The organism is Brevibacterium ammoniilyticum (assembly GCF_038429965.1).
Lineage (GTDB): Bacteria > Actinomycetota > Actinomycetes > Actinomycetales > Brevibacteriaceae > Brevibacterium > Brevibacterium ammoniilyticum.
This window is the reverse complement of record NZ_BAABNP010000002.1, coordinates 1-113,713: the sequence shown is the minus strand read 5'-3', so window position 1 is coordinate 113,713 and position 113,713 is coordinate 1. Positions and strand designations below refer to the sequence as shown.

The following is a 113,713-nucleotide window of genomic DNA, read 5'->3' as shown; positions in this document are numbered from 1 at the left end:
CGACGGTTCCCTCGCCCACCCGGGTGACGCGGACTCCGGTGCGCAGGTCGACCGCCGAGGTGGCGGCCAGGGTCTGCGCGAGCCGCGGTGCCGCGGTGCGGGGGTCGACCCGGAGGTCCGCGGTCAGGTGGGCGCCTCCCACGGCGCCGCGCAGGCGGGCGTGGGGGTCGCCGGTGACGGCCGCACCGAGGCGATCGGGCGTGAGCAGGTCGATCGCGGCCGCGCCCTTCGCAGCCCGCGCCTGTTCGAGGATCGCCATCTGCGCCTGCGATGAGGCGACGACGAAAGCGCCGGTCGGCGCGGCCCAGAAGTCGGCTTCTGCGGCGGCGTCGAGCCAGTGCTGGCGCCCGGTCGCGGCGAGCTCGGCGAACTCGTCGGTCTGACCGGTGATGCAGGCGTGGCCGAAGTTGCGCACCGAGGCCCCGCGCGGGGCCTGGTCGGCTTCGAGGATCGTCACGCTCAGGCCCCGGCGGGCGGCGGCCCGAGCGTGGGCGAGGCCGATGATTCCGGCCCCGACGACGATGATGTCAGAATGGGTCATGCTTCGAGACTGCCGTGTCCGGGAGGCCGGAGACAAGCGGATTCGGGGCATGTATATATAAGTTGGCGAGCCGTTCATCTCCCAGCATCGAGCTGGGGTGTCTGTTCATCCGGCGTTCAATCGCGGAGGCTGGAAAGCCGCGACAGGTGGGTTAGGGTCGAACCTATGATGACAAGTTCACGTTCACCTCTCGAGCCGCGTGCGGCCCTCCACCGGGTCATCGGCGACGAGCTGCGGGCGCGGATCACCGACGGGCGCCTGCCCATCGGGGCGGCGCTGCCGAGCGAAGCCGAGCTGTGCCGCGAGTTCTCCGTGTCCCGGGGCCCCGTGCGCCAGGCGCTCGCCGCCCTGCGGGCCGAGGGCATCATCGCCGGCGGCCAGGGCGCGGTGGCGCATGTCGTCGGCTCCGTGCCGACGCAGTCGATGACGAGTTTCCTCTCCTTCTCCGAGTGGGCGCAGTCGACGCAGCGCAGGCCTGGTCAGCGGACGGTCGAACTCGCCAAGCGCGCGGCCACCGAGGATGTCGCGGCGGCGCTGTCCGTTCCGGTCGGTGAGCTCGTCGTCGAGATCATCCGGGTCCGCCTCCTCGACGAGGTGCCGGTCATGGTCGAGCGCACGAGCTTCACACTCGAGGCGGGCCGTCATCTCTTCGACTTCGACACCGACAGCGGGTCGATCTTCGCCCACCTCAAGGGCAACGGCGTCGAACTCGTCGCCGCCCGCCACACCTTCGACGCCGTCGCAGCCGAGGGCATCGACGCCGAGATGCTCGACGTGCCCTCCGGCTCGCCGCTGCTGCGGGAGCGGCGGATCACCTCGACCGGCGCCGGGGTGCCCGTCGAATACTCCGACGACCGGTACGTGCCCGGGCAGGTGACGTTCACGATCAACAACACCGCCGCCTCGGGCAGCTCCGTCGTCCGCCTCGTCCCCGACCAGTGACCAATTCGCTTTCGCTTCCACCCCTTTGAAGGAGACCACTATGACCATGATCGAACTCGCCGTCTTCGATATGGCCGGCACCACCCTCGAGGAGCACGGTGACGTCTACCGGGCTCTGCGTCAGAGCGTCGAGGAGACCGGCACCGAGGTGACCGAGGAGAACCTGCAGACCTGGATGGGCACCGACAAGGTCGAGGCGATCCGCAACCTGCTCCGCCTCGGAGGGCACACGGGCGACGAGGCGACGGTTGCGGCGTGCTTCGACCGGTTCCGCGCCCTCCTCGGCGAGTTCTACGCGGCAACCCCGCCCGAACCGCTGCCTGGCGTTCCCGAGGCGCTCGCGGCCCTGCGCGCGAACGGGGTCAAGGTGGCTCTGACCACCGGATTCTCGACCGATGTCGCAGGCCCCCTGCTCGAGGGTCTGGGCTGGGCGACGGGGGAGGACGGCAACCTCGACGCCGTCGTCTGCTCCGACGAGGTGGCCGCGGGCCGGCCGTACCCGTACATGATCCAGCGGGCGATGGAGCGGACCGGGACGAAGGACGTCCGCACGGTGCTCGTCGCCGGTGACACCGTCGTCGACGTTGAAGCGGGATCCGCGTCAGGGGCCGGCGTCGTCCTCGGCGTCGAGACCGGCAAGCTCACTGCCGCAGACTTCTCAGCCCTCGACGGAGCGAAGTCACTGCCCTCGGTCGCCGAGATCCCGGCCTTCCTCGGCCTCGGAGCCTGAGCGCAGCCATACCAGTCGTCCACGCTCCATCCACGCGCACCAGGCAGGGTGCGCCCCGGCCCGCCTCAGCTGTCGGAGAACTGTGTCGCGTAGAGCTCGGCGTACCGGCCGCCGCGGGCGATGAGCTCACTGTGCGAGCCGGATTCGACGATGCGCCCGGCTTCGACGACGAGGATCGTATCGGCCTGCCGGATCGTCGAGAGCCGGTGGGCGATGACGAGCGCCGTGCGCCCGGCCATCGCATGGGCGAGCGCCTGCTGCACGGCCGCCTCGTTCGTCGAATCCAGCGCCGAGGTGGCCTCGTCGAGGACGACGATGTCCGGTGCGGCCAGCAGCATCCTGGCGATCGTCAGCCGTTGGCGCTCACCGCCGGAGAGGCGGTAGCCGCGCTCGCCGACGACGGTGTCGAGACCGTCGGGCAGGGCCGAGATGACGGAGTGCAGCTGAGCGCGGTCGAGTGCGTCGGCGAGCTCCTCCTCGGTGGCATCAGGCTTCGCGAGCAGCAGGTTCGAGCGGATCGACTCGTGGAAGACGTGCCCGTCCTGCGTGACGACGCCGACGGTGCGCCGCAGCGTCTCGGCGGAGAGTTCGCGGACGTCGACCCCGCCGATCGTGATCGCGCCCTTGGTGACGTCGTAGAGCCGGGGCAGCAGCGAGGCGATCGTCGACTTGCCCGCACCCGAGGACCCGACAAGCGCCACGGTGTGCCCGGCCGGGATGGTGAAGCTGAGGTCGTGGAGGACCTCCTGACCGCCGCGGGCGTCGAGGACGGAGACGTCCTCGAGACTTGCGAGACTGACCTGTTCGGCGCTCGGGTAGGCGAAGCTCACGTGGTCGAATTCGATGCCGAGTCCGCCCTCCGGCAGCTCCTTGGGCTCCGTCGGCTGCTTGATGAACGGGACGAGGTCGAGGATCTCGAAGACCCGCTGGAAGCTCACGACCGCGCTCATGATGTCCAGGCGCGCATTCGCAAGCATCGTCAGAGGCGTGTAGAGGCGGGTGAGGAGAAGCGCGAGGGTGACGACCTGACCGGCGTTGAGGTGGCCGAGGACCGCCTGCGCGCCACCGATGCCGTAGACGAGGGCGAGAGCGAGCGCGGAGACGAGGGTGAGAGAGGCGACGAACGTCGACTGGAGCATCGCGACCTTGACGCCGATGTCGCGGACCTGACCGGCACGGTCGGCGAACTCGCGGTTCTCCGTGGACGGATCGCCGAAGAGCTTGATGAGCGTGGCACCGCCGGCGGAGAAGCGCTCTGTCATCCGCGTCGACATGTCCGCGCTGTTCTCCGCGGCCTCGAACTGGAGGGACGCGAGCCTGCCGCTGAGCATCCGCGTGGGGATGATGAACAGCGGCAGGAGGAGGAACGACAGGGCGGTGACCTGCCACGAGATCGTCACCATGACGCCGACGGTGAGAGCCAGCGAGACGATGTTCGACACGATGCCCGAGAGCGTGTTCGAGAACGCGCGCTGGGCGCCGATGACATCGGTGTTGAGCCGGGAGACGAGCGCTCCGGTGCGGGTGCGGCTGAAGAAGGCGATCGGCATCGACTGCACATGCTCGTACACGGCGGTGCGCAGGTCGAAGATCAGCCCCTCGCCGATCTGCGAGGACAGGTACCGGTTCGAGATGCTGATCGCGGCGTCGGCGATCGCGAGCGCGCCGATCGCCACAGCGATCCAGACGACGGTGGCGACGGGCCCGCCGCCGGTGATCGCATTGACGACGTCGCCGGCGAGCACCGGGTTGAGCACGCCGATGACCGCGGAGCCGACGGAGAGGGTGAGGAAGACCGCGAGCTTCCTCTTGTGCCGCTTCGCGAACCCGACGATCCGCCGGTAGGTTCCCGGCTGGATCTTCGTCTCCGGGGTGCGCTTGCTCTTCACCGAGGTGTACATCACCCGATGCGCTGAATTCAGACTCATCCTCGCCTCATCTCCTCGTGTCGCCCGGCGCGCCGCAACGCTGCGACCCGGGCGATGGCGCATCGCCTCCTCGGGCATCCGAACGGTGGGGCGTTCGAATCGTGCACCCTGTGCAACTGCACTCGCGCGCGTAATATTTCCCCGTGCAGTTCGCTTCCCGCGAACCTGTCGTCATCCCTCGCCGAGGCGGCTCCGCAGTCCCAGCGTCACCGAAGACCCAGCCCGGCCGGCTCGAGCGGACGTGCCCGGCCCCGGGCGGCCGGCCCAGCGCTCCTCCGCAGGCCGCGCGTGCCCTCAGAGCTTGCGCAGCTGGATCTTGCGGATCGTGTGGTCGGCGGACTTGTGGAGGACGAGGTCGGCGCGCCCGCGGCTGGGCAGGACGTTCTCCCGCAGATTGGGGAAGTTGATCGAGTCCCAGATCTCCGTGGCCAGGGTGACCGCCTCGTCGTCGCTGAGCTTCGAGTACCGGTGGAAGTACGAGTCCGGGTCCTGGAACGCACCGTGCTTGAGTTTGAGGAACCGCGAGACGTACCACTCGCGGATGTCCCGGGACCGGGCGTCGACGTAGACGGAGAAGTCGAAGTAGTCGCTCGTCGAGAGCCCGACCGTGCCGTCCGAGCGGGGCCTGGCCGGCTGGAGGACGTTGAGCCCTTCGACGATGAGGACGTCGGGGGAGCGGACGACCACCTCGGCGCCGGGGACGATGTCGTACGTGTGATGGGAGTACACGGGGGCCCTGACCTCGGGCGCGCCGGACTTCACGGCGGAGAGGAAGCGCAGCAGCCGGCGACGGTCGTAGGACTCGGGGAAGCCCTTGCGGCCGCCGAGGTGACGGCGCTCGAGCTCGGCATTGGGGTAGAGGAACCCGTCGGTGGTGATGAGTTCGACGCGCGGGGTGTCGGGCCAGCGGGCGAGCAGCTCACGCAGCACACGCGCCGTCGTCGACTTGCCCACGGCCACGGAGCCGGCGACGCCGATGACGAACGGTGTGCGCTTGGCGTCCTGCGGCTCGAGCCCCTGATCGTGGAGGGGAGAGAAGAACTCGCGCGTCATCTGGTGCTTCGCCTGCCGGGCGGAGACGTAGAGGTTGAGCAGGCGGGAGAGCGGCAGGTAGACCTGGGCCACCTCGTCGAGGTCGATGCGATCGCCGAGGCCGCGCAGCCGTTCGATGTCCCGCTGCGTCAGCGGCAGCGGCGTCGACTGCGCGAGCGTGCCCCACACGTCCCGGTCGAACTCCCAGAACGGCGAACTCGGCTGGTCGTCGAGTCTCCGGGCAGTGTTGAGTCCGGCGAGGCGGCGCGCACGGTCAAGCTGTGGGTCGACATGAGGCATGGGGACAATTGTGTCATGCGTCATCGGTCCGTCATCCCGCAGTCAGGTGCCAGCGCAGGTGCCCGCTCAGGTGCCCGCGCTCACATGCCTGCGGTGCCCGAGCAGGTGCCCGCGCTCACACCCGGTCAGTGGGGTCCGTCACGACGGGATCGAACCTGGGTACCCGCCTCCAACCGGGCTTGACTCGGCCCAGTAAAATTCCTCTCATGTGTGGAATCGTAGGTTATGTCTCCAGTGCGCCGGTCGCCGATGTCGACCATACTGCGCTCGACGTTGTGCTCGCCGGTCTCAAACGGCTCGAATACCGAGGATATGACTCCGCTGGAGTCGCCCTCGTCACCCCGGACGGCGAACTCGCCACCGCGAAGAAGGCAGGCAAGCTCTCCAACCTGACCGACGACCTCGAAGCGAACGCGCTGCCGCTCGCGCAGACGGGCATCGGTCACACCCGCTGGGCGACCCACGGCGGTCCGACCGACGTCAACGCCCACCCCCACCTCGGCGACGGTGGACGCCTCGCGCTCATCCACAACGGCATCATCGAGAACTTCGCGCAGCTCAAGGCCCCGCTCGTCGCCGAGGGCTTCGAGTTCACCTCGGAGACCGACACCGAGGTCGCGGCCGCGCAGCTGGCGAAGAACTACCGCGCCACCGGCGACCTCACGGCCGCGATGCGCGAGACCGCCGCCCAGCTCGAAGGCGCCTTCACGCTGCTGGCCGTGCACGCGGACCTGCCCGGCACCGTCGTCGCCGCACGGCGCAACTCGCCGCTGGTCATCGGCCTCGGCGAGGGGGAGAACTTCCTCGGCTCCGACGTCGCCGCGTTCATCGACTACACGCGCACGGCCGTCGAGATCGGCCAGGACGAAGTCGTCACCATCACCCCCGACTCGGTCGTCATCACCGACCTCGCCGGCAAGGTCGTGCCCAGTGAGCAGTTCGAGGTCGACTGGGACACCGCCTCGGCGGAGAAGGGCGGATTCTCTTCGTTCATGGACAAGGAGATCCACGATCAGCCGCAGGCCGTCGGCGACACCCTGCTGGGCCGCTTCGACACCGAGGGCAAGCTCAGCCTCGATGAGATGCACATCGACGAGAACGTGCTCAAGTCCATCGACAAGATCGTCGTCGTCGCGTGCGGCACCGCCGCCTACGCCGGTCAGGTCGCGAAGTACGCGATCGAGCACTGGTGCCGGATCCCCGTCGAGGTCGAACTCGCCCACGAATTCCGCTACCGCGACCCCGTGGTCAACGAGAAGACCCTCATCGTCGCGATCTCCCAGTCGGGGGAGACGATGGACACGATCATGGCCGTGCGCCACGCCCGCCAGCAGGGCGCGAAGGTCATCGCGATCTGCAACACCTTCGGCTCGACGATCCCGCGCGAATCCGATGCCGTGCTCTACACGCACGCGGGACCGGAGATCGCCGTGGCCTCGACGAAGGCGTTCCTCTCCCAGGTCGTCGCCTGCTACCTGCTCGGCCTCTACCTCGCGCAGCTGCGCGGGAACAAGTTCCGCGACGAAATCGCCCTCATCCTCAAGGACCTCCAGACGATCCCGGAGAAGATCCAGCGGATCCTCGACGAGGGCAAGGACCAGGTGCTCGGCCTCGCCCGTCGCAACGAGGACGTCGGCTCGGTGCTCTTCCTCGGCCGTCACGTCGGCTACCCGGTCGCGATGGAGGGCGCGCTCAAGCTCAAGGAGCTCGCCTACATCCACGCCGAGGGCTTCGCCGCGGGCGAGCTCAAGCACGGTCCGATCGCGCTCATCGACGACGGCCAGCTCGTCATCATCGTCGTGCCCTCGAAGCGCGGACGCGATTCGCTCCACGCCAAGGTGATCTCGAACATTCAGGAGGTCCGGGCGCGCGGTGCGAACACCGTCGTCATCGCCGAGGAGGGAGACGAGGACGTGCGCGAGTTCGCCTCCGAGGTCATCTACGTCCCCGAGACCTCGACGCTGCTCGCGCCGCTGCTCACCACGGTCCCGCTGCAGATCTTCGCGATGGAGCTTGCGACGGCCAAGGGCCTCGACGTCGACCAGCCCCGCAACCTCGCGAAGTCCGTCACCGTCGAGTGATCCCTCCGGTGCTCCCGGTGCGCGGCATCGGGGGCACCGGCCCGGCAGGTCAGCGAGTCGCGGCGGCAGGTCGCCGACGGCCGCAGAGTCTCGTGGTTCCACACAGCGTCAGAGGAGGCGCAGCATGGCCATTCTGGGAATCGGCACCGACATCGCCGACGTTCCGCGCTTCGCCGAGCACATCGAGCGTGTGCCCGAACTCCTCGACCGCCTGCTCACCCCGGCCGAGCAGCTCAAACGCAACGGCAAGCGCCGCACGGACGCGTCCCTGGCCGCCCGGTTCTCCGCCAAGGAGGCCCTGAAGAAGGCGATCGGCTTCCCCGGATGGCTGCCCTGGCAGTCCGCCGAGGTGGTTCCCGCCCGCTCCGGCGCCCCGTCGTTCCGTCTGCGCGGGCTCGTGCTCGAGCACTTCCGGGCCATCGGCGGCACGAACCTCCACCTCTCGATCACCCACGATGCCGACGTCACGGTAACGTTCGTCATCGCCGAGGGGGAGGGCCCCTCGCTCAGCCCCGGTATCGACTGGGACTGAGCCGCTGGGGCTGCGGGCGCGCGGCCTGCACGCCCCGCGCACGCGCGACCCAAGCCGCGCGACCGCGCCCCACGCGAATCCTGGACGCTCGGTGTCGAAACCGCGGCCCAGAATCGTCACCCAGCGTCCGGGAAACGCCATTGACGACGTCGAGAAACGATGCAGGGCGCGGAGGCATAGACTCAGCTCATGAGCACTCCTGACGCGGCGCCATCGTCCCTCGCTTCCTCCGCCGAGGCTGTGGCGTCCCTCGCTTCCTCCGCCGAGGTTCTCGCTTCCCTTCCCACTTCCGCCGAGGCGGCCGCGCTCGCCGGCGACCTCGCCGCCCTGCGCCGTGTCCTCCACGCCAACCCCGAGGTGGGCCTCGAGCTGCCGGCGACCCAGCAGCTTGTCAAGGACGCGATCGCGGGTCTCGACGTCGAGATCACCGAGGGCACGGCGCTGTCGTCCCTCGTCGTCGTCCTCCGCGGCGGCAGTCGCCGGGAGGACTCCACCGGCGTGGTCCCCGCCGTGCTGCTGCGCGGGGACATGGACGCCCTGCCCGTGACCGAGGCGACCGGCTTCGACTTCGCCGCGACGAACGGGAACATGCACGCGTGCGGCCACGACCTCCACACCGCGGGCCTCGTCGGGGCCCTGCGCCTCCTCCACGACCGGCGGGCAGAGCTCCCCGGGGACGTCGTCTTCATGTTCCAGCCCGGTGAGGAGGGCTACGACGGGGCCGGGAAGATGCTCGACGAGGGCGTCCTCGATGCCGCGGGGCCTCGGGTCAAGGCCGCCTACGGCGTTCACGTGTCCGCTGATCAGGACCTCGGCGTCGGGTCGTCGCGGCGCGGTTCGTACATGGCGGCGTTCGCGAAGATGACGATCACCGTCCACGGCAAGGGCACGCACGCCTCCCGGCCGGCCACCGGCAGAGACCCCATCCAGGTCGGGGCGATGCTCGTCGGCCAGCTCCAGGAGTACGTCACCCGCCGCTTCGACATCTTCGACCCCATCGTCGTCACCGTCGGCCAGTTCACCGCGGGCACCGCCCCCAACGTCATCCCCGACCTCGCGACCCTCGTCGTCGGCGTCCGCACGTTCTCCGAGACCGCGACGACCCGCGCCGAGGCGGAGCTGCCACAGCTCGTCAGCGGGCTCGTCGCCGCCCACGGTCTCGAGGCCGAGGTCGACTATGAGCGGATCCTGCCCCCGACGATCAACGACGACGCCGAGGCGGACTTCTTCCTCGAGACCTTCGCCGACCTCTTCGGCGACGAGCGCACCGTGGTCCGCCGTGACCCGCTGCCGGGGTCAGAGGACTTCTCCCGTGTCCTCGCCGAGGTGCCCGGGGCGTACGGCCACTTCGGTGTGGCCCTGCCCACCCTGCCCGTCGAGGAGCGCGAGGCCAACCACTCTCCGCGCGCCCGACACAGCGACGCGGGACTGCCCGACCATGCCCTCTTCCTCGCCCACCTCGCCGGTCGCAGGCTCCACCAGCTCGCCCGGGAGTGAGGTCGCAGCGCCGACCCGACGAGAACGACGTCGACCCGTCCAGTCAGAGAGGAGGCACCCGTGCCGACCTACGCGTATCCGAGTCGCACCGTGCGCGACGCCGAGGTGCCCCTGCTTGAGGCCGGTGTTCCGCTCATGGCGCATGCCGCGGCCGCCCTCGCCCGCTTCTGCGCCGACCGGCTCCGCGTCGATCGCGGCCAGGTCGCCGGTGCCCGCGTGTGCGTGCTCGCAGGTCCCGGCAACAACGCCGGTGATGCGCTCTTCGCCGCTGCCGCCCTTGCTCGCCGGGGCGCCCGGGTCGGCGTCATCGTACTCTGCGGCACCACGCACGACGCCGGGCTCGCCGCCGCACTCGCCGCCGGCGCCGACCGCATCGACGTCTCCGCCGACGACAGCCCCAGCACCACAGCCGGCAGCCCCAGCACTACAGTCGCCGCCTCGACCGCCTGGGCTGCGGCCCTGACCGATCTCGACCGCGCCGACCTCGTCCTCGACGGCGTCCTCGGCACCGGCGGCCGGCGCGGCCTGCCCCCGCACATCGCCCACCTCATCCGCGACTGGCGGGAGCGCGAATCCGGCGGCACCGTCATCGCCGTCGACCTGCCCTCCGACCTCGACCCCGACCCCGCGGAACCCGCTCACGCACGCATCCACGCCGACGCCACGCTCACCTTCGGCGGCCTCAAAGCCGAACTCGTCGACCCCCGCACCGCAGACTTCACCGGCGACATCCACCTCGTCGACCTCGGCCTGCCCCTCGACGCGGACGCCGCAGTCGCCGAACTCCTCGACCCCAGCGACCTGCGCGCGGAGTTCCCCCGCCCGCGCCCCGAGTCCCACAAGTACTCCCGCGGCGTCCTCGGCATCGTCGCCGGCTCCCGCGACTTCCCGGGCGCAGGCGTCCTCACCGCCGGCGCCGCCGTCAACGCAGCCCCCGGCATGGTCCGCTTCCTCGGTGACCGCGATGTCGGCGACCGCATCCTCGACCGCCACGCCGAGGTGGTGCTCACCCCCGGACGCCTCGACGCCCTCGTCCTCGGCTCCGGCGACCCCGAGACCGGACTCGTCGAGACCGCACTGACCGCGATCGGCGACACCGTGCCCGTCCTCCTCGACGCCGGGGCCCTCGAGATGGTCGGCCACGCCGAGGCGGCACCCCTGTCCGGAGGTGCGCACCGACTGCGCGGACGACCCGTCGTCCTCACCCCGCACGCCGGTGAGCTCTCCCGGCTGCTGAGCCGCCTCCTCGGCGAGATCATCACCGCAGGCCGGGTCACCGCCGACCCTCTTCTCTGGGCTCGGAGGGCGGCAGCCGACACCGGCCACATCGTCCTCCTCAAAGGCTCACGGACCGTCATCGCCTGCTCCGACGGCTTCGTCGTCCTGCCCGCACGCGGCCCTGCGAGCCTCGCGACCGCCGGCTCCGGCGACGTGCTGGCCGGGATCATCGGGACCCTGCTCGCCGCCGCACACGCGGACCGACGCACCGCCGGCGACGACGGGCCGCTGTCGGACCGGGAGGCAGCGCACGCCGCCGGCCTTGGGGTGCTCCTCCACAACGCCGCCGGTGAGCGCGCGGTCAACGCCGAACAGCTCGTCACCGCGGTGGGGCAGGTGACCATTGCCCTCCTCCACGGCGAGGACCCGACGGACGGTATCCTTGTCCAGTGACTTCCAGCGACACCCCGCCTGCCGGCTCGCTCGTCAGAGCTGAGATCGACGCCGCCGCGCTGCGCGCCAACGCCGCGGCCCTGGCCGCCGACATCGGCCCGGCGCGACTCAAATGCGTCGTCAAGGCCAACGCGTACGGCCACGGCGTCGACCTCGTCGCCCCCATCCTCCATGCCGCCGGGCACCGCGAGTTCTGCGTGGCCACCCTCGACGAGGCGATGAGCCTGCGGCGCCTCCTCGGTGAGGACGCGACGATCATGGCCTGGCTCTACGGACCGCAGACCGACCTCGATGCGCCGCTTGACGCCGGCATCGAACTCGGCGTCTCCACCGCGGGCGCCCTCGACCGGATCCTCGCCGCCGCCGCGCGCACCGGCGTGCCCGCCCGCATCCATCTCAAGATCGACAGCGGACTCGGCCGCAACGGACTCGCCCCCGACGACGTCGCGACGGTCCTGGCCACGCTCAAGGAGTGCGCAGGCGAGGAGCGCCCGCGCGTCATCGTCGCAGGCATCATGAGCCACTTCGCCGTCGCCGACGAACCCGAACGCCCCGAGACCGCACAGCAGCAGGAGGTCTTCGAGACCGCCCGCCGGGAGCTCACCGCGCTCCTCGACTCAGCAGGGGGCCGCCTCGGCGAGGCCGACGACCTCGACGTCCACATCGCGAACTCCCCGGCCGCACTCACCCTGCGACCGGTCCCGGGCACCTCCGCGCGGGTCGGACTCGCCCTCTACGGACTCTCTCCGCTCGCAGATGCTCAGCCGGAGGACCTCGGGCTCGTCCCCGTCATGCGCTTGGTCTCCGAAGTCGTCAACCTCAAGGACATCCCCGCAGGTCACGGGGCCTCCTACGGACTGACCTATACCGCCGAGGCGGACACCCGGTTCGCGCTCGTGCCCGGCGGCTACGGCGACGGGCTGCCCCGATCGGCGTCGAACCGCGCCGAGGTGAGCATCCGCGGACAGCGCTTCCCCATCGTCGGGCGGATCGCGATGGACCAGTTCATCGTCGACGTCGGCGACACCGAGGTCGCGATCGGCGACGAGGTCGTCCTCTTCGGCCCCGGCGGTCCGAGCGCGACCGACTGGGCCGACTGGGCGGAGACGATCAACTACGAGATCGTCACCCGCATCAGCGCCCGCGTCGACCGGATCGCGGTGAATGCCGAGGCGACCGGCGGCGCCGCGGCGACCGGGTCCGTGCCGGAGACAGAACAGCCGACGGCGGGGGCGGCATGAGGCTCCGCATCCGCTCCCTGACGGAGATGCGCACCCTCGCCGAGGTGATCGCCGGGTTCCTCCGCGCCGGTGACCTCCTCATCCTCGCCGGCAACCTCGGGGCGGGAAAGACGACGTTCACGCAGTCCCTGGGGGCCGGCCTCGGTGTGGGCGGGCGGATCGCCTCACCGACCTTCGTCATCGCCCGCGAACACCCCTCCCTGCACGGCGGGCCCGCCCTCGTCCATGTCGACGCGTACCGGCTCGGGGCCGCCGAAGAGCTCTCCGACCTCGACCTCGACTCCGAACTCGAGGAGTCGATCACCGTCGTCGAATGGGGCGAAGGACTCGCCGAGCAGCTCAGCCAGGACTACCTGTCGCTGACGATCACCCACAGCGGGGGCGCCGACGTCGAGGACTTCGACGATGAGGATCCGGCCGACGACGAGTACCTCGTCGACGAGGAGCGCCTCGTCGACCTCACCGGCCACGGCGAGAGGTGGGCCGAACGCCTCGGCGCGCTCACCGCCGCACTCGCCGAACGGCTGCCCGGGGCTGAGGAGTCTGGGGCAGCGGAGTCCGGGCCGGCAGACCTCGCGGCGCCTGAGCCACCGGAGGAGGACGGATGATCATTCTCGGAATCGACACCTCGCAGGCGGCCTCGGTCGCGCTCATCGACAGCGGCACCGGCGAGATCCTCGCGGCCGAGCAGGCCGCCGACCAGCGCCACCACGTCGAATTCATCGGCCCCGCTCTCGCCCGCGTGCTCGCGCGCCCCGAAGCCCCCGAGCTCGTCGTCACCGGCACCGGGCCCGGTCCGTTCACGGGGCTGCGCGTCGGCATCGCCGCGGGCATCGCCGTCGGGCTCGCCCGTGACATCCCCGTGCGAGGGCTGGCCTCGCAGGCCGCGATCGCCGAGGAGTACCGCCGTTCGCGCGACACCGACTCGACCGTCGGAGCCGGTACTGGAGACAGCGAAGAGTCCGCCCCGGACGAGCGCACAGCAGGCCTCGTCCTCATCGCCGGGGACGCCCGACGCAAAGAGGTCTACGCCAGCGTCTGGGACTCCGGTGCCGAGACGATGCTCGCAGGCCCCCTCGTGGCCAAACCGGCCGACCTCGACACGGAGCTCACCACCCACGACATCAATCCCGCCGAGGTGGGGGAGCGGCTCGGTCGCGGCTTCGCCCTCTACCCCGACATCCTCGGTGAGCCGACCAGACCCGAGATCGTCGATCCGCGTGCCGAGTTCCTCGCCTTCGCCGCCGCCCGAGCCCTCGCCGCCGGTGCCGAGCTCAGCGAGCCGGTGCCGGAGTACCTGCGCGAACCTGACGCCGCGGCGACCCCCGTCCGGCAGAGCCTGCTCAAGTAGGACGGTCGGCGATGACAGGGGGCGTGCGCATCGGGGAGCTGCCGTGGTGGGAGCTCGGCGAGGTGGTCGCAGCCGACGCCCGGATCTTCGGGCCCACCGCGTGGAGCGTCCAGTACTACTGGGCCGTGGCCGCGCAGCCAGGGACCGTGATGATTCTCGCCCGACTCGTCGACGAGGCCGCAGCACCCGCCGACGCGGCACCGGCAGGCGAAACAACGGCAGTCCCAGCGCCGTCGCATGCGACACCTGTCGACGCAGACCGACACGCTGCAGGGAACCAGGACATCCCCGGATCTCTCGCGGGCTGGATCGTCATGTCCGCCGTCGGCACGGAGGCCGACGTCATGACGATCGCCACCACCGAGGCGGCTCGCGGGCGAGGAATCGGTCGCACCCTCCTCGGCGAAGGGATCGACTGGGCGATCGACCAGGGTGCGTCGACCATCCACCTCGAGGTCGACGAGGGCAATGCCGCCGCGCTCGGACTCTACCGGTCGTTGGGATTCGAGGAATGGGGGAGGCGACCCGACTACTACCCGGGTGCCGACGCCATCCTCATGCGCCGCAGCGCCCGCTGAGCGTCGCCCACTGACGCCGCAGCGCCCGCTAAGCGGCGCGTTCCCGGGCACGGGCGGGAACGCTCGTCCCGCTAAGCGGCGCGTTCCCGGGTGAGCTCGCCGAGCAGCGCCCCATTGACCTCGAAGGCCGCGATCGCCTCATCGAGGACCGCCTGCTCATCCCCACCGGTCGCGGCGATCTCATCGAGGCGGCTGCGGTAGTCGTCCTTGTACGGCTTCGTCTTTCCGAGCTCGGAGAAGTCCCACATCGTCAGTGCCTCGGCGCCGATGCCGTAGTGGCGGGCCATGAGCGTGCCGATGGCCTGACCGCCGGAGAGATCGCCGAGGTAGCGCGTGTAGTGGTGGGCGATCATCGCCTCGGGCGTCGCGATCGCCGACAGCCTCAGCGCATAGTCCCGGGCCGAAGGAACAACCCCGGAATCGACCGCCGACCCAGGTCCGGACTCGACCGTGACACCGCTCGAATTCAGGGCTGCGAGATCGGCGACGATGCGCGCATGGCGTTCGAGCCTGGGATCATGGAACGCCGCGAAGACCGGATCGTCGGCGAAGGCCCGGGCACGTTCCTCGAGGGCTGCGTAGATGACCTCGTACTGGGTGAGCAGCGTCGCGTACGCCTCGGCGTCGAGCCTGCCCTCCATGAGATCGACCATGAAATCGGTGTGCTCGACATCGTCGTGGATGGTCGCAGTGCCCTGTCTCAGGCGCGCAGAGAACTTCTCGGTCATGACGGCTCCTCCCTGTGGCCCGGTGCACCGATTCTATCGCCCCGAGTAGGCTGGAGGCATGACACGAGTGCAACTGGCTGACACGAATCTCATGGTCCATCCCCTCCAACTCGGCGGCAACCCGTTCGGGTGGGGTGCCGACCGCGATGAGAGCTTCGCCGTCCTCGACGCCTACGCCGAGGCGGGTGGGAACTTCATCGACACCGCCGACGCTTACTCGGTGTGGGTCGAAGGCAACACGGGCGGGGAGTCGGAGACGATCATCGGCGAATGGATGGCCTCCCGCGGCAACCGCGACGAGATGGTCATCGCGACGAAGGTCGGCATGCATCCGAAGCACAAGGGTCTCGACCCGGTGAATATCCGCGAGGCGCTCGATGCCTCGCTGCGCCGCCTCGGCACCGACCGCATCGACCTCTACTACGCCCACGCCGACGACGAGAAGGTCGACCAGGTCGCCGTGGCCGAGACCTTCGACGCCCTCGTCCGCTCCGGCAAGGTCAGCTACCTCGGCGCCTCGAACTTCAGCCTGGGCCGGCTGAAGTCGGCGATGAAGGTCAGCGAGAAGTACTCCCTGGCCCACTACCGGGTCGTCCAGGACAAGTTCAACCTCGTCTCCCGCGGCGCCGTCGACGCGGAGAAGCAGGAGTACCTGCGCTCCCGCGGCATCGCCGAACTGCCCTACCACTCCCTGGCCTCGGGCTTCCTCACCGGCAAGCACACCGGCGGGGACGCGACCGGCAGCGTCCGCGCCGACCGGGTGAGCGAGATGCTCGATGACCAGCAGGCCCTGCGCGCCCTCGAAGTCCTCCACGACATCGCGAGCAGCCACGACGCCTCGATGACGGCGACCGCGATCGCCTGGCAGCTCAGTCACGACTTCATCCCCGCCACGATCGCCTCGGCGCGGGTCCCCGACCAACTCACCGAACTCCTCGCCGGCACCGAGCTCACGCTCACCGACGACGAGGTCCGTGCTCTGAACGACTCCTGGACCGAAGCATGACCGTCCCCGCACCCCGCCTGGTGACCTGGGAGAACGGCACCGACCTCGTCATCGAGATGCCCGTGACCCGCACCCCCGCCGAGGTGTGGGAGGTCCTCGTCGACGGCAGTGCGGCAGGTGCCTGGTTCGCTCCCTTCACCGCGATCGAGGAGACCGTGAGCGTCGACCTCGGCGGGGACTCGGTCATGACCGGGGAGATCCTCAGCTGCGAGGCCGAAGAGCATGTGCTCGTCGAATTCCCCGACTTCGGGGTCCTCGGCGTCCAGCTCCTGCCCGTCGACGTCGTCCCCGACCTCCCGGCGGATGCGGCCACGGAGATCGCCGCCCTTGCCGCGACCGGTCGGAATCCCGAGGGCACCGTCATCGTCTTCACCCAGTCCGCGCCCGACGAGGTCCGCGCCCGGCAGAACGCCGCGGACTTCGGACCGATGTGGGACACACACCTGCGGATGCTCGCCCGCACCCTCGGCATCGACGTCGCCGAGGCCGAGGAGACCGACCTCGACGCCCTCTACTCCGCCCTCGACCTCGAGATCGACGACGCCGACGAGGACGCCCTCGGTGACCCCGACCTCGGCGACGATGACCGCGGCGATGCCGACCGCCTCGGCGGGGAACCGCGATGAGCGGACCGCTCGTCCTCGGCATCGAATCCTCGTGCGATGAGACGGGGGTGGGGATCGTCCGCGGCCGGCAGCTGCTGACGAACACCGTGTCCTCGTCGATGGACGAACACGTCCGCTTCGGGGGAGTCGTCCCCGAGGTCGCCTCCCGGGCCCACGTCCAGGCGATCGGGCCGGCCATCGTCGCCGCCTGCGACGAAGCCGGAGTGGAACTGTCCGAGCTCGACGCGATCGCCGTCACCGCAGGCCCCGGACTCTCTGGGGCGCTCATGGTCGGCGTCGGCGCGGCGAAGGGACTCGCCGCCGCCCTCGACCTGCCCCTCTACGGGGTCAACCATCTGGCCGCGCACGTCGCCGTCGACCTCGTCGCCGACGACATCGAGAGACTGACCACCCCGACGATCGCCCTCCTCGTCTCCGGGGGGCACACGGAGATCCTGCGCATCGGCGACATCGTCGACGACATCGAACTCCTCGGCGCGACGATCGACGACGCCGCAGGGGAGGCCTTCGACAAGACCGCGAGGCTGCTGGGCCTGAGCTACCCGGGCGGACCGAACGTCTCGAAGGCTGCCCTCGGCCTCCTCGACGGCACGGGGATCCCCGGGGACCGGCAGGCGGTGCGCTTCCCCCGGGGGCTGGCGAAGAAGAGCGACCTCCGCGATCCCGACCGCCGGTACAGCTTCTCGTTCTCCGGGCTCAAGACCGCGGCCCTGCGCGAGGTGACGAAGGCCGAGACGCTCGGCACCGACCTGCGGGTCGCCGACATCGCCGCCGGCTTCGAAGACGCCGTCGTCGACGTCCTCGTCACGAAGACCCTGCTCGCGGCCGCCGACACCGGCATCGACCACGTCGTCCTCGGCGGCGGGGTGGCCGCGAACGCGCACCTGCGGGACGTGCTCGCCACCCGGTGCGCCGAGGCGGGAGTGACCCTGCGGGTGCCGCCGCTTGCCCTGTGCACGGACAACGGGGCCATGGTCGCAGCCCTCGGCGCTGAACTCGTGTCCCGCGGGGCCGCCCCGAGCGACCTCGGACTCGCCGCCGTCTCATCGTTGGATGTCGACCATGTCCTCGTCTGAGGAGGAGACGTCCCCGGCTGAGGGAGAGACCGTCTCACCGGCGGAGTCGACGCGCCTGCCGGAGTCCCTGCCGCCTCGGCGCTCCGGGGACGGCTGGACGGTGGGATCCGACGGGGAGAAGCACTGGGGGCTCAACGGGGCGGCCGGGCTCATGCTCATCGACCCCGAGCGCGGGGTGCTCATGCAGCACCGGGCGCTGTGGTCCGTGGCCGGCGGGACCTGGGGCTTCCCTGGTGGGGCCCGCGACGTGGGGGAGGCCGCGATCGATGCGGCGATCCGGGAGTCCTTCGAAGAGGCCGGGGTGCCCGACCCGAACGGTGAGGACGTCGACATCCTCGACTGCCACGTCCTCGACCTCGGCACATGGTCGTACACGACGGTCATCGCTGTGGCCCGGCACCGGCTCGACCCGGTGATCAGCGACCCCGAGAGCATCGAACTGCGCTGGGTGCCGCTGGATCAGCTGCGCGAGCTCGACCTCCACCCGGGAGTCGCCGCGAGCCTGCCCGAACTCGAGGAGTTGCTCGCCCCGCACCTCTGAGGCGGACCGGATCGCGCGTTCAGGCGGGCCGGACGACCGCCTCGGCGGCTAGACGTACGAGGTGCGCAGGTCCCGGATGAGGGAGCGGGTCACCTCGGTGAGCGACCCCGTCGTGTGGAAGACGTCCTCGAGGCGCTGGTAGGGCACCCCGCGCTCCATGAGGCCGGTGATCGAGGCGAGTTCGCGCGCGCACCCGAGGCGCTCGGCCACGGGGGCGAGGCGGTCGAGCTCATCGGCGATGCACTCGGTGACGAGCCGCTCATCCGCCTCGGCGTTCTCGATGATGATCGCCTCCATCCCGTATCGGGCGGCCCTCCACTTGTTCTCGTCGTGGAACCAGTCGGGCATCGTCGGCAGGGTCTCCCCGGCGTCGAGACGGGCGGAGAAGTCATCGACGAGGCACTGGATGAACGCCGTGATCGCGGTGATCTCCTCGAGCGTGGGCAGGCCGTCGCACACCCGGACCTCGACGGTGCCCCAGTTCGGGGCCGGCCGGATGTCCCAGCGGATCTCGTTGAGGTGGTCGATGATGCCGGTCGTGAGCATGTCCGAGACGTACTTCTCATACGCCGGCCACGAATCGAACTGGAACGGCAGGCCCGCGGTCGGCAGCTGCTGGAACATCATCGCGCGGTTCGAGGCGTAGCCGGTGTCGGTGCCGCCCCAGAACGGGGAGGAGGCGCTGAGCGCCTGCAGATGCGGGACGTAGGAGAGCAGGGCGTTGATGATCGGCAGCACCTTGTCGCGGGAGTCGATGCCGACGTGGACGTGGACGCCGAAGATGAGCATGTTCCGCCCCCACCACTGGGTGCGGTCGACGAGTTCGAGGTACCGGTCCTTCGCGCGGACCTCCTGCATCTGCCACTGCGCGAACGGGTGCGTGCCCGCCGACATCAGCTCGATGCCGCGCGCCTCGGTGAGTGTGCGCAGCGCCCCCATCGAGGTCGCTAAGTCCTCGGCGATGTCGGAGACCGTGGTCTGGACGCCGGTGACGAGTTCGATCGTGTTCGTGAGCATCTCGCCGACGATCCGCTTCTCGAACTCCGGTGCCCGCTCGGCGACATCGGCGAGCAGGGTCTCCGCGGCGGGGGTGAGATCAAGGCTCTCCCCGTCGAGGAGAGCCAGTTCCCATTCGACACCGAGGGTGGAACGGGGGGAGTGAGCGAAATCGACCATGGACCGATTCTAGTGGTGCCGGGCACCGACTCCGTGCGACGTCTTCGCTGACGGACTCCCGCCCGAGGATCCGGGGGCGCTCCAGCGCCGGAGACGATCACCGAGGCGACGGCGGCTAGCATGGGACCATGCCAACTCGCACCCGCATCGCGGCACTGACCACGGCACTCGCCCTCCTCCTCACCGGCTGCTCCGGCGGCGGGGGCGCGGAATCGGATTCGCAGACGCAGGCAGGTCCGACCTCTTCGGACACGGCACCGAGTCCCACCCCGATCACCCCGGCCGACTACGCCGATGAGGCCGCGGCGATCGTCGGCGACTTCACCGAGGACGAACTCGCCGGCTCCCTCATCATCGGCACGTGGGCCGGCACCGACTCGCAGACCGCGGTGGACATGGTGAGGAAGAGCAGCCTCGGCGGGGTCATCGTCATGGCCGACAACCTCACCGAGACCCCCACCCCGAAGGAGGTCACGGCGCTGACGAAGGCCGTTGCCGGGGCGCGGACGAAGGGCCAGCCCGTGTCGATCGGCATCGACCAGGAGGGCGGGCCCGTCTCCCGGCTGAGCACCGCGGCCCTGCCGTTCCCGCCGCTCATGGCGCTCGCGGCCACGGATGATCCGAACCTGCGGACGCAGGCGACCACGGTGCAGGCGCAGAACCTCGCCGACCTCGGCTTCACGATTGACTTCGCCCCGGACTCGGACGTGACGATCGGACCGAAGGATGTCGCCATCAACGTCCGCTCCGCCGGCAGCGATCCGCAGGCCGTCGCCGAGGTGGTCGCCCAGGCCGTCGACGGCTACCAAGCCGGGGGCGTGGCGAGCTCCGCGAAGCACTTCCCCGGCCACGGCCGCCTCACGGTCGACTCGCACGAGGCCCTGCCCGTGTCGACGAAGTCGATCGACGAACTCGAAGACAGCGACCTCGTGCCGTTCAAGTCCGCGGTCAAGGCCGGGGTGCCGATGGTGATGATGGGCCACATCGGGCTGCCGGACGCGAAGACGACCCCGGCGAGCCTCAATGAGAAGGCGTACTCGGCCCTGCGGGACAAGCTCGACTTCGACGGCGTCATCGTCACCGACGCACTGAATATGAAGGCCGTGACACAGAGCGCGAAGGGCTCGGAGACCGTCACCGCGCTCGCCGCCGGAGCCGACCTCGCGCTCATGCCCCCGGACGCCGCAGCTGCGCAGCAGGCCGTCGTCGCAGCACTCGGCGACGGGACCCTGAAGAAGGACGACCTCGTGGAGAAGGCGAAGCGCGTCATCGCGATGCAACTGGCGACCGCGGCGAAGCAGAAGCAGAGCGGGACGACGGGGGAGTCAGCCGACCCGGATGCGGTGCTCACCGAGGTCGCCGAGAAGTCCGTCACCGTGCTCAAGGGCGAATGCGCGTACCCCGGCACGCAGGCGATCTCGATCGTCGGCGGCAGTGAGAAGGAGAAGGCCGCACTGGCGAAGGCCGCCGAGAAGGCCGGTCTGCGCGTCGGCTCCGGGACCACCGTGAGCCTGAGTCCCGGCACCTCCGCCGAGGTGGCCGTCGGCACCGCCGCCCCGTGGACGATGCGCTCGAGTCCCGCGCAGACAGCGGTCACCGCCTACGACTCCAACCCGTACGCACTCGGCGCCGTCGCGAAATGGCTCAAGGGCGATCTCACCGCCACCGGGAAGCTGCCCGTCGAATATGAGGGCAGCGACAAGGCTCCCGACTGCGGGTGAGCACACTGCGGGGGAGCACGCCTGACTGCGGGTGTTCATCCGCGCATGCGCGGGTCCTCCGTGGGGTCGGAGTACTGCGCCGGACAGCCCTGCTCGGCGGCATCGGGCCGCAGCTCGTAGTGCCACATCTCGTTGCCGTAGATCTGGCACAGCCCGTAGTCGGCGCCGTGCTGGGAGAGCCAACTCGAGGCGTCGACGGGACCGATGTCGACGGCCTTGCCGCGCACATGCGGGGACGACTCCGGGGAAGCCACCCAGCGGGCGGCCTCGGTCCGCGACCCGTAGGTGGCAACCGCATCGTCGAGCAGTCCCTTCTGATACGCCGCCGACCGCCAGCCGCTGTTGACGGTGAAATCGACCCCGTCCTCGCGGGCATCGGCGGCCGCGGCCTCCACAGCCTTCCGGAGGTTCGCATCGAGCTTCGCGACGCCGGGCAGGGCGCCGTCGTCGATGCGCGCATCGGCGGGCAGCGCACCGTTGTCGAGGTCGAGGCCGGATTCCGTGACGCTCACAGTCGCCTCGGCGCGGTCCTCGGTCGGCACGGGACTGGAGCTCGGACTGCAGCCGGCGGCACCGACGAGTGCGGCCGCGAGGGCGAGGAGGGCGGCAGCCCGCCGGGCGCCGCGGACGGGACTCCGACCGGCGCGGACGGAACCCGGGTGGTCGGAACCGGGGTGGTCGCGATTCCTGTGGGCGCTGTCGGGGGACGGCTGGGCGGGAGCGGGTCGTGTCATCATGCCCTCAGTCAACGCGGGCCCGGGTTGCGGGGGCGTATGCGGAAATCGATACACGGGCGATACGGGCCGGCCGATACGCTGAGCAGATGCGTGTGCTGATCGTCGAGGACGAACCCGATATGGCCGAGGCCGTGCGCAGTGCCCTGCGCCTCGAGGCCATCGCCGCCGACGTCGCCGGGGACGGCGACACGGCACTCGAACTCCTGGCCGTCAACGACTACGACATCGCCGTCCTCGACCGGGACATCCCCGGCCCGAGCGGCGACGAGGTGGCCGAGCGCATCGTCGCAGCCGGGACCGGGATGCCGATCCTCATGCTCACCGCCGCCGATCGTCTCGACGACCTGGCCACGGGCTTCGCGCTCGGCGCCGACGACTATCTCACGAAGCCCTTCGAGATGCGCGAACTCGTCCTGCGGCTGCGCTCCCTCGACCGGCGTCGCGCCCACCACCGGGCTCCGGTCCTCGAGGCCGCCGGCCTCACCCTCGACCCGTTCCGCCGCGAGGTCTACCGCGACGGCCGCTATGTCGCCCTGACCCGCAAGCAGTTCGCTGTCCTCGAAGTCCTCATGGGTGCCGACGGCGGAGTCGTCAGCGCCGAGGAGCTGCTCGAGAAGGCCTGGGACGAGAACGCCGACCCGTTCACCAATGCCGTGCGCATCACGGTCTCCGCCCTGCGCAAACGCCTCGGACAGCCGTGGCTCATCGTCACCGTCCCCGGTGTCGGCTATCGCATCGAGGGGAGCGGGTCCGGTGGATGAGGGACTCCCGCCGAGGCGGCCGGGCCTGAGCGTGCGATGGAAGCTCACCCTCAGCTACGCCGGGTTCCTCCTCGTCGCCGGCGTCCTGCTGCTCCTCGTCGTGTGGATCTTCCTACTCCGCTACGTCCCGAACGTCCCCATCAACGCCTCCGACGGGTTCGTGCCCAACCGGACCGACCTGCAGCGGGCGTTCTTCCCGGCCGCGGCCGCCACCCTCGGCTTCCTCCTCGTCGTCGGCCTCCTCGGCGGGTGGATCCTGGCCGGACGCATGCTCACCCCGCTGCAGCGGATCACCGGGGCGGCCAGGCGCGTCGCCGCGGGGCAGCTCTCGCATCGGATCCGCATGGGCGGTCGCGCCGATGAGATCCGCGAGCTCTCCGACGTCTTCGACACGATGCTCGACCGCGTCGAGGACCACGTCGCGGAGCAGCAGAGGTTCGCGGCGAACGCCTCCCACGAACTGCGCACGCCCCTGGCGATCTCGCAGGCGATCCTCGAGGTCGCCCAGTCGGACCCGGACCGGGACCTGCGCGGGGACGTCGACCGTCTGCACGCGGTCAACGCCCGATCCATCGCCCTCACCGAGGCGCTGCTGCTGCTCAGCCGAGCCGGCAACGCGCCCGCCCGGACCGAGCGCACCGACCTCTCGCTGCTCACCGAGGACGCCGTCGAAACGCTCGTGCCGTTCGCCGATGAACGGGGCCTGCGGGTCACCATCGACACCGCAGACGCCCCCGTCATCGGGGACCCCGTGCTGCTCATGCAGATGGCGTCCAACCTCGTCCACAACGCGATCGTCCACAACTGTCCCGGGTACGGCTCGATCACGGTGTCGACGTCCTCCGGCGGTGGTGTCTCACGGCTGACCGTCGAGAATACGGGTCCGGTGGTCTCGGCCGAGCAGGCCGCCACGCTCACCGAGCCCTTCCAGCGCGGCAGCGAGCGGACCCGCGGCGGGGATATTTCCCGCAGCCGCGATGTGTCCCGCGGCGGCGATGTGTCCCGGGGCGGAGACCATGCGGGCGTCGGTCTCGGACTGGCCATCGTCTCGACGATCGTGCGCACCCACGGCGGTTCGCTCACCCTCACACCCCTGGTCGGGGGAGGTCTGAGAGTCGCCGTGGTCCTGCCGTCCTCTCCCTGAGGCGAGCGGTGCCCTGAGTTTGCAGCTGCCGCCTGAGCCCGGCGGTGGCTGCAGGGCCTATGCGCCGGTGGCGACGGTGCGGCTCGGATCGGACGACCAGCCCGACCAGCTCGCCGAATACAGGCTCGAACCGACGCCGAGGGTCGCGAGCACCATCGCATTGTGGCAGGCCGTCACCCCGGACCCGCAGTAGACGGCGACCGGGTCGTCGAGCGCCCCGAGCTCCGCGAAGCGCTCCCGCAGCGCCTCCTCGGAGAGGATGCGACCGTTCTCGGCGTTCTCGCTCACCGGGGCGTTCGCGGCCCCGGGGATGTGCCCGGCCTGCGCATCGAGGGGTTCGGTCTCCCCGCGGTAGCGTTCGGGGGCGCGTGCGTCGAGGAGCACTCCGTCCCAGCGGGCGGCCTCCTCGGCGTCGATGACGGGCATCGACCCGGGGGTGATGACGACCGTGGACGGGTCGACGGGTCGGCTGTCCCCGATCTCGAGGTCCCCGCCGGTCGCCACCCAGGCGTCGATGCCGCCGTCGAGGACGCGGGCGCGCAGACCCGCCCAGCGCAGCAGCCACCAGGCGCGGGCGGCGCCGAGACCCGAATTGTCGTCGTAGACGATGACCTTGGTGTCGGCTTCGATGCCCCATCCGCGCACGGTCGCCTCGAACTGCTCGGGACTCGGCAGCGGATGACGGCCGGCCGTCGGGTCCGACCGGTCGGGTGAGGCGAGATCGGTGTCGAGGTCGACGTAGAGGGCGTGCGGCAGGTGGCCGCGGGCGAAGTCGTCCCGGCCGTCGGGTTTGAGCAGGGTCCACCGGACGTCGAGCAGCCTCGGCGGGGTCCGCCGCGAGGTCAGTCCGTAGAGCTCCTCAGCGGTGATGAGGACGTCGGAGCGGGTCATGGGATCTCCTTCGATCGATTCCCCACCGACTCTACCGGGGCACTCCGAATCGACTCCACCGGTGCGCTGCGTCCGCGGGAACGCGGTGCGCCGCCCCCGCCGGAACGCGGTGCGCTGCCCCCGCCGGAACGCGGGACCGTCGGGTCAGCCCTCGACCACGACCGGCCGGGTGAGGAGGACGATGTGCCTGTCGCCGAGGCGGGTGAAGACGAGCGTCGCCTTGTCCCCCTTCGGCAGCTTGAGCTGGCGTCGCACCTGGTCGGGGACGATGTCAGCACCCCGTTTCTTGATGACGACCGAGCCGATGCCGCGGGCCACGAGCTCCTTGCGCAGGCTCGGGACCTTCGCCGGCAGGACGTCGAGGATCTCATAGGCGCTCACCCCCGCCGCGGCCGGCCCCGTGGGGGCGACGTCGCTGGTGAGATAGGCGATCGACGGGTGGAGGCGACGGGCCTGCAGGGGACCGGTGAGGGCGGTGACGAGGCCGGCCCGCACGATCGCCCCATCGGGTTCGAGGAGGAAGGACCCGAGCTCGCCGAGGCGGTCCTCATCGGTCTCCGGCACATCGTCCTCATGGACGAGGAGGGTGCGCTCGCCCATGACGAGCGCGCTGCGTCCGGGGCGCTGCCGGGCCGTGCCGAAGTAGAGGCAGACCTCGACGACGTCACCGGAGTGGGAGACCCACTGGGCTTCGGCCTCGGCCGGAATGAGGTCGTGGTCGAGGGCAGGGCCGAGCTTGACCCCGGCCGCGGGAGCCTGCTGCGCCTGCTCGATGACCCAGGTCAGAGAGGGGGAGAACTCGTCGGGGTCGGTGATCCGCGACGTCGACCCCCGCGCGTTGCCGCGGCCGATGCGACGTCTGGCCGGATCGAACCACAGGGCGTCGAACCCGCTCGTGTCGACGTCCCCGGCCAAGGCGTGCTCGACGTGGGCGTCGGGCAGGTGGCGGAGGTTGAACGCGGCGATCGCCGCGGTCACCTCGTCGGCGTCGACGGCCTCGACACTCGCACCGAGGCCCGCGAACGCGAACGCGTCGGCGCCGATCCCGCAGCCGAGGTCGGCGATGCGCACGGTCCCACCCACACCCGGATCGCGCCCGGCGAGCAGACGCCTGGCATGGTGGGCGGCGACGGGCAGGCGGGTGGCCTGGGCGAGACCGTCCCGGGTGAAGAGCATCTCAGCGGCATAGGGCCCGAACTTGCCGACGGCCTCGTTACGCAGCTGAGCCTGCGTGAGCAGGGCCGCGGTCACCTCGGCGGAGAAGCCCTCCCTGCGCAGCGCCGTCGACCGGGCGAGGTCGCCTGCGGGCAGGTCGTCGATCGTCTCGAGGCGGTCGAGGACGCGCACATCGAGGAGTTCGGTCAGGGTCGTAACCTCCATGGGTGCCAGCCTATCGTCGCCCGGATCGCGGGCAGTGACCCGGTCGGTGTGTTTGACGGAGGCGGGGCAGAATCTGTGCGGTAGGTTGTGGGGTGTGACGTTACTGACCGCACGCGACATCCGCGAACTCGCCGCTGACATCGGTCTGCGCCCGACGAAGCAGAAGGGCCAGAACTTCGTCATCGACCCCAACACCGTGCGCTCGATCGTCACGACCGCCGACCTCGAGGGCACCCGCCGTGTCGTCGAGATCGGACCCGGGCTCGGATCGCTCACCCTCGGCCTGCTCGAAGCCGGCCACGACGTCACCGCCGTCGAGATCGACGACGTCCTCGCGCAGCGCCTGCCGGCGACGATCGCGGACTTCGCCGGCGACGACGCGGCGCGTTTCGACCTCGTCCACGCCGACGCCCTCAAGGTCACCGAGCTGCCCGCACCCCCCGAGGCGCTCGTGGCGAACCTGCCCTACAACGTCGCCGTGCCCGTCCTCCTGCGCTTCCTCGAACTGTTCCCGAGCCTGACCACCGTCCTCGTTATGGTCCAGCTCGAGGTCGCCGAACGCCTCGCCGCGGCCCCCGGGTCGCGCACCTACGGGGTGCCCAGCGTCAAGGCCCAGTGGTACGGGGACGTCTCCCTCGCCGGGCGGATCGGAAAGAACGTCTTCTGGCCGGCCCCGAACATCGACTCCGGGCTCGTGCGCATCGACGTCACCCGCACCGAACGCGACCCGGAGGCCCGCACCCGCCTGTTCTCCCTCGTCGACGCCGCGTTCGCCCAGCGGCGGAAGACCCTGCGGGCGGCCCTGTCGTCGTGGGCGGGCAGCCCCCAGCGCGCCGAGGAGGTCCTCGTCGCCGCCGGCATCGACCCGAAGACCCGTGGTGAGGCCCTCGGCGTGAGCGATTTCGAACGCCTCGCCGAGGCGGCGGGACGGACCCCATGAGCGCCCCGACCCCCATGCGCCCGGGGACTCCGGCACCGGTGAGCGTGCGCGCGCCCGGGAAGATCAACGTCCACCTCGGCGTGGGCGGGGTCGACGACGACGGCTACCACGCACTCGCCACGGTCTTCCAAGCCCTCGACCTCTCCGAGACCCTCACCCTCATCCCCGGCGGGACTGGGACGATCCTCGTCCAGGGACGCTACGCCGACGATTCCATGCCGGTGGGGGAGACGAACCTCGCCAGACGCGCGATCGACCTGCTCATCAGCACCTTTGCGGGCGACCGCGACGTGTCCGTGCTGCAGGGCCTCGACATCGTCATCGACAAGCAGGTGCCCGTGGCCGGCGGGATGGGCGGGGGATCCGCCGACGCCGCGGCGGCCCTGGTCGGCGGCGCGCACCTCATCGGCGGCCTCGACTCCGCTGTGCTCCACGATCTCGCCGTCGAGATCGGCGCCGACGTCCCCTTCCTCCTGCGCGGGGGCACGGCCATCGGCCACGGACGCGGGGAGAGGCTGAGCCCCGTGCTCACCCGCGGTCAGTTCCACTGGGTCATGGCCACCTCGGCGGGGCAGCTGTCCACCCCGGAGGTCTACGGCCGGTTCGACGACCTCACCCCCGACCCGGATCCCGTCGAGGTGCCCGCCGAGGTCCTCAAGGCGCTCGCCGCCGGTGACGTCGACGGGCTCGCGGGTGCCGCCGGCAACGACCTCACCGAGGCGGCCGTGTCCCTGCGGCCGGAACTCGCCGAGGTCATGGAAGCCGGGCGTGAGGCCGGTGCGCTGCTGCCCCTGCTCAGCGGTTCGGGTCCGACGATCGGGTTCCTCGCCCGCGACGCCCGGCACGCCCTCGACCTCGCCGTCCTCCTCCAGGCCACACGCGGGGTCAAAGAGGCGCTGCGGACGACGGGCCCCGCGGCCGGCGCCCACATCGTGCACGAGAGCTGATGACCGACCAGGCGCACCCGGTTGAGGGCGGGAAGCCGGCGGCCCCGCGTGGACGCGGCAGCGAGGCGCGCGGCAGCGGTTCGGCATCGCGCGGGGACGCGGACGCCGACTCCCGCACTCTCGGGGCGGGGGCGAACCTCCATGAGCGCGTCCTCGACGCGGTCGGACGCGACATCGTCTCCGGCGCCCTGCCGCCGGGCGTCGTCGTCACGACCGAGGAGCTGCGCGGCCGTTACGAGGTGTCGCTGTCCGTGGTGCGCGAGGTCGTCCGGGTCCTCGAATCCTTGGGGATGGTGCGGCCGGTGCGGCGGCTCGGCCTCGTCATCCTCGCGATGTCGGAGTGGACGATCCTCGACCCCCTCGTCATCCGCTGGCGCATGGCGCTGCGGCCGGCCCGACTGCTGCGGTCCCTGACCGAGCTGCGGGTCGCGATCGAACCCGAGGCCGCCGCGCTCGCCGCAGCCCACGCAGAGCCGGGTGAGGCCGAGGAGATCCTGCTGCTGGCCGCGCGGATGCGCGCGGCCGGACGGACAGGGGACGTCGAGGCGTTCCTCACCGCCGACGCCGCGTTCCACCGCGCCGTGCTGCGGGCTGGAGGCAATGAGCTCTTCGCGTCCTTCGACACCGTCGTCGCCGAGATCCTCGCCGGTCGCACCGCCGAGGGACTGCAGCCGACCCATCCGCATCCCGAGGCCCTGCAGTGGCACGTCGAAGTCGCGGACGCGATCGGGTCCCAGGACCGGGAGCGGGCGCGCGAGGCGATGGCGAAGATCGTCGCCCGCGCCTTCGACGAGATGGCCCCGGTCTGGGCCGACGTCCCCCGGGAGGGGTGAGCAGGCGGGCCGACGGTGGGCCGCCTAGGCGAGGTCAGGGTCCGAGGACGACAACCCGGCCAACGACGACCCGGCCGGCGACGTCTCAGACGAGGCCGGCGACGGCGTAGAGGACGAGGCTGAGGGCGAAGCCGACGAGGCCGAGGAGGGTCTGGCCGACCGTCCACGTCTTCAGGGTCGTCTTCGTGTCCATGCCGAAGAAGCGGGAGACGAGCCAGAAGCCGGAGTCGTTGACGTGGCTGGCGACGACGGAGCCCGCGGCGAGCGAGAGCACGATCGAGACGACCTGCAGGCTCGAGAAGTCCGGGCTGCCGACGACGATCGGCTGCATGAGGGCGGCCGCGGTCGTCAGCGCCACCGTCGCCGAACCCTGGGCGACCCGGACGATCGCGGCGATGACGAAGCCTGCGACGATGACGGGCAGGCCGAAGGCGGCGAGCGTGTCGGCGATCGAGTCGCCGATGCCGCTGGCCCGCAGCACCCCGCCGAACATGCCGCCGGCACCGGTGATGAGGACGATCGAGCACACCGGGCCGAGCGCGGAGTCGACTACGGATTCGACGAGGGAACGGCCTTTGCGCTGCCGCCAGCCGAGCAGCCACATCGCCGTGAGCACCGTGATGAGCAGGGCGATCGGCGTCTCACCGAGCATCCGCAGGACCGTCACCGGCGTCGACTCAGGATCGACCCACCCGGCTTCGGCGGCGAAGCCGAGACCGGTGTTGAAGGAGATGAGGACGAGCGGGAGGACGAGGAGCACGATGACGGACCCCAGCCTCGGCGTGGACCGGAAATCGGAGAAGTCGGCGCTCGAACCTGAGGAGAGAATCGTCGGCACGGGCACCTCGATGCGCTTGCCGATGAACAGTCCGTACAGGTAGCCGCACAGGTACCACGCGGGGATCGCGATGATGAGTCCGCAGATGAGGACGAGGCCGACGTCGGCGCCGAGCAGCCCGGAGGCCGCGACGGGACCCGGGTGCGGGGGAACGAAGATGTGCATGGCCGAGAACGCCATCGCCGCGGGCATCGCGTAGAGGAGCAGCGACCCGCCGAGGCGGCGGGCGACGGTGAAGATGATCGGGAGCATGACGACGAGGCCCGCGTCGAAGAAGATCGGGAACCCGAAGAGCAGCGAGGTGACGCCGAGGGCCAACGGTGCCCGCTTCTCACCGAAGAGGCCGATGAGGCGGTCGGTGAGCACCTCGGCGCCGCCGGAGAGTTCGAGCATGCGCCCGAGCATCGCCCCGAGGCCGACGAGGAGGGCGACGCTGGCCAGGGTCGAGCCGAAGCCGTCGTAGAGGACGGTGACGAGATCGGCGGGGCGGATGCCGGCGGCCAGGGCCGTGATGACGCTGACGACGACGAGGGCGACGAACGCGTGGAGGCGCAGGCGGATGATGAGCACGAGGAGCAGGCCGATCGCGGCGGCGGCGATGCCGAGGAGGGCCGGTGCGGGAAGCGTCCAGGCGAGGTCGAGCTCGGTCATCGGTCCTCGTCTCTCGAGCGGGTACGGCGGTGGAGGGCGATGCGGGCGAGTTCGACCGGCAGGAGGTCGAGGATCGTCTGCCGCACCGCAGGCAGGCTCTGCTCGATCGAGACGACCATGTGCGCCTCGTCGGGGGTGAGTGCCTCCAGGGTCGCCAGCTGCGAGTCGAGCAGGGTGGGCGACATGAATTCGTGGGCGCGCCTGGCCAGGTGGTCGGCGATGACGGCGCGGGGACCGTCGAGGTGGATGAAGAACGTGCTCGGTGCGTCGATGCGCAGCCGGTCGCGGTACCGGCGCCGCAGTGCCGAACAGGCGATGAGCGGGGCGGGTCGGCGGCTGAGCTCGGTCGCGATCGCGGCCAGCCACGGCATCCGGTCGGCATCGGTGAGCGGAATGCCCGCGGCCATCTTCGCCTTGTTCTCCGGGGTGTGCAGGTCATCGCCGTCGATGAATGCGACCCCGAGAGCCTCGGCGACCTGCCGGCCGACGACGGTCTTGCCCGTCCCCGACACCCCCATGATGACGAGTGGTGGAAGGGTCTGTCCCAGGTCCATACGAATCTCTCGAAAACATCTGATGATATTGATATGCTCTGCAGAATAAATCAGAGTTATTGAACCGTATTTCCTATGGGGAAGACTGTCAACAACACGCCCCTGCAACGAAGAGGACTGCTGATGAACGCCGATGTCGCTGTGATCGGGACCGGAGTGATGGGCTCGAACCTCGCCCGGAACCTCGCCGGACAGGGGGGTCAGCGCGTTGCGCTCTACGACCTCGACGTCGATCGGGCCCGCGGTGTGGCCGAGGCCCACCCGGAGGCGGAGTTCCTCGTCGCGTCCTCTCCCGCCGAGCTCGCCGGCATGCTCAGGACTCCGCGCGTGGCGATCCTCATGGTCAACGCGGGTCCGGCGACGGATGCCGCGATCGGTGCGATCGCCGAGGTGTTCTCGCCCGGCGACATCATCGTCGACGGCGGCAACTCCCTCTTCACCGACACCATCGCCCGTGGTCAGCGCCTGGCCGACACGGGCATCGAGTTCGTCGGCGTCGGGATCTCCGGCGGTGAGGTCGGGGCGCTCGAAGGGCCGTCGATGATGGTCGGCGGCTCCGAGGCGGCCTGGGCGCGTCTGCGTCCCCTCCTCACCCCGATCGCCGCCCGTGCCGAGGTCCCCGGTGCCGCCGAGGCGGTCGCCTGCGTCGCCCACATCGGCACCGACGGTGCCGGGCACTTCGTCAAGATGGTCCACAACGGCATCGAGTACGCGGACATGCAGCTCATCGCCGAGGCGTGCACGATACTGCGCGACGACCTCGGACTGTCCCCGGCCCGCATCGCCGAGGTGCTCAACCAGTGGAACGCCGGGGAACTCGAGTCCTATCTCATCGAGGTCACCGCCGAGGTCCTCGCGCACACCGATGCGCAGACCGGTCTGCCCTTCGTCGACATCGTCGCCGATGAGGCGGGGGCCAAGGGCACCGGGGCGTGGACGGCGAAGGTCGGTCTCGACCTCGGCGTGCCCGTGCCCACGATCGCCGAGGCGGTCTTCGCCCGGTCCCTGTCCCAGTCCCGCGATCTGCGTGCGCAGGGGGAGAGGATCGCAGGACCCGCGGCTGACGGGCAGGCCGGCGCGGGCGCGGGGGAGCACGACCGCCTCGGCGAGCGGATCGAGACGGTCCGGCAGGCGCTGTTCGCGGGCAAGATCCTCGCCTACGTCCAGGGCTTCGATGAGATCGCGGCCGGGGCCAGGGCGTACGGGTGGGACATCGACCTCGGCGAGCTCGCCTCGATCTGGCGGGCCGGGTGCATCATCCGGGCCCGCGTCCTCGATCGGATCGTCGCGGCCTACGCCGCTGCGGGGGACTCCTCGGGGGGAGACTCTACGAACGGGGGCGCTACAGACAGCGAGTCAGCACGCGGACTGAGCTCGCTGCTTGCCGACGACGAACTCCGGACCGATGTCGGGCAGGCACAGGCGGCTCTGCGGCAAGCGGTCGTCGGAGCGACCCTGCGGGGGATCCCGGTTCCCGCGCTGTCCTCGGCGCTGGCCTACCTCGACGGGATCCGCGCGCCGCGCGCGACGGCCGCGATCATCCAGGCGCAGCGGGACTTCTTCGGTTCGCACACCTACGGCCGCGTCGATCGGCCGGGCACCTTCCACACGCTGTGGTCGGGGGACCGCACCGAAGTCGAACTCTGAGACGACCTACGGCCACGATCGGGCCGGCACACGACCGGCCGCGGACGGCGGGCGGGCGGGCGCCGGACGGCGGACGGCGGGGTCGGCGGGCGCCGGAGGGCGCACGGCGGGCGGTGGTCGGCCCACGGTGGACGGTCGACCAGTGTCGGCGGACGGTCGACCAGTGTCGGCGGACGGTCGACCAGTGTCGGCGGACGGTCGACCAGTGTCGGCGGACGGTCGACCAGTGTCGGCGGACGGTCGACCAGTGTCGGCGGACGGTCGACCGGTGACGGCGGACGGTCGACCGGTGACGGCGGACGGTCGACCGGTGACGGCGGAACCCGGTGGCCCGATCCGGGCGAACGTGGCACTGTGGGACTATGACTGAGCCCCAGCACCCGACCCTGCCCCACGACGACGTCGACCCCGACGGCCTGCTCGAGTACTCCGTGGTCTTCACCGACCGCTCCCTCAACCACATGTCCGCGCGGTTCGTCTCCGTCATGCAGGACATCAATCGGATCCTCCGCACCGCCTACGATGCCGAGTCCGCTGCCATCGTCCCCGGCGGCGGCAGCTATGCGATGGAGTCCGTGGCCCGTCAGATCGCGACGGGGAAGAAGTGCCTGGTCATCCGCAACGGGCTCGTCTCATTCCGCTGGTCGCAGATCCTCGACGCCGGGTCGATCGCGAGCGAGACCGTCGTCCTTCCCGCCGTGCCCGACTCCGATGACGTGCAGGCGGCATGGTCGCCGGCCCCCATCGCCGAGGTGGTCGCCGCAATCGAACGGGAACGCCCCGCCGTCGTCTTCGCCCCGCACGTCGAGACCGCCTCGGGCATGCTGCTGCCCGATGAGTACATTCGGGTGCTCGCCGATGCCGTCCACGCGGTCGGCGGGGTCTTCGTCCTCGACTGCATCGCCTCGGGCGCGGTGTGGGTGTCGATGACCGAGCTCGGCGTCGACGTCCTCATCAGCGCCCCACAGAAGGGGTGGAGCGGGTCGCCGTGCGCGGGCTACGTCATGCTCAGCGCGAACGGGCGTGCCGCGGTCGAGGCCGGGACGTCGACGAGCTTCGCGATGGATCTGAAGAAGTGGCTGTTCATCGCCGACGAGTACGAGGCCGGACGTGCGCCCTACCATGCGACGATGCCCACGGATGCGCTTGCGCACAACGCCGCGCTCATGGCCGAGACGGAGGCTCGCGGCTTCGACAAGCTCGAGACCGCGCAGTTCGAACTCGGCGAGCGGGTCCGCGCGGTCTTCGCCGCCCGGGACTTCCCGTCGGTCGCCGCGTCCGGCTACCAGGCGCCGAGCGTGGTCGTCGTCCACACGAAGGACCCGCAGCTGAAGTCCGGTGCGGCGTTCAAGGAGATCGGCGTCCAGATCGCCGCGGGCGTTCCCCTGCACACGGGGGAGCCGGAGGAGTTCTCGACGTTCCGCATCGGGCTGTTCGGTCTCGACAAGCTCGGTGACATCGACGGCGCGGTCGCCCGCCTCGAGGCCGCCCTCGACGAGGTCGGCGTCGTCACCCAGTAGCCCTCGCCCGCCGGTCTTCGCGCGTCGGCCCTCGGCCCTCGAGCGCCGACCCCTCGACCGCCGGCCCCTCGACCGCTCCTGGCCACTCGACCACGACTGGTCACTTGCGCCGGCCCTCGACCACCGAGTGGCGACCGGCGCTTCGAGGCGAATCGGTCTACGGCCCACCTCGGTCTCGAGAGCCCAGTTCGGGAACTGAGCTCTCGAGACCGAGGTGTGCTCAAACCAACGGGCGCTGGGAGCACAACCCTGTTCGCGGCCCTCGCGCGCAAACCTGCGACAGGGGCGCCGACCACCGGCTGCTCGACCGCTTGCCACTCGACCGGCGCGCCTCGGCCGCCGCCCCCTCGCCACTCGACCACCGGCTAGCGGCCCTCGACTGTCGCTTCGAGGCGAATCGGGCTTCGGCCCAGTTGAGTCTCGAGAGCCCAGTTCGGGAACTGAGCTCTCGAGACTGAGGTGTGCTCAAACCGAGGGGCACCGAGAGCACAAGCCTGTTCGCGGCTCTCGTGCGCCGACCACCGGCCCTCGACAGCCGACCCGCGCCCGCCCGCGGGCTGGCGCGATCCCCCTATGCGCGGTCGCCGAGGGCGACGACGTTCTCGGCGAGGCGCTCGTTGTCGCCGTACATGAAGTGGTTGCTCATGTTCTCCGAGAAGCGGCTCGCCTCGGTCGTCAGTCCCACGGCCTCGGCGACTTCGCGGATGTGCATGGGTGTGGCCCCGCAGCACACGCCGATGTAGTTGACGCCCAGGTCATGCGCCTCCTTGGCGAACGCGCCGATCTCGTAGCGGTTGGTCTGCAGCGGGTCGAGCGCGGTGGGGAAGGTGCGCCCGTGCGGGGAGGGCACGGCGGCATGCGGATCCGAGAGGTTGAAGAAGGTCGGCTCCTCCTCGGTGGTCCGGTAGGGGATCGGCAGGGCACCGACATGACAGGACACGGCTTCGCGGATCTGCTTGAGCCACGGCATCATCGTCGCGGGCCCTCGGAAGCAGTTGAGGCCGACGACGTCGACGCCGAGCTGTTCGAGCCGCTGGGCGGTCTCGACGATGCCGACCCCGTCGGCCATCTCCTGGAATGCCATCGGCGCGAGGGTGAGGACGACGGGCAGGCCCGAAGCCTTGGCGATCTCGGCGGCGGCGATGGCTTCGCCGGCGAAGTAGAAGGTCTCGCCGATGATGAGATCGGCGCCCTCCTCGACGGCCCAGCCGACCATCTCGGCGAACATCGCGCGGACTTCGTCCTGCTTCGCGGTCTCGGCCGGATCCCAGATGTTCGAGTTCGAGATGTTGCCGGCCATGAAGTTCCCGGGCACCTCGTCGGCGACGCTGCGGGCGATCTGCAGGGCCGAGCGGTTGAGCGGCTCGAGGAGGTCCTCCTTGCCGATGACCCGCATCTTCTCCCGGTGGCCGTTGTACGTGAAGGCTTCGACGATGTCGGAGCCGGCGCGCTGGAAGTCGACGTGGAGGCTGCGCAGGGCGTCGGGGAATTCGAGCGCGACCTCGGGCACGAATTCTCCCGCGGAGAGGTATCCGCGCTTCTCGAGTTCGAAGAGGAAGCCTTCCGCGCAGATCACGGGGCCGGCGTCGAGGCGCTGAGTCAGGGCGTTGGTCTGTGTCATGAGTTCTCCCGGTAGAGCTGAGGTGGGCCCGGCGAGCCCCGCGGCGGTGCGGCCGACTGACCGAGCGCCGTCGCGTTGAGGACTCAGCCAGCACACCACAGTGCCCGCCGTCGCCTGCCGCGGGCCGTCACAGAAGGTCAGAATCGCGCCGCATTCCGTCACAGAAGGTCATGTCGCCGAGGCGACCGCCCCGTTGACGATCAAAGTCGTGCCGTCTCTGCGGCGGCCGGTCCTTCGCCGAGGCGGCCGTTCCGTCCTGGGGCGACCGCCCCGTCCAGCGCCGGCAGCTCCACCCCTCGCTTGCCGATGCGTACCGGGCGACGCCGTCAGCTGCCGCGCTCGTTGCGTCGCTTCGCCGCGAACTCGACGAGGAGGGCGACGCCGAGGAAGAGCACGAGCCAGGCGAACCCGAAGACGAGCGCGAGCAGGGGGATGAAGACGATCCCGTACTGGATCGGCAGCCACGGGCCGACACCCGCGATGAGTGCGAAGCCGAGGACCCCGATCGCTGCGACGAGGCGGAAGGCGAACCCGACCGCAGACGCCGTGCGGGGTCGACGCAGCGTGGAGACGAGGAGGATGACGCCGATGCCCGCGAGCACGAGTGCAGGCATGAACAGGGTGGCGACCGCTGCGCTCATCGTCGGTCCCGCAGTCCTACACGCAGAGCTCGAGCCAGGTGCGCCCGTGCGGCTCTCATCGTCGTGCTCCGCTCGCGCAGGTCACGCACAGAGCCGCGTACGGCCGGGCCTCGAGGCGCGCCTCGGCGATGGGCTGCCCGCACTCGGTGCAGATGCCGAATGTTCCGGCCTCGACCCTGGTCATAGCCGCCTCGATTTCGTCGAGGCGCTCGGTCGCCTGCTTGCGCATCGCCGAGGCCTGGGAGCGTTCGAAGGCGATCGTCGAGCCCTCGGGGTCGTGCTCGTCGTCGCTGTTGTCGCCCTCCCTGGCCGCGGAGAGACCGTCGATCGAGGCGCTGAGTGCGCGGATGAGGGCGCGGGTCTCCGCTTCCTCGTTGTTGAGGCGAACGCGCCAGCGGTCATCGGCCATGCTCGTGACCCTAATCCCGCAGCGCGAAGCGCACCACCCCTGCGCGCTGCCCTCTTCGCGAAGCACCCCGTTCTTCCGCCTTGGGAAAGCTGGCCGACGCCTGCCGCGATGTCGCTTCGCGGGGCAACACTGCGGTCAGGCTTCGAGCGCCTCGGTCGCCTCGAGCCAGCGTTCCTCGAGGGCTGCGTTCTCGTCCTCGAGCTCGCGGACCTGCGCGGTCAGCGCAGCCAGGCCCTCGAAGTCCGACTGATCGTGGGCGGCCATGTCGGCGTGGAGGGCGTCGATCCGGGAGCTGAGCTTCTCCATCTTCCGCTCGATCGCCGAGACCTCCTTCGCCGCCGCCCGGCGCTCGGCCCCACTGAGCTTCGGTGCCGCAGAACCGGAGTCATCCGCCGAGGCGGCCCCCGCCGAACCCACGCTGCCCGCACCACCAGCCGACCCCGCACCACCCGCCGACCCCGCACCACCCGCCGACCCCGCACCGCCCGAAGCGCTGCCCGCAGCACCCTCGCCTGCCCGCAGCCGCAGGTATTCGTCGACGCCGCCGGGCACATGCCGCAGCCGGTGATCGAGGATCGCGTACTGCTGATCAGTGACGCGCTCGAGCAGGTACCGGTCGTGGGAGACGACGATGAGCGTGCCCGGCCATGAGTCGAGGAGGTCCTCCATGGCCGCGAGCATGTCGGAGTCCACGTCGTTCGTCGGCTCGTCGAGGATGATGACGTTCGGCTCCGACATGAGCAGCATGAGCAGCTGCAGCCTGCGCTTCTGCCCGCCCGAGAGCTCATTGACACGGGCGGACAGGTGCTCACGCGCGAACCCGAGACGCTCGAGCAGCTGGGCGGGGGTGAAGTCCCTGCCTTCGATCGTGAACGTCGTCTTCGCCTCGGCGAGGACCTCCCGCACCCTGCGCCCGCCGATCTCGGCAAGGTCCTTGAACTGCTGATCGAGGACCCCGACCTCGACGGTCTTGCCGCGCTTGACCCGGCCCTCACTCGGCTCGATCGACCCGGCGATGAGACCGAGCAGGGTCGACTTCCCGGCGCCGTTGGGACCGAGGATGCCGGTGCGCTCACCGGGACCGATGCGCCATGTGACATCGTCGAGGACGTCCTTGTCACCGAAGTGCACGGACACGTCGAGGAGGTCGACGACGTCCTTGCCCAGGCGCGCCGTCGCCATCTTCTTCAGCTCGATCGGATTGCGCACCTCGGGGACGTCGGCGATGAGCTGATTGGCCGCCTCGATGCGGAACTTCGGCTTCGAGGTCCGCGCGGGCGCACCCCGGCGCAGCCACGCGAGCTCCTTGCGCATGAGGTTCTGCCGCTTCGCCTCGGTGGCCGCGGCGATCCGGTCGCGTTCGACCCGCTGGAGGACATAGGCGGCGTACCCGCCCTCGAAGGGCTCGACCATGCGGTCGTGCACCTCCCACGTCTTCGTGCACACCTCGTCGAGGAACCACCGGTCGTGGGTGACCAGCAGCAGGGCACCGGAGTTCCGCGGCCACCGGGACTTCAGGTGCGCCGCCAGCCACGCGATGCCGTCGACGTCGAGGTGGTTCGTCGGCTCGTCGAGGATGATGAGGTCCCAGTCCTCCACGAGGAGGGCGGCGAGGGCCACCCGCCGGCGCTGCCCGCCGGAGAGGCTGCCGATGGTCGCCTGCCAGTCGAGGTCGGCGATGAGTCCTGCGATGATGTCGCGGACCTTCGCATCGCCGGCCCATTCGTAGTCGGGGCGGTCCCCGACGACGGAGTGGCCGACGGTCGCCGAATCGTCGAGGTCGTCGCGCTGGGTGAGCATGCCCAATCGCAGACCGCCGCGGTACGTCACACGTCCGGCATCGGGGGTGATCGTGCCCGCGAGCATCCCCAGCAGGGAGGACTTGCCGTCGCCGTTGCGTCCGACGATGCCGATCATGTCCCCGGTGTCGACGCCGAGGGTGACCGAGTCGAAGACGATGCGGGTGGGATATTCGAGGTGCAGGGACTCAGCCCCGAGAAGATGTGCCATAACGTACTCAAGGGTAGAGCACCCCGCCGAGGCGGTCGCCCGGAACCGTGACCGCGGGGGGAGTCCTCGACCCGGCCCCCACCTCGGCGAGCGAGCATGACGGTTGATTGCGTTTTCATATCGGTGTCGGAGATTCGAGTGCTATACGCGCGGGAGACGTGGCTCACGTGCATTAGACTGGCCGAAAACTCACCGAAATGTGACCGATCACCCAGTGGTCTCACATCTTCGCGACGAGTCGGCCGGTGGTCCACCACCGTTGCCGGTGTTGGTTCTTCGAGAAAAGAGTAAACCTTGAAAAAGCTCGCATCTGCGGTCTCGATGGTCGCCGTATCCGCCCTTGTCCTCTCCGCCTGCGGCTCCGGCGGCAGCGGCAGCGACACGAACAGCGAAGACTACCTCGCCTGCATGGTCTCCGACTCCGGCGGCTGGGACGACCAGTCGTTCAACCAGTCCGGTCGTGCCGGTCTCGACGCTGCGACGAAGAACCTCGGCGTGAAGCAGCAGCTCGCAGAGTCGCAGGGTGACGCCGACTTCACCCCGAACGTCGACAACATGGTCCAGCAGGGCTGCAACCTCACCTTCGGCGTCGGCTTCCTCCTCGAGGACGCGATCCAGACCGCCGCCGAGGCGAACCCCGACCTCAACTTCGCCCTCATCGACTCGACGTTCTCCGACGCCGACGGCAAGCCGGTCACTCTGGACAACGCGAAGCCGCTGGTCTTCAACACCGCCGAGGCCGCCTACCTCGCAGGCTACGTCGCAGCGGCGATGTCGAAGTCGGGCAAGGTCGGCACCTTCGGCGGCATCCAGATCCCCTCGGTGACCGTGTTCATGGACGGCTTCTCCGACGGTGTGAAGAAGTTCAACGACGACAACGGCAAGAACGTCGAACTCCTCGGCTGGAACAAGGACAAGCAGGAGGGGTCGTTCTCCGGTGACTTCGAGAACCAGGGCCAGGGCCAGGAGCTGACCAAGCAGCTCATCTCCCAGGGTGCCGACATCGTCATGCCCGTCGCCGGCCCTGTCGGCCTCGGCGCTGCGGCCGCGGCGAAGGAAGCCGGGGACGTCAAGCTCATCTGGGTCGACACCGACGGCTACAACTCCACGGAATACGGCGACATCATCCTCACCTCGGTGGTCAAGGAGATCGCCAACGCCGTCGAGGACACCGTCAAGGAGGGCACCGAGGACAAGTTCACCTCCGAGCCCTACGTCGGCACGCTCGAGAACGAAGGCGTGGGACTCGCCCCGTTCCACGACTTCGACAAGGACGTTCCGCAGGACGTGAAGACGAAGCTCGACGAGCTCAAGAAGCAGATCATCGACGGCACCATCAAGGTGGAGTCGGAGAACTCGCCCAAGTGATCAGCTGAGTTAAACTGCAGGGTCGATACGTTTCGACCCTGCAGTTTTCAAATGTGTGAGGAGTGCTCCGAGCTGTGAAACTCGAGCTTCGCGGGATGACGAAGGTCTTCGGATCGTTCGTCGCCAACGACCACATCGATCTCACCATCGAACCGGGCGAGATCCACGCCCTGCTCGGTGAGAACGGTGCCGGCAAGTCGACGATGATGAACGTCCTCTACGGTCTCTACGACCCCGATGGGGGAGAGATCCTCATCGACGACAAGCCGGTGAGCTTCTCCGGTCCCGGCGACGCCGTGGCCGCCGGCATCGGCATGGTCCACCAGCACTTCATGCTCGTGCCCGTGTTCACCGTCGCCGAATCCGTGGCTCTCGGCTACGAGCCGACGAAGGCGCTCGGACTCATCGACCTCGCCGAGGCGCGGGCGAAGGTCACCGAGATCTCCGCGCGGTTCGGGTTCGACATCGACCCCGACGCGCTCATCGAGGACCTGCCCGTCGGCGCCCAGCAGCGGGTCGAGATCATCAAGGCGCTCTCCCGCGACGCCGAGATCCTCATCCTCGACGAGCCCACCGCCGTGCTCACCCCGCAGGAGACCGACGAGCTCATCTCGATCATGCGCCAGCTCAAGGAGCAGGGCACCTCGATCGTCTTCATCACCCACAAACTGCGCGAGGTCCGCGCGATCGCGGACTCGATCACCGTCATCCGGCGCGGAAAGATCGTCGGCGAGGCCTCCCCGGAATCCACCGAGGCGGAGCTGGCAAGCCAGATGGTCGGCCGCGAGGTGTCCCTGACGACGCAGAAGACGCCCGCCGATCCGGGGGATGCGACCTTCCAGGTGCGCGGACTCACCGTCGTCGACAAGACCGAGAACGTCGTCGTCGACGATGTCAGCTTCGACGTCCGCCGCGGTGAGATCCTCGCGATCGCAGGCGTCCAGGGCAACGGGCAGACCGAGCTCGCCGAGACGATCATCGGGCTGACCGAACCCCGGCTGGGCACGATCACCCTCGACGGGAAGAACCTCGTCGGCTCCACCGTCAAGGACCGGTTGGGCACCGGCATCGGCTTCGTCCCCGAGGACCGCTCGACCGACGGCATCATCGCCGAGTTCGCGATCCGCGACAACATGATCCTCGACGTCTACGACCGGCCCCCGTACGCGAAGGGCCTCAACCTCAAGCCGGGCGTCATCACCGCCGAGGCGAAGAAGAAGGTCGAGGAATTCGACATCCGCCTCGGCAGCGTCGCCGACCCGATCGCCACACTCTCGGGCGGCAACCAGCAGAAGGTCGTCCTCTCCCGCGAACTCGGCCGCGAACTGCGCCTGTTCATCGCCAGCCAGCCCACCCGCGGCCTCGACGTCGGATCGATCGAATTCGTCCACAAACGCGTCATCGCCGAACGCGACACCGGCACCCCGTGCATCATCGTCTCGACCGAACTCGACGAGGTCTACGGCCTCGCCGACCGGATCGCCGTGATGTACTCCGGACGCATCGTCGGCATCGTCGGGCCGGAGACCTCCCGTGAGGCGCTGGGTCTGATGATGGCCGGTGTCCCCGCCGAGGAGGCCCTGGCCACGGCCGCCCCCACCGCGGAATCCGCCGGCCCCGCCGCCACCTCGGCGGGATCGGACCCCGACTCAGCCACCACCTCGGCGGAGGAGAACGAATGACGACTGACATTTCCCCGGCCGCGCCCTCTCCGGCCCCGCCGCCGACCGCCGAAGCGAAGCCGGGCAGGCAGCAGACCCTGCTCCAGGAGATCCTCTCCGGGTCGTGGCTGGTCTCCCTGCTCGCGATCGTCCTCGCCCTCCTCGTCGGCGGTGTCCTCATCGCCGTCGCCAACGCCGAGGTCATCGCCGCGGCGAAGAACTTCTTCTCGGCCCCTGGTGCCTTCTTCTCCACCGCGTTCTCGACCGTCGGCGACGCCTACTCGGCGCTCTTCCGCGGCGCCGTCTTCGACTGGAACGCCCGCACTCCGGAACGCGCGATCCGCCCACTCACGGAGTCCCTGGTCAGCGCCACCCCGCTCATCCTCACCGGCCTCGGCATCGCCCTGGCCTTCCGGTCGGGCCTGTTCAACATCGGCGGTCAGGGTCAGGTCATCCTCGGCGCCACTGTCGCCGGCTTCATCGGCTACGCCCTGCCGCTGCCCCCGGTCGTCCACATGCTCGTCGCAGCGGCAGGCGGCATCATCGGCGGCGCGATCTGGGCGGGCATCGCCGGTGTGCTCAAGGCGAAGACCGGCGCCAACGAGGTGATCGTGACGATCATGCTCAACTCGATCGCCGGCTACCTGCTCGGCTACCTGCTCAAGCAGTCGTGGTTCACGCACACGCAGTCGGCGAACCCGCAGTCGCGGACCATCGACGAATCCGCGCAGATGTTCCTCCTCCTGCCCCCGCCCTTCCGCCTCCACTTCGGGTTCATCCTTGCGATCCTCGCGACGATCTTCGTGTGGTGGCTGCTCGAGCGTTCGACGGTGGGCTTCGAGTTCAAGGCCGTCGGCGCGAACCCGCATGCCGCGCGCACCGCGGGCATCTCGGTGGCGAAGGTGACGGTCCTCGTCATGGTCATCGCCGGTGGTCTCGCCGGACTCGGCGGGGCCGCGCAGGTGCTCGGCACCGAGGACAAGCTCACCGGCGGCATCGCCGGCTCCATCGGCTTCGATGCGATCACCGTGGCACTCCTCGGGCGCTCGAAGCCTTTGGGGACGTTCTTCGCGGGTCTCCTCTTCGGTGCGTTCAAGGCCGGCGGCTACCTCATGCAGTCGCAGACGGGCACGCCCATCGACATCGTCCTCGTCGTCCAGTCGATCATCGTCCTGCTCATCGCAGCCCCGCCGCTGGTGAGGTCGATCTTCCACCTGCCGGCCCCGGTGCTCAAGCGGAAGGAGTCCTGATATGAGCGCACAGACTCTTGAGGCCCCGAGCGGAAACAAGGTGCTCGCCCCGATCGCGTGGAAGTACCCGATCGTCTATTCGATCCTCGCGCTCATCGCACTGGTCTTCTTCGGCATCATCGGCCGGGCCGGGGACACGACGTTCCGGATCGCGACGAGCGGTGACTTCTTCGCGATCCCCGACCTCGTCGTCTCCGCGAAGGCCGCGGGCCTCGTCCTCTCCTTCATCCTCGTCGTCATGGCCGCCGTGGCCGTCTGGTTCGCCGTGCAGCGCCGCGACCTCGAGTCGTGGTTCCCGATGACCTTCGGGATCGTCTTCGTGCTCTCGTTCCTCGCGTGGGCCGGCGGCGGCAGCGGCGGCGTCATCCCGCTGACGACCCTGCTCGCCGGAGCACTGGCACTGTCGGTGCCGCTGATCTTCGGCGCGATGTGCGGTCTCATCGGTGAGCGTTCGGGCATCATCAACATCGCGATCGAAGGCCAGCTGCTCGCCGGCGCCTTCCTCGCCGCGGTCGTCGCCTCGGTTGTGAAGAACCCGTACGCGGGTCTCCTCGCCGCCCCCGTCGCCGGTGCGCTCGTGGCCGTGGTGCTCACGTTCTTCGCCGTGAAGTACTGGGTCAACCAGATCATCATCGGCGTCGTCCTCAACGTCCTCGTCGTCGGCCTCACGAGCTTCCTCTACTCGACGGTGCTCACGGAGAACCCCGAGCTGTGGAACGCCCGACAGAAGCTGCCGAACCTGCCGATCCCGCTGCTCTCGGACATCCCGATCCTCGGGCGGGTGCTCTTCGACCAGAACATCCTCGTCTACCTCATGTACGTCGTCGTCATCGCCCTGCAGATCTTCGTCTTCCGCTCGAAGTGGGGTCTGCGGATGCGGGCCGTCGGCGAGCACCCGAAGGCCGCGGACACCGTGGGCATCAAGGTCAACTTCACCCGGGTGCGCAACACGATCATGGCCGGTGCCATCGCCGGCCTCGGCGGGGCGTTCTTCACGATCGGCTCGGGCCTCGCCTTCGGCAAGGAGATGTCGGCCGGACAGGGCTACATCGCCCTGGCCGCGATGATCCTCGGCAAGTGGAACCCCAAGGGCGCGCTCTTCGCAGCACTGCTCTTCGGGTTCTCCAAGAGCCTCGGCAACACGCTGCAGTCGATCGGCACGCCCGTGCCCAACGAACTGCTGCTCATGCTGCCCTACATCGTCACGATCCTCGCCGTCGCCGGCTTCGTCGGACGGGTCCGCCCGCCCGCGGCCGAAGGCGTGCCGTACGTGAAGTCGTGATGATGCGGGGGCGGCTCGCCGAGGCGGGGCAGGGCAGATCCCGCGCCCGTGCCTGAGGCCCAGAGACCGTCCCCCGCAGTCGCCTGAAGATCGGAGGAAGCGATGACCTCGAGACCGAGAGTCGACGACCCGAACTGGTCCGAACCGGTGCGCGTGCGCCCCGCCGAGGTGACCGAGGAGACCTGGCAGCTTCTGCGCGCCTCCGCGGTCGCCGCGATGGAGAAGGCGTATGCGCCGTATTCGGCGTACCCGGTCGGGGCGGCCGCGCTCGTCGACGACGGGCGGATCGTCAGCGGCTGCAATGTCGAGAACGCCTCGTACGGGGTGACCCTGTGCGCCGAGTGCTCGCTCGTCTCCGACCTGCACATGACCGGCGGGGGTCGCCTCGTCGCCTTCGACTGCGTCGACGGCCAGGGCAACACCCTGGTCCCGTGCGGGCGCTGCCGGCAGCTGCTCTTCGAACACGGCGGAACCGAACTCGTGCTCAACATGCCGGCGGGTCGGGAGACGATGGCCGTCGTCCTGCCCGACGCGTTCGGGCCGAACAACCTCGGCGAGCATGTCGGCCGGCATGCCGACGATGCCGGCGATGGCGGCGGTGACATCGGTCCGGATGCCGACGACGCCGACGACAACCTCGGCGACGGCACTGTCCCGGACACGCACCCGAAGCACTGACCGCGACCACCGAACACCCCGAAACCAGCGACCCCGATGACCGGAGGACCACCGTGACAGTAGAGGCATTCGACGCAGTCGACGTCATCGCCGCCAAGCGCGACGGCAGGACGCTGTCGAAGGACCAGATCGACTGGGTCATCGACGCCTACACGCGCGGGGTCGTCGCCGACGAGCAGATGGCGGCCCTGGCGATGGCGATCTTCCTCAACGACATGGGAGCCGAGGAGATCGCGCATTGGACGCAGGCGATGATCGCCTCGGGGGAGCGGATGGACTTCTCCTCCCTGTCGCGCACGACCTCGGACAAGCATTCGACCGGGGGAGTGGGCGACAAGATCACCCTCCCGCTCGCCCCGCTCGTCGCGGTCTTCGACGTCGCCGTCCCGCAGCTCTCCGGGCGCGGGCTCGGGCACACGGGCGGCACCCTGGACAAGCTCGAGGCGATTCCCGGCTGGCAGGCAGGGTTGAGCAATGAGGAGATCCTCGGCCAGCTCGAGGACATCGGCGCCGTCATCTGCGCGGCCGGGTCCGGTCTGGCACCCGCGGACAAGAAGCTCTACGCGCTGCGGGACACGACGGCCACCGTCGACTGCATTCCGCTCATCGCCTCGTCGATCATGTCGAAGAAGATCGCCGAGGGCACCGCCGGTCTCGTCCTCGACGTCAAGGTCGGCTCCGGGGCGTTCATGAAGGACATCGAGAAGGCGCGCCGGCTGGCCCGTACGATGGTCGACCTCGGGGTGAGAGCCGGAGTGAAGACCTCCGCCCTGCTCACGGACATGTCGACGCCGCTGGGGCTCACCGTCGGCAACGCGCTCGAGGTCCGCGAATCCGTCGAGGTGCTCGCAGGAGGCGGGCCCGCCGACGTCGTCGACCTCACGGTGGCCCTCGCCGAGGAGATGCTCCGCCTGGCGGGAAAGACCGACGTCGACGTGCGGGCGGCCCTGGACGACGGACGGGCCATGGACAAGTGGAACGCGATGATCCGCGCCCAGCACGGCGACCCGGACGCCCCGCTGCCCGTGGCGAAGGACACCGAGGTCGTCTTCGCCCCCGAGGCGGGGGTGCTCACGAAGCTCGACGCGCTCTCCGTCGGGGTCGCCTCGTGGCGTCTCGGCGCGGGACGGGTCCGCAAGGAGGATCCGGTGCAGGCCGTAGCCGGCATCGAACTCCACGCGAAGCCCGGTGACACCGTCGCCGCAGGTGACAAGCTCATGACCTTGCACACCGACACTCCCGAACGCTTCGAACGCGCGCTCGAGGCGCTCGTCGGCGCGTACGAGATCGGCGGCGACGCCGCATCCGTGCCTGCTTCGATCGTCCTCGAGACGATCACGTAGATCCCTCTCCGACAACCCCGACCACACCAGCTCAGATTCCCTTGGAGGACACCATGACCAGCCGCTCCGACGTCGCGAAGATCATCGACCATACTCTGCTCAAGCCCGAAGCGACGACCGCCGACGTCGAGGCCCTCGTCGCCGAGGCGAAGGACCTCGGGGTGCTGGCCGTGTGCGTCTCGCCGTCGATGCTGCCGCTGTCCGATACCGGTGACCTCGTCGTCGCCACCGTCGTCGGGTTCCCTTCAGGCCAGGTCAAGCCGGAGATCAAGGCTGCGGAGACCGAGCGCGCTGTTGCCGATGGGGCCGATGAGGTCGACATGGTCATCAACATCGGTCAGGCGATCGCCGGGGACTACGATGCCGTCGAGGCCGACATCCGCGGCGTCGTCAACGCGAGCGGGGACGCCCTTGTCAAGGTCATCATCGAATCTGCTGCCTTGAGCGATGAGCAGATCGTCGAGGTCTCCCGCCGCGCCGAGGCGGCCGGAGCCGACTTCGTCAAGACCTCGACCGGCTTCCACCCGGCCGGAGGTGCGAGCGCGCACGCGGTGGCCCTCATGCGTGAGACCGTGGGCGACCGTCTCGGCGTCAAGGCCTCCGGCGGCATCCGCACCGTCGAGGCCGCGGAGGAGATGATCGCCGCGGGAGCCTCCCGTCTCGGGCTCTCCGGTTCCGCGGCCATCCTCGCCGGACTCTCGGACTGAGCGAGGCGCCGGCAATCATGTGCATGCAATGTGCATGCACGGGGCGTAGGCTTTCACCATGACTGCCATTCAGATTCGGGACGTTCCGACCGAAGTGCGTGATCAGCTGGCTGCTCTTGCTCGCGCAAGAGGTCAGAGCCTGAGCGCCTACCTGCGCGACGTGATCGTCCGGGAGGCCCGGTTCGCGAAGAATGTTCGCCTGATCGACGAAGTCTCCACCTGGCAGAGCCGCCGAGACTTCACGATCGATGACATTCTCGCGGCACGCGACGCAGATCGGCCGGCCTGAGACCGATGATCGTGCCTGATGCATCGGCCGTTGCCCTCCTGTTCGCCGATCCTCATGCGGAACCGCGTTGTCTATCGGCGATCGAGATTCTTCGGGGTGACCCGGAATGGGTGGTCCCAGAGCATTGGCGCACCGAGATGCTCTCGGTCATCAGGGGGCTGAGGATGGGCGGGAGGATCGACGACTCCAGCGCGGAGAACGCCGTGAAGTGGCTGGCGCAGCTGGTCGTCCTCACCGAGCCCACGGCCCCGCTTCTCCAGCGGATGTGGGAACTGGGAGACAACCTGAGCAGCTACGACGCTGGATATGTGGCGGTGGCAGAGACACTCGATCTGACTCTCGTGACTGCTGACGTGCGCATCGCTCGATCCGGTGTCGCCCGATGCCCGCTCCTCGTCATCTCCTGAGAACCTCGGGCCCTCCGGTTCCGCGGCGATCCTCGCCGGTCTCTCGGACTGAGCAGGGCACCGACACTCACCAGCACGGCGACACCGCACCAGCACGGTGCACGCACCGTGCTGGTGCGGTGTCACCGCGCTGGTGTTCAGTCAGAGGCCGAAGTAGGCCTTGAGCTCCGCGGAGATCGTCGACAGACGCTGAGTGAGCGCCGGACCCAGAGCTGCGAGCTGGGGCGCGCCGACGACCTCGAGATAGCACTTGAGCTTCGGTTCCGTGCCTGAGGGGCGGACGATGACGCGCGAGTTCGACTCCGAGAGCAGGAGGATGCCGTCGGTCGGCGGCAGACCGTCGTACCCGGTCGAGAGGTCGTGGACTTCGGCCACCGGTGACCCGGCGAGGGCCGTCGGCGGGTTCTCCCGCAGCTTCGCCATCGCCGCGGCGATGAGGGAGACGTCGTCGAGGCGGAAGCTCAGCGGAGCCGTGGCGAAGTAGCCGTCGCGGGTGCGGATGCGGTCGAGTTCGGACTCGATCGAGGATCCTTCCGCTTTGAGCCGTGAGGCCAGGGCGGCGAAGGTCACCGCCGCGGAGATGCCGTCCTTGTCACGGACGACGGTGGGATCGACGCAGTAGCCGAGCGCCTCCTCGTAGCCGAAGACGAGTCCGGGCACCCGCGAGATCCACTTGAAGCCGGTGAGAGTCTGCACGGCCGCGAATCCATGTGCCGCGACTGCTGCGGCCAGGCCCCGGGAGGAGACGATCGAGTTCGCGAACACGGGACCCGCCTCGTCGCTGGGATCGTCGGCCCGCCCCTCGGTTCGCGGATCGCCCTGACCCGCCAGCCTGCTCGCGATGTCCTCGCCGAGGAGGAGACCCACCTCGTCGCCGGACAGCTGCCGGTACCCGCTGCCCGCCGACGCATCGGGGATCGCGGCGGAGAAGCGGTCCGCGTCGGGGTCGTTGGCGATGATGAGGTCGGCGTCGATCTCTCGGGCCAGGGCATAGGACTCGTCGAGTGCCCCGGCCTCCTCCGGGTTGGGGAACGACACCGTCGGGAAGTCGGGGTCAGGGGCCTGCTGACTGCTCACAGGGTGGACGTCGGCGAACCCGGTAAGGTCGAGGGCCGCCTCGGCGACACCGGCACCGACCCCGTGCAGGGAGGTGAGGACGATGCGCAGGTCGGCACTCGAGCGCACCCCGAGGTCCGTGACCGAGTCGAGGTAGGCGGCGACGATCGAGTCGTCGAGGTGCTCCCACCCGGTCTCGGCACGGGGGACCGAGGCGACGGAGTCGACCGCGGCGATCTTCTCTGCGATGAGGGCATCGGCCGGCGGCACGATCTGCGCCCCGGCTCCGGCCCGGGCCGCGGTCGGATCGGGTTCGATCGCGAGCAGCGGGCGCTCACCGAGGTAGACCTTGTAGCCGTTGTCAGCCGGCGGGTTGTGGCTGGCAGTGACCATGACGGCGGCATCGGCGCTCAGATGGGTGAGCGCGAACGCGGTGAGCGGGGTCGGCAGCTGTTCGGGCAGCTGGATGGCCACCCCACCGGCGGCGGTGACGACGGCGGCGGTGTCGCGGGCGAAGTCGGCGGATTTGTACCGGGCGTCGCAGCCGATGACGACACGGAAGCCCGAACCCACGGTCTCTGCAAGGAACGCGGAGAGTCCCGCGACGGCACGGATGACGACGGAGCGGTTCATCCGGTTCGGGCCCGCCGCGATCTCACCGCGCAGCCCCGCGGTGCCGAAGGCGAGGGGACCTGCGAACCGGTCCTCGAGGTCGGCCAGGGCAGCGGCGTCCCCGGATTCCGCCTCGGCGAGGATCGCGGTCAGGGCCGTCGCGGTCTGCTCATCAGGGTCGTCGGCGATCCACGCGCGGACGATCTCGGCATCGAAGCCGGAGGTGAAACGGTCGGCCACTCGGTGCGTCGGTGTGCTCATCGGCCCGGCCTCAGAGCTGTCCGACGATGTCGGCGAGCAGCTGGGAGATCCGGGGGGCCGCGGCGGCACCGGCTTCGATGACCTCGGCGTGGGAGAGCGGGGTCTCCTGGATGCCGGCGGCGAGGTTCGTCACGAGCGAGATGCCCATGAGTTCGAGTCCGGCCTGACGGGCGGCGATGGCCTCGAGCGTCGTCGACATGCCCACGAGGTCGGCGCCGAGGATCCCGGCCATGCGCACCTCGGCGGGGGTTTCGTAGTGGGGTCCGCGGAACTGCGCGTAGACGCCTTCGTCAAGGGTGGGGTCGATCTGCTTGGCGATCGCTCTCATGCGCGGGGAGTAGAGATCGGTGAGGTCGACGAAGTTCGCCCCTTCGATCGGGGAGGTGCCGGTGAGGTTGATGTGGTCGGAGATGAGGACCGGGGTGCCGGGCTTCCAATGGCGGTTGAGCCCGCCGCAGCCGTTGGTGAGCACGAGGCTCTGGCAGCCGGCGGCAGCGGCGGTGCGCACACCGTGGGCGACGGCGCGCACGCCCTTGCCCTCGTAGTAGTGGGTGCGGGAGCCGAGGACGAGCGCGTACTTCCCGGAGGATTCGATCCGCACGGTGCGCAGGGTCGCACCGTGGCCTTCGACGGCGGGAGCGTGGAATCCGGGGACTTCCGCGGCGGGGACTTCGCTGATCGTCTCGCCCAGCAGGTCGGCCGCTCCGCCCCATCCCGATCCGAGGACGAGGGCGATGTCGTGGGACTCGATCCCGGCGGCGGAGTTGATGGTCGTGGCCGCTGCCTGCGCGGCGGCGGTAGGATCGCTTAAGTCAGTCATGACGCCAAGATTATCAACATCTGACATGCCGCTAGGAGCGCTCCCCATGCCGATCAGACCACTTGCCGACGGTGACGATCTGCGACTGAATGAGGTGTTCGCGGATGCTCCGACGCCGGCGGCGCACATGGCGCGATCCCTCTTCCGGCCGTCCGCGGATGCCCCTCTGCTGCGCTCCGTCCTCGCCGAGGTGGTCCCCGGAGTTCCCGTCGGCGCAGCCGCGATCGCGGAGTCCCCTCTGCACCCGTTCCGGGCGTGGGTGAACGTCGAGGTCGCCGCCGAGGAGCGCGGGCACGGGCTCGGTCGTGAGCTCTTCGAGGCGGTCTCCGCCGAGACTGCGGGCACTCCATTGGAGGGCCTCGATCTGCGCGCTCGCGTCGAGGCGGGCAGTGACGGGGAGAAGTTCGCCGAGGCACTCGGGTTCTCTCCTCTGACGACGACCCGGGTCATCAAGGTCCCTGCCGGTGCGCTGCCGCCGAGCGGCGGTGGTCGTGCCGAGGATCTCGAGATCGTCTCGACGGGGTCGGTCAAACTGACGAAGGCGTTCCTTGAGTGGTACATCGCCGTCAACCGCAACGATGCGGTAGCGCCGCTGACGATCGGTCAGGTGAGCCAGGCGTTCCTCTCCGAGGCCGCCGGTGCCCACGGTGCGGCGATGCTCATGAGCGACTCGGCAGCTGCCGGATCCGGCGACGCCGGGTCGGGTTCTGCGGCAGCGAGCGGTCTGAGCGCCTTCGCCGTCTCCTATGCCCGCGAAGCCGACCCGGCCGCGGTAGGCGGTGCCCAGGACGCTTCGGCGAATCTGCCCGGAGAGGGCGAGGAGGAGCCGGCGACCGAGCTCATCCTCGGGTCGATATTCGAGACCCGTGAGGATGTCGCGGGTGCCACGGCCGAGGAGTTCGATGCAGCCGTCTCCGATGCCGAGCTGCTCCTGGCCCGGCTCTCGGTCGACGCCGACGTCGTCATCGAGGTGACGAGCGGGATGCCGGTCGTCTCGGCGCTGGCCGACCGGCTGCTCGCCGCCGGGCAGGCGAGTGAACTCTACCGTTATGAGACTCTCACGGGACCTCCTGCGGACTCGGTCTGAGGCACCGCCGCAGACGGACCCACCGCTGAATGCGATGTCTGGGTCGGGCAGACGGTAGGTGCCTCGGCACGAAACAGTCTGACGGCACGGGCACCCGATTCGGTGACGAACCATCCAGTGCCCGGGTCTCCATCGAGCGGCGGAAGCCGGAGGATGCCCAGGCTGGTCAGGTCCTGACGGCTGTGGGTGCCGAGCACGAGCAGCGGACCCGACGACTGTGCCTTCGTCAAGGGCGAACCGTAGCCCGGGGTGAACCGCAGCGGCATCGTCACCACATGGACTCCGCCGTCGAGAAGATCCGGTGCAGCCTCGGCGAGCAGGTGCGCGTCGTCATGAACGGTGATCGATGGCGTCAGCGACCGCAGCATCCTGGCAGCCTCGGTCTTTCCGCCGCCGGACGATCCGCGCACCGTGAGGACGGGACCGTCGCGAACGGGATCCCACATGACCGGCTCGCCGAACGGGTCGATGCCCACGGGGATCCTGCCATCGCGTCCCATCTTCAGCCCGTCACCGTCACGGGGATCGCTGCCCAGCCCCTGCCACCTCGGCGTGAACGGGATGCGACCGCGCGGAGCATCGACGTCGGGATCGTAGGGCGCGAGTTGGACATCGGCACCGTCGCTGCCGGTGTCAGCGACGCGGGGTCCGAGGAGGACGGCTCGAAGCCGCGGCCAAGTGCCGAGGAACCGCTGTCGGGAGAGCCCGACGCTGAGGCCGTCGGCGCCGCTGCTGGGCGGGAAGACCAGCCGCGAGGAGAACCCGGCAGTCCCGAGCAGTGCTGATCGGCAGCCTGAGAGGAGGAAGGTGAGACCGAGACCGCGGGCGTGAGTGAGGAGCCTCTCGAGCCCTGCCGCGGCATGATGGTCGAGGGAGTCGATGAGTTCGCTCCAGTTGTCACAGACGACAAGGGTCGGAGCATCGGCTGTTGCGCCGGCAGGGAACTCGCGGGCGGTGACCGAGCCAGCAGAGACTGTGCCGGCGGAGACCTGCCCGTGGTGAGCGGCGAGGTGATCGACGATGACGTGGAGGCGCCATCCCGCCTTCATGCCGCAGCGGATCTCCGCCCAGTCGATGATCTCGGCGATGCGGCCGAGAGCGACGACGCGATGAGAGCGCGCCGCCGCTGACGCCATCCGGGCCAGAGCCGAGGCGGCATCGGGTCCCGCGTCTCCGAGAAGCACGGTCGACCCGTCGACGAGCGGGTCATAGGTCCACACGGTCTGCCTCTGCGCGGTGGGGATGTCGATGATGCCCGTCACCGGAAGTGGGTTCGCGTCCGAGCCCACCGTTGGTTGCCGACCGTCGTCGAGCTCGGAGTCGAGTCCGATGCCGGGGCCGGCGACGAGTCCGACGCCGAGGCCGACCGTGTTCATGGCGGACGCACAGGCGGCGACATCGTCGGACTCCGGAAGGGGCGGAAGGACGACCCGCCTCGAGGGTGCTGTACGGGCGTCCTGGGCCGCGGCAACGATGTTCGCGGCGGCGATGCCGCGCACGACGCTGGGGCAGTTCTCCGGGGAGTGGTCCGGAGTCCACGGCCGCAGTCGGGGCCGGTGAACCAGGGAAGCGTCGACCGCCTCGGCGAAGGGGACCGCAACCCGGAAGGACAGGGGAGCCGTCCCAGCATCGAGGAGCGCCGAACCGGGCCGACCCGGCGGCAGGTGAGCGGCGTCGGGCACGCCGAGGACATCGAAGGAATCCGCTTCGTCTCGCACGCGCAGGCAGATGCGGATGTTGATGTTCGCCTTCATCTGACCGGTGACGATGCCCAACGGCCGCTGAGTGGCGAGGATGAGGTGGACGCCCAGGGACCGCCCGAGCGCCGTGAGGTGTTCGAGGAGGTCCGCGGCCCGCGGATGGGTCGCCATGAGGGCGTGGAACTCGTCGATGACGACGACGAGTCGCGGCGGAGGAGCCTCCAGCTCATCGATCGAGGCGCAACCATGGTCGGCGAGGAGCTGTTCCCTGTGGGTGATCTCGGCGCGGACGGAGACGAGTGCTCTGAATGCCGCCGCGGAGTCGAAGTCGTCAAGCACGCTGTCGGTGTGGGGAAGGGCCGCGAGCGGGGCGAAGGTGGCGCCGCCTTTGAAGTCGATGAGGACGAATGTCACCCGGTCGGGAGGGTTCTCCAGGGCGAGGGCGAGCAGCCACGTCTGGAGCAGCATCGACTTCCCGCTACCTGTGGTGCCGGCGATGAGAGCGTGCGGCCCGTCGCGGAAGAGGTCGAGGCCGACCTCACCGGCAGGTCCACGTCCGATGAGCGCCGGAGCAGCATCCGCACCGGCCCACCGGCGAGCGATCGCCGTCGGCGAATCGTCGTAGTGGTCGTGCAGGCCGTGCCGCTGATCGGACTCGGGCGGTGAACCGCGGCCGCGGTCCGACAGCAGGGTGAGGAAGCGGCCCGGGGGCATGAGCGATGCGGTGAATGTCCGGCCGGGAACCGGACCGGCCGATGCCGTCGAGGACGTCGTGTGCGCTTGGCCGAGGGTGCCGAGAACCACGGAGACCGTCGCTGACGGTGAGGGTGCGTCGAGCCGGAGGGTGACGGCGGATCCCGTGGTGCTGAGGTCGACGACGATGGACGGAGACGAGCGGGAGTCGGTGGTCGCGTCGTCCTCTGAGACTGCGCCGAGCAGCTCGGGCATCGTTCGAAGGGCAGGCGACGGTCGCCACGGCCAGCGGGTGTCGGCCAGCCAGGCGAGGAGCATTGAGATCAGCTGCTCGCGGGCACCGGTGACGGTCACCGAGGTGCAACGCGGGTCGATGGTGATGGGGCAATCGGCGATGACGGCATGACCGTCGACGTGGTCGACGCGGTCACCGAGATCGGGGGCAAGGGTGATGGCGCTGAGACTCGCCCCGAATCCCAGACACAGTCCGGAGATGTCCGACGAGGAGTTCCGCTCGGCGGCAATGAGACGACCCGCCCGGTCGACGGCCTCGTCCACGGCGTGCGCGGAATCGATGAGGTGCTGCGCGGTGTCGCGAGCGAACCGTCGCTTCTCCATTGCGTGGGCGAGGTATCCCGACAGCGGCGCGGAGAGGCTGAAGAGGAGGAACCACCACATCCCGGTGAGCAGGGCCAGCGCGATGCCGATGCCGATCGGGATGAGGAAGGCCCACCACTGCGGTGGTCGGGCGGGTCTCGGTTCGTCGACGGTGGCGGCAGCGACGCGAACGCCCGCCTGCGCATGCCGCTGCGCCGGCAGTGGTCGTTTGCCGGGGTCGATGACGTCGCCGGGCACGATGACCGAGGAGCCGCGGATCGTGTGGGTCTCGGCTTGCGCGGATCCGAGGTCGAGTCGGGTGGGGGAGCGGGAGAGGCACGGGTCGGCCACGAGCAGGCAGTCGGGCAGGGGGAGTCGGCTCAGCCGGGTCGATCGGGGGTCGATGTGCAGGGTGTAGCCGGAGTCGGGTCCGGCGACGACGGAGACGGTCGTCGGGCCGTGACCGCGGAGGAAGTGGGTGCCTCCGAGCACGGTGACGGGATGGCGGGTTCGCCATTCGCCCCAGGTCATGGTGTTCATGCGGCGCAGATCATCGGCGAGTGCGGTCTCATCCCTCGGATACTGGGAGGTGACCTGCGTCGGATGTTCGGAGGACCGACCCTGGTCGGGGGAGGGGGCCGCGGGATTCGACGCTGCCACCTCGTCGGCGGTGATGGGCGTGCCCAGCACGGTCTCGAGCACGGCGAGCAGCGGCAGGTCCCCGTCGGCTTCGAGGACGTCGGTGCGCACGTGACCGGTGCTCGAGATCTGCTGGAGGATCCCTGTCGTCGTCATCGGATCAGCGTCGCCGAACCGCAGCCTGCTGGCAAGGGCGATTCTCTGCCCTGTGGATACCGGGTCGGCGTCCACAGGTCTGGAGCACACGAGTGAGCGCCGGTTCCACAGGGCGATATGTCGAAGTCGGACGGCAACGTCGGTCTCGGTGTCGAGTGCTGCAGGAGACTACGAGATCCGCAGCGATCCTCGTGCGTAGGCGGTGGCGCTCAGGTCGATGAGGCGGGGTACGAACGGTGAGAGGAATGCCGGCGTGTAGTCGGCACGGAGGCGGATGATGACCGAATGCTCACCGTCGACATCGGCGTCGACGCCGATGTTGCGCAGATCGTCGGGCACAGGCACGGCGGAGACGTAGCGCTGCGCTGCGCGTTCGGCGGCAACCGGGGAGAACACGAGTCCGGGCTCGTCACCAGGGGCGGGTTCGAAGGAATCGGAGGCGGCGAGTGCCGCGGAATCCGCGACCGCCTGCAGTTCGCGGCGGGCCATGTGCAGGTCGGTGAGCGCCGCGATGAGGAGGGCGAGGAGAAGGGCGATGATGACGAAGCCGATTGCCAAGGGAGTGATCGAACCGCGATCGGCGCGCTCGCCTCCCTCAGCTTCCGGGTCCTCGGACGCCATCATCGACTCACCCCTGGACCGTCGTCGCAACGACATCGGAGTGGGTGGCGCGCATCGTGATGTGCGGAGAGTTCGCGGACCCGAAGAGAAGCGGGATCCCCGGCAGGGGAACCTTCGTCTCGACGTTCGCGGTGATGAGCGAGCCTGCCTGTCCACACGGTCCCGAGCACGAGTAGGTGATCGTCACAGGGACGTCGGGGAGTCCGAAGTCAGCGAAGTGCATGGCGGCGACGTCCTCGGCACGCCGCTCCGACGGGTTCGCATCCCGCGCGGCGATCCGTGAGGCCGAGACCGCCGCCGAGGTGGTCGCATAGCTGGCGGCCTGCAGCTGGGAGAGCGCGAGCATGAGGTAGACGACGGGAATGAGGAGGACGATCGCCGCGAAGATGAATTCGATGACCGCGGTTCCCGAATCTGCACGGTCGAGAGCCTCGCTGACACGCGAACGTTCTGGTCCGGTCGACCGCGCAGTCGCGCTCGACACCTCGAACCTGGTCGCATTCTCAGTCACCGTCGATGTCCTCGACGAGGGAGCGTCCGCTCAGTTCCCACACCTCGGCGGGACCCCACAGGCCGACGACGGGAAGCGGCGTGCGGACGCGGACTTCGACGATCTCCACGCCGCCGCGGCTCTCCGATGTCACGGTGATCTCCTCGGCGTAGCGGCCGCCGAGGGCGGCGGTGATGAGTTCGGCGGTGAGCCGGGCGCCGTCTCCGTCGGTCTGATCGGCCAGACCGGCCTGCCGAGCACCGGCGATCGCGGAGTCGATGACGGTGTTGCGGACGTGGATGACCAGGCCGATCTGCAGTGCTCCGGCGAGGACGAGAGCGAGCAGGGAGGCGACGAGGGCGAACTCCGCGATCGCGGAGCCGGCGTCCTTGCCGGTGAGATCGCCCTCCACTCTTCTCTTACAGCACACTGCTCCCGCGTCGTCAGCACGATCCGCACGGTCAGCACGACCCGCACGGTCAGCACGGCCCGCACGGTCAGCGCGTCCCGCGCAGTCGGTCGGGACCTGCACGAGGCCTGCCCGGTCGGTGCCGCGGCGACGCCGGGCCGCCTCGGCGGGCGATCGGCTCACCCGGCACCTCTCACCTTGTTCATCGCGTCCTCGAACATCGTCGTGAACGCTTCACCGGCAAGAGCCCAGAGGGCGACGACGAGTCCCGCGGTCATCAAGGTGATGAGCACCCAACCGGGGACGTCACCGCGGTCGGGTCGGTCGTGCCCAGGTCTGTTGTGCCCGGTTCGCGCAGGGGAAACGCCCGAACCGCGGCCGCCATCCGGGCTGCGTCGCTGTCGTGTCGTCCGTCGGGGGCCCGGCGGATCGTCGTGCGCCCACCCGAGCGTGAGCAGGGTGAGACTCGTCGTGAGGTGATGGAACATCGTGCCTCCTTCTTCGGGGACTGCGGATCGGGGCCTGAGGGTCGGGGATCGTCGGGTTGGTCAGAGGTCGAGGGTCGCGGTGCGGGGACAGGGGCGGTCAGGGGCTGAGGTCGAGGACGGCGAGGGAGGGGAAGACGGCGAAGATCACCGTGACGGGCAGGACGAAGACGACGACGGGTACGAGCATCCCGATCTCCTTGCGTCCGGAGAGTTCGAGGAGTCGGCGTCGGGACTGCTCCCGGACGTCGGCGGCCTGGGAGCGCAGCACCTCGGCGAGCGGGGTGCCGCGGGTCATCGACACGGCGAGTCCGTCGACGAACTGGACGATCTCGGGGATGGCGATGCGGGTCGCCATCTGGTCGAGGGCGTCGACGAGGGGAGTGCCGGTGCGGGTGGCTGCGAGAGCGGTGCGCAGTTCGTCGACGAGGTCGCCTGAGCACGTGCGGCACACCCTCTCCAGTGCTTCGACAATGCCCTCACCTGCGGTGATGGACAGGGCGAGGAGTTCGGCGACGGTGGGGAACTCGGCGAGGATGCGCGATTCGTGGCGGGTGATCGCCTGACTCAGACGCCAGTCGTTGACGATGTGTCCGGCGACTCCGCCGCTGACGACGAGGACGATGACGACGATCGGGGAGAACCCTCGCCCGGCGGCGATGAGACCGGCGAGTCCGCCGCCGACGATCATCCCGGTGAGGATGCTGAGGATCTGATTCGTCCGGAACCGTTCGATCGATGCCCGCCCGCCGAGGCGGCTGATCCGCAGGCTCAGCGTCGCGTCGGTGGTGATGCGGGAGGTCACCCACAGTGTCGTCGTCATCGCCGCCGAGGTGAGGACGCCGAGGAGTCCTTCGCGGCGCGGGGTCGGGGGAGCGTAGACGTCGACGAGCGATTCCTGATCCCGCAGGTACGGTTCGATCCGCGAGGACAGGGTGGGTCGACGCAGGGGCGGCAGGGAGAGGACGAAGAAGCTCAGCGCCAGCCCGTTGACCGTGCCGAGGACGAGGACGGTGAGCGGATCGGTCAGCGCGGTCACGTCGGTTCACCCGCCTCGGCGCCGCGAGGGAAGGGCGAGCGGGTCAGGGACGATCCGGCGATGACACGCGGTTCCTGGGGCAGGCGCCCGATCTTCTTCATCGCCTGGTAGGCGAGCAGCGAGACGACGAAGCCGGCGGCGAGGAGGATGAGTCCGGCCTGGGAGTTGTAGGCGGCGGCGGTCTCCGGACGCGTCGAGAGGAAGGCGAGGACGACCCACGGAGCTGCGACGGCGAGTCGGGCGCCGTTGACGGTCCACTGCTGTCGGGCCGAGAGCTCGTTGCGGGTGCGGGCGTCGTCGCGGACGAACTGGGCGAGGGCTCGCAGCATCGTGCCGAGGTCGCTGCCGCCGACCTGGCGGGTGACGCTGAGTGCCGCGACGATCCGGTCGGCGACGGGGTCGGCGGCGACCTGCCGGAACCGTTCGAGGGCGATCGCGAACGACCCGCTGGCCCGGTACTCCTCGGCGAAGACCTCGAAGAGCGGGCGCAGGGGCTCGGGGCCACGGTGGGCGAGCGAGCTGAGCGCCTCGGGCAGGGACAGGCCCGCCCGCACGCCCGAGTTGAGGTGGTCGAGGGTTTCGGGCCACAGCTCCCGGCGCAGCACCTGCTTGCTGCGGGCGCGGTGCTGGAGAAGCCGATAGGGCAGCCACGAGGCGAAGAGCCCGAAGCACAGGGCGATCGCCCACGACCGGGTGAGCGCGGTGGCGACGACGGTGACGACGATGAACACGGCGACGGTGACGAGGGCGAGCTGGAGCGGGTGGAGGCGCGGGAAGCCCGCCGTGGTGAGCATGTCGTCGACCTCGCGGACCCATCGCCTCTGTGTGCGCGTCTTCGGCCTGCCCTCCCACAGCGACATCCACACGAGCAGCAGTCCGGCACCCAGACAGGCACCGATGAGCAGGCTCATCTGCGAATAGCTCATGTCGATTCCAGGATCGCGTGGAGGTCCTTGCCGATCGTCGCGAAGCGCTCGCCGAGGTGGCCGAACCCCTGCCCGCGCACGAGCGTTCCGTGGGGTGAGTGGAAGATCGTGTCGAGTTCGATGACGTCGCCCTCGACGCCGCCGGGGACGGCGCAGATCTCGCTGACGAGGCGGGCACCGGAGGCGTCGCGCCGGAGATGGACGACGAGGTCGATGCTCACGGCGACTGTGGGCACGACGAAGGAGGAGGAGATGTTCGCGCCGGCGAGCAGCGGCAGGGTGGAGATCTTCGTGATCGCCGCCCGGGCGGAGTTCGCGTGGATCGTGCCCATGCCGGGCAGGCCCGAGTTGAGGGCGATGAGGAGGTCGAGGCTCTCGGCCTCTCGGACTTCGCCGACGATGATGCGCGTGGGGCGCATGCGCAGCGCCTCCTTGACGAGCGCCCGCAGTGTGACCTCTCCCGTGCCTTCGAGGGAGGGCTGTCGGCACTGCATCGGCACCCAGTCCCGGCTGGGCAGGTTGAGTTCGAAGACCTCTTCGCAGCTGATGATGCGTTCACGGGCGGGGATCGAGCCGGCCAGCGCATTGAGCATCGTCGTCTTGCCTGCCTGCGTGGCACCGGAGACCAGGACGTTGGCGCCGCAGGCGACGGCGGCGTCGAGGAAGCGGGCGGCAGGCGGGGTGAGGCTGCCTTGCGCGACGAGGCCTGCGAGGTTGCGGGGGCGTTGGATGAATTTGCGGATGTTGACCGCAGGCGAGGTGCGCGTGATGTCGGGGAGGACGACGTGGAGGCGGGATCCGTCGGGGAGCATCGCGTCGACGAAGGGCTGGGAGAGATCGACGCGCCGGCCCGAGGTGCGCAGCATGCGTTCGATGAGGTCGTCGAGTTCGCTCGCGGTCAGCTTCGTCGTCGTCAGCTGGTGGGCGCCGTCGACGGCGATGAAGACCTCGCTGGGGGAGTTGATCCAGATCTCCTCGACGCGGGGATCCTCGAAGTAGTCCTGCAGGGCGCCGAAGCCCGAGAGCTGGTGGTCGATGAAGCGGAACGTCGCCTCCCGGTCTTCGAGCGGCGGAAGATTCGCGGTGAGACTGCGTTCGTCGTATTCGGAGATGACGGTGCGGATGACCTCACGCGACCGCTGCACATCGACCCGAGGATCCACGTCGAGGTCCCTGATCCTCTTGTGGACCTCGCTGGTGATGACCTCGGTGGCTTCCACTGTGAACCCCTGGGCGGCTGTCGGCGAGTCCGCTTATCCGGCAATGCGATTGGCTGTCAATTGGTGTCAATGTAATCGCGAATTTCCCATTTATCCAGACTTTCTGCCGATCTGTGGATAACTTCCGGTGACGTTAGGGAAATGCCATACGTGTAGTTTGAAGGGGTATATCGGGTGGCGTCAGCGCCCGCCTCGGCGGACGCGTCGACCGACGAGGACCAGATAGACGACCGCCGACACCGCAAGGCCGACAGGGACGGAGAGGTCGATGCCGGCCGGGACCGGCAGGCTCATGTCGCCGGCCGCGGCGGCGAGCGGGCCGGTCCACACCTCGGTGGAGAGGAAGAGTGCGGTGGCGATCCCGCCCGCGGTGACGGCGATGATTCCGGCCAGTCCGAATCCGCGGTGGTACCAGTACGCCGATCCTCGGCTCTCGTCGAAGAGCCCGGCGGGATCGTAGCGGTTGCCGCGCAGGAGGATGTCGGTGACGTAGACGGCCATCGTCGGCACCGAGATGACGAGGAGGAACTGGAGCATGAGGTTGACCGCGCCGAGGAGGCTCGTCGAGAGGACGAGGACGATCGTGAACGCGGTGCCGAGCACCCCGATGAGCACGGCCGAGGGGATGCGTCGGATCGGCACGCCGATCGACTGCAGCGCCATGCTCGCCGTATAGGTCGTCATCCCGTTGAGGGCGATCGTGTTGACGACGACCCCGAGGACGAAGAGCACGCCCAGCCATCCGGGCAGCATGCCGAGGAGCACATTCTCGATCCCCTCCGCCGCCATCGTCTCTGCCGTCACGGCGCTGCCGAGGAGCGCGCCGAAAGCGGTGAAGATGCAGCTCGGCACCGCCCCGCCGAACGCGGTGGCCGCGATGATCGCCGACGGCTTCGTCGCCGTCGGCAGGTACCTCGCGAAATCGGCGCTGTTGGAATAGGACAGCGGAGTCGAGGCCAGCAGTGCGAATCCGATCGTCACACTCGACCACAGACCGACTCCGCTCAGCGGCACGGGCTGGGCGAACGACCAATCGAGGTCGGCGCCGATGACGACCATGACGGCGGCGAACACGGTCACGAGGACGACGGTGATGACCGCGTACGCCTTGAGGATGAGCGCGTGACCGAAGACGGCGACGAGGACGGTGGCCGTCGAGACGACGATCGAGACGAGGATGAGGGCGAGCGTGTGGTTGCGCATCCCGGCCATGACGAGGAGTTCGGCGCCCATGAACGACGACGCCACCCAGTTGAGGGCGAGGAAGACCCCGGACACGAGCCAGCCGTAGAACGCGATGACGATGCGGTTGCCGTGGATGCCGTAGATCGCCCGCTGGATCACCGAACCCGAGGTGCCGGCAGACGCACCGCTGATGGCGACGATCCCCGGCAGCACCCACAGGAGATTCGCGGCGAGGATGACGAGGAGGGCCTGCCAGATCTCGAGGCCGAGGACGATCGTGAGCGTCGCGCCGATCGTGAAGCTGAGCACGCTGACATTGGGTGCCGCCCACACCGCGAAGAGATCTCGGGCGCGACCGCGGCGCTGATCGTCACCGATGTGCTCGATGCCGCGCTTCTCCGGTCTGCGCGCCGATGCCCGCGCGGTCGACGCTGTCGGCAGCATGGTGCCCTGTGACTCGGCGCCCGGAGGCACGGATGCGGGTGCGCGTCGCGCTCCGGTGGCGGTGAAGGAGTGGTCCGACACGGGTGTTCCTCTCGAGGGACTGACGGGGTCGTCGTCGACCCCGACCTTTATTGGTCATGGGACCAATAACATGTTGTCGATCATCAAATAGGATTGCGGTCATGATGTCAAGCGCGCAGTCGGGAGCCCGGCGCAAGCCGCCGGCTCAGCGTCGCGCCGAGATCACCGGCGCCGCCGCCGAGATCGCCCTGGCCGAAGGGCTGGAGCGGATCACCCTGCGCCTCGTCGCCTCCCGGCTCGACGTGCGTCCCGGACTCATCAGCCACTACTTCCCGGCCGTCGATGACCTCATCGCGGCGGCCTTCGCCGAGGCGGTGGCCGGCGAGCGGGCTCGACTCCTCGGGCCGACGGGCAGTCCACTGGGGCGTTTGGCTCATTTCACCGCCACCGTCCAGGACGCCGATGCCCGCGATCTCTCCCGACTGTGGCTCAACGCCCGACACCTCTCACGGTTCAACGACGCGCTGGCCGCGAGCCTCGAGGCCCAGGAGGCGATCGACCGAGACGAGCTCACCGCCCTCATCGCCGCCGGCATCGCCACTGGCGACTTCGCCGCGCAGGACCCTGCCGCGGCCGCGGTCCGCATCCTCATCGCCGTCGACGGCTTCGGTGCCTATGCCAACGATCGCGAGGTCTTCGAGGAGCCGGCCTTCACCTCATTCGTCGCCGACGTCGCCGAATGGGCGCTCGGTCTGGAGTCCGGCGCCCTCGCCGAGGCGTCCGCTGCCACCGGGCCCGGCCGCTCGAGACTCACTGCACCGGACCACGGCGATTTCGACGCGGGGATCGCTCAGACGGCGTCCGCGCGTTCGTAGACGGTTCGGCCCCCGAGGACGGTGCGGACGACCTCGGCGGTGAGCAGAGCCTCGGGATCGGCCGCGAAGACGTCGGTGTCGAGGACGATGAAGTCCGCGAACAGACCCGCGCTCAGACGACCGAACTCCCCGTCACGGCGGCTCGCCCAGGCTGCGTCCCGGGTCGCATGTGTGATCGCCTCCGGCAGACTGACGGCGTAGCGCGGCAGATTGGCCGGGAGAGCGGGATCGAGTGCCGAACGGCGGGTGGCGGCGATGAACATGTTCGGCAGCGGCGCCTGCGGCGAGGTCGGGGAGTCGGTGCCGAAGACGAGCGGTGCCCCTGCCGCTGTCATCTCCGGCCAGGGGAAACCGCGGTCGATGCGGTCGTCGCCGAGCATCGCCCGCCAGTTGTCCTGGATCGCCGGATCCGCATGGACCGGCTGCATGCTCGCGGTGATCCCCAGGGCGGCGAGCCGCTCGATCTCATCGGGGCCGACGACCTCGAGGTGCTCGATCCGATGCCGCCGAGGTCGAGGGCCGTTGGCGGCGATCGCCGCCTCGACGGCGTCGATGGCGATCGCGACCGCCTCGTCGCCGATCGCGTGCATGGCCACCTGGAGTCCTGCGGCATCGGCGGCGATGATGACCGGGGCGAGCTCAGACAGGGTCCAGATCGGCTCGGCGCTCGACCCGTCGACGTAGGGTGCGCGCAGGGCCGCGGTGCAGCCGTCGACCGTGCCGTCGACGAGCACCTTGATTCCGGTGATGCGCAGGTGCGGTGAGGTGTGGAGTGCGGCGAGTTCGGCCGCACGCGCGACCTGGGCGAGATTCGCGGAGTCGTCACCGGTAGGCTGCACTCTCCAATGAGCGGTGATGCGGGCCGTGAGTTCGCCGGCCTCCTCGACCGTCGTCATCGCAGCGAGATCGCCCTCGTCGAGTGCCATCTCGGTGACCGCAGTCACCCCGATCTTCCGGTAGGAGGCGAGGGAGGCCCGGAGTGCGGTGACGAGGTCGTCGAGAGTGACCAGCGCATCGAGGACCGGCCAGACGAGGCGATGCATCGCAGTCTCATCGACGAGGCCGGTCGGCCCCGCGGCATCGGCATGGATCGTTCCGCCCGCAGGCGCCTCGGTGTCGGCATCGATGCCGACTTCGGAAAGCGCCGCCGAGTTCAGCCAGATCGAATGGTAGTCGTAGGCCTGCGCATAGACCGGACGGTCGGCGATGACGGAGTCGAGCATCTCCCGATGAGGGTGGCCGCCAGCGAACGCACCGTGCGCCCAACCCTGGGCGCGGATGCGCGGCGCATGAGGATGATCCGCCGCCCACTCGGAGATCCGGCGCTGGATCTCCTCCACCGAGGAGGCTCCCCAGAGATCGACCTGCTGTGCGGCCTCGCCGGTGCCGACGACGTGTGCGTGCCCGTCGACGAATCCGGGGAGGACGAGGCGCCCGCCGAGGTCGATGGCCTCGGCGCCGTCGCCGGCCAGGCGAGCGGCAGTGGTGTCGTCGCCGACGTAGAGCAGCCGCTGGTCCTCGACGACGACGGCCTCGGCCCACGGGCGCTCGGCGGCGGTGAAGATGCGGGCGTTGCGGTAGAGCTGACGGGTCATCGGCGGTCCTCGGGTTCGGGTGCTGTCAGGGCGGGGATGCAACGGGGGAGCAGCCTCGGCGCAATCATCCACTCACTGTTGGTCACTTGAACAATAACCGATGACGGGATGGACTCTCTCGATGGAGGGCAGGAGTCGGAGGCGCCTCGGGCCCCGCCCATGGACTAGAATCGAGGCATTATGGCCACGACTGATCACGCTTCCGAAATCGCCAGCCTCCGCCAGACCTACCAGGCGATCCTCGACGTCTCCGACCTGCCGACCCTGCGGGACGAGGTCGCCGAGCTCACGGAGGAAGCGTCGTCGCCGACGTTCTGGGACGATCCGGATTCGGCGCAGAAGACCTCGGCCAAGCTCTCCCACAAGCAGGGCACGCTGGAGAAGCTCGAGAAGTTCGGGGAGCGCATCGACGACGCCGAACTCCTCATCGAGATGTCGGAGGCCGAAGGCGACTCGGATTCGCTCGTCGAAGCCGAACGCGACATCGCCAAGCTCAAGGACCAGCTGAGCGAACTCGAGATCTCCACTCTGCTCTCGGGCGAATACGATGAGCGCTCCGCGGTCGTCACCGTCCGCTCCGGGGCCGGCGGCGACGACGCCACCGACTGGGCGCAGATGCTCATCCGCATGTACATCCGCTGGGCGGAGTCCCGCGGCTACAACGTCCAGGAGCTCGACACCTCCTACGCCGAAGGCGCGGGCATCAAGTCCGCGACGATCCAGGTCAACGCCCCGTACGCGTACGGCACCCTGTCCGTCGAGGCCGGCACCCACCGCCTCGTGCGCATCAGCCCCTTCGACAACCAGGGCCGCCGCCAGACCTCCTTCGCCGCCGTCGAGGTCGTCCCCCTCATCGAATCGACCGACCACATCGAGGTCGACGAGAACGACCTGCGCATCGACGTCTACCGCTCCTCGGGCCCCGGCGGCCAGTCGGTGAACACGACCGACTCCGCCGTGCGCATCACCCACCTGCCCACCGGCGTGGTCGTGAGCATGCAGAACGAGAAGTCCCAGATCCAGAACAAGGAAGCCGCGATGCGCGTCCTCCAGTCCCGCCTCCTCGAGCGCAAACGCCAGGAAGAGGCGGCGCAGAAGAAGGAACTCGCCGGCGACATCAAGGCCAGCTGGGGCGACCAGATGCGCTCGTACGTCACCCACCCGTACCAGATGGTCAAGGACCTGCGGACGAACTACGAGGTCAACAACCCGCAGGCCGTCTTCGACGGCGACCTCGACGGACTCATCGAGGCCGGCATCCGCTGGCGCAAGCAGCAGGAGAACGCCGAGGAGGACTGATCCGCCTCGGCGGGCGCGGGCACGCTGTCCCGCCTCGGCGCGACTGTGAACTTCATCAGATGCGCAACACACGCCCAGCCGCCTCCCCGAACATCACGGAACTGTTACGTACAGTGGAAGCGGCCGAGCACCCGCTGACTGATTGAAGACCCTCTTGATCACATTCGACTCCGTTTCGAAGTCCTACGACTCCCGCACCCGCAAGGCCCTCGACGACATCTCGTTCACGGCCGACCGCGGGGAATTCGTCTTCCTCGTGGGGGCCTCGGGATCGGGCAAGTCGACGGTCATCCGCCTCATCCTCCGCGAAGAGGTGCCGACGAAGGGCCGCATCGCCGTCGCCGGCAAATCGGTGGTGAAGATGCCGTCGTGGCGCGTGCCCTACCTGCGGCGGGGGATCGGGACGGTGTTCCAGGACTTCCGTCTGCTGCCGAACAAGACCGTCTTCGCCAACGTCTCCTTCGCCCTCCAGGTCATCGGCAAGTCACGCGCGGCGATGTCGACACTCGTGCCCGACGTCCTCGAGACCGTGGGACTGGCCGGCAAGGAGAAGCGCTACCCGCACGAACTCTCCGGCGGTGAGCAGCAGCGTGTGGCCATCGCCCGCGCCGTGGTCAACAAGCCCGGCATCCTGCTCGCCGACGAGCCGACCGGCAACCTCGACCCCGTGACGAGTGCTGACATCATGGCGGTGCTCGAGAAGATCAACCGCAACGGCACCACCGTGCTCATGGCCACCCACGACGGTGAGATCGTCAACCGCATGGCCAAGCGCGTCATCGAACTCTCCGAGGGTCGCATCGTCCGCGACGTCGAGCACGGCACGTACGGAGTCGCCTCATGAGGGCCGGCTTCATCCTCTCCGAGGTCGGCTCCGGCCTGAAGAAGAACTTCTCGATGGTGCTCTCGGTCATCCTCGTCACCTTCGTCTCCCTCCTCTTCGTCGGCGCGGCCATCCTCCTGCAGATGCAGGTGGGGCAGATGAAGGACTACTGGTACGACCGCGTCCAGGTCTCGGTCTTCCTCTGCCCGCCCGACTCCGAGGCGACGAACTGCGTCGACGGCGAGGTCACCGACGCGCAGAAGAAGAACATCGAGGACGCCCTCGCCGGACCCGAGCTCGCCCCCTACGTCGACACCGTCTACTTCGAGGACAAGGCCGAGGCGTACAAGCACTTCCAGGACCAGTTCAAAGGCACGAGCCTCGAAGGCACCGTGCCCGAGTCCGATATGAACGAGTCGTACCGGATCAAACTCAAGGACGCCGAGAAGTACGAGATCATCAAGGAGTACTTCTCCTCGACCCAGGGTGTCGAGGAGGTCGTCGACCAGAACCAGCTCCTCGACCGGCTCTTCGGGGTCCTCAACGTCGCCACCGTCGTCGCCGTCGTCATCGCCGGCATCATGCTGCTGTGCGCGATGCTGCTCATCGCCACGACGATCCGGCTCTCCGCGTTCGCCAGACGCCGGGAGACCGGGATCATGCGCCTCGTCGGCGCCTCGAATTCATTCATCCAACTGCCGTTCCTCCTCGAAGGCGTCATCGCCGCGGCGATCGGTGCGACCCTGGCCGCCGGCACCTTGGGACTCCTCGTCCACTTCGGGGTCAGCGGCTGGCTGCAGGAGCAGGCGACCGGCTTCAACCTCATCTCCGGCGTCGACGTCCTCATCGTCGCCCCGATCCTCATCGCCATCGGCGTCGTCATGGCCGGCGCATCGTCGCTGATCACCCTGAACAAGTACACGAAGGTCTGATATGAAACGCAGGCTTCCCCTTCTGATCACGGCCGCGGTCCTCGCTATCGTCCTGCCCGCCACCTCGGCGACGGCGGATCCGCGCGACGACAAGAGCAAGGTCGATGACCGGGTCAAGGAGCTCCAGCAGGAGTTCGAGGGCCTCGACGAGGAGCTCGCCCGCGTCATCGCCGAACGCGACGAAGCGCAGAAGGCCCTCCCGGACGCCGAGGAGGCCTCCCGGCAGGCCGATGACGCCCTGGCCGAGGCGATCCAGAAGGATGAGGACCTCGCCGCCCGGCTCACCTCGGCGGAGAACGCCCAGACCGACCTCAAGGACCAGATCAAGTCGGGCGCCGAGGAGATCGACAAGCATCGCACCCAGGCGGCGCGCATCGGTCGCCAGGCCTACCAGAACTCCGGCATCACCTCGGACCTCGCGATGCTCCTGCAGATGGCGCAGGGCACGAGCGCCGACGGCGGGATCGGCCGCGTCGACTCCGCGGTGCGCTCCCAGCAGCGCACGATCGATGACCTCTCCGAGCAGCGGGCGCTCAACCAGAACAACGAAGAGCGGCTGTCCGGGGTCACCGACGAGATCTCGGGACTCAAGGACGAAGCCGCCGAGGCGGTCATCGCGAAGGAGGCCGCGCAGGCCGACGCGAAGAAGAAGGCCGACGACCTCAACAACCTCATCTCCACCAAGGACGCGGCGGAGAAGACGATCTCGGACAACAAGGACAAGACCGAGAAGCAGCTCGAGGACGAACGAGCCGAGCAGGACCGGTTGGCGAAGAAGGTCCGCGACTGGGAGAAGGAGCAGGAGAAGAAGGGCAACTTCGTCTACGGCGACGGTGTGCTCGCCAACCCCGCGAAGGGCTTCCCGATCACCTCCCAGTTCGGCTACCGCATCCACCCGATCACCGGCAACCGCAAACTCCACACCGGCACCGACTTCGGCGTGCCCTGCGGCACCCCGATCCGCGCGGCCGGTGACGGCATCGTCGTCTCCGCGGGCTGGGCCGGCGGATACGGCAACCGTGTCGTCATCTCCCACGGCAAGATCAAGGGCAAGTCGATCGCCTCGACGTACAACCACAACACGAGCGTGAAGGTCCGCGACGGTCAGAAGGTCAAGAAGGGCGACGTCATCTCGATCTCGGGCACCACGGGCGCCTCGACCGGCTGCCACCTCCACTTCGAGATCATGGAGAGCGGCGACTACGTCAACGCAATGCCGTTCATCTCGTAAGCCGGCAGGACGGGGTCGCAGCCGCGGTTCCGCAGAGCGCGTGCGTGCGATAGACTTGTCCGTCTGTGTGCGCAGGCGAATGCGCACGTGGGATGCGTCGTCAGCCGTATCCGCTGAGACCTGAGAGGAGGCCGGTCATGCCGAAGGACACCGGGAAGAAAGTCATCGCGAGGAACCGCAAGGCTCGCCACGACTATCACATCGAGGACACGTGGGAGGCCGGTCTCGTCCTCACCGGCACCGAGGTGAAGTCCCTGCGCGAAGGCCGGGCCTCGCTCACCGACGGGTTCGCGCTCATCTTCCAGAACGAAGCGTGGCTCGAGAACGTCTACATCCCCGAATACCTCCAGGGGACGTGGACGAACCATGCCGCGCGCCGGCGCCGCAAGCTGCTGCTCCACCGCGAGGAGATCCTCAAGATCTCCCAGAAGGTCAAGGAGTCCGGGCGCACGCTCATCCCGCTCGAACTCTACTTCGAGGGATCGCGGGTCAAGGTCGAGATCGCCCTGGCCCGAGGCAAACGCGAATGGGACAAGCGCCAGGCGCTGCGCGAATCGCAGGACAAGCGCGAGGCCGAGAGGGCCATGAAGTCCAAGCAGTACCTCTGAGACGTACGCGGACACCTTCCGCCGAGGTGGAGCCCAGGTTCGAGTGGAACCGGAGTCCCCGGCGCGGAAGTCTCCGACACAGTCGGGAATGCGATTGGCCCGGCCGGTGTTGAGAGAGTATGCTGGTGTTCCTGTCGCCGGCAGGATCCTGTCATTGCAGGTGAGAGTGGCGAACAGGATTGGCAACAGAATATGGGGATGATCGGTTTCGACGTTGGACACTGCGTCGGGAGAAGCGGGCCGAGAATGCAGAGTCATCTCGTTAATGTCCTCTGCAAAACAATAGGTGCTAAATCTGAAAACCGCACCGATTTCGCCCTCGCTGCCTGATTGAGCGCGAGCTGCGAATCCGTCAGCCTAGAGTTGCCTCTGCTCTAGTTCCTGGCGTCGCTTAAGAGGCCACTGCTTCAGATGCACGTTGGGGGCATCTGAGGGACTCTTACCCAAATCCGTTCGTTGGTCTACGTGTTCGTGCGATGGCCAGAACCTAAGAAACTGCTTCACGAACTGCGCCCGGAGAAGTCCTGACAATCTGCTGACGGACGCGGGTTCGATTCCCGCCATCTCCACTCAAGGACAAGCCCCGTCCGCCTGGTTCCGACCAGACGGACGGGGCTTCGTCATACCCGCAGACCGTCACGCGTTCACGCGGATGACCTCCTCCTGGTACGGTGCGACGACTGTGCCGGAGATCCGCAGGTCGAGGACGAGGAACCTCCGCTCGTCCACCGGGGTCGACGCCCACTCGGTGACGACGTCGAGATCGGCGAGTTCGCGCACGACCACGCCCTGGCCGCCCGCAGCCGTGGCCAAAGCCGCGAAGTCGATCTCGTCGATGAGCATCGGTTCCTTCGCCAGGCCCTTGAGCCCGTAGAGGTGCACCTCGGCACCGTAGGCGGCGTCGTTGAAGACCACCGCGATGCCGCGCCCGCCGGCCGAACGGATCGCCGTGTCGAGATCCGACAGAGCCATCACCCCGCCGCCGTCCCCGGTGGTGAGCACGACCGTCGAATCCAGGTTCGCCCGTGCCGCCCCCGCCACACTGTGCCAGCCCAACCCGATCGACTGGAAGGCGGTGCCGACCATGGCGATCCGGTCCGGTGCGCTCGGCTCCCAGAACATGTTCGCCCACGCGATGAAATGGCCGCCGTCGGAGACGATGACCCGGTCCTCCGGCAGCAGCTCGCCGAGGCGGGACGCCGCCGCCCGCGGATCGAGCCGACCGTCCGAGCCGAACTCCGACCCCACCGCGTACACACGATCGGCCGCCGTGTCCACCGACTCCCGCCACCCGCTCGGACTCGCACCCGCCTCGGCGAGGCGACGGGTGAGCTCCGCGGTCGCCAGCCGGGCGTCGGCGCGGACGAATCCGCCGACCCGAGCATGCGTGGCGCGCTCATCGGTGTCGATCTGCCACACCGCGGTGGTCGGGGCGAAGAGCTCACCGAAGCGCATCGTGAACTGATTGAGCGAGGCCCCGATGACGACGGCGACATCGGCCTCGCGGACCCTCTCCATCGCCCCTGGTGCCCCGAAGCCGCCCGCCACACCGAGATCGAACTCGGCGGCCGGGAACACCCCGCGGCCCAATGCCGTCGTCACCGTCAGCGCACCGGTCGCCTCGGCGAGCTCGCCGAGCTGCGCCGATGCCCCGGCCAGCCACGCGCCGCGTCCGGCGAGGATGACCGGGCGCTGCGCCTCGGCGAGAGCCTCCGCCAGACGATCGAGAGCGGCCTGCGCGGAGGCGCCGTTCGGGGCCAGGGGTGCACGCGTTCCAGGGCCGGGGACGTCGGGGATCTCACCGATCTCGAGCGTCGCGACATCGTAGGGGATCGCGAGGACCACCGGCACCCGGTAGGTCAGGGCGTGCTCGATCGCCGTCACCGTGGCCGCAGCAGCGTCGACCCGGCCCACTGTGTACGTGCGGACGCCGACCGCCGAGGCCATGGCGATCTGATCGACGTCCCACGGCCGAGGTCCCGAGGTGGGTTCGTCCCCGACGACGAGGACGAGGGGCACCTTCGCCTGTGCCGCCTCGGCGAGGGCCGTGAGCGTGTTCGTGAAGCCCGCACCGTACGTCGTCGTGGCGGCCGCGAGTCGACCCGAGGTGCGGAAATGCGCATCGGCGGCGACGACCGCGCCGGCTTCGTGCCGGACCGGAGTGTAGGTCGCCGAGGTGGTCGTGAGCAGGGCATCGAGGAAGTGGGCGTTGCCGTTGCCCATGAGTCCGAAGACCTCGTCGATGTGACGGGTCAGAGTGTGGGCGACGTGCGCCGAGGTGTGCGCCATGAGGGCGGCCTTTCGCAGCTGAGGGATATGGAGAGTGATCCATATGTGTCTCACGCAACAATGCCGCTTCGCGTTCCTTTTTCGAACGCCGGACCCCCGGCTGCGCGAGCCCGCGCAGCGACAGTCCTGACCGTGTCGAATATAGGGCACCGGCGGTTCCGTGCCAAGTCAGAGGTGCTGTCGACCGAAAAACTGCGGCTGAGAAATGAATCCGGGAAACGGGAAACTATACCCGAATTCATTCAAGTGTCATTTTCCTAACAAAGATTGAAGCATTAACTACTAATGAGTAGATACAATAATGAAGTAGTCATTCAAGGTAATGATGTGATAAATTCAGAATACGGAGGATGTCGGAAGTGCGGTGCGGTCAAACTCCATAGGTGAATTATGAATTCACTTGCTCGTCTGTCCGATGTTTCCGTCTATTCATCATGAATGGCATCGGTAGTGCCGGAAAGCGAAAATATATGAGAATCAATAAGAAGGCCGTCGTTGCAGGTGGAGCCGCTGCTGTGCTCCTCATCGGGGGAGGCCTCACCTTCGCCCGCTGGTACGACGAAGCCTCATTGGGCAACCAGGCTGCAGAGGTCAAATCCGGTGAACTGAGCTTCGCGATCGACAATCTCGCGTGCCAGTGGGCCAACGGCGGCGATAATGTCGCCCCCGGTGACCTCATCGCTCCGGGAGACACCATGCAGTGCACCGGCAGCTCGCAGGTCGTGACGAACATCAAGGGCAAGAACCTCAAGGCCACGCTCTCGGCCGTTCCGACCGGCAAGCTCGCCGAACTCGTCAATGACGATTTCGCCGTGCTCAAGGCGACAGTCAACGGCAGCACGGAACCCGTCGCACTCACCGCGGCCAATGACGGTGACACCTTCGACGTCGGTTTCTCAATCTATTTCAAGGAGTTCAAGGACTCCGTGGACAACTCGCTCAATCGCGACAAGCCCACCACCGACACCGCGCAGTGGTGGGGTGAGGAGAAGCAGAATTCGGACTACTCGTTCAACACCGGAGACATCAAGCTCCAGCTGGTGCAGAACGATCGCTGACGCCGAGACCTCCGGCACGGGATCCCCGTGCCGGAGGACGGTGCGTCCTCAGCCGACCTCGGAGATCCTATGAGAGTGCGAGCGCTTGCGGCAGCCGGTGCCGCCCTGGTCCTCCTCTCGAGCGGTCTGGGCACCGGAGCACGGTGGTACGACGAAGCGAACTTCGATAAGCAGTCGGTCGAGGTGCGCTCCGGAGAGCTCAGGGTCACAGCGGCACCGGTCTCCTACCGCGTGCAGAGCAAGTACACGACCGACGCGCGGTTCGCCGACCTGCAGTCGTGCGACGCCGACCAGGGTTTCACCCGATGCGCCCGACTGAGCAAGGGGCAGGTCGAGGACTTCCGCTTCATGCGCGGCGACCGTCTGACGATCGCATCCCGTTTCGACGTCAGTGCGAAGGGCACGAACCTCCGCTATGCGGCAACCCTGACATCCGACCAGCCCGATCCGCCCCCGGCATGGACTGCGGAGGCGACGGTGAGCCCCGAGGGTCCGCTCGAGGGCGCACAGACGATCACCTCGCGGCGGACCTTCGACTTCACCGGCCAGGTCAGCGCTGACGCCTGGCCCCGGGTCTTCGACGATCTCAGCGTGGCCGGAGTCAGCGTGGCAGTCGTACAGGAGGACCGATGACCGACCGGCAGACCGAACACCGGCAGCGGAGACCCAGGCTCCGGACAGGAGTCATGCCCGTGCTGGCCGGTGCGTGCGTGCTCGCCCTCGTTGCCGCGATCGTCGCGATGGCGATCATGCCCACCGGTTCGACGCTGGCCCGCTTCTACTCCGAGGCCAGCGACGACACTGAGATGACGCTCCAAGCGCAGGGCATCGAGGCCGGAACCGCCGGTGTCGTCACCCCTGACTACGGGTCATGGAACTGGTTCGACCGGCAGATGAACGAGACCTCGCTGACCCTGAAGAACACGTCCCCGACGACAATGGTCGCGAGCATCAGGATCGCGTCCGTGGAACTGGCCGGGACGAACATCTCCGAAGCGTGGGGGAAGGCTGCGGCCTTCATCGTCGACGACGGCGGTGTGAAGCGGGAGATCTCGAACTACGTCACGGCCGACACCTCGACGAAGCAGTTCTCGGAGACCGAACTCCGATGGACCCTGGCTCCCGGTGCCGAGCAGTCCGTACCCGTGCTGGTCGAAGGACGGAACTCGCGACTGCTCTATCAGGATCTCGCTCGAGCCTCCGGGGTCCGCTTCGACTTCCGGTTCGCCGTCGACTGGCGCATCGACGGACTCTCGGACACCGAGACGGCCCAGCTCTATCCCTACGGCGCTCTGGGACCAGAGCCCGGCGACCGCCCGGCCTGCCCGCCCGGGGCAAGTGCCGCGCAGGAGTGCGTCGGGGTGAGCGCCACGGTGAAGAAGCCCGCGATCACCGTCGACACCGGGCAGGACGGCTCCGGCGCCTGCTACGGAGTGTTCAACGTCGACAACTCGCACACGTTCGTCGTCAACACCTCCGAACTGCCCGAATTCGCCCGCATGGCCAAGACCGCCCGGCGTCTCGCCGGCGACCCTGCCGCCTTCGACTCCTACGTCGCGATCCCCGAGGTCGGCTCCGACTTCACCGGCAACGACGTCGAAGTCTCCAAACAGCCCCTCAACTACCTCTTCGGCTACGACGTGACGGTCCGCTTCGTCATCCGCGGCACCGGTGGGGCCGGCGGTCACAACCCGGGACCCAATGGCGATCGGCCCACGCAGTCACCGATCTACGACCTGCAGATGACCCAGGAGGCCTTCTCGTCCGATGTCTCGTGCACCGTGAGCCGGGTGACACTGTGATCGGATTCCTCGTGCCCTCGACCCTGGCCCGCGCCGTCCGCCGCCGGCGGCGGCGCTGCGCGGCTGCTTTCGTCCTCCTCACGGCGGTGACCGTGGCGATCCTGGGAATCGCCGCCCCCGCCTCGGCGAAGGAGTGCCCCACCTCGATCGCCGAGGCGGTCCGGGTCTCCGAGACCGACGGCAGCGGGGAGAGCGCCCCGGACGATCTCCAGCGGGCCTTCCCCGACGTCCCCGAGCTGATGGCGCCCGGGTCGGGCGGAGACGATGAGCTGCGTGTCCGATCGATCGCCGAGGTGCCGGTGACCGCCGTGCTCATCGTCGCCCCGGAGACCGCCGGGGTCGCCGACCCGGCCCATGACCTCCAGGTGTCGATCACCTGGGCGGGACGGACCGTGGCGAAGGACTCGTACCGTAAGGTCGTCGGACAGCGCTTCGCCCTCGGCGAACTGGCACCCGATGCCGATGCGACGCTGCGCGTGAGCGTCGACCTGCCTGCCGTCGGGGAACGGGACAACGACACGCAGACCCGCACGTGGCCGCTGCGGTTCTCGCTGGGGCTGAGCACCGGGGTCGAGTGCGCACCCGGCGGCAGCGACGCGGGAGGCAGCGCGGCCGAAGCGGATGACAGTGGGGGAGGCACCGCCGCCGAGGCGGAGACCAGAGCGGACTCCGACGGCACCTCGGCCGCGGGCTCGAGCTCGGAGGCTTCGAGTTCTGGTTCCTCGGGAATCTCCAACTCGTCGGCGGGAAGCGCCGGCGGCGCCGGGAGCGCCGATGGAGGGTGGGCGCTGCCGAGGACCGGATTCGGCGGGGCCGGACTCATCACCCTCGCGGCGGCAGCGATCGGTCTCGGACTCGCCCTCGTCGCTGTCGCCCGTCGCAGACGTGCAGGCCAGAGGCATGTCGGCACGGAACGTGCCGGCGGGGACGCACGACAAGGAGGCGCGTCATGACCGCAGTGACGAGGCAGAGGACACCAGGCTCGCCCGCGTCGAGTTCGCCTGTACCGGACTCCACCGCACAGGCTCCGGTCGAAGAACCGTCAGGCGACTTGCGGCGGCCCCGGCCACGGCGGCGACTGCGAAGAATCGTCTCGTGGGTCTGCGGGGTCCTCGTGGCGGTCATCGCCGGCGTCCTCATCGCCACGGTGGCGCTGCCCCTGGCGATGGGATGGATTCCGCTCACCGTGACCACCGGTTCGATGGATCCGACGATCCCGCCCGGCTCGCAGGTGATCGTCAAGCCGCTCAAGCCCGCGCAGGCGCAGACCCTGGACAAGGGCCAGGTCGTCACCTACCAGCCCAACTCCGGTCAGCGTGACCTCGTGACGCACCGCATCATCGACGTCGCCAGGGTCCACGGGGAGACCGTCTACCGGACGAAGGGCGACAACAACAACGCCGCCGACCCCGACCCGGTGCGCAGCGTCCAGGTCCGCGGGGTCGTCCGCTACCACGTGCCCTATGTCGGCTACATCGCGCAGCTGACGAACCCCGAGGAGAAGCGGATCGGCATCTGGATCATCGCCGGCGCCCTTGTCGCCTACGCGGTCTGGGAGATCGCGAAGCCGAAGCGGCGAAAGGGCGGGACGAACCGCGGAAAGCACTGAGCCGCCGCAGACCTCAGGGTCCGCGGCGGCTCAGGCCGGTCTGTCCAGGGCAGCGGCTCGGGCCGGCCGACTCAGGCCGCCCGGTTCCAGTCGACCGTTCAGGCCGCCCGGTTTCCGCCGGCCGTGACGCCCGGCGACTACCGGCTCAGGCGTTCCCTCCACTCAGCCATGATCTCCGGCGGCGTCGGCTTCGAGACCAGTGAACCGACGACATAGCCGAGCAGAGAGGCGAGCAGGCCGAGGTAGATCGCCTCGTTCGAGTAGATGCCCAGGGTGATCATGAGCACGATCGTCGTCACCGAACCGAGGATCATGCCGGCCATGACGCCGACGATCGTCCCGCGGCGGAAGATCAGGCCGCCGAGGATCGGGATGAAGAGCCCCGCGACGAGGAGGTTGTAGGCCACCGTGAGCGCTTCGACGACGCTGGGCATGATGAGGGCGAGGGCGAGAGTGACGATGCCGAGGCCGATGAGGTAGATCCGCGAATCGCGCACCTCGTCACCGGTCTCCCGGACGAGCGACTGCGTGAGCGCAGAGGTCGTGCCCCCGCCCGAAGCCGTGCTGCCCGACCCGACGGCAGCCGAACTCACGGCAGCCGAACCCACGCCCGAACCGACGACGCCCGAACCGGCGTCGGTCGAACCGGCGTCGGTCGAACCCAGGCCTCCCACCTCGGCGCCGGCACGCACGGCCGGGACGATGTCCCTGCGGGCGAGGAGAGGCTCGACGATATCCTGCCGGCACACGGTCGAGGCGGCGAGCAGCGACCCCGAGGCCGTCGACATCATCGCAGCGAGAGCCGCGGCAAGGACAAGACCGGCGAGCACGGGCGACATCGCGGCATCGACGACGGCGACGAAGACGTCGTCGGCGACCTCGATGCCCGGCACGATGCGGGCCGCAGCCATGCCGATGAGCGCTCCGGCGACGGCGTAGAGCAGGCAGTAGACGCCGGCCGAGAGCCCGCCCCAACGGGCGACGCCGGGCGAACGCGCGGTGAACACGCGCTGCCAGATGTCCTGGCCGATGAGGAGACCGAGGGTGTAGATGAGGATGTAGCCGAGGATCGCCTGCCAGCCGATGCCCACAGGGGACGTCTGCTCGGCCGGCAGGGCGGAGAACAGTTCGCCCAGGCCACCGGCCTTGTTGAGGACGATCGGGAGCATGAGGAGGAAGATGCCCACGGTCTGGATGAGGAACTGCACGAAGTCGGTCAGCGTGATCGACCACATGCCCCCGAGCATCGAATACGTGATGACGATGCCGCCGCCGATGATCACCGACCAGAACTTGTCGAGGTCGAAGAGCGCATGGAAGACCGTGGCGTAGGCGACCGTCGACGTCGTCGAGATCATCAGACCGTACGCGGTCATGATCGCCCCCGACACGAGCCGCGAGCCCTTGGCGTAGCGCAGTTCGAGCATCTGCGAGACCGTGTAGATCTCGAGCTTCTGGATCTTCGGGGCGAAGAACAGGGAGAGGACGATGATGCCCATGCCGATGCTGAAGACCAGCCACATGCCCGACAGTCCCGAGGTGTAGCCGAGGCCGACCCCGCCGATCGTCGAGGCGCCGCCGAGGACGACGGCCGACATCGTGCCCGTGTAGAGCAGACCGCCCAACCGGCGACCGGCGACGAGGAAGTCGTCCTGGTTCTTCGCCTTGAAGCGACCCCAGATTCCGAATCCCACCATGGCGGCGAGATAGATGATGACAACGAGTGAGTCCACAGTGACTCCTCCTTCGGGTCGGGTCAGTTGCCGACGGTGATGTGGACGATGGTGGGCACGTCGCGGCTCAGCGCCTCGGCGACGACGTCGGGCAGCTCGGCGGTCATCTCCGACTCCCGCATGCTCACCCCGACCCCGCCCATCGAGGCCCCGAGCTGCGCGAAGTCGGGGCGGGCGAGGCGGACGGCGAAGGGCTCCATGTTCCGGTCGACCATCTGCTCCTCGATCTCCGCGTACCCGCCGTTGTCGACGACGACGAAGGGGATGCCGAGTCCGAGTTCGGCAGCGGTCATGATCTCCTGGACGGAGAACATCGCCGCCCCGTCGCCGAGGACGCAGACGACCGGACGCTCCGGTGCGGCGACCTTCGCCCCCAGCGCTGCGGGAATGCCGTAGCCGAGTGTCGCGAAGCCCGGCATGTAGAGCAGCTGGTCAGGGGTGCGGGCGGTGAGCGCGTGGATCGACCCGTCGTAGGTGACCTGCGAGGAGTCGCCGGCGATGACGACCTCGGGTCCGGCGCCCTCGGCGACGAGTCGGGTGACCCGGGCGCCGATCTTGTCGAAGTCGAAGTCCGCATCCCAGCCGGCCCGGATCGCTGCGACCCGGTCCCTCGCCGAGGCGGCCGCCCCGTCGGACGCGACCGTGCCCTCAGCCGTGCGCTCAGAGGCAGCACCGAGCTCGGTGCTCAGGGCCGCGAGGAACTCCCCGGTGTCGGCGCACACGAGGATGTCGCCGTCCAGGTTCTTGCCCAGCTGGTCGGGGTCGATGTCGCAGCGGATGACGGTCTGCTGTGCCGTCTCGTCGCGCACACCCGGCGCGGTCTGCGCGCCGATGACTCCGCCCCACAGGTCGGAGTCGGCGAGTTCGGAGCCCAGGACGATGAGGACATCGGCGGCTGCGGTCTCGGCCTGGACGCTCGGGAACCGGACGTTCGCACCGAGCGAGAGCGGATGGTCCTCTGCCACGATGCCCTTGCCGTTGGCCGTCGTCGCCACGGGAGCATCGATGGACTCGGCGAGGAGAGTCACCTCGGCGGCGGCATCCCGGGCGCCGCCGCCGGCGACGATGACCGGACGCTTCGCGGACCTGATCGCCTCGGCGGCCCGGCTCACGGCGCGGGCGTCGAGGCCTGGTCGCCTGGCCGGGACCGGTGCCGGGACGCTGCCGTGCCAGTCGCCCTCGAGGACGTCGAGGGGCACCTCGATGTGCACGGGACCCGGACGCGAGGACGCGAAGAGGGCGAACGCCTCGGCGACGGCCTGCGCTGCGCCTTCGGCGGTGCGGGTGCGCTGGGAGGACACGAGGAGGTGGGACAGGGCCCCGGAGGAGTCCTTCGTCTCGTGGAGCATGCCGATGTCGGCCCGCTCGAGTCCGGTGGGCACACCGGGGGAGAGGATGAGCATCGGGCGTGACTCCGCATACGCGGTGGCCGCTGCCGTGATGACGTTCGTCAGCCCCGGTCCCGAGGTCGTGATGACGACCCCGGGCTTGCCGGAGAGGAGGAAGTAGCCGTCGGCGCCGTAGCCTGCTCCCTGTTCGTGGCGCGGCGTGATCGCCCGGATGCCGAACTCGGGCAGATGCCGGTAGAACTCGAGGTTGTGCGTGCCCGGGATCCCGAAGATCGTGTCGACGCCGTTGGCGGCGAGCGTCGCGATCACGGCCTTGCCGCCGTTGCGGAAGCGCTCGGTCGTCGTCGACGCGGTCGCCTCGGAGGGCCGGGCTGCTGTGGTCTCAGACACCGAGGGCCTCCCCGCTGGGACCGGACGGGCCGGTGAGGCCGTTCTGCTCGGCCGCCCACAGGGAGAGGATCTCGTAGCCGCAGTGCGCGGCGGCCAGCCCCGTGATCTCCGCATGGTCATAGGCGGGGGCGACCTCGACGATCTCCGCGCCGACGACATTGAGTCCTTGGAGTCCGCGGATCGAGTTGAGCAGTTCGCGACTCGTCATGCCTCCGGCCTCGGGGGTGCCGGTGCCGGGTGCGGCGGCCGGGTCGAGGACGTCGATGTCGATCGAGAGGTAGACCGGGGCATCGCCGAGGCGTTTGCGGATCCGGGCGACGACCTCTTCGACGGAGGTGAACTGGTAGTCGTCGCTGCGGATGATCTGGAAGCCGAGTACCTCGTCGTCCTCGAGGTCCTTCTTCCCGTAGAGGGGACCGCGGATGCCCACGTGCATCGAGGCGGTGAGGTCGATGAGCCCCTCTTCGCTCGCGCGTCGGAACGGGGTGCCGTGCGTGTACGGGGCGCCGAAGTACGTGTCCCAGGTGTCGAGGTGGGCGTCGAAGTGGAGGACGGCGATCTTCCCGTGCGTCTTGTGCAGCGACCGCAGGTTCGGCAGGGCGAGCGTGTGGTCGCCGCCGAGGGTGAGGACCTTCGCACCGTCGGCGCGCAGGGCATCGGCGTTCTCCTCGACCGTGGCGATGGCCTCTTCGATGTCGAAGGGGTTGACGCCCAGGTCACCGCAGTCGCCGACCTGCTGCCACGTGAAGGGGTGGACGTTCGTGGCCTGGTTGTAGGGACGCAGCAGCTTCGAGGACTGACGGATGTGCGCGGGCCCGAAGCGAGCGCCGGGACGGTAGCTGACACCGGCGTCGAAGGGGATGCCGACGATCTTGACGTCGATCTTCTCTCCCGGACGCTGGGACTCGACCTCGTCGAGGCGGGGGAGGAGGCCGAAGGTCGGGGGCCCGGCGAAGCGGGGTGTCTGACTGTAGTCGGCAGGGCCGAGGGGCTGAGACGGCATTGACTCTCCTTGGTCGTGATGGGGTGATCTCGCTGGTGGCGTGCCATCAGCCTAGGACCTGTCATCCCCGTCACAGATATCCAGCGTGGACAGTCAGCCGCATGTGCATAGCCATGCCGGATAGGATGGGCCGCATGGTCACCTTGGGACAGCTGTGGGCGCGGCGTGAACTCGCCCTCGAGATCGCCGTCGATCCGCCGGGAGCACGGGAGCAGGAGGTGACGATCGTCCACTCCTCCGAACTGCCCGAAGTCGACGAATGGCTCGCCGGTGGCGAGGTGCTGCTGACGATCGGCGTCGGCCAGGATCTCACCGCAGACTCGGCCGGTGACTACATTGCGAGACTCAAGCGGGTCGGGGTCCACGCCCTCGGGATCGGCCTCGGCAGCGACCTGCCGTCGGTCCGGCTGCCGGACTCCCTCATCGGCCATGCCCGCGAGCACGGTCTCGCGCTCTTCGGGGTGCCCGAGCCCGTGCCGTTCGTTGCCGTCGTCGACGCGTTCACGCGGATGCGCGAAGAGGAGACGAACCGTGAGGTCACCCGGGCCAGCAGCGCCGGGCGACGGTTCGCCACCGCGCTCGCCCGCACCGGTCCGGCCGCCCTCATCGCCGATCTCTCAGCGACGCTCGGCAGCGAGGTCCAGCTCGTCTCCCCGACCGGTCGGGGTCTCACCGGCGCGAACGCACCCGCGGCCGTGCGCACCGAGCTCATCGGGGAGGCGCTCGGCGCCTCGCTCGCCCCGCGCCTGCTGCGGTCGGGCGGGGGCGGTCTCGAAGCCGTGCCTCTCGGCGACGAGCAGGTGGTCGGGTGGATCCTCACCGCCGCCGAGTCGGCCGTGAGCTCGCGCATCCGCTCCCAGCTGCTCTCGACCGCCGCGGCCCTGCTCGGTCTCGCCGTCTCCGAGGGACCGCCTCGGCGCGGGGAGTCGCGCCTGTTCACGACGACCCTGAGCCCGGCGGAGGCCCGCACCGAGTGGGTGCTGCGCACGGGTTCGCCCGCGGTCTCCCGGGCCGAGTTCACGATCTTCGGCGAGGTGCGCGGGGAGAGTGCCGAACATCTGCTCGCCGACCTCGGCGCCGACACGCTGCTCGCCCGGTCGGGGTCGATGATCGCCGTCGTCCACACCGGCGACAGCCTCGTCGATCGGGTCGCGGCGGTGACCGGGCTGGAGAAGCTCTTCCACAAGCCGCTGCCGCTGACCCAGGTCCATCACACGTGGACGGTGTGGCGGACCCAGCATGAGACGGCGAACTCCGATGTCAGGGCTCTGCTGTCCTCGATCGACGAGGCGGCTGCGGTGCGCTTCGTCGATCGCGTCCTCGGTGACCTGCTCGCGTCGAAGGACGGCCGGGAGCTGCTGCTCACCCTGCGGACGTTCATCGCCGCCGGGGGAGTGCGGGATGCGGTGGCCGCCGAGCTCGGCATCCACCGGCACACGGTCCGTGCCCGACTGCAGCGGATCGAGCGGCTGCTCGGCCGGGACCTCGGGAACCCGGAGACGACGCAGGCCGTGGCGCTCGCCCTCGAACTCGCCGAACTCTAGGCCGGCTTGCGGCGACGGGGACCGCGCTCAGCCGAAATGGGCTGCGCTCAGCCGAAATGGGCTGCGCGGAAGTCCGCGGCGATCTCGAGCACCCGGTCGAGGGCGGCGCGCGGACCGATGCTGATCCGCACTCCGTCGCCGAAGTTGCGCACCGCGATCGCCTGCTCCACACAGGCGTCTTCGAAGGCGTCGGACAGCTCCCCGAGCGGCAGCCACACGAAGTTGCCCTGCGCTTCGGGCACGTCCCAGCCCTGACTGCGCAGGGCTTGGGCGAAGTCGTCGCGGACGCCTGAGATCACGGCGGCGCGGGCCATGACCTCGTCCCAGTGGCGCAGCGATGTCAGGGCAGCGGCCTGGCTGAGGTCGGTGACGCCGAAGGGGATGACGGCCTTGAGCAGGCCGGCGATGACCCGCGGATGTCCGACGCCGTAGCCGACACGCAGGCCCGCAAGCCCGTGGGCCTTGGAGAACGTGCGGAGGAGAACGAGGTTGGGGTGGTCGGCGAGCAGGCCGAGCCCGTCGACGGTGCCGCCCGCGGTCGCGAACTCCCAGTACGCTTCGTCGAGGGCGACGAGGACACGCTCGGGAACGGCCGCGAGGAAGTCCCGGACCTCGGCATCGCGCAGGGCCGGCCCCGTGGGGTTGTTCGGGGAGCAGAGGATGATGAGGCTCGTCGCCTCGGTGACCGCTGCCGCCATCGCCGCGAGGTCGTGGGTGCCGTCAGCGCGCAGGGGCACCTCGATGCGGGTGGCCCCGGCCAACCCGGTGGTCTGCGGGTACATCTCGAACGAGGGCCACGGGTAGACGGCCTCGGTCGTGCCATCCGAGGTGATCTGCGTGAGCGCGACGAGGAGTTCGCTCGCCCCGGTGGTGACGACGAGGTTCTCGATCCCCACGCCGAGGCGCGCGGCGAGTTCCGTGCGCAGCGCGGTGGCGGCGTCGTCGGGGTAATGAGCGGGATTGCCCACATGCTCGGCCATGGTCTCGAGCACCGAGGGAAGCGGCGGGAGGTGGTTCTCGTTCGAAGAGAGCTTGAAGGACTCGAGGCCCGGGACCTCGCGCGGCGGTTTGCCCGGAATGTAGGGCGGGAACGTCTCGAGCGCGGCCCGCAGACGCGGCACCTCTGCAGATCCTTGAGGATCGGCAGATCCCTCAGGCTCGGCGGATCCCGGCGTCGACGCGGATGCGGTGTCGGTCATGGACTCATGATCGCACAGGCCTCGACCCGGCTCACCACGGCTTGTCCGGGGTCGTGCGTCCGCCGTTGCCGCCGGGTCCCTGCTGCTGCTGTTCGCGGTTGGAGTCCTCGCCGCGCTGCTTGAGCTCTTCGCGCTTCTTCTCCTGCTCGGTCTGGCCGGCGCCGTCGTCGGTGTTCTGATCACCGGTGTCGGAGTTGTCGTTCGATCCCTGGTCGTTCGAGCCCTGCGAGTCGTCACCGGACTGCTGATCGTCGTTCTGCGAATCGTCGGAGCCCTGGGAGTCGTCACCCGATCCGCTGTTCTGGGACTGGCCGCCCTGCTTCTTGTTCTCGACGCGCTGCTTCGCCTCGTCGCTCTTCTGCTGCGTCTCGCTCTTGTCGGGGCGGCACTCCTCGGGTGCGTCGTCGAGTGTGGCCAGGGCCTGGTCGTAGAGTTCACCGGACTTCTTCTCGTCCTGGCCGGCGACCTGGTCGGCGAGCTTCTCGTAGACGTAGGAGAGGTTGATCCGCACCGCGCACTCGTCACGGGGCGGGGTGATCTCGAGTGCGGTCTCGAGGTCCTCCTGCGCGGGTTCGAAGTCGCCGACGGCGGCCTTCGCGGTGCCGCGGTTGTAGTAGCCGATGTGCCTCTCGAGCGGACTGAGCGCAAGGAACGTCGTCGCGGCCTTCTGGGCGCCGGGGAAGTCGTTGGAGTCGTAGCGGACCTGCGAGGCCGCCCCGAAGTACACGGTGGTGCCGAGGTAGGCGAAGGCGAGGAGGATCGCGGTGCCGACGACGAGGTTGATCTTCGTCAGCAGCCGCAGGCCCGACCATCGTCTGAGCATCCGTCTCATGGTCGGCCTCCGCTCTGTCCGCTGCCTGCCGTTCCGGACGCGACCAGTCCCCGCGCAGGATGGTTGCCGGCACCCGGACCGGGAGGACCGCCGGATCCGCCGCGACCGCCTCGGCGAGAGGGCATGACCGACCGCAACCGGAGGAACTCGCGGAAGGCGAAGACCATCTCGACGGCGATCCAGACGAAGACGAGGGTGAGAGGGATCCAGTAGTACTCGTCGACGGTGACGCGGCCGTCCTTCTTCACGAGCTGCTGATCGTACTTGGGGGCGGTGTAGACGGCTGAGACCGGGCTGCTGCCGTCGCGCTGGAAGTAGGGCAGGCCGAGGTCTGAGCCGATCTGTCTGAGATTGCCTTCGTCGATCTTCGAGATCCCGGGGTTGCCCTGGGCGTCGCGGATGTACTGATCCCCGGTGCCCAGACCGTTGCCGTTCTGGCCGCCGCCGTTCTGGCCGCCGTGGTCGGTGTCGCCGGGCAGGCCGCCGTAGCCGAAGGGCTGGGACTCCTTCATCTTCCCGCCCTGCGCGGTGCCGTACCCGAAGACGGCGCCGCTGTCGATGTTCGCGGCGAACGAGGACCACGAGTCAGGGGACCCCGAGGCCGTCTGCTCGCCGTCGCCGAAGTAGAAGACGAGCCGCTTGTTGTCGGGACGGTCCTCCGCGTTGGAGTCCATGCGAGCCTTGAGCTCGTCACCGGCCTCGGTGATCGAGGAGCCGTTGGAGTTGAGCGACATCTCCGGGGTGAGGACGTCGACGGCCGAGGCGAAGGCCGCATGATCGGTCGTCAGCGGCATCGCCGTCGAGGCGGTCGAGGCGAAGGTGATGATGCTCAGGCGCGCACCCGGCAGCTGCTTCGCGAGCTCGAGCATGTCCTTCTTCACGCCCTCGATGCGCGGGGTGGTCCCGTCGTAGTCCTTGGCGGCCATCGACGTCGTCGTGTCGACGAGGAAGTAGACGTCGGCGGCCGCCTCGTACTCCTCCGTCGTCGACTTCTGGGCGATGCCGGGACGGGCGAGGGCGAGGGCAAGGACTGCGACGACGCCCATGCGCACGAACCACTTCCACTTCGGCCCCTCACCGCGGATGACGGGGATGAGGCAGAGCGTGAGGAGGACGGCGGTCATGAGGCCGAGGCCGATCCAGCCGAAGAGCGGGTCGAAGATCATGAGCGCACCCTCCAGGCGAGGACGAAGACCCCGATGAGTCCGAACACGGCGATGAGCAGCGGGGCGGCGGGCATGTCGTGGACGATCGTGTACGACCGGCCCGGAGTGTTCTGGGCCTCCTGGCTCTGGATCTCGGAGACGATGCGGTCGATCGTCGTCGCCGACCCCATGTCGAACTGCTTGCCCCCGGTCCGGTCGGAGACGGACTTGAGCTCCTGGGTCTGCGTGGTCGCCAGGATCGAGGGCGGGGAGAGGCTGTAGACGCGCACCTTGGCGTCGACGGCGATGTCGGCGGCCTCGTTGAGTTCGAACAGGGGCTCACCGGCGAGCATGTTGTCGGTGGCGAAGACGATCGAGCGGGACCGGTCCTCGTCCTTGCGGTCGAAGTTGTCGACGCAGGAGACGAGGCCGTCGCCGATGAGGGAGGAGCCGCCGATGTTGGGCGGGGACGTCGACCACGAGTAGTCGGTGCCCTGGGAGCCCCACGTCCGGAAGCCCTCCTCGGCGTCCTCGAGGTAGTTCTGCACCATGTCGTAGTCGTCGGTGAGCGGGAACGCGGCCACGGCGGTGGCGTTGAACACGGTCAGCCCGATGCGCTCCCCGTCGAACCGGTCGACGAGCTCCTGGTAGGCGGCAAGCAGGTCGGCGTCGTAGCCGAGCATCGACCCGGAGACGTCGAGGCAGAGCATGACGTCGCGCAGCTTCTTCTCCGGGTTGACCGTCTCGATCCAGGCGGGACGGGCCACACCGGCGAGCGCCCCGAGCCCGGTGAGCGCGATGACGCCGAGGAACGCGACGGTCGTCATCATCTTCCTGCGCATCGCCCGGCGGAAGCCCGGCAGGCTCGTCATCCGGCCGCTGTGGGCCACGGGCAGGGACGACTCGGTGCGCCGGGGCCTACGGAAGATGAAGACCGCGAGGGCGGCGAGGAGGAGCAGGGCCAGGGCCAGCCACCAGAACATCAGGACCATCTGGCCACCAGCTTCCTCGCCTCGGCGATCTGGGGGGCGAGATCCACGGACTCCACCTCGGCGAACTCAGCCGTGTAGAGCCCGCGCAGGGAATCGGCGAGGTCGTCGAGACCGGCGACCGCGGCATCGCGGTAGGTCAGATGCTCGGCCCGGACACCCCACGCGTCGCGGGCGAACTCGCGGACGATCTTCGCCAGCTGGCGCGCCGACTCGCGGACGTCGGTGTCGCCGGCGGCGAGGTTCGCCTCGACGTCGCTGATGCGGGACATGTAGGTGCTGCGCACGGGGATGGGGATCCGCGGCTGGGCCCGACCGGTGGCGCCGGCGGCGGCGCGCAGGAGCGGGGCGAAGAGGTTGAGGAGGGCCAGCAAGAGGACGAACGCGGCCGCGACGTACCACCAGACCGAGATCTGGAGGGGACCGACGAGCTCAGCGGGACCCACGGCGATGCCTCCAGAGCAGGGAGTGGAGGCTGCCGAGCGCCTGATCGGGGTCGGCGATCTCTGTGTGGGCGATGCCGAGCTTCGCGAGCAGGTCGCTGCGCTGGTTCCGGCGGGCCGCCTCGGCGACGATGTACTCGGCCTGCACACGGGGGTCGGCCATGACCGTGGCCGGCAGCCCCACCTCGGCGCGGGAGACGTCGAACGGCGCCGAGGCGGTGGGCAGGTGGGCGAGATCCGCGTCGGTGATCGTCATCCACAGCATCTCGTGCTGGGCGCGCAGCCGCTTGATCGTCGCCTCCTCCGCCGGGCCCAGGGGAGCCTGGTCGGAGATGACGACGATGAGCATGCGGTGGGTGATGTGCCCGGCGATCCACTGCAGCTGGGCGTCGATCGAGCCGTCGACCTCGTCACCGGATTCGGCGAGGATCTGCTGGAGGAGGTTCTCCAGGTGGGCTTCGCTGCCCTTGCGGGGTGAGGCGATCGTGCGTTCGGCGTTGCCGTGGATGAGCATGACGTCGTCGCCGTGGCGCACCGCGAGGTATCCCGTCATCCCGGCCATGAGGATCGCGAGCTGGCGTTTGTCCGCCCCGGCCGAGGTCACTGCGTCGAAGCCGCGGGAGGAGTCGACGACGAGGGCGAGGATGTGCCGGCGGTGGGCGACGTAGCGCTTGACGAGGGGATCGGCGTGCCGGGCGGTGGCCTTCCAGTCGATGTCGCGGATCTCATCGCCGGGGATGTAGTCGCGCAGGTCGTCGAAGTCGAGGCTGTGGCCGTGGAAGACCGAGGAGTAGTCGCCGTCGAGGAGGCGGCGGGTGCGCCGGTGGGCGTGGATGGTCATCCGCGCTTTGATCCGGTTGAGCAGGGCAGTCATCTCAGCACCGGGTCACGGGGTGGGCACGGCCATGAGGAGGGCATCGACGACTTGGGTGCTCGTGATGTTCTCCGCGGCGGCTTCGAAGTTGAGCTGGATGCGGTGGGCGAGGACGCGGTGGGCGAGGTCCTTGATGTCCTCGGGGATGACGTAGTTGCGTCCGCGGATCATCGCCAGCGAGCGGCCGGCGTTGGTGAAGGCGATCGAGGCGCGCGGGCTCGCACCGTACTCGATGTAGGGGGAGAGCCGTCCGAGGTACTTCTGCGTGTTCCTCGTGGCATGGACGAGTTCGACGAGGTAGCGGGTGATCGACGGGTCGATGTAGATGGTGCGCGCGTAGCGCTGCATCGTCATGACGTCCTCGAGCGTGCAGCTGGCCGCGGGCACCGAGTCCTTGTCGAAGACCCCCGAGTCGAGGCGGGAGAGGATCTCGACCTCCTCGTTGGGGCTGGGGTGGGTGAGGAGGTCCTTGATCATGAAGCGGTCGAGCTGGGCCTCGGGCAGCTGGTACGTGCCCTCCTGCTCGATCGGGTTCTGGGTGGCCATGACGAGGAAGGGCTTGGGCAGGTCGAAGCGCTGCCCGCCGATCGTCGTCTGCCGCTCCTGCATCGCCTCGAGCATCGCCGACTGCGTCTTCGCCGAGGAGCGGTTGATCTCGTCGAGGAGGACGATGTTGGCGTGCACGGGTCCGAGCACCGTGTTGAACGATCCCTCCCGGGCGTTGTAGATCTGCGAGCCGATGATGTCGGCCGGCAGCAGATCCGGGGTGCACTGGATGCGGGAGAACTTGCCGTCGACGGCGTTGGCGAGCGCGGCCGCGGCCGTCGTCTTCGCCAGGCCGGGAACGCTTTCGAGGAGGAGGTGTCCGCCGGAGAGCAGACCGATGAGGAGGGACTCCCGCAGTCGCTGCTGACCGACGACGAAATGGTCGAGATAGGATTCGAGCCCGCCGAGGAGGGACTTCGCGTGCGCGATCTCCTGCGTGTTGGCCGGTGCCGTTGCGGTCATGCGTTCTCTGACCCTCTCATCGTCGGTGCCGTGGTCGCAGCCCGCCGGGTGGCCCGGCGTGCTGTCCGTCACCCCCAGCATAGGAGCGGACCCTGACATGCGACTGGGTGTTCTCGTGTCAGTACCGACACATAGTGTGGAAGTCCGGACACAGTCCTCGACACGCCGAGGCGACATGCCCACAGGGGACGAATTTCCCCTGTGGACAGCGGTGGATAACTCGGCCCGGAAACGGGTCGTCGTCGGCCGCCTCGGCGGGAGATGCCCGTGTCCTCGCAGGTGATCGAACTACACCGATGTCGTTCACACCCTGTGGACGGCTGTGGAGGGCTGAGGACACAGGGTGTGGACGGGTCGAATCACACTGGTGTAACACTGGATATAGGGGTAGGCTCGTACCCGAACACAACATCTAGTGGTCATCGTCGGTCCCCTTCACCGTGATCCCTCCCACGTCGGAGGCCGCGGATCCGACATGATCGAGCAGCAGTCAACCCATACTCAAGCGCAGAAATCGAGGAGTCGCCATGATCACCGTGTACACCAAGCCCTCTTGTGTCCAGTGCAACGCCACCTACCGTGCGCTCGACGCCAAAGGACTGAAGTACGCCACGGTCGACCTCAGCGTCGATGAGAACGCCCTCGACGTCGTCAAGGCCATGGGCTACATGCAGGCGCCGGTCGTCGTCACCGACAGCGACCACTGGTCGGGATTCCGTCCCGACAAGATCGCCGCGCTGGCCGGTCAGCAGACGGCGGCCTCCGTCGTGGCCTGATGCTCGTCGTCTACTACTCCAGCACGTCCGAGTACACCCACCGCTTCGTGGGCAAGCTCGATCATCCCACCCGCCGTCTGCCGCTGCTGACGAAGGATGAGACGCTGCTGGTCGACGAGCCGTTCGTGCTCGTCACCCCCACCTACGGGGCCGGACCCAACCGCGGGGCCGTGCCCAAGCAGGTGATCAAGTTCCTCAATATCGAATCGAATCGCCGGCACCTCGTCGGCGTGATCGGCGCCGGAAACACCAACTTCGGCGCAGAGTACTGCCGGGCGGCGAAGACCGTCGCCGCGAAGTGCCGCGTACCCCTTCTGTACCGCGTCGAACTCCTCGGCACCCCCGAAGAGGTCGCGGATGTGAACCTAGGATTGGACAAACTGTGCGAGAGCTCGCTGAAGACCGCAATGTAGAGGACATCATCCGCGAAGAGACGGATCTGGACTACCACGCGCTCAATGCCATGCTGAACCTCTACGACATGGACGGGCGGATCCAGTTCGAGAGGGACAAGCAGGCCGCGCGCCAGTACTTCCTCCAGCACGTGAACAACAACACGGTCTTCTTCCACGATCTCAAGGAGAAGCTCGACTACCTCGTCGAGAAGGACTACTACGAGCCCGAGGTCCTCGAGCAGTACTCGTTCGACTTCATCGCCTCCCTGTCGAAGCGCGCCTACTCGCACAAGTTCCGCTTCCAGACCTTCCTCGGCGCGTTCAAGTTCTACACCTCGTACACGCTGAAGACCTTCGACGGCAAGCGCTACCTCGAACGCTTCGAGGACCGCGTCGTCATGGTCGCCCTCTTCCTCGCCCGCGGCGATGAGACGCTCGCGACCCAGCTCGTCGACGAGATCATCACCGGCCGCTTCCAGCCGGCCACCCCGACGTTCCTCAACGCCGGGAAGAAGCAGCGCGGCGAGCTCGTCTCGTGCTTCCTCCTGCGCATCGAGGACAACATGGAGTCGATCGGCCGCTCGATCAACTCAGCTCTCCAGCTGTCCAAGCGCGGCGGCGGCGTGGCGTTCAGCCTGACGAACATCCGCGAGTCCGGTGCCCCGATCAAGAAGATCGAGAACCAGTCCTCCGGCGTCATCCCCGTGATGAAGCTGCTCGAAGACTCCTTCTCCTACGCCAACCAGCTCGGAGCGCGCCAGGGTGCCGGTGCCGTCTACATCCACGCCCACCACCCCGACATCTACTCCTTCCTCGACACGAAGCGGGAGAACGCGGACGAGAAGATCCGCATCAAGACCCTCTCGCTCGGCGTCGTCATCCCCGACATCACGTTCGAGCTGGCCAAGCGCAACGAGGACATGTACCTCTTCAGCCCCTACGACGTCGAGCGCGTCTACGGGATCCCCTTCTCCGACGTCGACGTCACGGAGAAGTACGAGGAGATGGTCGACAACGCTTCGATCCGGAAGAAGAAGATCAACGCCCGCGAGTTCTTCCAGACGCTCGCGGAGATCCAGTTCGAGTCCGGCTACCCGTATATCATGTTCGAGGACACCGTGAACCGGGCGAACCCGATCGACGGCAAGATCATCATGTCCAACCTGTGCTCGGAGATCCTCCAGGTCTCCGAACCGTCGAAGTACGACCAGGATCTGGGCTACGACGTCGTCGGCAAGGACATCTCCTGCAACCTCGGTTCGCTCAACATCGCCCTGACGATGGACTCCGAGGACTTCGGGCGCACCGTGGAGACCGCGATCCGCGGCCTCACCGCCGTCGCCGAGACCTCGGACATCCAGTCGGTGCCCTCGATCGCCCGCGGCAACGACATGTCGCATGCGATCGGTCTGGGGCAGATGAACCTCCACGGCTACCTCGCCCGTGAGCACGTCTACTACGGTTCCGACGAGGGCCTCGACTTCACGAACATGTACTTCTACACCGTCGCCTACCACTGCGTGCGGGCCTCGATGGAGATCGCGAAGGAGCGCGGGCGCACGTTCGCCGGCTTCGAGCGTTCGAAGTACGCCACCGGTGAGTACTTCGACAAGTACATCGATGAGGCGTGGACCCCGCGCACCGACCGGGTGGCGGAGCTCTTCGCCGAGGCGGGCGTGCACATCCCCACGCAGGACGATTGGCGTGAGCTGGGGGCTGCAGTGGCCGAGCACGGCATCTACAACCAGAACCTCCAGGCCGTGCCGCCGACCGGGTCGATCTCGTACATCAACAACTCCACCTCGTCGATCCACCCGGTGGCCTCGAAGATCGAGATCCGCAAGGAGGGCAAGATCGGGCGCGTCTACTACCCGGCTCCCTTCATGGACAACGACAACCTCGAGTACTACCAGGATGCGTACGAGATCGGGTACGAGAAGATCATCGACACCTACGCCGAGGCGACGAAGCACGTCGACCAGGGTCTGTCCCTGACGCTGTTCTTCATGGACACGGCGACGACGCGCGACATCAACAAGGCGCAGATCTACGCGTGGCGCAAGGGCATCAAGACGATCTACTACATCCGCCTGCGGCAGTTGGCCCTGCAGGGCACCGAGGTCGACGGCTGCGTCTCGTGCATGCTGTGACGCGCACCGACCGCTGAGACCCGCAGATCGTTCGAACTGGAAGAAGAGAGAAGACCGTCTTGGAGAACCTCACCCTGGCCTCGCATGTCGAGGCCATCAACTGGAACCGTGTCGTCGACCCTGTCGACGATGACGTCTGGGACCGCCTCACCGGCAATTTCTGGCTGCCGGAGAAGGTGCCGCTGAGCAACGACGTGCCCTCGTGGGCGACCCTGACCGATGAGGAGAAGACGCTGACGATGCGCGTCTTCACCGGGCTGACCCTGCTCGACACGATCCAGGGCACGGTCGGTGCGATCTCGCTCATCCCCGATGCGGTGACCCCGCACGAGGAAGCGGTGATGACGAACATCGCGTTCATGGAGAGCGTGCACGCGAAGTCGTATTCCTCGATCTTCTCGACCCTGTGCTCGACGAAGGAGATCGACGAGGCGTTCCGCTGGTCGCGGGAGAACACGTACCTGCAGCAGAAGGCCGACATCATCCTCAGCTACTACCGGGGTGATGATCCGCTCAAGCGCAAGGTCGCCTCGACGCTGCTCGAGTCGTTCCTCTTCTACTCGGGCTTCTACCTGCCGATGTACTGGTCCTCGCATGCGAAGCTGACGAACACCGCGGACCTCATCCGCCTCATTATCCGCGACGAGGCCGTCCACGGGTACTATATCGGCTACAAGTACCAGCGCGGATTGGAGTCGCAGTCCGAGGAGCGCCGCGCCGAGCTCAAGGACTACACGATGAATCTCCTCTTCGAGCTCTACGAGAACGAGGTCTCCTACACCCACGAGCTCTACGATTCGGTGGGACTGGCCGAGGACTGCAAGAAGTTCCTTCACTACAACGCCAACAAGGCGCTGATGAACCTCGGCTACGAGGCGATGTTCCCCAAGGAGGTCACGGACGTCAACCCGGCGATCCTCGCGGCGCTCTCGCCCAACAGCGACGAGAACCACGACTTCTTCTCCGGCTCCGGTTCGTCCTACGTCATCGGCAAGGCCGAGAACACCCAGGACGAGGACTGGGACTTCTGAGGCCCTGAAGCGTTCCCGCGGCTGTGCGGGTGACCAGCGGCCCGGACGAGCGATCGCGCTCGACCGGGCCGCTGTCGCATCCACGCGGGCGCTCACCGAACCACGAGCGTCGTCCGTGCCGACTCCTTGACATGTGCGACGACGGGGCTACCATCACGAGTACCCGCAGTGCCGCAAGGAGGAATCGTGAACTCAGCTCAGTCGTTCAGCGAAGTGCCCGAGCCGGACCGGATGGAGCAGAATCAGGACCTCGACGACCCCGAGGGCGTCGTCGCCTCTGAGGTCACCGGCGAAGACGCCGAGCCCACCGGCTCGCTGCCGGCGGTGCTCGAAGCCGATTCCGCCGACGTGGCCGAACAGTCGGTCGAGGTCGGACTCGGCGACGAGGACCACCCTCAGACCTGAACCTATTCCGGCGCCGACGATCGCAGCCCAGCGCTCACGGAAAGTCACATCCCACCCGCCGTCGCCGTAGGCGCGGCGTGAAGGCTGCGGGCCAGATGGCGCACGTGCGAGGCGTCTTCGTCGAGACGCTGGAGGATGCGCTGTTGGCTGAGCTGAGCGACGTCCGACGATTCGTCGTGCCGAAGCAGCGACCGCAGGCGCGACCGCGGATTCGCCCGGCGGGACTCACCGGCCAAGCGTGCCGTCTGCCATGCCCGGTCGGTTTCGGCGCTCATGGACTCCGTCTCCGCGAACCACGCACCGGCACGATCGGTGCCCCAGGAGTCGGCGAACTCGCTGCCCATGTTCGCAATCACCTCACCCATGCGCCGGCGCACGCTGTCGGCGCGCCTGACAGACCATCGTGGCCCGGTAACCCTTCCCGGGAACGCATCGAGCAAGGTATCTGATCATAATCGGGAACGCAGAGACGCCCGGATCATGGTCCTCGAACGATGAGGCACATGATCCGGGCGTCGTGGTCGGTGCCGGGCCGCCGGGGGAGCGGGCGCACTGCGTCATACCCGGCAGTGCGCCGCCCCGCTCCAGCGGAGGCCGCGCTCAGGCGGCCAGCGGCGTGGTCTCACGCAGCGACGAGCCCGTGAACAGAACGGTGCGGCCGGTGGAGTCACTGATCGTGACCTCTCCGTCCTCCGTGCTGATCTGCGGATCGATGAGGCCGGCGTGCCGGACGGCACGCTGGACCCACTGTGGGAACTCAGACATGGGTTCCTCTCCTTTCTGTCAGCGACAAGGGCAGGCATCGACGCCTGCTCCAGGTCGTGTCGTCGTTTCGGCGATGGGTGGTCGCCGTGTCTCGGAGTCGGCGGACGCCGACGGACGCGAACGGTGATGGGTGGTCACCGCGCGGCAACAGGACTCAGACGACGGACATCGTCGCCGTCTCCTGCGAGATTTCACCGTGATGCGGGTCGGTCCCTACGGTGGTGGGATCGCGTTGCGAAGAGCCACAGTGTCCTTGGCAGATCATCGTGTGAAAAGTGAACCCGGCGGCCGTCATGAGCGGCCTGCCTTCTCCAACGTCGACCGGTCGATGCTCGCCGGTGCGATGGCCCGATGATGCCGGACGCTTCGAACGCAAGTGATCAGCTTAGACCCTCGTGGGGTCACAAGTCAAAACGACCACCGCTTGTCCGTGCCGACCGCGGCGGCCGCAGCCGGCCGCAGCCAGCCTGTCCGCGCCGGCCCCAATCGGCCGGCCGACAGCTACCGCTTCAGCCCACCGCCTCAGCTCAGCGCTCGGTGCCGCTTCCGCAGTCGCACCCAGAACACGATCGCCGCGACGAGGAGGAGGACGCCCCCGCCGAGGAGGGCGAGCGGCAGGATCCCGATCGCCGTAACCGTCGACGAACCCTGTGCCGCCTCGGTGGCCGAGACCGCATCGGCATCGGCCGCCCCACCGGCATCGCCGCCGCTGCCCGAAGCGGTCTCTGTCGGGGTCGGCGCTGCGGCGGCCCCCACGGGCACCGTCGTCACGGTCTGCGGAGAGGTCTGCGCGAAGTCCCATTCGAGGAGGTCGACGGCGGCCTGCCGCGAGTTGTTCTCCGCTCCGAGCAGGGCCGAGACGACCGTGCGGCCGTCGCGTTCGGCGACGGCGATGAAGGAGCCCTTCGCCGTCGTCGTGTACCCGTTCTTCAGCCCGAGCCCACCGTCGACCCGGCCGACGATCTTCGTGTGGTTCTGGATCTCGTAGCCTTTGAACTTCTTCTTCGTCTCCGGGTTCGTCCCGCCCGGGAACTTGTACGTCTGCGTGCCGATGATCTCCATGAGCCGGGGGTTCTTCGTCACCGCCCACGCAAGCTTCATCATGTCCGCGACCGTCGTGTACTGGTTCGGATCGTCGAGGCCCGAGGTGTTGGCCGCGCGCGTGTTCGTCATCCCCAGCGCCTGCGCCTTCTCGTTCATCAGCGCCACCGCCTTCTCCTGCCCGCCGGCCGCCCGACCCAGGGCGTTGGCGGCATCGTTGGCACTCGACATGAGCATCGCGTGGAAGAGCGTGTCGACGGTGTAGTCGTTCTTCTGCATGAGACCGACCTTCGTTCCGTCGATCTCCATGTCCTCGAACTCGGCCGTGACCTTCTGCTTCGGATCGTCGAGGACGTCGACGAGCGCGAGCGCCGTGAGCAGTTTGATCGTCGAAGCCGGAGCGTGCTTCTTGTCGATGTTCTGCGCCACCTGGAGTTCCCCGGTGTCGAGGTCCCCGACGAGCCAGGACGTGCCCACCGGCTGCGGCGGCTTCGCTCCATCGCCGAGGTTGTCCGGCGTGACGTAGATCTTCTCTCCCTTCTTCGTCTCCTCGGGCTGAGCCTGCGAGGTGCCGGGGGAGAGGGCCAGCTGAGAGACGACGAGGAGGAGCGTGAGGACCGCGGCGGCGATCATGCGCAGAGGCCGCGGCCGAATGGACCGGGAGGCGGCCGGGACGGCCGTCTCGGGAGCGGAGGAGCGGCCGTGGGCCGCGAGGGAAGCAGGAGCAGGTGTGACGGTCGGAGAAGCAGAACGCATGCGGACCAGTGTACGGATCACCGGTGTCGCGCATCCTCAGGTTCGGTGCCGAGCACGTGTCCTGCCGCCGAACATCGACTCCGGCGCCGAACACCGCCCCTGCCGCCGAACATTGACTCCGCCGACGAACATCGACCCTGCCGCCGAACATCGACCCTGCCGACGAACATCGACCCTGCCGACGAACATCGACCCTGCCGCCGAACATCGACCCTGCCGCCGAACATCGACCCTGCCGCCGAGCGCAGCGACCTCCGGGAACGACGAAGGCGGTCGTGCATGGGCACGACCGCCTCGGCGGATCGGATCAACGGCAGGGGACGACCCCGCCCCGGATCAGAAGGCGCGCTGCAGGATGGCCTGCTTCACCTCGGCGATGGCCTTGGTGATCTCGATGCCGCGCGGGCACGCATCGGTGCAGTTGAACGTCGTGCGGCAGCGCCACACGCCTTCCTTGTCGTTGAGGATCTCCAGGCGCATGTCGCCGCCCTCGTCGCGCGAGTCGAAGATGAAGCGGTGCGCGTTGACGATCGCGGCCGGACCGAAGTACTGGCCGTCGGTCCAGAACACGGGGCACGACGAGGTGCACGAGGCGCAGAGGATGCACTTGGTGGTGTCGTCGAAGGCCTCGCGCTGCTCGGCCGACTGCAGGCGCTCACGCGTGGGCTCATGACCGGAGGTGATGAGGAACGGCATGATCTCGCGGTACGACTGGAAGAAGGGCTCCATGTCGACGATGAGGTCCTTCTCCAGGGGAAGGCCCTTGATCGCCTCGACGGTGATGACCTTGTTCGTGTCGAGGTCCTTGAGCAGCGTCTTGCAGGCCAGGCGGTTGCGGCCGTTGATGCGCATCGCATCGGATCCGCAGACGCCGTGGGCGCACGAGCGGCGGAAGGACAGCGAACCGTCCATCTCCCACTTGATCTTGTGCAGGGCGTCGAGCACACGGTCGGTGCCGTACATCGTGACCTTGTACTCTTCCCAGTGCGGCGCCTCGTCCGTCTCCGGATCGAAGCGGGCGATGCGGAAGGTGCAGTCGAAGGACGGGATCTCTCCCTTGCTGCCGCTCAGGTGCGCGGGAAGATCGACCTTCGACGCCGGCTCCGGGGTGGTGGTTTCGGTGCTCATCAGTACTTACGCTCCATCGGCTGGTAACGGGTGACGACGACGGGCTTGGTCTCCAGGCGCATGCCGGGGATCCCCTCGGCCTCCGCTTCCGGGTCGAGGTACGTCATGGTGTGATGCATGAAGTTCTCGTCGTCGCGGTTCGGGAAGTCCTCGCGGAAGTGGCCTCCGCGGGATTCCTTGCGGTGGATCGCGGCGACGGTGATGACCTCGGCGAGTTCGAGCAGGAAGCCGAGCTCGACGGCCTCGAGCAGGTCGAGGTTGTAGCGCTTGCCGCGGTCCTGGATGCCGACGTTGTCGTAGCGCTCACGCAGCTTCTCGATCTCGTCGAGGGCAGCGCGCAGCGTCTCGTCGGTGCGGAACACCTGGACGTTGGCGTCCATGATCTCCTGCAGGTCGTTGCGGATCGCGCCGATGCGCTCGGGTCCGTCGGAGGTGCGCAGGCGCTCGAGGACGGCGGCCGTGTCGGCCTGCGGATCCTCGGGCAGTTCGACCATGTCGGCGCCGAGGGCGTATTCGGCGGCGGCGATGCCCGCACGCTTGCCGAAGACGTTGATGTCGAGCAGCGAGTTCGTGCCCAGACGGTTCGACCCGTGGACGGAGACACACGCGCACTCGCCGGCGGCGAAGAGGCCGGGGATGACGGTGTCGTTGTCGGCGAGCACCTCGGAGGCGATGTTCGTCGGGATGCCGCCCATCGCGTAGTGCGCGGTCGGGAAGACCGGCACCGGCTCCGTGTAGGGCTCCACACCGAGGTAGGTGCGGGCGAACTCGGTGATGTCCGGCAGCTTCTCGTCGATGTGCGCCGGCTCGAGGTGGGTGAGGTCGAGGAGGACGTAGTCCTTGTTCGGACCGGCACCGCGGCCTTCGCGCACCTCGTTGGCCATCGACCGGGCGACGATGTCACGCGGAGCGAGGTCCTTGATCGTCGGGGCGTAGCGCTCCATGAAGCGCTCACCCTCGGAGTTGCGCAGGATCGCGCCCTCACCGCGGGCCGCCTCGGAGAGCAGGATGCCGAGACCGGCGAGGCCTGTGGGATGGAACTGGAAGAACTCCATGTCCTCGAGCGGGATGCCGCGGTTGTAGGTCACGGCCATGCCGTCGCCGGTGAGCGTGTGGGCGTTCGAGGTGGTCTTGAAGACCTTGCCCACACCGCCGGTGGCGAAGACGACCGACTTGGCCTGGAAGACGTGGATCTCACCGGTGGCGAGCTCGTAGGCGACGACGCCGGCGGGGCGGCGAACTCCGTCGACCTCGGTCATGACGAGGTCGAGGACGTAAAACTCGTTGTAGAACTCGACGCCGTGCTTGACGCAGTTCTGGTAGAGCGTCTGGAGGATCATGTGCCCGGTGCGGTCGGCGGCGTAGCACGAGCGGCGCACCGGCGCCTTGCCGTGGTCACGCGTGTGACCGCCGAAGCGACGCTGGTCGATCTTGCCTTCGGGGGTGCGGTTGAACGGCAGCCCCATCTTCTCCAGATCGAGGACGGCGTCGATGGCTTCCTTGGCCATCACCTCGGCGGCATCCTGGTCGACGAGGTAGTCACCGCCCTTGACGGTGTCGAAGGTGTGCCACTCCCAGTTGTCCTCTTCCACATTCGCCAGAGCTGCGCACATGCCGCCCTGGGCGGCGCCGGTGTGGGAGCGGGTGGGGTAGAGCTTGGTCAGGACCGCGGTGCGTGCCCGCTGGCCGGACTCGATGGCGGCGCGCATGCCTGCGCCACCGGCGCCGACGATGACGACGTCGTAGTGATGAACCTGCATGTTTCTCCTTTAGGCCTGGCAGAACGACGCGAGCAGCGACGGGTCGGCTGCGGCAGGGCAGGGATCGAAGGTGAAGATGACGAGCGTGCCGAGCACGAGGATGACCGCCGAGGCGATGTAGAGGATGAGCTGGAGGCTCATCCGGGTGCCGGGCTTCTCGGCGTAGTCCATGATGATCGTGCGCAGGCCGTTGGTGCCGTGCAGCATGGCCAGCCACAGCATGAGGAGGTCCCAGATCTGCCAGAACGGGCTGGCCCACTTGCCGGCGACGAAGCCGAAGTCGATCTGCTGGACGCCTTCGCCGGCCCACAGGTTGACGAAGAGGTGGCCGAAGATGAGGACGACGAGCACGATGCCCGACAGGCGCATGAAGAGCCACGCGAACATCTCGAATTTCGAGCGCGTGGACTTGTGGCGGGAGTAACCGGTGCGAGGCGCCGGAATCGATGTTGTGCTCATATCAGCCTCCGAACGTGTGCATCAGCTGGCGGGGCACGAACGCGACCATGATGATCAGCCAGAGGATCATCACGCCCCAGAAGAGCTTCCTCTGGTTCTTCGGTCCGCCCTTGGAGAAGTCGATGAGAATGACGCGCAGGCCGTTGAATGCATGGAATGCGATCGCGGCGACGAGGGCGATCTCCCCGAAGGCCATGATCGGCGTCTTGTATGTTCCGATGACGGCGTTGTACGCCTCGGGGGAAACGCGAACGAGTGCAGTGTCAAGCACGTGGACCAACAGGAAGAAGAAGATTCCGACGCCTGTGACGCGATGCGCGACCCAGGACCACATTCCTTCTCCACCGCGGTACAGAGTGCTCGTTGACGCTTGGGCCACGGAGCATCCTCCATCTTGGATGAATCGACGATGTACATCATGAAACTACGCCCAACGCCCCGCAGTTGCCAGTCGGTCCGCCGCTGAGCGGGGAGGATCACACCCAGACCCTGGCAGTTCCCTCACAGCGGCCGATCGTTGAGCGGTCGGCGGCGAATTACAGCATAGACGTGTGCGGTAATTGGCGGCGGTGTGTTCTGGTTCTCCTCACCCCGACACGGCGGAGAACATCGCAGAGGCTCTGCCCGGACTCTGAGACACTGAGGGGGTGAACACGCACTTCCACGCCATCATCCCCGCGGGCGGATCCGGAACCCGGCTCTGGCCGCTCTCCCGCAAGGCATCCCCGAAGTTCCTCCACGACGTGCTCGGCACCGGGCGCAGCCTCCTCCAGTCGACCTGGGACCGCGTCGCCCCGCTCGTCGGCGACGACAACGTCTGGGTCGTCACCGGTGAGAGCCACCTCGACCAGGTTGCCGAGCAGCTGCCCGAACTGTGCCCGAGCCGGATCGTCGCCGAGCCCTCACCCAAGGACTCCGCCGCCGCGATCGGACTCGCGACCCTCCTCATCGCCAAGTCCGACCCCGAGGCGATCGTCGGATCGTTCTCCGCCGACCACTCGATCACGAACATCGACGAATTCCGTGCCGTCATCGAACAGGCCTGCATCGCCGCCGAAACCGGTGACATCGTCACCGTCGGCATCATGCCCCGCCACCCGGCCACCGCGTACGGCTACATCAAGACCGGTGCGCTGCTCGGCATCGACGGCGCCCCCACCGCCCGGCGGGCCCTCGAATTCGCGGAGAAGCCCGCGGCGAGCACGGCCCGCCGCTACGTCGACTCCGGCCGGTACCGGTGGAACGCCGGGATGTTCATCGCCAAGGCCTCCGCGCTGCTCGAGATCCTCGCGACCGAGGATCCGACGCTCTTCGCCGGGCTTGAGCGCATCGCCGACGCCTGGGATTCCGATGACCGTGCCCAGGTGCTCGCCGAGGTGTGGCCGGGCCTGGAGAAGCGCGCGATCGACTACGTCGTCGCCGAACCGGCCGCCGCGGCCGGATGCGTCATCGTCATCCCCGGCGACTTCGGCTGGGACGACGTCGGCGACTTCGACTCCGTGGCCCGCCTGCGCCAGCCTGTGCCCGGCGAACCGCGCGGAGTCATCTCGATCGGCGGTTCGTGCGACCTCCTCGAGGTCGACGCCTCCGGAGTCGTCTTCTCCGAGCAGCCGCGCACCGTGGCCATCGTCGGTCTCGAGGACCTCGTCGTCGTCGACACCGAGGACGTCCTCCTCATCACCTCCCGCTCGCATGCTCAGGATGTCAAGAAGGCTGTGTCCCTGGCCGGTGAGCGCGGCCTCGACGACCTCCTCTGAGCGGCTGCCTCGCGACCCGTTCCGGCCGCAGATCAGGCCCGGATCGCCGTTCGGCCCACTTGAGTACGGAGGGCACTGTTCGCGAACTGGGCCGTCGAGACTCAAGTGAGCTCGAACAGTTCTGACGCCTTCTGGGGCCGGTGATCCGCAAGTCGAATGGACGATGGAGCCGCGTGCCGAACAGCGGAGAGCTGCCCCAGCGACTGTCGGGTCGGCGTCGTGCTCTGAGCGGCTTCCTCGCGACCGCCGGGCCGGTGTGCAGCGACCTGGCGGCCGCAGATCCGGCCCGAATCGCAGTCCGGCCCACTTGAGTACGGAGGGCACTGTTCGCGAACTGGGCCGTCGAGACTCAAGTGAGCTCGAGCAGTTCTGACGCCTTCTGGGGCCGGTGCTGCCGCAAGTTGAGTGGGCGATGGCGCAGCGTGCCGAACAGCGGAGAGCCGCCCGGCGGGGTGCCGGGCGGCTCGCGTATTCGCGGGAGGTCATCTGCCCGCCCAGCCGGTCACGATCTCATTCGGGGTTCTGCGCCCAGAGGTCGGGGCCGAAGACCTCGTAGTGGATGCTGTCGGCGGGCACGCCCTTGCCGATGAGCTCCGTCCTCGTCGCCTGCATGAACGGCAGCGGACCGCACATGAACACCTCCGCCTCGGCGGGGACGGCGATGCCGCTGAGATCCATGAAACCGCTGCGCGCGGGGTGCAGGGTGGGGGCCTCGGTCGCACCCTCTTCGTACCAGTTGAGGGCCTTCGCGTCGGTCATCGCAAGCACCTGCCGGCGCAGTCCCGCGTAGAGCGCATGGTTCGCATGCGAGCGGTCCGCGTGATAGAGCCGGACGGTCCGGTTCGGCTGGCGACGCGAGAGGTCCTCCATGATCGCGGCGATCGGGGTGATCCCGATGCCCGCGGAGACGAGGACGAGAGGCGCGTCGGTGTCGTCGAGGACGACGTCGCCGGCCGGCTGCGAGAGCTTGAGAACGGTGCCCGGCTGCGCGTTGTCGAACAGCCAGCCGGAGACCAGGCCGTCGGGAGCGCCGTTGGCTCCGCGGACCCGCTTGATCGTCACCCGCAGCGTGTCCCCGCGAGGACCCGAGGAGATCGTGTACTGCCGGGGCTGGGTGGAGCCGTCCGGGAGTTCGACGAGGACCGCGACGTACTGCCCGGTGCGGTGGCTGGGAACCTCGCCCTCGACGGGTACGAGGAGGAGGGAGAAGACCTCGTCGGACTCGTCGAAGCGCTCGACGACGCGGTAGTCGCGCCACGGGTGCTCGGGATCGGTGCCGGCCTGGGCGTAGAGCCGGGCCTCCTCGGCGATGAGGGCGGTCGCGAAGAGCCAGTACACCTCGTCCCAGGCGGCCGCGACCTCATCGGTGATCGCCTCGCCGAGCACTGTCTTGACCGCGCCGAGGAGGTACTTGCCGACGATGAGGTACTCCGAGGCCTTCACACCGAGGGACACGTGCTTGTAGGCGATCCGGTTGAGGACAGGGGTGAAGTCGGGGGCGTCGGGGTCGATGAGCTGGACGGCGAAGGCGACGACGGAGGCCGCGAGCGCCTTCGGCTGCTCGCCGATGGCCTGGTTGGCGAGGTTGAAGATGTTGAGGAGCTCGGGGTGGGCTTCGAACATCGACGGGTAGAACACGGAGGTGATCTCGTCGGCGTGCTCGGCGACGACGCCGGCGGTGGCCGCGACGATCTCGTGCGACTGCGGGCTGAGCTGCATTGGGTCATCCTTCATCAGAGTCGATTCGATGTTCTCAGGGTGGCCGGACTGTGCTGCGACCGCTTCGCCTTCGACCGTGTTTATTCGCGCCCACCGCTGTGACCACAGGCGTTGTCACAGAATTCTACGAGGCGTAGAATAAGAGGGCAGTCGATCCCCACCGACCCCGAGGATGGCCGTCATGCCGCGCAGGACCACCGACTACCGAGGACTCACCGAGATCAATCGCGTCCGCCTCCTCGGCGTCATCCAGGACCACCCGGACCTCACCCTCAAAGCCCTCGCCGAGGCGGTCGGCCTCCACGTCAACACGACCCGGGACCACCTCGGCGTCCTCATCGACGAAGGGTTCGTCAGCTCCCGACCGCGGCCGTGCGGCAGCCGCGGACGACCCCCGATCGTCTACCGCGCCGTCGACGATGCGGAAATGAACGCGGCCGCACGTCGGCGCATCGACCATGTGCGCGAAGTCGGTCCCGTGCTGCGCCGCATCGGCATGGCCTGCCAGCCCGCACGCGTACGGGAGCTCGGCGACGATGCGGGGGAGCAGTTCGACACCCTCGTCGAGCACCTCGACGACTCCGGCCTCGAGCCCGTCGCCGACGACACCGAACTGCGGGTCTCGCTCGCCGCGTGCCCGCACCTCCAGCTCGACGGTGCCGAACGGACCATGGCCTGCACCGTCCATGCCCGGCTGCTGCGCGACATCCTCGCCCAGGTGCCCGGACCGCTGGAGATCGACGGCGTCGAACCCTTCCGCACGCAGAACACGTGCGAACTGCGGCTGCTCGCCGAGGAATCCCACGCCGCTGAACGCGTCTGCCCCGCCGCGAGCTGACCCTGCGGGCCACGAGCTGGCCCCGCCGCGAGCTGACCCGGGCGCCGCGAGCTGACTCGGGCGCCGCTTGACGGCAGGGGTTGTGGGTCATCGACGCGGCGGGTCATCGAAAGTGTCGAATTTGGTCACAGGCGGCCCAAACCCGGGCGCGAGTGTCTAGCATGGCCTCAATGTCACTCAACCCCGACCCCAGCACCGCGGTCCGCAGCGGAGATCCCCTCACCGCCGAGGCGACCGCGGGCACGCCCGAATCCGCGGGCTCGGCCGCTCCCGCCGGCACGCCCGATGCCGCCAGCACGACCCCTGTCGCGGGCACGCCCGCTGCCGCCGATCAGGGAACCCCCGGTCCGACCGCCGCCGACGTGGGAGCCGCCGAGACCTCAGGCGCGACCGACGCCAGTGCCGACACCGCCGCAAGCGTCGTCGCTGAGACCATCACTGAGACCATCGCTGAGATCGGCCCCGAGCTCATCGACTTCCGCCGCGACATCCACGCCCACCCCGAGCTGTCCTTCCAGGAGTTCTCGACGACGGACAAGATCGTCGCGCGCCTCGAGGCCGCCGGACTCTCCCCGGTCCGCCTCGAGGGCACCGGGCTGATCTGCGACGTCGGCGAGGGACCCATCGCGCTCGCCCTGCGCGCCGACATCGACGCCCTGCCCATCGACGACCTCATCGCCGAGGACTTCGCGTCGACCGTGCCCGGCGTCGCCCACGCGTGCGGCCACGACGTCCACCTCACCGGCCTCCTCGGCGCCGGCATCGCCCTGCAGCGGGCACACGTTGCGAGGCCCGGCGGCCTCGGCGGCCGAGTGCGCCTGATCTTCCAACCCGGCGAAGAGGTCACCCCGGGCGGGGCGCTGCGCGTCATCTCCCAGGGCGTGCTCGACGATGTGCCCGAGATCTACGCGATCCACTGCGACCCCAACGTCGACGTCGGCCGGATCGGCTCGCGCATCGGTGCGATCACCGCGGCCGGCGACACCGTCCTCATCCGGCTGACCGGTCACGGCGGGCACACCTCGCGGCCCCACCTCACCGAGGACCTCGTCTACGCGCTCGGCAAACTCGCCACCGACCTGCCCTCGACGCTCGGCCGCCTCATCGACCCCCGGCACGCGATCTCCCTCGTCTGGGGCGAGATCAGCGCCGGCCACGCCGCCAACGTCGTCCCTTCCGAGGGCGTGCTGCGCGGCACGCTGCGCTGTCTCGACGTCGACGGCTGGAATCAGGTCGCCGAGGTGCTGCCCGAACTCGTCGAACGCATCGCCGGCCCGTACGGTGTCGAAGTCGAACTCGACCATCGACGCGGCGTGCCCCCTGTCGTCAACACCGAAGACCAGGTCGCGCTCATCGAGTCGGCCGTGCGCGGTGAACTCGGCGAGCACGCGGTGCAGCTGACTCCGCAGTCGATGGGCGGGGAGGACTTCGCGTGGTACCTCACGCACTGCCCGGGCGCGCTCGTGCGCATGGGCACCCGCACCCCCGGTGGGACGACGTACGACATCCACCAGGGCGATCTGCTCATCGACGAGGCGAGTGTTGCGATCGCCACCCGGATCTTCACGGCCACCGCCCTCAAGGTCCTCGACGGCACACGGTGATAAGCCTGCCCGCCTGAGGACCAGGCGTACCCGCCGCCCGCTGACCGCTCGACCCGCCCGATGGGGGAGCACTCAGGCCCGCCCGATAATCTGGTGCGATGAGAACCAAGCTCGTGACCAGGGTGGCCGGCGCCGGCCTCGGCGTGCTCAGCCTCCTCGGTGCGAGCGCGTGCGCGGTCTCGACGCCCGAGGCCGTCGAGGATCCGACGACGGGCTGCATGATCTCGGCTCCGGCCGGGTTCGACGACTACTCCGCCGGGGCGCTCACCCTCGCCGAGACCGAACTCGCCCGCTCGGCGGGTCTCTTCTCCGCGACCTCGAGTCAGCGGGTCTCGAACTCCTCGGCCACCTCGGCGGCACTCGATCGCACGGTCGGTGAGAAGTGCTCGCTGACGACGGTCATCGGTCCCGGTGGGGCGAGCGAACTCGCCGACGTCGCCCGGGAGAACCCGGACTCGCTCTACCTCGGCATGGCCAGCGGCCGCGAGGACTTCCCCGACAACGTGCTCACCATCGACTTCGACCTCGTCCCCCCGGCCTTCATCGCCGGCTACATCGCGGCGACCGCGTCCGAGTCCGGGGAGGTCTCCGCGCTCGTGTCCCGCGGATTCCCGCAGGCGGAGAAGATCCTCACCGCCTTCGACGCGGGCGTGGACCTCTACAACCAGGAGTCCGGCGACGACGTCGAGGACGTCACCTCGTTCCGGAAGTCGCGCATCGCCGGGCGCACCGTCGACGACACCGAGGCGGCCGGACGGGACTTCTTCGACGCCGCCCAGCGATCCGATGCGGATGTCGTCGTGCCCTTCGGTTCGGCGGCGGCGATGGGGGTGCTCGGCGCCGCCGCCGAGGTGCGCGCGTCCGCGGCGACCGCGACCCCGGACCCCGAGGGTGAGCCCCCGGTGCTGCCGAAGCTCATCTGGTACGGGGCCTCAGGCGATTTCAGCGAGGCCGTCATCGCGACGATCGAACCGAACATCCGCCGCGGCCTGCGCACGATGTTCCCCGACTGGCCCCAGAGCAAGAACCCCGACGAGGTCGTCGAACCCGGCCCCGACGACCCCGTGGAGATGAACGGGATCCTCGTCGCCGAGGAGGCCTACGAGGGCACGATCGACAACGGCGGAGTCAACATCTCCGCCGAGGACGGTTTCCTCAGCCGGGTCTCCGACGCGGGCCGGAGCATCGCGGACCTGCGGGGGCGGATCAAGAGCGGAGAGATCGACCCGACGAAGGGGTAGCGTTCCCATGCTTCTCCCCGCCGCCAGCCGATAGACTTGGGCTGTGCATAGAACCCCCGCCGGCGTCGCCCATGACGACCCGATCCTGCAGCTGCCCAAAGTCTCCCTCCACGACCACCTCGACGGCGGTCTGCGTCCGGAGACGATGATCGAACTCGCCGAGGCGGTCGGCCACGAACTGCCCGCCACGGACCCCGACGCGCTCGCGCAGTGGTTCGCGGACTCCGCGAACTCCGGGGACCTCGTGCGCTACCTCGAGACCTTCGCCCACACCACCGCGCTCATGCAGACCCGTGAGGGTCTCATCCGGGTGGCGAAGGAATGGGTGCTCGACCAGGTCGTCGACGGCGTCTTCTACGCCGAGGCCCGGTGGGCTCCCGAACAGCACCTCGAGGGCGGGCTCGATCTCGACGACGTCGTCGAAGCCGTCCAGGAGGGACTTGACGCCGGTGTCGCCGAGGCGGCCGCCGACGGGAGGTTCATCCGCGTCGGTCAGATCATCACCGCGATGCGTCAGGCCGACAACTCGATGGCGATCGCCGAACTTGCGATCCGCCACCGGGAGAAGGGCGCAGACTCCGGTGTCGTCGGCTTCGACATCGCCGGTCCCGAGAAGGGCTTCCCGCCCTCGCTGCACCTCTCCGCGTTCAACGCCCTCCACCAGGCCTACGTGCCGGTGACCATCCATGCCGGAGAGGCCGCGGGCCGGGAGTCGATCCACGAGGCGGTCACCGTCTGCCACACGCAGCGGATCGGGCATGGGGCCCGGATCGTCGAGGACATGGACATCGTCGACGGTGAGGGCCAGCTCGGCAGCCTCGCCGCATGGGTGCTCGATCAGCAAATCCCGCTCGAACTGTGCCCGAGCTCGAACCTCCAGACCGACATCGGCGGCACCATCGCCACTCACCCGATCACGGGGCTCAAAGACCTCGGCTTCGCCGTGACGATCAACCCGGACAACCGTCTGATGTCAGGCACCTCGGTGAGCCGGGAGATGCGGCTGCTCGTCGACGAGGCCGGCTGGACCCAGACCGATCTCGAATGGGCGACCGTCAACGCGATCACCGCGGCGTTCCTGCCCCTCGACGTGCGCGAGCGCATGCTCGATGAGATCCTCATCCCCGGATTCGCCCGGGTGAACGTGTGAGCCCGAAGGAATCAGGCGCCGTGTCCGGCGGTGCGCCGGAGCCGACCGGTCACGGTGCGCAGGAGCCGACCGGTCACGGTGTGCCGACACCGCGGGCGATGCTCATCGTCGTCATCGTCCTCGGCCTGCAGGCGCTCGTGCTGCTCGGCACGGCCGTCTCCTTCATCGTCACCGCCATCGGTGCCGGGGCGCTGGCGACCTCCCTCATCGGGCTGGCCGTGATGTTCGTCGTCTTCGCCGCCGGTCTCGTGGCCGCCGCCCGCGGGTCGTGGCTGCTCCACCGGTGGGCGAGGCCCGCGGCGATCGCCTTCGAGCTCCTCGTCATCGTCTTCGGCATCAGCGTCATCGGCGGTTCGCTCGGACTCGGCCTCGGCTGCCTCATCACGGCGCTCGCCGTCATCGTCGGCTACTTCACCCCACCCGTCGTCGACGCCTACAACCGCGCGCTCGAAGCCTGACGCTCGACCGGGCATCCCAGCTGTCCTGGCACGACCGGGCATGTCCGCCGCCGAGGCTCCACCTCGGCGGCGGATCTCATCTCACTGGCCGAGGTCTCACTGGCCGAGGTACTGCCCGCACGCCTCGGTGAGGTAGTCGCCGGCGACCCCGCCCTCTTCGGACAGGCTCTTCGCGGTCATCTGGATGCCCCACCACACCTGCGGGGACGCGCCCCACTGCTGACGGAACTCCTCACGCTTGCTCGGATCCGCCGAGAGGTCGTCGGCGGCGAGGTTGATCCGGTCCTGGGCATCGGCGGCCGTGCACCGCGTCTTGTCGTCCGGGCCCTTGGGATCGAGTTCGGGGATGTCGTCGGAGTTGACGGTCGTGAGCGTGTACGCGGACGTGCCGACCTCCTCGACGTCGAAGAGACCCTGGATGCGCAGGAACGGGGACTGGTCGCGGTTGACGTTGGCGGCGTCGACAGTGACGCTGACGCTGTTGGGGCTGTCAGCGGTCACCGTGACCTGACCGGAGGTGGGCAGGTCGGGGTTCGCGGTGTGGACCCAGGTCTTGAGGTAGATCGGCTTCTTCTCCTGCGCGGCCTTGGCCAGGCCCTGCCACAGCGGGTCGGTCTCCTTCGCCCCGCCGGGGGAGGAGTCGACGACGGAGATCTCCGGCGCGTCGTCGGGGGTCGCGATCGGGGTGACCTCCTCCTCGCTGACCGAGGGGCGCGGCTGCGGTCGCGTCTCCGTCGAGGTGGGCACGCACGCGGATGTCGCGAGGACTGCGGCGGTGGTGAGCAGGGCAAGGGAGCGAAGGCGCATGGTTCCTCGTACGTCTCGACGGTGCGGGATGCGGTCGCGAACGGACCTCGCATCCAGCCTAATCGCCGGTGTCGGCCGAGCCGGTGAGGACGCGCTGGGACGGTCCGGATGGGCGGTGGCGGACCGATAGCGCCGAGGCGGTCAGGACGGGCGGAGGAACTCCTCGAGGCGGCGCAGCTGCCGGCCCTCGTCGTCGAAGTTCTCCGGTGCGAGCCAGCGGGTGAAGCCGCGGCGCAGGGCCGGCCATTCTGAGTCGATGATCGCGAACCATGCGGTGTCGCGGTTGACGCCCTTGACGACCATGTGCTGCCGGAAGAGCCCTTCGTGGGTGAACCCGAAGCGGGCGGCCGCACGCTTCGAGGGCACGTTGTCGTCGTTGCACTTCCACTCGAAGCGCCGGTAGCCGGCTGCGAACGCGAGGTCCGCGGCGAGGAAGAACGCCTCGGTGGCGCCCCGGGTGCGGGAGAGTGCCGGACCCCAGAGGATGTTGCCGATCTCGATGACCCCGTTGGCCGTGTCGACGCGCATGAGCGCCTGCCTGCCTTCGGCCCGGCCGGTGGCCCGGTCGACGACGGCGAAGAAGAGAGGGTCGGCCGAGGCAGCCGCGGACTCGAGCCAGGCCCCGAACTCGCCGCGGTCACGCGGCGGGGTCTCGGGCAGATACGCGAATCGCTCGTCGGCGCCCTCGGCCGTCGAGGCGGCGAAGAGATCGTCCCCGTGCGCTGCCGGGTCGAGCGGCACAAGATCGACATAGGTGCCGGAGATCGTCTCCCGCCGAGGCGATTCCACCCCGGTCCAACCGCGCAGGGACCCAGCGGTCACCTCGGCGGGATCAGACGCCTCGGCGGGGTTCGCGGGGTCGGTCCTGTCGGTCATCGTCCTCAGTCCTCCTCGCCGTCGAAGCCGGTCGAGAGCTCTCGCAGCAGCGAGGCGAGCTTGCGTCGCCCTGCCGGGGTGAGTCCGGCGAGGATGTCGCGCTCCTTGACGAGGAGGTCGGCGAGTGCGGAGTCGACGGTCGCCCGGCCCGCCTCGGTGAGGCGCACGAGCACACCTCGGCGATCATCGGGATCGGGCAGGCGCTCGACCCAGCCGGCGGTGACGAGACGGTCGATGCGGTTTGTCATCGTCCCCGAGGTCACAAGCGTCTCCTGGAGCAGCGTCGAGGGGGAGAGCTGATACGGCTCCCCGGAGCGACGCAGGGCGGAGAGCACATCGAAGGCCCAGCCCTCGATGCCGTACTCGGAGAAGCTCGACTTCCTCGCCCGATCGAGCTGCCGGGACAGCCGGGTCACCCGGGAGAGGATCTCCATGGGGGAGACATCGAGGTCAGGACGCTCATGTCGCCACGCAGCGACGATCCGATCGACCTCATCCATGATCCGATTTTACGTCCAGATCAAGAATCTTGACGACCAAGATTCTTTTTCACGAGATATTCGTTACGTACCGGGCCTGCGCATTTGGTTGCGCGGGTGCGGTTGGGAATAAAGTGGTCTGTGGTTGTTGCATCCGTCAACGCTCTTGCGGGGCCAAAAGACCCCGCACGAATGCTGGGTGAGAACGCCCTGCAGACGAAACGAAGGAAGACACGTGGATCTTTTCGAGTATCAAGCACGTGACCTGTTCGAGAAGCACGGGGTGCCCGTGCTCAAGGCTCAGGTCGCCACGACACCAGAAGAAGCGAAGAAGGCAGCCGAAGACCTGGGCGGCGGAGTCGTCGTCGTCAAGTCGCAGGTGAAGATCGGCGGCCGCGGCAAGGCCGGCGGCGTCAAGGTCGCGAAGAATCCCGAAGAGGCGGAAGCACGCGCCAAGGAGATCCTCGGTCTCGACATCAAGGGCCACATCACGAAGAAGGTGATGATCGCCGAAGGTGCGGACATCGCCGAAGAGTACTACTTCTCCGTCCTGCTCGACCGATCCAACCGCACCTACCTCGCCATGTGCTCGAAGGAAGGCGGCATGGAGATCGAGCAGCTCGCGGTCGAACGCCCCGAAGCGCTTGCGAAGATCCCCGTCAACGCCATCGACGGCATCGACGAGGCGAAGGCAGCTGAGATCGCCGAGGCGGCCGGCTTCGACGCCGAGACCGCTGCGAAGATCGCCCCCGTCCTGGTGTCCCTGTGGACCGTCTTCGAGAAGGAAGACGCCACGCTCGTCGAGGTCAACCCGCTGGTCAAGACCGGTGCCGGTGACATCATCGCCCTCGACGGCAAGGTCTCCCTCGACGAGAACGCCGACTTCCGTCACCCCGACCATGAAGAGCTCGTCGACGTCTCCGCCGAGGACCCCCTGGAGCTCAAGGCGAAGGACCTCGGCCTCAACTACGTCAAGCTCGACGGTGAGGTCGGCATCATCGGCAACGGCGCGGGCCTGGTCATGTCGACCCTCGACGTCGTCGCCTACGCCGGTGAGAACCACGACAACGTCAAGCCGGCGAACTTCCTCGACATCGGCGGCGGCGCCTCGGCGGAGGTCATGGCCAACGGACTCGACGTAATCCTCGGCGATGACCAGGTCAAGGCCGTCTTCGTCAACGTCTTCGGCGGCATCACCGCGTGCGACGAGGTCGCCCGCGGCATCGTCAAGGCCCTCGAGATCCTCGGGGACCAGGCCACCAAGCCGCTCGTCGTCCGCCTCGACGGCAACAACGTCGAAGAGGGACGCGCGATCCTCGCCGAGGCCGCTCACCCGCTCGTCACCCAGGTCGACACCATGGACGGTGGAGCCGACAAGGCCGCCGAACTGGCTGCTGCGAAGTAAGGAAAGGTCTCCACACACATGTCAATCTTCCTGAATTCCGATTCGAAGATCATCGTCCAGGGCATCACCGGCGGTGAGGGCACCAAGCACACCGCGCGTATGCTCGCAGCCGGATCGAACGTCGTCGGCGGCGTCAACGCCCGCAAGGCCGGCACCACCGTCAAGCACGTCGACCGTGACGGCAACGACATCGAACTGCCCGTGTTCGCCACCGTCGCCGAGGCGATGGAGGCCACCGGTGCGGACGTGTCCGTCGCCTTCGTCCCACCGGCGTTCTCCAAGGACGCCGCGATCGAGGCGATCGACGCCGGCATCGGCCTGCTCGTCATCATCACCGAGGGCATCCCGGTGCAGGACTCCGCCGAGGTCTGGGCACGCGCCCAGGCGGCCGGCAACGCCACCCGCATCATCGGCCCCAACTGCCCGGGCATCATTTCGCCCGAGCAGTCGCTGGCCGGCATCATCCCGGCGAACATCACGAAGAAGGGCAAGCTCGGACTCGTGTCGAAGTCGGGCACGCTCACCTACCAGATGATGTACGAACTCCGTGATCTCGGCTTCTCGACCGCGATCGGCATCGGCGGTGACCCCGTCATCGGCACCACCCACATCGACGCGCTCGAAGCGTTCGAGGCCGACCCGGAGACCGAGGCGATCGTCATGATCGGCGAGATCGGCGGCGACGCCGAGGAGCGCGCTGCTGCCTACATCAAGGAGAACGTGACGAAGCCGGTCGTCGGCTACGTGGCCGGCTTCACCGCTCCCGAGGGCAAGACCATGGGCCACGCCGGCGCCATCGTCTCCGGTTCCTCGGGCACCGCTCAGGCGAAGAAGGAAGCCCTCGAGGCAGCGGGCGTCAAGGTCGGCAAGACCCCGACCGAGACCGCTGAGCTCATGCGCGAACTCCTCGCCGCGAAGTGATCCGCTGACGCCGGACCGCCGCTGAGCGGTCCGGCGCCCCGCGGTTCTCAAGCCCGCCTCCCTCACCGAAGGCGGGCTTCGTGCTGTCCGAGGGCAGGACCATGTTCTGCGCACGCCGCACCATTGGCCGCGAAACCTCGCTCCAGCGGCACGTCCTACGTCGAGCTCCGCATAACGACGGTGGAGCCCGACAGACCACCCGTGCACAGGTGGTGTGTGCCGCTAACCGTGATGGTAGAGAATCCGGTCGCCGCCAGACCCGCTGCCAGACCCGTTGCCTGCGTGCCGCTGCAGTCATTCCGCGCCGAGGTGACGTGGTCGTTACGAAGTCACGGGACGATACGAGACGTCACTGGTGACTCACCTCTGTCCAACTGGTCCGTGAAACTCGACACGGCGCGAATCCTTGAGGAATCCGAGCAACTGGACTTGCGGTCGTGTGCGAACCGCGAACCGCGAATCGCGAACCGCGGCCCGCGATGGTCCGCCCTGCATAAGGTGAGCCGCGCCTCGCACCAGCCTCCGCCGCGCACAAGCGGCCGAGCTGCCGCATCAGACCGGGCTCCGCACCCTCCGCGCCCAAGACTGCGGGCATAGTACTCCCGACTGCGGATGCTGAGAATCATTTGAACGTATTTCGTGTGCAAGTTGTGATGTTCGTTCCCAACTTGTAATGTTTCGGGAGAGTCCCCGCTCAGCATCGATCTCCGAACCCCTCTCGGATAGTCGACGGTGCTGACTTACACAAAAAGGAATACACATGACACATGTCCTTCCTCGCGTAGGGGCAGCCATCCTGGCGATGTTTGCTGGCTCTTCGCAGCTGAGAGTGTAGTCGGGTTGGGCGCGTCGGTCGCTGGATAGGGGTCGAGGCCCTCCGAGGATGGAAGTTCT

General features: G+C 68.7%; 104 protein-coding genes, 1 other RNA gene and 1 pseudogene (1 of these 106 cut by a window edge). 58 read left to right on the top strand and 48 right to left on the bottom strand.

Going from position 1 to position 113,713, the window contains the following annotated elements:
- Positions 1-541, bottom strand: the beginning of a protein-coding gene (locus AAHA49_RS02545) for a TIGR03364 family FAD-dependent oxidoreductase (RefSeq protein ID WP_342037097.1). The gene continues 608 nt to the left of window position 1, outside the view; only the first 541 of its 1,149 coding nucleotides appear in the window; its start codon is at positions 539-541; its stop codon lies off the left edge, out of view.
- A gap of 165 nt (positions 542-706) precedes the next feature.
- Between AAHA49_RS02545 and AAHA49_RS02540 the strand changes: the two genes are divergently transcribed.
- The gene (locus AAHA49_RS02540; protein ID WP_342037096.1) at positions 707-1,483 is read left to right on the top strand and encodes a GntR family transcriptional regulator; all 777 of its coding nucleotides are present in this window, start codon (positions 707-709) and stop codon (positions 1,481-1,483) included.
- 40 nt (positions 1,484-1,523) lie between these two features.
- The gene (locus tag AAHA49_RS02535) at positions 1,524-2,213 is read left to right on the top strand and encodes a phosphonatase-like hydrolase (protein WP_342037095.1); all 690 of its coding nucleotides are present in this window, start codon (positions 1,524-1,526) and stop codon (positions 2,211-2,213) included.
- 65 nt (positions 2,214-2,278) lie between these two features.
- On the opposite strand, the gene AAHA49_RS02530 is transcribed toward AAHA49_RS02535, so the two are convergent.
- Positions 2,279-4,141 (bottom strand): ABC transporter ATP-binding protein, encoded by a 1,863-nt coding sequence (locus tag AAHA49_RS02530; protein WP_342037094.1) that lies wholly within the window; start codon positions 4,139-4,141, stop codon positions 2,279-2,281.
- A 294-nt stretch (positions 4,142-4,435) separates the two neighbouring features.
- The gene (gene coaA / locus AAHA49_RS02525; RefSeq protein WP_339392134.1) at positions 4,436-5,473 is read right to left on the bottom strand and encodes a type I pantothenate kinase; all 1,038 of its coding nucleotides are present in this window, start codon (positions 5,471-5,473) and stop codon (positions 4,436-4,438) included.
- Between the two features lie 206 nt (positions 5,474-5,679).
- Between coaA and glmS the strand changes: the two genes are divergently transcribed.
- From glmS to AAHA49_RS02485, 8 genes are all read left to right on the top strand, one after another.
- Positions 5,680-7,554 carry a glutamine--fructose-6-phosphate transaminase (isomerizing) gene (glmS, locus tag AAHA49_RS02520; protein ID WP_342037093.1) on the top strand — a complete coding sequence of 625 codons (1,875 nt, stop codon included), beginning with the start codon at positions 5,680-5,682 and terminating at the stop codon, positions 7,552-7,554.
- Positions 7,555-7,678: 124 nt separating this feature from the next.
- Positions 7,679-8,086: a holo-ACP synthase gene (locus tag AAHA49_RS02515; protein ID WP_342037092.1), complete on the top strand. Its 408-nt coding sequence runs from the start codon at positions 7,679-7,681 to the stop codon at positions 8,084-8,086.
- Between the two features lie 189 nt (positions 8,087-8,275).
- Positions 8,276-9,583 carry a M20 metallopeptidase family protein gene (locus AAHA49_RS02510; protein WP_342037091.1) on the top strand — a complete coding sequence of 436 codons (1,308 nt, stop codon included), beginning with the start codon at positions 8,276-8,278 and terminating at the stop codon, positions 9,581-9,583.
- Positions 9,584-9,643: 60 nt separating this feature from the next.
- Complete coding sequence (locus AAHA49_RS02505) at positions 9,644-11,254, top strand: bifunctional ADP-dependent NAD(P)H-hydrate dehydratase/NAD(P)H-hydrate epimerase (protein ID WP_342037090.1); 1,611 nt, start codon at positions 9,644-9,646, stop codon at positions 11,252-11,254.
- Positions 11,251-12,495, top strand: coding sequence for an alanine racemase (alr, locus tag AAHA49_RS02500; protein WP_342037089.1), 1,245 nt, complete (start codon positions 11,251-11,253; stop codon positions 12,493-12,495). The genes AAHA49_RS02505 and alr overlap by 4 nt, the downstream gene beginning before the upstream one ends.
- A complete protein-coding gene (gene tsaE / locus AAHA49_RS02495; RefSeq protein WP_339392141.1) occupies positions 12,492-13,103 on the top strand; it encodes a tRNA (adenosine(37)-N6)-threonylcarbamoyltransferase complex ATPase subunit type 1 TsaE in 612 nt (203 codons plus the stop codon). The genes alr and tsaE overlap by 4 nt, the downstream gene beginning before the upstream one ends.
- Positions 13,100-13,846, top strand: a complete 747-nt coding sequence (gene tsaB, locus AAHA49_RS02490) for a tRNA (adenosine(37)-N6)-threonylcarbamoyltransferase complex dimerization subunit type 1 TsaB (protein WP_342037088.1) — start codon at positions 13,100-13,102, stop codon at positions 13,844-13,846. The genes tsaE and tsaB overlap by 4 nt, the downstream gene beginning before the upstream one ends.
- A gap of 11 nt (positions 13,847-13,857) precedes the next feature.
- A complete protein-coding gene (locus AAHA49_RS02485; RefSeq protein ID WP_342037087.1) occupies positions 13,858-14,424 on the top strand; it encodes a GNAT family N-acetyltransferase in 567 nt (188 codons plus the stop codon).
- A 71-nt stretch (positions 14,425-14,495) separates the two neighbouring features.
- On the opposite strand, the gene AAHA49_RS02480 is transcribed toward AAHA49_RS02485, so the two are convergent.
- Positions 14,496-15,152: a biliverdin-producing heme oxygenase gene (locus AAHA49_RS02480; protein ID WP_342037086.1), complete on the bottom strand. Its 657-nt coding sequence runs from the start codon at positions 15,150-15,152 to the stop codon at positions 14,496-14,498.
- Between the two features lie 58 nt (positions 15,153-15,210).
- Here AAHA49_RS02480 and AAHA49_RS02475 point away from each other — a divergent pair, with 58 nt between their 5' ends.
- The 4 genes from AAHA49_RS02475 to AAHA49_RS02460 are packed head-to-tail and all read left to right on the top strand — an operon-like array spanning position 15,211 to position 18,401.
- Positions 15,211-16,158: an aldo/keto reductase gene (locus AAHA49_RS02475; protein ID WP_342037085.1), complete on the top strand. Its 948-nt coding sequence runs from the start codon at positions 15,211-15,213 to the stop codon at positions 16,156-16,158.
- Entirely contained in the window at positions 16,155-16,784 is a 630-nt protein-coding gene (locus AAHA49_RS02470) for an SRPBCC family protein (RefSeq protein ID WP_342037084.1), read from the top strand. Before AAHA49_RS02475 ends, AAHA49_RS02470 begins: the two co-directional genes overlap by 4 nt.
- A complete protein-coding gene (tsaD, locus tag AAHA49_RS02465; protein ID WP_342037083.1) occupies positions 16,781-17,860 on the top strand; it encodes a tRNA (adenosine(37)-N6)-threonylcarbamoyltransferase complex transferase subunit TsaD in 1,080 nt (359 codons plus the stop codon). The genes AAHA49_RS02470 and tsaD overlap by 4 nt, the downstream gene beginning before the upstream one ends.
- On the top strand, positions 17,838-18,401 hold the full coding sequence (locus AAHA49_RS02460; RefSeq protein ID WP_342037082.1) for an NUDIX domain-containing protein: 564 nt from the start codon (positions 17,838-17,840) through the stop codon (positions 18,399-18,401). Before tsaD ends, AAHA49_RS02460 begins: the two co-directional genes overlap by 23 nt.
- A 48-nt stretch (positions 18,402-18,449) precedes the next feature.
- Here the strand turns inward: AAHA49_RS02460 and AAHA49_RS02455 are convergent, their stop codons facing one another.
- Complete coding sequence (locus AAHA49_RS02455; protein WP_342037081.1) at positions 18,450-19,577, bottom strand: glutamate--cysteine ligase; 1,128 nt, start codon at positions 19,575-19,577, stop codon at positions 18,450-18,452.
- A gap of 128 nt (positions 19,578-19,705) precedes the next feature.
- On the opposite strand from AAHA49_RS02455, the gene AAHA49_RS02450 reads away from it, so the two are divergent.
- Positions 19,706-21,298, top strand: coding sequence for a glycoside hydrolase family 3 N-terminal domain-containing protein (locus AAHA49_RS02450; protein ID WP_342037080.1), 1,593 nt, complete (start codon positions 19,706-19,708; stop codon positions 21,296-21,298).
- A 35-nt stretch (positions 21,299-21,333) separates the two neighbouring features.
- Here AAHA49_RS02450 and AAHA49_RS02445 read toward each other — a convergent pair whose 3' ends face one another.
- Positions 21,334-22,035, bottom strand: coding sequence for a M15 family metallopeptidase (locus tag AAHA49_RS02445; protein ID WP_342037079.1), 702 nt, complete (start codon positions 22,033-22,035; stop codon positions 21,334-21,336).
- 86 nt (positions 22,036-22,121) lie between these two features.
- Here AAHA49_RS02445 and AAHA49_RS02440 point away from each other — a divergent pair, with 86 nt between their 5' ends.
- Positions 22,122-22,796, top strand: a complete 675-nt coding sequence (locus tag AAHA49_RS02440; RefSeq protein WP_342037078.1) for a response regulator transcription factor — start codon at positions 22,122-22,124, stop codon at positions 22,794-22,796.
- Positions 22,789-23,940, top strand: a complete 1,152-nt coding sequence (locus AAHA49_RS02435) for a sensor histidine kinase (RefSeq protein WP_342037077.1) — start codon at positions 22,789-22,791, stop codon at positions 23,938-23,940. The genes AAHA49_RS02440 and AAHA49_RS02435 overlap by 8 nt, the downstream gene beginning before the upstream one ends.
- A 57-nt stretch (positions 23,941-23,997) precedes the next feature.
- On the opposite strand, the gene AAHA49_RS02430 is transcribed toward AAHA49_RS02435, so the two are convergent.
- Positions 23,998-24,831 carry a sulfurtransferase gene (locus tag AAHA49_RS02430; protein ID WP_342037076.1) on the bottom strand — a complete coding sequence of 278 codons (834 nt, stop codon included), beginning with the start codon at positions 24,829-24,831 and terminating at the stop codon, positions 23,998-24,000.
- 144 nt (positions 24,832-24,975) lie between these two features.
- The gene (locus tag AAHA49_RS02425; RefSeq protein ID WP_342037075.1) at positions 24,976-26,211 is read right to left on the bottom strand and encodes a class I SAM-dependent methyltransferase; all 1,236 of its coding nucleotides are present in this window, start codon (positions 26,209-26,211) and stop codon (positions 24,976-24,978) included.
- 94 nt (positions 26,212-26,305) lie between these two features.
- On the opposite strand from AAHA49_RS02425, the gene rsmA reads away from it, so the two are divergent.
- The 3 genes from rsmA to AAHA49_RS02410 are packed head-to-tail and all read left to right on the top strand — an operon-like array spanning position 26,306 to position 28,931.
- On the top strand, positions 26,306-27,151 hold the full coding sequence (gene rsmA / locus AAHA49_RS02420; protein WP_342037074.1) for a 16S rRNA (adenine(1518)-N(6)/adenine(1519)-N(6))-dimethyltransferase RsmA: 846 nt from the start codon (positions 26,306-26,308) through the stop codon (positions 27,149-27,151).
- Positions 27,148-28,098 carry a 4-(cytidine 5'-diphospho)-2-C-methyl-D-erythritol kinase gene (locus tag AAHA49_RS02415; RefSeq protein WP_342037073.1) on the top strand — a complete coding sequence of 317 codons (951 nt, stop codon included), beginning with the start codon at positions 27,148-27,150 and terminating at the stop codon, positions 28,096-28,098. Before rsmA ends, AAHA49_RS02415 begins: the two co-directional genes overlap by 4 nt.
- Entirely contained in the window at positions 28,098-28,931 is an 834-nt protein-coding gene (locus tag AAHA49_RS02410; protein ID WP_342037072.1) for a FadR/GntR family transcriptional regulator, read from the top strand. Before AAHA49_RS02415 ends, AAHA49_RS02410 begins: the two co-directional genes overlap by 1 nt.
- Before the next feature lie 85 nt (positions 28,932-29,016).
- Here AAHA49_RS02410 and AAHA49_RS02405 read toward each other — a convergent pair whose 3' ends face one another.
- Together AAHA49_RS02405 and AAHA49_RS02400 are read right to left on the bottom strand one after the other, a co-directional pair.
- Positions 29,017-30,420 carry a GntP family permease gene (locus AAHA49_RS02405; RefSeq protein WP_342037071.1) on the bottom strand — a complete coding sequence of 468 codons (1,404 nt, stop codon included), beginning with the start codon at positions 30,418-30,420 and terminating at the stop codon, positions 29,017-29,019.
- Positions 30,417-30,974 carry a gluconokinase gene (locus tag AAHA49_RS02400; RefSeq protein ID WP_342037070.1) on the bottom strand — a complete coding sequence of 186 codons (558 nt, stop codon included), beginning with the start codon at positions 30,972-30,974 and terminating at the stop codon, positions 30,417-30,419. Before AAHA49_RS02400 ends, AAHA49_RS02405 begins: the two co-directional genes overlap by 4 nt.
- A 123-nt stretch (positions 30,975-31,097) precedes the next feature.
- On the opposite strand from AAHA49_RS02400, the gene gndA reads away from it, so the two are divergent.
- Both gndA and AAHA49_RS02390 read left to right on the top strand, forming a co-directional pair.
- Positions 31,098-32,621, top strand: coding sequence for an NADP-dependent phosphogluconate dehydrogenase (gene gndA, locus AAHA49_RS02395; protein WP_339392161.1), 1,524 nt, complete (start codon positions 31,098-31,100; stop codon positions 32,619-32,621).
- Between the two features lie 362 nt (positions 32,622-32,983).
- Entirely contained in the window at positions 32,984-34,141 is a 1,158-nt protein-coding gene (locus AAHA49_RS02390) for a pyridoxal-phosphate-dependent aminotransferase family protein (RefSeq protein ID WP_342037069.1), read from the top strand.
- 571 nt (positions 34,142-34,712) lie between these two features.
- On the opposite strand, the gene AAHA49_RS02385 is transcribed toward AAHA49_RS02390, so the two are convergent.
- The 4 genes from AAHA49_RS02385 to AAHA49_RS02370 all read right to left on the bottom strand — a co-directional run bounded on the left by AAHA49_RS02385 (position 34,713) and on the right by AAHA49_RS02370 (position 38,822).
- Positions 34,713-35,762, bottom strand: a complete 1,050-nt coding sequence (locus AAHA49_RS02385; RefSeq protein WP_339392163.1) for a homocysteine S-methyltransferase family protein — start codon at positions 35,760-35,762, stop codon at positions 34,713-34,715.
- Between the two features lie 326 nt (positions 35,763-36,088).
- Positions 36,089-36,403 (bottom strand): hypothetical protein, encoded by a 315-nt coding sequence (locus AAHA49_RS02380; protein WP_339392164.1) that lies wholly within the window; start codon positions 36,401-36,403, stop codon positions 36,089-36,091.
- Positions 36,404-36,458: 55 nt separating this feature from the next.
- The gene (locus AAHA49_RS02375) at positions 36,459-36,812 is read right to left on the bottom strand and encodes a TraR/DksA family transcriptional regulator (RefSeq protein WP_339392165.1); all 354 of its coding nucleotides are present in this window, start codon (positions 36,810-36,812) and stop codon (positions 36,459-36,461) included.
- Between the two features lie 135 nt (positions 36,813-36,947).
- The gene (locus AAHA49_RS02370) at positions 36,948-38,822 is read right to left on the bottom strand and encodes an ABC-F family ATP-binding cassette domain-containing protein (RefSeq protein WP_339392166.1); all 1,875 of its coding nucleotides are present in this window, start codon (positions 38,820-38,822) and stop codon (positions 36,948-36,950) included.
- A 294-nt stretch (positions 38,823-39,116) separates the two neighbouring features.
- Between AAHA49_RS02370 and AAHA49_RS02365 the strand changes: the two genes are divergently transcribed.
- The 9 genes and pseudogenes from AAHA49_RS02365 to AAHA49_RS02325 all read left to right on the top strand — a co-directional run bounded on the left by AAHA49_RS02365 (position 39,117) and on the right by AAHA49_RS02325 (position 47,807).
- Entirely contained in the window at positions 39,117-40,190 is a 1,074-nt protein-coding gene (locus AAHA49_RS02365; protein WP_339392167.1) for a BMP family lipoprotein, read from the top strand.
- Positions 40,191-40,264: 74 nt separating this feature from the next.
- Complete coding sequence (locus tag AAHA49_RS02360) at positions 40,265-41,872, top strand: ABC transporter ATP-binding protein (RefSeq protein ID WP_339392168.1); 1,608 nt, start codon at positions 40,265-40,267, stop codon at positions 41,870-41,872.
- Positions 41,869-43,101, top strand: a complete 1,233-nt coding sequence (locus AAHA49_RS02355) for an ABC transporter permease (RefSeq protein ID WP_339392169.1) — start codon at positions 41,869-41,871, stop codon at positions 43,099-43,101. The genes AAHA49_RS02360 and AAHA49_RS02355 overlap by 4 nt, the downstream gene beginning before the upstream one ends.
- 1 nt (position 43,102) lies before the next feature.
- Positions 43,103-44,383: an ABC transporter permease gene (locus AAHA49_RS02350; protein ID WP_339392170.1), complete on the top strand. Its 1,281-nt coding sequence runs from the start codon at positions 43,103-43,105 to the stop codon at positions 44,381-44,383.
- Positions 44,384-44,485: 102 nt separating this feature from the next.
- Positions 44,486-44,935, top strand: a pseudogene (locus AAHA49_RS02345) (cytidine deaminase); the annotation flags it as partial.
- A 179-nt stretch (positions 44,936-45,114) separates the two neighbouring features.
- Positions 45,115-46,404: a thymidine phosphorylase gene (locus tag AAHA49_RS02340; RefSeq protein ID WP_339392171.1), complete on the top strand. Its 1,290-nt coding sequence runs from the start codon at positions 45,115-45,117 to the stop codon at positions 46,402-46,404.
- A gap of 53 nt (positions 46,405-46,457) precedes the next feature.
- Entirely contained in the window at positions 46,458-47,111 is a 654-nt protein-coding gene (gene deoC / locus AAHA49_RS02335) for a deoxyribose-phosphate aldolase (protein WP_339392172.1), read from the top strand.
- A 58-nt stretch (positions 47,112-47,169) separates the two neighbouring features.
- Entirely contained in the window at positions 47,170-47,400 is a 231-nt protein-coding gene (locus tag AAHA49_RS02330) for a hypothetical protein (protein ID WP_339392173.1), read from the top strand.
- Between the two features lie 11 nt (positions 47,401-47,411).
- Positions 47,412-47,807 (top strand): type II toxin-antitoxin system VapC family toxin, encoded by a 396-nt coding sequence (locus AAHA49_RS02325; RefSeq protein ID WP_342037068.1) that lies wholly within the window; start codon positions 47,412-47,414, stop codon positions 47,805-47,807.
- Between the two features lie 141 nt (positions 47,808-47,948).
- Here AAHA49_RS02325 and AAHA49_RS02320 read toward each other — a convergent pair whose 3' ends face one another.
- Positions 47,949-49,736 carry a phospho-sugar mutase gene (locus AAHA49_RS02320; RefSeq protein WP_342037067.1) on the bottom strand — a complete coding sequence of 596 codons (1,788 nt, stop codon included), beginning with the start codon at positions 49,734-49,736 and terminating at the stop codon, positions 47,949-47,951.
- Positions 49,737-49,746: 10 nt separating this feature from the next.
- Positions 49,747-50,556, bottom strand: a complete 810-nt coding sequence (locus AAHA49_RS02315) for a purine-nucleoside phosphorylase (RefSeq protein ID WP_339392176.1) — start codon at positions 50,554-50,556, stop codon at positions 49,747-49,749.
- Between the two features lie 46 nt (positions 50,557-50,602).
- On the opposite strand from AAHA49_RS02315, the gene AAHA49_RS02310 reads away from it, so the two are divergent.
- Positions 50,603-51,643 carry a GNAT family N-acetyltransferase gene (locus AAHA49_RS02310; RefSeq protein ID WP_339392177.1) on the top strand — a complete coding sequence of 347 codons (1,041 nt, stop codon included), beginning with the start codon at positions 50,603-50,605 and terminating at the stop codon, positions 51,641-51,643.
- Here AAHA49_RS02310 and AAHA49_RS02305 read toward each other — a convergent pair.
- The 9 genes from AAHA49_RS02305 to AAHA49_RS02265 form a co-directional block, all read right to left on the bottom strand.
- Positions 51,604-55,428, bottom strand: a complete 3,825-nt coding sequence (locus tag AAHA49_RS02305; protein ID WP_342037066.1) for an FtsK/SpoIIIE domain-containing protein — start codon at positions 55,426-55,428, stop codon at positions 51,604-51,606. The genes AAHA49_RS02310 and AAHA49_RS02305 overlap by 40 nt on opposite strands.
- A 168-nt stretch (positions 55,429-55,596) precedes the next feature.
- Positions 55,597-56,049 carry a pilus assembly protein TadG-related protein gene (locus AAHA49_RS02300; protein WP_342037065.1) on the bottom strand — a complete coding sequence of 151 codons (453 nt, stop codon included), beginning with the start codon at positions 56,047-56,049 and terminating at the stop codon, positions 55,597-55,599.
- Positions 56,050-56,056: 7 nt separating this feature from the next.
- A complete protein-coding gene (locus AAHA49_RS02295; protein ID WP_339392180.1) occupies positions 56,057-56,560 on the bottom strand; it encodes a hypothetical protein in 504 nt (167 codons plus the stop codon).
- On the bottom strand, positions 56,553-57,131 hold the full coding sequence (locus AAHA49_RS02290) for a TadE/TadG family type IV pilus assembly protein (protein ID WP_342037064.1): 579 nt from the start codon (positions 57,129-57,131) through the stop codon (positions 56,553-56,555). Before AAHA49_RS02290 ends, AAHA49_RS02295 begins: the two co-directional genes overlap by 8 nt.
- Positions 57,128-57,406 carry a hypothetical protein gene (locus AAHA49_RS02285; protein WP_422614412.1) on the bottom strand — a complete coding sequence of 93 codons (279 nt, stop codon included), beginning with the start codon at positions 57,404-57,406 and terminating at the stop codon, positions 57,128-57,130. The genes AAHA49_RS02290 and AAHA49_RS02285 overlap by 4 nt, the downstream gene beginning before the upstream one ends.
- Before the next feature lie 127 nt (positions 57,407-57,533).
- Positions 57,534-58,472: a type II secretion system F family protein gene (locus AAHA49_RS02280; protein WP_339392182.1), complete on the bottom strand. Its 939-nt coding sequence runs from the start codon at positions 58,470-58,472 to the stop codon at positions 57,534-57,536.
- The gene (locus AAHA49_RS02275) at positions 58,469-59,398 is read right to left on the bottom strand and encodes a type II secretion system F family protein (RefSeq protein ID WP_339392183.1); all 930 of its coding nucleotides are present in this window, start codon (positions 59,396-59,398) and stop codon (positions 58,469-58,471) included. Before AAHA49_RS02275 ends, AAHA49_RS02280 begins: the two co-directional genes overlap by 4 nt.
- Positions 59,395-60,618 carry a TadA family conjugal transfer-associated ATPase gene (locus AAHA49_RS02270; RefSeq protein ID WP_342037063.1) on the bottom strand — a complete coding sequence of 408 codons (1,224 nt, stop codon included), beginning with the start codon at positions 60,616-60,618 and terminating at the stop codon, positions 59,395-59,397. Before AAHA49_RS02270 ends, AAHA49_RS02275 begins: the two co-directional genes overlap by 4 nt.
- A 180-nt stretch (positions 60,619-60,798) precedes the next feature.
- Positions 60,799-62,328, bottom strand: a complete 1,530-nt coding sequence (locus AAHA49_RS02265; RefSeq protein ID WP_425286494.1) for a purine-cytosine permease family protein — start codon at positions 62,326-62,328, stop codon at positions 60,799-60,801.
- Between the two features lie 101 nt (positions 62,329-62,429).
- Between AAHA49_RS02265 and AAHA49_RS02260 the strand changes: the two genes are divergently transcribed.
- Positions 62,430-63,143 carry a TetR family transcriptional regulator gene (locus AAHA49_RS02260; RefSeq protein ID WP_342037062.1) on the top strand — a complete coding sequence of 238 codons (714 nt, stop codon included), beginning with the start codon at positions 62,430-62,432 and terminating at the stop codon, positions 63,141-63,143.
- On the opposite strand, the gene AAHA49_RS02255 is transcribed toward AAHA49_RS02260, so the two are convergent.
- Complete coding sequence (locus AAHA49_RS02255; protein ID WP_342037061.1) at positions 63,119-64,738, bottom strand: amidohydrolase; 1,620 nt, start codon at positions 64,736-64,738, stop codon at positions 63,119-63,121. The two genes, AAHA49_RS02260 and AAHA49_RS02255, sit on opposite strands and share 25 nt — an antisense overlap.
- Before the next feature lie 180 nt (positions 64,739-64,918).
- Between AAHA49_RS02255 and prfB the strand changes: the two genes are divergently transcribed.
- From prfB to ssrA, 6 genes are all read left to right on the top strand, one after another.
- A complete protein-coding gene (gene prfB / locus AAHA49_RS02250; RefSeq protein ID WP_339392185.1) occupies positions 64,919-66,037 on the top strand; it encodes a peptide chain release factor 2 in 1,119 nt (372 codons plus the stop codon).
- A gap of 154 nt (positions 66,038-66,191) precedes the next feature.
- Positions 66,192-66,881: a cell division ATP-binding protein FtsE gene (ftsE, locus tag AAHA49_RS02245; RefSeq protein ID WP_339392186.1), complete on the top strand. Its 690-nt coding sequence runs from the start codon at positions 66,192-66,194 to the stop codon at positions 66,879-66,881.
- Positions 66,878-67,792 (top strand): permease-like cell division protein FtsX, encoded by a 915-nt coding sequence (gene ftsX / locus AAHA49_RS02240; protein WP_339392187.1) that lies wholly within the window; start codon positions 66,878-66,880, stop codon positions 67,790-67,792. Before ftsE ends, ftsX begins: the two co-directional genes overlap by 4 nt.
- Position 67,793: 1 nt before the next feature.
- The gene (locus tag AAHA49_RS02235; RefSeq protein ID WP_339392188.1) at positions 67,794-69,023 is read left to right on the top strand and encodes a peptidoglycan DD-metalloendopeptidase family protein; all 1,230 of its coding nucleotides are present in this window, start codon (positions 67,794-67,796) and stop codon (positions 69,021-69,023) included.
- 137 nt (positions 69,024-69,160) lie between these two features.
- Complete coding sequence (gene smpB / locus AAHA49_RS02230) at positions 69,161-69,631, top strand: SsrA-binding protein SmpB (RefSeq protein WP_339392189.1); 471 nt, start codon at positions 69,161-69,163, stop codon at positions 69,629-69,631.
- Positions 69,632-69,825: 194 nt separating this feature from the next.
- Positions 69,826-70,203: a transfer-messenger RNA gene (gene ssrA, locus AAHA49_RS02225) on the top strand.
- 64 nt (positions 70,204-70,267) lie between these two features.
- Here the strand turns inward: ssrA and AAHA49_RS02220 are convergent.
- Positions 70,268-71,920 (bottom strand): thiamine pyrophosphate-binding protein, encoded by a 1,653-nt coding sequence (locus AAHA49_RS02220; RefSeq protein WP_339392190.1) that lies wholly within the window; start codon positions 71,918-71,920, stop codon positions 70,268-70,270.
- Between the two features lie 470 nt (positions 71,921-72,390).
- Between AAHA49_RS02220 and AAHA49_RS02215 the strand changes: the two genes are divergently transcribed.
- From AAHA49_RS02215 to AAHA49_RS02195, 5 genes are all read left to right on the top strand, one after another.
- The gene (locus AAHA49_RS02215; RefSeq protein WP_339392191.1) at positions 72,391-72,978 is read left to right on the top strand and encodes an alternate-type signal peptide domain-containing protein; all 588 of its coding nucleotides are present in this window, start codon (positions 72,391-72,393) and stop codon (positions 72,976-72,978) included.
- Positions 72,979-73,047: 69 nt separating this feature from the next.
- Positions 73,048-73,611, top strand: a complete 564-nt coding sequence (locus AAHA49_RS02210; protein WP_339392192.1) for a hypothetical protein — start codon at positions 73,048-73,050, stop codon at positions 73,609-73,611.
- The gene (locus AAHA49_RS02205; RefSeq protein ID WP_342037060.1) at positions 73,608-74,780 is read left to right on the top strand and encodes a hypothetical protein; all 1,173 of its coding nucleotides are present in this window, start codon (positions 73,608-73,610) and stop codon (positions 74,778-74,780) included. Before AAHA49_RS02210 ends, AAHA49_RS02205 begins: the two co-directional genes overlap by 4 nt.
- On the top strand, positions 74,777-75,733 hold the full coding sequence (locus tag AAHA49_RS02200; protein WP_339392194.1) for a hypothetical protein: 957 nt from the start codon (positions 74,777-74,779) through the stop codon (positions 75,731-75,733). The genes AAHA49_RS02205 and AAHA49_RS02200 overlap by 4 nt, the downstream gene beginning before the upstream one ends.
- Before the next feature lie 161 nt (positions 75,734-75,894).
- A complete protein-coding gene (locus AAHA49_RS02195; protein WP_422614409.1) occupies positions 75,895-76,389 on the top strand; it encodes a signal peptidase I in 495 nt (164 codons plus the stop codon).
- Positions 76,390-76,526: 137 nt separating this feature from the next.
- Here AAHA49_RS02195 and AAHA49_RS02190 read toward each other — a convergent pair whose 3' ends face one another.
- The 3 genes from AAHA49_RS02190 to speB are packed head-to-tail and all read right to left on the bottom strand — an operon-like array spanning position 76,527 to position 80,864.
- Entirely contained in the window at positions 76,527-78,122 is a 1,596-nt protein-coding gene (locus AAHA49_RS02190; RefSeq protein WP_339392196.1) for a sodium:solute symporter family transporter, read from the bottom strand.
- A gap of 23 nt (positions 78,123-78,145) precedes the next feature.
- Positions 78,146-79,861 carry a thiamine pyrophosphate-binding protein gene (locus AAHA49_RS02185; protein ID WP_339392197.1) on the bottom strand — a complete coding sequence of 572 codons (1,716 nt, stop codon included), beginning with the start codon at positions 79,859-79,861 and terminating at the stop codon, positions 78,146-78,148.
- A complete protein-coding gene (speB, locus tag AAHA49_RS02180) occupies positions 79,854-80,864 on the bottom strand; it encodes an agmatinase (protein ID WP_342037059.1) in 1,011 nt (336 codons plus the stop codon). Before speB ends, AAHA49_RS02185 begins: the two co-directional genes overlap by 8 nt.
- 134 nt (positions 80,865-80,998) lie before the next feature.
- On the opposite strand from speB, the gene AAHA49_RS02175 reads away from it, so the two are divergent.
- Positions 80,999-82,408 carry a PucR family transcriptional regulator gene (locus AAHA49_RS02175; RefSeq protein ID WP_339392199.1) on the top strand — a complete coding sequence of 470 codons (1,410 nt, stop codon included), beginning with the start codon at positions 80,999-81,001 and terminating at the stop codon, positions 82,406-82,408.
- 47 nt (positions 82,409-82,455) lie between these two features.
- Here the strand turns inward: AAHA49_RS02175 and AAHA49_RS02170 are convergent, their stop codons facing one another.
- From AAHA49_RS02170 to AAHA49_RS02140, 7 genes are read right to left on the bottom strand one after another with little or no spacing between them, the layout of a single operon-like run.
- On the bottom strand, positions 82,456-83,607 hold the full coding sequence (locus AAHA49_RS02170; RefSeq protein ID WP_339392200.1) for a histidinol-phosphate transaminase: 1,152 nt from the start codon (positions 83,605-83,607) through the stop codon (positions 82,456-82,458).
- Between the two features lie 31 nt (positions 83,608-83,638).
- A complete protein-coding gene (locus AAHA49_RS02165; protein WP_339392201.1) occupies positions 83,639-84,439 on the bottom strand; it encodes a tetratricopeptide repeat protein in 801 nt (266 codons plus the stop codon).
- Positions 84,436-85,605, bottom strand: a complete 1,170-nt coding sequence (locus tag AAHA49_RS02160) for a vWA domain-containing protein (RefSeq protein WP_342037058.1) — start codon at positions 85,603-85,605, stop codon at positions 84,436-84,438. Before AAHA49_RS02160 ends, AAHA49_RS02165 begins: the two co-directional genes overlap by 4 nt.
- Positions 85,602-86,576 carry a vWA domain-containing protein gene (locus AAHA49_RS02155; RefSeq protein ID WP_342037057.1) on the bottom strand — a complete coding sequence of 325 codons (975 nt, stop codon included), beginning with the start codon at positions 86,574-86,576 and terminating at the stop codon, positions 85,602-85,604. Before AAHA49_RS02155 ends, AAHA49_RS02160 begins: the two co-directional genes overlap by 4 nt.
- Positions 86,567-87,019, bottom strand: coding sequence for a hypothetical protein (locus AAHA49_RS02150; protein WP_342037056.1), 453 nt, complete (start codon positions 87,017-87,019; stop codon positions 86,567-86,569). Before AAHA49_RS02150 ends, AAHA49_RS02155 begins: the two co-directional genes overlap by 10 nt.
- Positions 87,006-87,890 (bottom strand): DUF58 domain-containing protein, encoded by an 885-nt coding sequence (locus AAHA49_RS02145; protein ID WP_342037055.1) that lies wholly within the window; start codon positions 87,888-87,890, stop codon positions 87,006-87,008. Before AAHA49_RS02145 ends, AAHA49_RS02150 begins: the two co-directional genes overlap by 14 nt.
- A gap of 12 nt (positions 87,891-87,902) precedes the next feature.
- Positions 87,903-88,898, bottom strand: coding sequence for an AAA family ATPase (locus tag AAHA49_RS02140; protein ID WP_342037054.1), 996 nt, complete (start codon positions 88,896-88,898; stop codon positions 87,903-87,905).
- A 527-nt stretch (positions 88,899-89,425) separates the two neighbouring features.
- Here AAHA49_RS02140 and nrdH point away from each other — a divergent pair.
- The 5 genes from nrdH to AAHA49_RS02115 all read left to right on the top strand — a co-directional run bounded on the left by nrdH (position 89,426) and on the right by AAHA49_RS02115 (position 93,655).
- Positions 89,426-89,674, top strand: coding sequence for a glutaredoxin-like protein NrdH (gene nrdH, locus AAHA49_RS02135; RefSeq protein ID WP_342037053.1), 249 nt, complete (start codon positions 89,426-89,428; stop codon positions 89,672-89,674).
- A complete protein-coding gene (gene nrdI, locus AAHA49_RS02130; protein ID WP_339392208.1) occupies positions 89,674-90,087 on the top strand; it encodes a class Ib ribonucleoside-diphosphate reductase assembly flavoprotein NrdI in 414 nt (137 codons plus the stop codon). Before nrdH ends, nrdI begins: the two co-directional genes overlap by 1 nt.
- Before the next feature lie 5 nt (positions 90,088-90,092).
- On the top strand, positions 90,093-92,219 hold the full coding sequence (nrdE, locus tag AAHA49_RS02125) for a class 1b ribonucleoside-diphosphate reductase subunit alpha (protein WP_342037250.1): 2,127 nt from the start codon (positions 90,093-90,095) through the stop codon (positions 92,217-92,219).
- Between the two features lie 59 nt (positions 92,220-92,278).
- Positions 92,279-93,250 carry a class 1b ribonucleoside-diphosphate reductase subunit beta gene (gene nrdF, locus AAHA49_RS02120; RefSeq protein WP_342037052.1) on the top strand — a complete coding sequence of 324 codons (972 nt, stop codon included), beginning with the start codon at positions 92,279-92,281 and terminating at the stop codon, positions 93,248-93,250.
- 186 nt (positions 93,251-93,436) lie between these two features.
- Positions 93,437-93,655 (top strand): hypothetical protein, encoded by a 219-nt coding sequence (locus tag AAHA49_RS02115; RefSeq protein ID WP_342037051.1) that lies wholly within the window; start codon positions 93,437-93,439, stop codon positions 93,653-93,655.
- 44 nt (positions 93,656-93,699) lie between these two features.
- Here AAHA49_RS02115 and AAHA49_RS02110 read toward each other — a convergent pair whose 3' ends face one another.
- The 7 genes from AAHA49_RS02110 to sdhC all read right to left on the bottom strand — a co-directional run bounded on the left by AAHA49_RS02110 (position 93,700) and on the right by sdhC (position 99,943).
- Positions 93,700-94,020: a hypothetical protein gene (locus tag AAHA49_RS02110; protein WP_342037050.1), complete on the bottom strand. Its 321-nt coding sequence runs from the start codon at positions 94,018-94,020 to the stop codon at positions 93,700-93,702.
- A gap of 235 nt (positions 94,021-94,255) precedes the next feature.
- Positions 94,256-94,420 carry a hypothetical protein gene (locus AAHA49_RS02105; protein ID WP_342037049.1) on the bottom strand — a complete coding sequence of 55 codons (165 nt, stop codon included), beginning with the start codon at positions 94,418-94,420 and terminating at the stop codon, positions 94,256-94,258.
- A gap of 522 nt (positions 94,421-94,942) precedes the next feature.
- Positions 94,943-96,217, bottom strand: coding sequence for a D-alanyl-D-alanine carboxypeptidase family protein (locus AAHA49_RS02100; protein ID WP_342037048.1), 1,275 nt, complete (start codon positions 96,215-96,217; stop codon positions 94,943-94,945).
- 336 nt (positions 96,218-96,553) lie between these two features.
- Complete coding sequence (locus AAHA49_RS02095; protein ID WP_342037047.1) at positions 96,554-97,345, bottom strand: succinate dehydrogenase iron-sulfur subunit; 792 nt, start codon at positions 97,343-97,345, stop codon at positions 96,554-96,556.
- Positions 97,345-99,105: a succinate dehydrogenase flavoprotein subunit gene (gene sdhA, locus AAHA49_RS02090; RefSeq protein ID WP_342037046.1), complete on the bottom strand. Its 1,761-nt coding sequence runs from the start codon at positions 99,103-99,105 to the stop codon at positions 97,345-97,347. The genes AAHA49_RS02095 and sdhA overlap by 1 nt, the downstream gene beginning before the upstream one ends.
- Positions 99,106-99,114: 9 nt before the next feature.
- Positions 99,115-99,564, bottom strand: coding sequence for a succinate dehydrogenase hydrophobic membrane anchor subunit (locus AAHA49_RS02085; RefSeq protein ID WP_342037045.1), 450 nt, complete (start codon positions 99,562-99,564; stop codon positions 99,115-99,117).
- Position 99,565: 1 nt separating this feature from the next.
- Entirely contained in the window at positions 99,566-99,943 is a 378-nt protein-coding gene (gene sdhC, locus AAHA49_RS02080) for a succinate dehydrogenase, cytochrome b556 subunit (protein WP_342037044.1), read from the bottom strand.
- 268 nt (positions 99,944-100,211) lie between these two features.
- Here sdhC and AAHA49_RS02075 point away from each other — a divergent pair, with 268 nt between their 5' ends.
- Positions 100,212-101,321 (top strand): mannose-1-phosphate guanylyltransferase, encoded by a 1,110-nt coding sequence (locus AAHA49_RS02075; protein ID WP_342037043.1) that lies wholly within the window; start codon positions 100,212-100,214, stop codon positions 101,319-101,321.
- A gap of 510 nt (positions 101,322-101,831) precedes the next feature.
- On the opposite strand, the gene AAHA49_RS02070 is transcribed toward AAHA49_RS02075, so the two are convergent.
- Entirely contained in the window at positions 101,832-103,055 is a 1,224-nt protein-coding gene (locus AAHA49_RS02070) for a globin domain-containing protein (protein WP_342037042.1), read from the bottom strand.
- Between the two features lie 166 nt (positions 103,056-103,221).
- On the opposite strand from AAHA49_RS02070, the gene AAHA49_RS02065 reads away from it, so the two are divergent.
- The 5 genes from AAHA49_RS02065 (at position 103,222) to AAHA49_RS02045 (ending at position 108,331) form a co-directional block, all read left to right on the top strand.
- Positions 103,222-103,878, top strand: a complete 657-nt coding sequence (locus AAHA49_RS02065; protein WP_342037041.1) for a winged helix-turn-helix transcriptional regulator — start codon at positions 103,222-103,224, stop codon at positions 103,876-103,878.
- A gap of 170 nt (positions 103,879-104,048) precedes the next feature.
- Entirely contained in the window at positions 104,049-105,482 is a 1,434-nt protein-coding gene (locus AAHA49_RS02060) for an amidohydrolase (protein ID WP_342037040.1), read from the top strand.
- A gap of 98 nt (positions 105,483-105,580) precedes the next feature.
- A complete protein-coding gene (locus tag AAHA49_RS02055; RefSeq protein ID WP_342037039.1) occupies positions 105,581-106,723 on the top strand; it encodes a BMP family ABC transporter substrate-binding protein in 1,143 nt (380 codons plus the stop codon).
- Positions 106,724-106,766: 43 nt separating this feature from the next.
- Complete coding sequence (locus AAHA49_RS02050; protein ID WP_342037038.1) at positions 106,767-107,873, top strand: adenosine deaminase; 1,107 nt, start codon at positions 106,767-106,769, stop codon at positions 107,871-107,873.
- Positions 107,870-108,331 carry a hypothetical protein gene (locus tag AAHA49_RS02045; protein WP_342037037.1) on the top strand — a complete coding sequence of 154 codons (462 nt, stop codon included), beginning with the start codon at positions 107,870-107,872 and terminating at the stop codon, positions 108,329-108,331. Before AAHA49_RS02050 ends, AAHA49_RS02045 begins: the two co-directional genes overlap by 4 nt.
- Positions 108,332-108,427: 96 nt before the next feature.
- Here AAHA49_RS02045 and AAHA49_RS02040 read toward each other — a convergent pair whose 3' ends face one another.
- The 3 genes from AAHA49_RS02040 to AAHA49_RS02030 form a co-directional block, all read right to left on the bottom strand.
- Positions 108,428-109,138, bottom strand: a complete 711-nt coding sequence (locus AAHA49_RS02040) for a hypothetical protein (RefSeq protein ID WP_342037036.1) — start codon at positions 109,136-109,138, stop codon at positions 108,428-108,430.
- Positions 109,139-109,279: 141 nt separating this feature from the next.
- On the bottom strand, positions 109,280-110,014 hold the full coding sequence (locus tag AAHA49_RS02035; protein WP_342037035.1) for a GNAT family N-acetyltransferase: 735 nt from the start codon (positions 110,012-110,014) through the stop codon (positions 109,280-109,282).
- A 5-nt stretch (positions 110,015-110,019) separates the two neighbouring features.
- Positions 110,020-110,514: a MarR family winged helix-turn-helix transcriptional regulator gene (locus AAHA49_RS02030; protein ID WP_342037034.1), complete on the bottom strand. Its 495-nt coding sequence runs from the start codon at positions 110,512-110,514 to the stop codon at positions 110,020-110,022.
- A gap of 214 nt (positions 110,515-110,728) precedes the next feature.
- Between AAHA49_RS02030 and sucC the strand changes: the two genes are divergently transcribed.
- Together sucC and sucD are read left to right on the top strand one after the other, a co-directional pair.
- On the top strand, positions 110,729-111,898 hold the full coding sequence (gene sucC, locus AAHA49_RS02025; protein WP_342037033.1) for an ADP-forming succinate--CoA ligase subunit beta: 1,170 nt from the start codon (positions 110,729-110,731) through the stop codon (positions 111,896-111,898).
- A gap of 18 nt (positions 111,899-111,916) precedes the next feature.
- The gene (gene sucD, locus AAHA49_RS02020; RefSeq protein WP_342037032.1) at positions 111,917-112,819 is read left to right on the top strand and encodes a succinate--CoA ligase subunit alpha; all 903 of its coding nucleotides are present in this window, start codon (positions 111,917-111,919) and stop codon (positions 112,817-112,819) included.
- The last annotated feature ends 894 nt before the right edge of the window (positions 112,820-113,713 follow it).

Bases quoted from the DNA above. Each gene is read 5' to 3' on its own strand.
- AAHA49_RS02205 (WP_342037060.1), top strand. From the start codon at position 73,608: ATGACCGACCGGCAGACCGAACACCGGCAGCGGAGACCCAGGCTCCGG.
- AAHA49_RS02055 (WP_342037039.1), top strand. From the start codon at position 105,581: ATGAGAACCAAGCTCGTGACCAGGGTGGCCGGCGCCGGCCTCGGCGTG.
- AAHA49_RS02385 (WP_339392163.1), bottom strand. From the start codon at position 35,762: ATGACACAGACCAACGCCCTGACTCAGCGCCTCGACGCCGGCCCCGTG.
- AAHA49_RS02095 (WP_342037047.1), bottom strand. From the start codon at position 97,345: ATGAGCACCGAAACCACCACCCCGGAGCCGGCGTCGAAGGTCGATCTT.
- tsaD (WP_342037083.1), top strand. From the start codon at position 16,781: ATGAGCGGACCGCTCGTCCTCGGCATCGAATCCTCGTGCGATGAGACG.
- AAHA49_RS02170 (WP_339392200.1), bottom strand. From the start codon at position 83,607: ATGACCGACACCGCATCCGCGTCGACGCCGGGATCCGCCGAGCCTGAG.
- AAHA49_RS02315 (WP_339392176.1), bottom strand. From the start codon at position 50,556: ATGACTGACTTAAGCGATCCTACCGCCGCCGCGCAGGCAGCGGCCACG.
- AAHA49_RS02535 (WP_342037095.1), top strand. From the start codon at position 1,524: ATGACCATGATCGAACTCGCCGTCTTCGATATGGCCGGCACCACCCTC.
- AAHA49_RS02235 (WP_339392188.1), top strand. From the start codon at position 67,794: ATGAAACGCAGGCTTCCCCTTCTGATCACGGCCGCGGTCCTCGCTATC.
- AAHA49_RS02455 (WP_342037081.1), bottom strand. From the start codon at position 19,577: ATGGTCGATTTCGCTCACTCCCCCCGTTCCACCCTCGGTGTCGAATGG.
- AAHA49_RS02330 (WP_339392173.1), top strand. From the start codon at position 47,170: ATGACTGCCATTCAGATTCGGGACGTTCCGACCGAAGTGCGTGATCAG.
- AAHA49_RS02430 (WP_342037076.1), bottom strand. From the start codon at position 24,831: ATGACCCGCTCCGACGTCCTCATCACCGCTGAGGAGCTCTACGGACTG.
- AAHA49_RS02070 (WP_342037042.1), bottom strand. From the start codon at position 103,055: ATGAAGGATGACCCAATGCAGCTCAGCCCGCAGTCGCACGAGATCGTC.
- AAHA49_RS02220 (WP_339392190.1), bottom strand. From the start codon at position 71,920: ATGGCGCACACCTCGGCGCACGTCGCCCACACTCTGACCCGTCACATC.
- AAHA49_RS02155 (WP_342037057.1), bottom strand. From the start codon at position 86,576: ATGGTCCTGATGTTCTGGTGGCTGGCCCTGGCCCTGCTCCTCCTCGCC.
- nrdH (WP_342037053.1), top strand. From the start codon at position 89,426: ATGATCACCGTGTACACCAAGCCCTCTTGTGTCCAGTGCAACGCCACC.
- AAHA49_RS02350 (WP_339392170.1), top strand. From the start codon at position 43,103: ATGAGCGCACAGACTCTTGAGGCCCCGAGCGGAAACAAGGTGCTCGCC.
- AAHA49_RS02100 (WP_342037048.1), bottom strand. From the start codon at position 96,217: ATGCGTTCTGCTTCTCCGACCGTCACACCTGCTCCTGCTTCCCTCGCG.
- AAHA49_RS02355 (WP_339392169.1), top strand. From the start codon at position 41,869: ATGACGACTGACATTTCCCCGGCCGCGCCCTCTCCGGCCCCGCCGCCG.
- glmS (WP_342037093.1), top strand. From the start codon at position 5,680: ATGTGTGGAATCGTAGGTTATGTCTCCAGTGCGCCGGTCGCCGATGTC.
- AAHA49_RS02065 (WP_342037041.1), top strand. From the start codon at position 103,222: ATGCCGCGCAGGACCACCGACTACCGAGGACTCACCGAGATCAATCGC.
- AAHA49_RS02035 (WP_342037035.1), bottom strand. From the start codon at position 110,014: ATGACCGACAGGACCGACCCCGCGAACCCCGCCGAGGCGTCTGATCCC.
- AAHA49_RS02405 (WP_342037071.1), bottom strand. From the start codon at position 30,420: ATGACCGAGCTCGACCTCGCCTGGACGCTTCCCGCACCGGCCCTCCTC.
- AAHA49_RS02440 (WP_342037078.1), top strand. From the start codon at position 22,122: ATGCGTGTGCTGATCGTCGAGGACGAACCCGATATGGCCGAGGCCGTG.
- smpB (WP_339392189.1), top strand. From the start codon at position 69,161: ATGCCGAAGGACACCGGGAAGAAAGTCATCGCGAGGAACCGCAAGGCT.
- AAHA49_RS02380 (WP_339392164.1), bottom strand. From the start codon at position 36,403: ATGAGCGCAGCGGTCGCCACCCTGTTCATGCCTGCACTCGTGCTCGCG.
- coaA (WP_339392134.1), bottom strand. From the start codon at position 5,473: ATGCCTCATGTCGACCCACAGCTTGACCGTGCGCGCCGCCTCGCCGGA.
- AAHA49_RS02370 (WP_339392166.1), bottom strand. From the start codon at position 38,822: ATGGCACATCTTCTCGGGGCTGAGTCCCTGCACCTCGAATATCCCACC.
- AAHA49_RS02255 (WP_342037061.1), bottom strand. From the start codon at position 64,738: ATGACCCGTCAGCTCTACCGCAACGCCCGCATCTTCACCGCCGCCGAG.
- AAHA49_RS02145 (WP_342037055.1), bottom strand. From the start codon at position 87,890: ATGACTGCCCTGCTCAACCGGATCAAAGCGCGGATGACCATCCACGCC.
- AAHA49_RS02485 (WP_342037087.1), top strand. From the start codon at position 13,858: ATGACAGGGGGCGTGCGCATCGGGGAGCTGCCGTGGTGGGAGCTCGGC.
- AAHA49_RS02425 (WP_342037075.1), bottom strand. From the start codon at position 26,211: ATGGAGGTTACGACCCTGACCGAACTCCTCGATGTGCGCGTCCTCGAC.
- AAHA49_RS02210 (WP_339392192.1), top strand. From the start codon at position 73,048: ATGAGAGTGCGAGCGCTTGCGGCAGCCGGTGCCGCCCTGGTCCTCCTC.
- AAHA49_RS02510 (WP_342037091.1), top strand. From the start codon at position 8,276: ATGAGCACTCCTGACGCGGCGCCATCGTCCCTCGCTTCCTCCGCCGAG.
- AAHA49_RS02540 (WP_342037096.1), top strand. From the start codon at position 707: ATGATGACAAGTTCACGTTCACCTCTCGAGCCGCGTGCGGCCCTCCAC.
- AAHA49_RS02390 (WP_342037069.1), top strand. From the start codon at position 32,984: ATGACTGAGCCCCAGCACCCGACCCTGCCCCACGACGACGTCGACCCC.
- AAHA49_RS02475 (WP_342037085.1), top strand. From the start codon at position 15,211: ATGACACGAGTGCAACTGGCTGACACGAATCTCATGGTCCATCCCCTC.
- AAHA49_RS02165 (WP_339392201.1), bottom strand. From the start codon at position 84,439: ATGAGACGGATGCTCAGACGATGGTCGGGCCTGCGGCTGCTGACGAAG.
- AAHA49_RS02260 (WP_342037062.1), top strand. From the start codon at position 62,430: ATGATGTCAAGCGCGCAGTCGGGAGCCCGGCGCAAGCCGCCGGCTCAG.
- gndA (WP_339392161.1), top strand. From the start codon at position 31,098: ATGAACGCCGATGTCGCTGTGATCGGGACCGGAGTGATGGGCTCGAAC.
- AAHA49_RS02110 (WP_342037050.1), bottom strand. From the start codon at position 94,020: ATGGGTGAGGTGATTGCGAACATGGGCAGCGAGTTCGCCGACTCCTGG.
- AAHA49_RS02030 (WP_342037034.1), bottom strand. From the start codon at position 110,514: ATGGATGAGGTCGATCGGATCGTCGCTGCGTGGCGACATGAGCGTCCT.
- AAHA49_RS02140 (WP_342037054.1), bottom strand. From the start codon at position 88,898: ATGACCGCAACGGCACCGGCCAACACGCAGGAGATCGCGCACGCGAAG.
- AAHA49_RS02320 (WP_342037067.1), bottom strand. From the start codon at position 49,736: ATGAGCACACCGACGCACCGAGTGGCCGACCGTTTCACCTCCGGCTTC.
- AAHA49_RS02310 (WP_339392177.1), top strand. From the start codon at position 50,603: ATGCCGATCAGACCACTTGCCGACGGTGACGATCTGCGACTGAATGAG.
- AAHA49_RS02400 (WP_342037070.1), bottom strand. From the start codon at position 30,974: ATGGACCTGGGACAGACCCTTCCACCACTCGTCATCATGGGGGTGTCG.
- AAHA49_RS02530 (WP_342037094.1), bottom strand. From the start codon at position 4,141: ATGAGTCTGAATTCAGCGCATCGGGTGATGTACACCTCGGTGAAGAGC.
- deoC (WP_339392172.1), top strand. From the start codon at position 46,458: ATGACCAGCCGCTCCGACGTCGCGAAGATCATCGACCATACTCTGCTC.
- AAHA49_RS02515 (WP_342037092.1), top strand. From the start codon at position 7,679: ATGGCCATTCTGGGAATCGGCACCGACATCGCCGACGTTCCGCGCTTC.
- AAHA49_RS02300 (WP_342037065.1), bottom strand. From the start codon at position 56,049: ATGGCGTCCGAGGACCCGGAAGCTGAGGGAGGCGAGCGCGCCGATCGC.
- AAHA49_RS02175 (WP_339392199.1), top strand. From the start codon at position 80,999: ATGGTCACCTTGGGACAGCTGTGGGCGCGGCGTGAACTCGCCCTCGAG.
- AAHA49_RS02060 (WP_342037040.1), top strand. From the start codon at position 104,049: ATGTCACTCAACCCCGACCCCAGCACCGCGGTCCGCAGCGGAGATCCC.
- AAHA49_RS02105 (WP_342037049.1), bottom strand. From the start codon at position 94,420: ATGTCTGAGTTCCCACAGTGGGTCCAGCGTGCCGTCCGGCACGCCGGC.
- AAHA49_RS02480 (WP_342037086.1), bottom strand. From the start codon at position 15,152: ATGACCGAGAAGTTCTCTGCGCGCCTGAGACAGGGCACTGCGACCATC.
- AAHA49_RS02085 (WP_342037045.1), bottom strand. From the start codon at position 99,564: ATGAGCACAACATCGATTCCGGCGCCTCGCACCGGTTACTCCCGCCAC.
- sucD (WP_342037032.1), top strand. From the start codon at position 111,917: ATGTCAATCTTCCTGAATTCCGATTCGAAGATCATCGTCCAGGGCATC.
- AAHA49_RS02215 (WP_339392191.1), top strand. From the start codon at position 72,391: ATGAGAATCAATAAGAAGGCCGTCGTTGCAGGTGGAGCCGCTGCTGTG.
- tsaB (WP_342037088.1), top strand. From the start codon at position 13,100: ATGATCATTCTCGGAATCGACACCTCGCAGGCGGCCTCGGTCGCGCTC.
- AAHA49_RS02460 (WP_342037082.1), top strand. From the start codon at position 17,838: ATGTCGACCATGTCCTCGTCTGAGGAGGAGACGTCCCCGGCTGAGGGA.
- AAHA49_RS02305 (WP_342037066.1), bottom strand. From the start codon at position 55,428: ATGACGACGACAGGGATCCTCCAGCAGATCTCGAGCACCGGTCACGTG.
- AAHA49_RS02410 (WP_342037072.1), top strand. From the start codon at position 28,098: ATGACCGACCAGGCGCACCCGGTTGAGGGCGGGAAGCCGGCGGCCCCG.
- AAHA49_RS02450 (WP_342037080.1), top strand. From the start codon at position 19,706: ATGCCAACTCGCACCCGCATCGCGGCACTGACCACGGCACTCGCCCTC.
- prfB (WP_339392185.1), top strand. From the start codon at position 64,919: ATGGCCACGACTGATCACGCTTCCGAAATCGCCAGCCTCCGCCAGACC.
- nrdI (WP_339392208.1), top strand. From the start codon at position 89,674: ATGCTCGTCGTCTACTACTCCAGCACGTCCGAGTACACCCACCGCTTC.
- AAHA49_RS02160 (WP_342037058.1), bottom strand. From the start codon at position 85,605: ATGATCTTCGACCCGCTCTTCGGCTGGATCGGCCTCGGCCTCATGACC.
- sdhA (WP_342037046.1), bottom strand. From the start codon at position 99,105: ATGCAGGTTCATCACTACGACGTCGTCATCGTCGGCGCCGGTGGCGCA.
- tsaE (WP_339392141.1), top strand. From the start codon at position 12,492: ATGAGGCTCCGCATCCGCTCCCTGACGGAGATGCGCACCCTCGCCGAG.
- AAHA49_RS02470 (WP_342037084.1), top strand. From the start codon at position 16,155: ATGACCGTCCCCGCACCCCGCCTGGTGACCTGGGAGAACGGCACCGAC.
- AAHA49_RS02445 (WP_342037079.1), bottom strand. From the start codon at position 22,035: ATGATGACACGACCCGCTCCCGCCCAGCCGTCCCCCGACAGCGCCCAC.
- AAHA49_RS02375 (WP_339392165.1), bottom strand. From the start codon at position 36,812: ATGGCCGATGACCGCTGGCGCGTTCGCCTCAACAACGAGGAAGCGGAG.
- AAHA49_RS02040 (WP_342037036.1), bottom strand. From the start codon at position 109,138: ATGCGCCTTCGCTCCCTTGCCCTGCTCACCACCGCCGCAGTCCTCGCG.
- AAHA49_RS02275 (WP_339392183.1), bottom strand. From the start codon at position 59,398: ATGAGCTATTCGCAGATGAGCCTGCTCATCGGTGCCTGTCTGGGTGCC.
- AAHA49_RS02415 (WP_342037073.1), top strand. From the start codon at position 27,148: ATGAGCGCCCCGACCCCCATGCGCCCGGGGACTCCGGCACCGGTGAGC.
- speB (WP_342037059.1), bottom strand. From the start codon at position 80,864: ATGCCGTCTCAGCCCCTCGGCCCTGCCGACTACAGTCAGACACCCCGC.
- ftsX (WP_339392187.1), top strand. From the start codon at position 66,878: ATGAGGGCCGGCTTCATCCTCTCCGAGGTCGGCTCCGGCCTGAAGAAG.